Origin of the sequence: Sphingopyxis sp. 22461 (genome assembly GCF_052044915.1) — a bacterium.
In the GTDB taxonomy this organism is placed as follows: domain Bacteria; phylum Pseudomonadota; class Alphaproteobacteria; order Sphingomonadales; family Sphingomonadaceae; genus Sphingopyxis.
On the sequence record NZ_JBQENY010000012.1, the window covers coordinates 55,014 to 151,472 of the forward strand.

Annotated in this window: 79 protein-coding genes (1 of these 79 cut by a window edge); 34 read left to right on the forward strand and 45 right to left on the reverse strand. The window is 65.1% G+C overall.

What is annotated here, in order from left to right:
* Together ACTJI5_RS19155 and polA are read right to left on the reverse strand one after the other, a co-directional pair.
* Positions 1-127, reverse strand: partial view of a hypothetical protein gene (locus tag ACTJI5_RS19155; protein WP_440861422.1) — the start only. Its footprint begins 377 nt before the window's first position; the window shows 127 of its 504 coding nt (coding positions 1-127); it begins with the start codon at positions 125-127; the stop codon falls past the left edge of the window.
* Complete coding sequence (gene polA / locus ACTJI5_RS19160; protein WP_440861423.1) at positions 124-2,934, reverse strand: DNA polymerase I; 2,811 nt, start codon at positions 2,932-2,934, stop codon at positions 124-126. Before polA ends, ACTJI5_RS19155 begins: the two co-directional genes overlap by 4 nt.
* A gap of 450 nt (positions 2,935-3,384) precedes the next feature.
* Between polA and ACTJI5_RS19165 the strand changes: the two genes are divergently transcribed.
* Entirely contained in the window at positions 3,385-3,975 is a 591-nt protein-coding gene (locus tag ACTJI5_RS19165) for a hypothetical protein (RefSeq protein WP_440861424.1), read from the forward strand.
* Between the two features lie 49 nt (positions 3,976-4,024).
* Here the strand turns inward: ACTJI5_RS19165 and purT are convergent, their stop codons facing one another.
* Entirely contained in the window at positions 4,025-5,203 is a 1,179-nt protein-coding gene (purT, locus tag ACTJI5_RS19170; protein ID WP_440861425.1) for a formate-dependent phosphoribosylglycinamide formyltransferase, read from the reverse strand.
* A 116-nt stretch (positions 5,204-5,319) separates the two neighbouring features.
* Here purT and ACTJI5_RS19175 point away from each other — a divergent pair, with 116 nt between their 5' ends.
* Positions 5,320-5,802 (forward strand): methylated-DNA--[protein]-cysteine S-methyltransferase, encoded by a 483-nt coding sequence (locus ACTJI5_RS19175; protein WP_058536677.1) that lies wholly within the window; start codon positions 5,320-5,322, stop codon positions 5,800-5,802.
* Here ACTJI5_RS19175 and ACTJI5_RS19180 read toward each other — a convergent pair.
* The gene (locus tag ACTJI5_RS19180; protein ID WP_440861426.1) at positions 5,799-7,034 is read right to left on the reverse strand and encodes an MFS transporter; all 1,236 of its coding nucleotides are present in this window, start codon (positions 7,032-7,034) and stop codon (positions 5,799-5,801) included. The two genes, ACTJI5_RS19175 and ACTJI5_RS19180, sit on opposite strands and share 4 nt — an antisense overlap.
* Positions 7,035-7,169: 135 nt before the next feature.
* On the opposite strand from ACTJI5_RS19180, the gene ACTJI5_RS19185 reads away from it, so the two are divergent.
* Complete coding sequence (locus tag ACTJI5_RS19185; protein ID WP_440861427.1) at positions 7,170-7,601, forward strand: YybH family protein; 432 nt, start codon at positions 7,170-7,172, stop codon at positions 7,599-7,601.
* Positions 7,602-7,646: 45 nt separating this feature from the next.
* Complete coding sequence (locus ACTJI5_RS19190; protein WP_440861428.1) at positions 7,647-8,327, forward strand: AraC family transcriptional regulator; 681 nt, start codon at positions 7,647-7,649, stop codon at positions 8,325-8,327.
* 5 nt (positions 8,328-8,332) lie between these two features.
* Here the strand turns inward: ACTJI5_RS19190 and ACTJI5_RS19195 are convergent, their stop codons facing one another.
* Together ACTJI5_RS19195 and ACTJI5_RS19200 are read right to left on the reverse strand one after the other, a co-directional pair.
* Positions 8,333-8,815 carry a GFA family protein gene (locus ACTJI5_RS19195; protein WP_440861429.1) on the reverse strand — a complete coding sequence of 161 codons (483 nt, stop codon included), beginning with the start codon at positions 8,813-8,815 and terminating at the stop codon, positions 8,333-8,335.
* Positions 8,816-8,902: 87 nt separating this feature from the next.
* Positions 8,903-9,607, reverse strand: a complete 705-nt coding sequence (locus ACTJI5_RS19200) for a glutathione S-transferase family protein (protein WP_440861430.1) — start codon at positions 9,605-9,607, stop codon at positions 8,903-8,905.
* Between the two features lie 103 nt (positions 9,608-9,710).
* Here ACTJI5_RS19200 and ACTJI5_RS19205 point away from each other — a divergent pair, with 103 nt between their 5' ends.
* Positions 9,711-10,064, forward strand: a complete 354-nt coding sequence (locus ACTJI5_RS19205; RefSeq protein ID WP_440861431.1) for a winged helix-turn-helix transcriptional regulator — start codon at positions 9,711-9,713, stop codon at positions 10,062-10,064.
* Positions 10,065-10,082: 18 nt separating this feature from the next.
* On the opposite strand, the gene ACTJI5_RS19210 is transcribed toward ACTJI5_RS19205, so the two are convergent.
* From ACTJI5_RS19210 to ACTJI5_RS19230, 5 genes are all read right to left on the reverse strand, one after another.
* Complete coding sequence (locus ACTJI5_RS19210; RefSeq protein WP_440861432.1) at positions 10,083-10,679, reverse strand: YdeI/OmpD-associated family protein; 597 nt, start codon at positions 10,677-10,679, stop codon at positions 10,083-10,085.
* Positions 10,680-10,870: 191 nt separating this feature from the next.
* Positions 10,871-11,251, reverse strand: coding sequence for a RidA family protein (locus ACTJI5_RS19215; protein WP_058536984.1), 381 nt, complete (start codon positions 11,249-11,251; stop codon positions 10,871-10,873).
* Between the two features lie 34 nt (positions 11,252-11,285).
* Positions 11,286-12,437 carry an alanine racemase gene (locus tag ACTJI5_RS19220; RefSeq protein WP_440861433.1) on the reverse strand — a complete coding sequence of 384 codons (1,152 nt, stop codon included), beginning with the start codon at positions 12,435-12,437 and terminating at the stop codon, positions 11,286-11,288.
* A complete protein-coding gene (locus ACTJI5_RS19225) occupies positions 12,434-13,066 on the reverse strand; it encodes an HAD family hydrolase (RefSeq protein WP_058536668.1) in 633 nt (210 codons plus the stop codon). Before ACTJI5_RS19225 ends, ACTJI5_RS19220 begins: the two co-directional genes overlap by 4 nt.
* 178 nt (positions 13,067-13,244) lie before the next feature.
* Positions 13,245-14,144, reverse strand: coding sequence for a LysR family transcriptional regulator (locus ACTJI5_RS19230; RefSeq protein WP_440861434.1), 900 nt, complete (start codon positions 14,142-14,144; stop codon positions 13,245-13,247).
* Positions 14,145-14,304: 160 nt separating this feature from the next.
* On the opposite strand from ACTJI5_RS19230, the gene ACTJI5_RS19235 reads away from it, so the two are divergent.
* On the forward strand, positions 14,305-16,380 hold the full coding sequence (locus ACTJI5_RS19235) for a S9 family peptidase (RefSeq protein ID WP_440861435.1): 2,076 nt from the start codon (positions 14,305-14,307) through the stop codon (positions 16,378-16,380).
* A gap of 7 nt (positions 16,381-16,387) precedes the next feature.
* Here ACTJI5_RS19235 and ACTJI5_RS19240 read toward each other — a convergent pair whose 3' ends face one another.
* The 6 genes from ACTJI5_RS19240 to ACTJI5_RS19265 form a co-directional block, all read right to left on the reverse strand.
* Positions 16,388-17,782, reverse strand: a complete 1,395-nt coding sequence (locus ACTJI5_RS19240) for an NAD(P)/FAD-dependent oxidoreductase (protein WP_440861436.1) — start codon at positions 17,780-17,782, stop codon at positions 16,388-16,390.
* An 18-nt stretch (positions 17,783-17,800) separates the two neighbouring features.
* A complete protein-coding gene (locus ACTJI5_RS19245; RefSeq protein WP_440861437.1) occupies positions 17,801-20,230 on the reverse strand; it encodes a penicillin acylase family protein in 2,430 nt (809 codons plus the stop codon).
* A 22-nt stretch (positions 20,231-20,252) separates the two neighbouring features.
* Positions 20,253-21,449, reverse strand: coding sequence for a M20 aminoacylase family protein (locus tag ACTJI5_RS19250; RefSeq protein ID WP_440861438.1), 1,197 nt, complete (start codon positions 21,447-21,449; stop codon positions 20,253-20,255).
* 114 nt (positions 21,450-21,563) lie between these two features.
* The gene (locus tag ACTJI5_RS19255) at positions 21,564-23,171 is read right to left on the reverse strand and encodes an AbgT family transporter (protein WP_440861439.1); all 1,608 of its coding nucleotides are present in this window, start codon (positions 23,169-23,171) and stop codon (positions 21,564-21,566) included.
* Between the two features lie 94 nt (positions 23,172-23,265).
* Positions 23,266-26,280 (reverse strand): TonB-dependent receptor domain-containing protein, encoded by a 3,015-nt coding sequence (locus ACTJI5_RS19260; RefSeq protein WP_440861440.1) that lies wholly within the window; start codon positions 26,278-26,280, stop codon positions 23,266-23,268.
* 165 nt (positions 26,281-26,445) lie between these two features.
* Complete coding sequence (locus ACTJI5_RS19265; RefSeq protein ID WP_310252003.1) at positions 26,446-27,363, reverse strand: LysR family transcriptional regulator; 918 nt, start codon at positions 27,361-27,363, stop codon at positions 26,446-26,448.
* Between the two features lie 101 nt (positions 27,364-27,464).
* Here ACTJI5_RS19265 and leuC point away from each other — a divergent pair, with 101 nt between their 5' ends.
* Genes leuC through ACTJI5_RS19280 form a run of 3 tightly spaced genes read left to right on the forward strand, consistent with a single transcriptional unit; the run spans position 27,465 to position 30,408 of the window.
* A complete protein-coding gene (gene leuC, locus ACTJI5_RS19270; RefSeq protein ID WP_440861441.1) occupies positions 27,465-28,901 on the forward strand; it encodes a 3-isopropylmalate dehydratase large subunit in 1,437 nt (478 codons plus the stop codon).
* Positions 28,901-29,515: a 3-isopropylmalate dehydratase small subunit gene (leuD, locus tag ACTJI5_RS19275; protein ID WP_440861442.1), complete on the forward strand. Its 615-nt coding sequence runs from the start codon at positions 28,901-28,903 to the stop codon at positions 29,513-29,515. Before leuC ends, leuD begins: the two co-directional genes overlap by 1 nt.
* Positions 29,512-30,408, forward strand: a complete 897-nt coding sequence (locus tag ACTJI5_RS19280) for an alpha/beta fold hydrolase (RefSeq protein ID WP_440861443.1) — start codon at positions 29,512-29,514, stop codon at positions 30,406-30,408. Before leuD ends, ACTJI5_RS19280 begins: the two co-directional genes overlap by 4 nt.
* 14 nt (positions 30,409-30,422) lie before the next feature.
* Here ACTJI5_RS19280 and fahA read toward each other — a convergent pair whose 3' ends face one another.
* Both fahA and ACTJI5_RS19290 read right to left on the reverse strand, forming a co-directional pair.
* Positions 30,423-31,724, reverse strand: coding sequence for a fumarylacetoacetase (fahA, locus tag ACTJI5_RS19285; RefSeq protein WP_440861444.1), 1,302 nt, complete (start codon positions 31,722-31,724; stop codon positions 30,423-30,425).
* Entirely contained in the window at positions 31,721-32,950 is a 1,230-nt protein-coding gene (locus ACTJI5_RS19290; protein ID WP_440861445.1) for an amino acid aminotransferase, read from the reverse strand. The genes fahA and ACTJI5_RS19290 overlap by 4 nt, the downstream gene beginning before the upstream one ends.
* Positions 32,951-33,044: 94 nt before the next feature.
* Here ACTJI5_RS19290 and ACTJI5_RS19295 point away from each other — a divergent pair, with 94 nt between their 5' ends.
* On the forward strand, positions 33,045-33,524 hold the full coding sequence (locus ACTJI5_RS19295; protein ID WP_058536654.1) for an Lrp/AsnC family transcriptional regulator: 480 nt from the start codon (positions 33,045-33,047) through the stop codon (positions 33,522-33,524).
* Positions 33,525-33,624: 100 nt separating this feature from the next.
* Here ACTJI5_RS19295 and ACTJI5_RS19300 read toward each other — a convergent pair whose 3' ends face one another.
* Entirely contained in the window at positions 33,625-34,785 is a 1,161-nt protein-coding gene (locus tag ACTJI5_RS19300; protein ID WP_310252020.1) for an aminotransferase class I/II-fold pyridoxal phosphate-dependent enzyme, read from the reverse strand.
* Between the two features lie 473 nt (positions 34,786-35,258).
* Here ACTJI5_RS19300 and ACTJI5_RS19305 point away from each other — a divergent pair, with 473 nt between their 5' ends.
* Positions 35,259-36,803: a serine hydrolase gene (locus ACTJI5_RS19305; RefSeq protein WP_440861446.1), complete on the forward strand. Its 1,545-nt coding sequence runs from the start codon at positions 35,259-35,261 to the stop codon at positions 36,801-36,803.
* Between the two features lie 145 nt (positions 36,804-36,948).
* On the opposite strand, the gene ACTJI5_RS19310 is transcribed toward ACTJI5_RS19305, so the two are convergent.
* The 6 genes from ACTJI5_RS19310 to ACTJI5_RS19335 all read right to left on the reverse strand — a co-directional run bounded on the left by ACTJI5_RS19310 (position 36,949) and on the right by ACTJI5_RS19335 (position 48,792).
* Positions 36,949-38,589, reverse strand: a complete 1,641-nt coding sequence (locus ACTJI5_RS19310) for a hypothetical protein (RefSeq protein WP_440861447.1) — start codon at positions 38,587-38,589, stop codon at positions 36,949-36,951.
* 735 nt (positions 38,590-39,324) lie between these two features.
* Positions 39,325-40,950: a carboxylesterase/lipase family protein gene (locus ACTJI5_RS19315; RefSeq protein WP_440861448.1), complete on the reverse strand. Its 1,626-nt coding sequence runs from the start codon at positions 40,948-40,950 to the stop codon at positions 39,325-39,327.
* A gap of 3 nt (positions 40,951-40,953) precedes the next feature.
* Positions 40,954-42,507: a carboxylesterase/lipase family protein gene (locus tag ACTJI5_RS19320; protein ID WP_440861449.1), complete on the reverse strand. Its 1,554-nt coding sequence runs from the start codon at positions 42,505-42,507 to the stop codon at positions 40,954-40,956.
* A gap of 16 nt (positions 42,508-42,523) precedes the next feature.
* Entirely contained in the window at positions 42,524-44,233 is a 1,710-nt protein-coding gene (locus ACTJI5_RS19325) for an alkaline phosphatase family protein (protein ID WP_440861450.1), read from the reverse strand.
* Positions 44,234-44,292: 59 nt separating this feature from the next.
* A complete protein-coding gene (locus tag ACTJI5_RS19330) occupies positions 44,293-46,557 on the reverse strand; it encodes a TonB-dependent receptor domain-containing protein (protein WP_440861451.1) in 2,265 nt (754 codons plus the stop codon).
* Between the two features lie 24 nt (positions 46,558-46,581).
* Positions 46,582-48,792: a beta-glucosidase family protein gene (locus tag ACTJI5_RS19335; protein WP_440861452.1), complete on the reverse strand. Its 2,211-nt coding sequence runs from the start codon at positions 48,790-48,792 to the stop codon at positions 46,582-46,584.
* Positions 48,793-48,939: 147 nt separating this feature from the next.
* On the opposite strand from ACTJI5_RS19335, the gene ACTJI5_RS19340 reads away from it, so the two are divergent.
* On the forward strand, positions 48,940-49,947 hold the full coding sequence (locus tag ACTJI5_RS19340) for a LacI family DNA-binding transcriptional regulator (RefSeq protein ID WP_440861453.1): 1,008 nt from the start codon (positions 48,940-48,942) through the stop codon (positions 49,945-49,947).
* A gap of 67 nt (positions 49,948-50,014) precedes the next feature.
* Here ACTJI5_RS19340 and ACTJI5_RS19345 read toward each other — a convergent pair whose 3' ends face one another.
* A complete protein-coding gene (locus tag ACTJI5_RS19345; RefSeq protein ID WP_440861454.1) occupies positions 50,015-51,037 on the reverse strand; it encodes a sugar phosphate isomerase/epimerase family protein in 1,023 nt (340 codons plus the stop codon).
* 41 nt (positions 51,038-51,078) lie between these two features.
* On the reverse strand, positions 51,079-51,480 hold the full coding sequence (locus ACTJI5_RS19350) for a c-type cytochrome (protein ID WP_058536644.1): 402 nt from the start codon (positions 51,478-51,480) through the stop codon (positions 51,079-51,081).
* Positions 51,481-51,638: 158 nt separating this feature from the next.
* Here ACTJI5_RS19350 and ACTJI5_RS19355 point away from each other — a divergent pair, with 158 nt between their 5' ends.
* Both ACTJI5_RS19355 and ACTJI5_RS19360 read left to right on the forward strand, forming a co-directional pair.
* Positions 51,639-52,256, forward strand: a complete 618-nt coding sequence (locus ACTJI5_RS19355) for a gluconate 2-dehydrogenase subunit 3 family protein (RefSeq protein ID WP_440861455.1) — start codon at positions 51,639-51,641, stop codon at positions 52,254-52,256.
* A gap of 14 nt (positions 52,257-52,270) precedes the next feature.
* A complete protein-coding gene (locus tag ACTJI5_RS19360; protein ID WP_440861456.1) occupies positions 52,271-53,959 on the forward strand; it encodes a GMC oxidoreductase in 1,689 nt (562 codons plus the stop codon).
* Between the two features lie 17 nt (positions 53,960-53,976).
* Here the strand turns inward: ACTJI5_RS19360 and ACTJI5_RS19365 are convergent, their stop codons facing one another.
* Complete coding sequence (locus ACTJI5_RS19365; RefSeq protein ID WP_440861457.1) at positions 53,977-54,987, reverse strand: LacI family DNA-binding transcriptional regulator; 1,011 nt, start codon at positions 54,985-54,987, stop codon at positions 53,977-53,979.
* A 115-nt stretch (positions 54,988-55,102) separates the two neighbouring features.
* On the opposite strand from ACTJI5_RS19365, the gene ACTJI5_RS19370 reads away from it, so the two are divergent.
* The 5 genes from ACTJI5_RS19370 (at position 55,103) to ACTJI5_RS19390 (ending at position 62,786) form a co-directional block, all read left to right on the forward strand.
* Positions 55,103-56,620, forward strand: coding sequence for an MFS transporter (locus tag ACTJI5_RS19370; protein WP_197411382.1), 1,518 nt, complete (start codon positions 55,103-55,105; stop codon positions 56,618-56,620).
* Positions 56,617-57,777, forward strand: coding sequence for a Gfo/Idh/MocA family protein (locus ACTJI5_RS19375; protein WP_440861458.1), 1,161 nt, complete (start codon positions 56,617-56,619; stop codon positions 57,775-57,777). Before ACTJI5_RS19370 ends, ACTJI5_RS19375 begins: the two co-directional genes overlap by 4 nt.
* Before the next feature lie 23 nt (positions 57,778-57,800).
* Positions 57,801-58,823: a sugar phosphate isomerase/epimerase family protein gene (locus ACTJI5_RS19380; protein ID WP_440861459.1), complete on the forward strand. Its 1,023-nt coding sequence runs from the start codon at positions 57,801-57,803 to the stop codon at positions 58,821-58,823.
* Positions 58,824-59,001: 178 nt separating this feature from the next.
* Entirely contained in the window at positions 59,002-61,182 is a 2,181-nt protein-coding gene (locus ACTJI5_RS19385; protein WP_440861460.1) for a TonB-dependent receptor, read from the forward strand.
* Positions 61,183-61,220: 38 nt separating this feature from the next.
* Entirely contained in the window at positions 61,221-62,786 is a 1,566-nt protein-coding gene (locus ACTJI5_RS19390) for a carboxylesterase/lipase family protein (protein ID WP_440861461.1), read from the forward strand.
* 18 nt (positions 62,787-62,804) lie between these two features.
* Here the strand turns inward: ACTJI5_RS19390 and ACTJI5_RS19395 are convergent, their stop codons facing one another.
* Both ACTJI5_RS19395 and ACTJI5_RS19400 read right to left on the reverse strand, forming a co-directional pair.
* Entirely contained in the window at positions 62,805-63,758 is a 954-nt protein-coding gene (locus ACTJI5_RS19395; protein WP_440861462.1) for a winged helix-turn-helix transcriptional regulator, read from the reverse strand.
* A gap of 105 nt (positions 63,759-63,863) precedes the next feature.
* On the reverse strand, positions 63,864-66,164 hold the full coding sequence (locus tag ACTJI5_RS19400; protein ID WP_058536636.1) for a TonB-dependent receptor: 2,301 nt from the start codon (positions 66,162-66,164) through the stop codon (positions 63,864-63,866).
* Positions 66,165-66,283: 119 nt separating this feature from the next.
* On the opposite strand from ACTJI5_RS19400, the gene ACTJI5_RS19405 reads away from it, so the two are divergent.
* The 6 genes from ACTJI5_RS19405 to ACTJI5_RS19430 are packed head-to-tail and all read left to right on the forward strand — an operon-like array spanning position 66,284 to position 73,201.
* Positions 66,284-67,252 (forward strand): NAD(P)H-dependent flavin oxidoreductase, encoded by a 969-nt coding sequence (locus tag ACTJI5_RS19405; RefSeq protein WP_439512895.1) that lies wholly within the window; start codon positions 66,284-66,286, stop codon positions 67,250-67,252.
* The gene (locus tag ACTJI5_RS19410) at positions 67,249-68,745 is read left to right on the forward strand and encodes a carotenoid oxygenase family protein (RefSeq protein WP_440861463.1); all 1,497 of its coding nucleotides are present in this window, start codon (positions 67,249-67,251) and stop codon (positions 68,743-68,745) included. The genes ACTJI5_RS19405 and ACTJI5_RS19410 overlap by 4 nt, the downstream gene beginning before the upstream one ends.
* A gap of 1 nt (position 68,746) precedes the next feature.
* Complete coding sequence (locus ACTJI5_RS19415) at positions 68,747-70,438, forward strand: class I adenylate-forming enzyme family protein (RefSeq protein WP_440861464.1); 1,692 nt, start codon at positions 68,747-68,749, stop codon at positions 70,436-70,438.
* A gap of 1 nt (position 70,439) precedes the next feature.
* Positions 70,440-71,669, forward strand: a complete 1,230-nt coding sequence (locus ACTJI5_RS19420; RefSeq protein ID WP_440861465.1) for an acetyl-CoA acetyltransferase — start codon at positions 70,440-70,442, stop codon at positions 71,667-71,669.
* 3 nt (positions 71,670-71,672) lie between these two features.
* Complete coding sequence (locus ACTJI5_RS19425) at positions 71,673-72,851, forward strand: acetyl-CoA C-acyltransferase (RefSeq protein WP_440861466.1); 1,179 nt, start codon at positions 71,673-71,675, stop codon at positions 72,849-72,851.
* A 47-nt stretch (positions 72,852-72,898) separates the two neighbouring features.
* On the forward strand, positions 72,899-73,201 hold the full coding sequence (locus ACTJI5_RS19430) for a hypothetical protein (RefSeq protein WP_440861467.1): 303 nt from the start codon (positions 72,899-72,901) through the stop codon (positions 73,199-73,201).
* Positions 73,202-73,372: 171 nt separating this feature from the next.
* Here the strand turns inward: ACTJI5_RS19430 and guaA are convergent, their stop codons facing one another.
* Positions 73,373-74,959 carry a glutamine-hydrolyzing GMP synthase gene (gene guaA / locus ACTJI5_RS19435; RefSeq protein WP_440861468.1) on the reverse strand — a complete coding sequence of 529 codons (1,587 nt, stop codon included), beginning with the start codon at positions 74,957-74,959 and terminating at the stop codon, positions 73,373-73,375.
* 200 nt (positions 74,960-75,159) lie between these two features.
* On the opposite strand from guaA, the gene ACTJI5_RS19440 reads away from it, so the two are divergent.
* A complete protein-coding gene (locus tag ACTJI5_RS19440) occupies positions 75,160-77,616 on the forward strand; it encodes a TonB-dependent receptor plug domain-containing protein (protein ID WP_440861469.1) in 2,457 nt (818 codons plus the stop codon).
* Here ACTJI5_RS19440 and ACTJI5_RS19445 read toward each other — a convergent pair.
* From ACTJI5_RS19445 to ACTJI5_RS19470, 6 genes are all read right to left on the reverse strand, one after another.
* Positions 77,613-78,662 carry a glycosyltransferase family 4 protein gene (locus ACTJI5_RS19445; protein ID WP_440861470.1) on the reverse strand — a complete coding sequence of 350 codons (1,050 nt, stop codon included), beginning with the start codon at positions 78,660-78,662 and terminating at the stop codon, positions 77,613-77,615. The genes ACTJI5_RS19440 and ACTJI5_RS19445 overlap by 4 nt on opposite strands.
* Positions 78,659-79,540: a UDP-2,3-diacylglucosamine diphosphatase gene (locus ACTJI5_RS19450; protein ID WP_440861471.1), complete on the reverse strand. Its 882-nt coding sequence runs from the start codon at positions 79,538-79,540 to the stop codon at positions 78,659-78,661. Before ACTJI5_RS19450 ends, ACTJI5_RS19445 begins: the two co-directional genes overlap by 4 nt.
* A 151-nt stretch (positions 79,541-79,691) precedes the next feature.
* Positions 79,692-81,125, reverse strand: a complete 1,434-nt coding sequence (locus tag ACTJI5_RS19455; RefSeq protein WP_440861472.1) for an aldehyde dehydrogenase family protein — start codon at positions 81,123-81,125, stop codon at positions 79,692-79,694.
* A 110-nt stretch (positions 81,126-81,235) separates the two neighbouring features.
* Positions 81,236-82,882 (reverse strand): acetolactate synthase large subunit, encoded by a 1,647-nt coding sequence (locus tag ACTJI5_RS19460; protein WP_440861473.1) that lies wholly within the window; start codon positions 82,880-82,882, stop codon positions 81,236-81,238.
* A gap of 193 nt (positions 82,883-83,075) precedes the next feature.
* The gene (locus ACTJI5_RS19465) at positions 83,076-83,600 is read right to left on the reverse strand and encodes a hypothetical protein (RefSeq protein WP_310252083.1); all 525 of its coding nucleotides are present in this window, start codon (positions 83,598-83,600) and stop codon (positions 83,076-83,078) included.
* The gene (locus ACTJI5_RS19470; RefSeq protein ID WP_440861474.1) at positions 83,597-84,322 is read right to left on the reverse strand and encodes a hypothetical protein; all 726 of its coding nucleotides are present in this window, start codon (positions 84,320-84,322) and stop codon (positions 83,597-83,599) included. The genes ACTJI5_RS19465 and ACTJI5_RS19470 overlap by 4 nt, the downstream gene beginning before the upstream one ends.
* Between ACTJI5_RS19470 and ACTJI5_RS19475 the strand changes: the two genes are divergently transcribed.
* Entirely contained in the window at positions 84,288-84,731 is a 444-nt protein-coding gene (locus tag ACTJI5_RS19475; RefSeq protein WP_440861475.1) for a hypothetical protein, read from the forward strand. The genes ACTJI5_RS19470 and ACTJI5_RS19475 overlap by 35 nt on opposite strands.
* 100 nt (positions 84,732-84,831) lie before the next feature.
* Here the strand turns inward: ACTJI5_RS19475 and ACTJI5_RS19480 are convergent, their stop codons facing one another.
* Positions 84,832-85,329, reverse strand: coding sequence for a cupin domain-containing protein (locus tag ACTJI5_RS19480; protein WP_440861476.1), 498 nt, complete (start codon positions 85,327-85,329; stop codon positions 84,832-84,834).
* Between the two features lie 95 nt (positions 85,330-85,424).
* On the opposite strand from ACTJI5_RS19480, the gene ACTJI5_RS19485 reads away from it, so the two are divergent.
* A complete protein-coding gene (locus ACTJI5_RS19485) occupies positions 85,425-86,321 on the forward strand; it encodes a LysR family transcriptional regulator (protein ID WP_440861477.1) in 897 nt (298 codons plus the stop codon).
* Here ACTJI5_RS19485 and cobT read toward each other — a convergent pair.
* Both cobT and ACTJI5_RS19495 read right to left on the reverse strand, forming a co-directional pair.
* Positions 86,318-88,141: a cobaltochelatase subunit CobT gene (cobT, locus tag ACTJI5_RS19490; RefSeq protein WP_440861478.1), complete on the reverse strand. Its 1,824-nt coding sequence runs from the start codon at positions 88,139-88,141 to the stop codon at positions 86,318-86,320. The two genes, ACTJI5_RS19485 and cobT, sit on opposite strands and share 4 nt — an antisense overlap.
* The gene (locus ACTJI5_RS19495; RefSeq protein WP_058536621.1) at positions 88,138-88,542 is read right to left on the reverse strand and encodes an endonuclease domain-containing protein; all 405 of its coding nucleotides are present in this window, start codon (positions 88,540-88,542) and stop codon (positions 88,138-88,140) included. The genes cobT and ACTJI5_RS19495 overlap by 4 nt, the downstream gene beginning before the upstream one ends.
* Before the next feature lie 186 nt (positions 88,543-88,728).
* On the opposite strand from ACTJI5_RS19495, the gene ACTJI5_RS19500 reads away from it, so the two are divergent.
* Positions 88,729-89,922: an MFS transporter gene (locus ACTJI5_RS19500; RefSeq protein WP_440861479.1), complete on the forward strand. Its 1,194-nt coding sequence runs from the start codon at positions 88,729-88,731 to the stop codon at positions 89,920-89,922.
* Entirely contained in the window at positions 89,919-90,050 is a 132-nt protein-coding gene (locus ACTJI5_RS19505) for a hypothetical protein (RefSeq protein ID WP_440861480.1), read from the forward strand. The genes ACTJI5_RS19500 and ACTJI5_RS19505 overlap by 4 nt, the downstream gene beginning before the upstream one ends.
* Positions 90,051-90,054: 4 nt before the next feature.
* On the opposite strand, the gene ACTJI5_RS19510 is transcribed toward ACTJI5_RS19505, so the two are convergent.
* The 4 genes from ACTJI5_RS19510 to ACTJI5_RS19525 form a co-directional block, all read right to left on the reverse strand.
* Positions 90,055-91,242: an alpha/beta hydrolase gene (locus ACTJI5_RS19510; RefSeq protein ID WP_440861481.1), complete on the reverse strand. Its 1,188-nt coding sequence runs from the start codon at positions 91,240-91,242 to the stop codon at positions 90,055-90,057.
* A gap of 113 nt (positions 91,243-91,355) precedes the next feature.
* On the reverse strand, positions 91,356-92,345 hold the full coding sequence (gene cobS / locus ACTJI5_RS19515) for a cobaltochelatase subunit CobS (RefSeq protein WP_058536980.1): 990 nt from the start codon (positions 92,343-92,345) through the stop codon (positions 91,356-91,358).
* 253 nt (positions 92,346-92,598) lie between these two features.
* The gene (locus tag ACTJI5_RS19520) at positions 92,599-93,036 is read right to left on the reverse strand and encodes an ester cyclase (RefSeq protein ID WP_058536618.1); all 438 of its coding nucleotides are present in this window, start codon (positions 93,034-93,036) and stop codon (positions 92,599-92,601) included.
* A gap of 11 nt (positions 93,037-93,047) precedes the next feature.
* Positions 93,048-93,539, reverse strand: a complete 492-nt coding sequence (locus ACTJI5_RS19525) for a J domain-containing protein (protein ID WP_310252101.1) — start codon at positions 93,537-93,539, stop codon at positions 93,048-93,050.
* Between the two features lie 166 nt (positions 93,540-93,705).
* On the opposite strand from ACTJI5_RS19525, the gene ACTJI5_RS19530 reads away from it, so the two are divergent.
* From ACTJI5_RS19530 to ACTJI5_RS19545, 4 genes are all read left to right on the forward strand, one after another.
* A complete protein-coding gene (locus ACTJI5_RS19530; protein WP_231732731.1) occupies positions 93,706-93,984 on the forward strand; it encodes a BolA family protein in 279 nt (92 codons plus the stop codon).
* 2 nt (positions 93,985-93,986) lie between these two features.
* Positions 93,987-94,355, forward strand: a complete 369-nt coding sequence (locus ACTJI5_RS19535; RefSeq protein WP_440861482.1) for a cupin domain-containing protein — start codon at positions 93,987-93,989, stop codon at positions 94,353-94,355.
* A 2-nt stretch (positions 94,356-94,357) separates the two neighbouring features.
* Positions 94,358-95,239, forward strand: coding sequence for a pirin family protein (locus ACTJI5_RS19540; RefSeq protein ID WP_440861483.1), 882 nt, complete (start codon positions 94,358-94,360; stop codon positions 95,237-95,239).
* A 251-nt stretch (positions 95,240-95,490) separates the two neighbouring features.
* Positions 95,491-96,414, forward strand: a complete 924-nt coding sequence (locus tag ACTJI5_RS19545) for an alpha/beta fold hydrolase (protein ID WP_310252110.1) — start codon at positions 95,491-95,493, stop codon at positions 96,412-96,414.
* Positions 96,415-96,459 lie beyond the last annotated feature (45 nt).

Consider the following 96,459-nt stretch of genomic DNA (forward strand, 5'->3'; position numbering starts at 1 on the left):
CAAATTCGCGCAAGTCGGTGTCGGCGACCGGCGACGGGCGCGCGGGCGCCGAAGCGGCCGCGGCTTCGGGAGGCGCGGGGGCGGGATCGGCGGCGAGCGCCGCGACGAACAGCAGCGAGGCGATCAATGCGCTTCGCCCCAGCTCTTGCCGATGCCGACCTCGACCTCGAGCGGAACCGAGAGCTGGAGCGCCGGTTCGGCGGCGCCCGACATCACCGCGCGGATCACCGCGCCTGCGGCTCCGGCCTTGTCCTCGGGCGCTTCGAACACGAGTTCGTCATGGACCTGGAGCAGCATGCGGACGTCGGAGAGCCCCGCGTCGGCAAGCGCCTTCGGCATCCGTGCCATCGCGCGCTTGATCAGGTCGGCGCTGGTGCCCTGGATCGGCGCGTTGATCGCGGCGCGCTCGCTGCCCGCGCGCTCATTCTGGTTCGCCGCCTTGATGCGCGGGAACCAGGTTTTGCGGCCGAACAAAGTCTCGGTGTAACCCTTGGCGCGCACGCCTTCGAGCGTGTCGGTGATATAGTCCGAGATACCCGGGAAGCGCTCGAAATAGCGCGCGATCAGCGCCTGCGCCTCGTCGGGCGTGACTTCGAGCCGCCCCGCAAGGCCCCAGCGCGAGATGCCATAGAGGATCGAGAAATTGACCGTCTTCGCCTTGCCGCGCGTGTCGCGGTTGACCTCGCCGAACAATTCGATCGCGGTCGCGCTGTGGATGTCGTCGCCCCGCGCAAAGGCTTCCTTGAGTTCGGGGACGTCGGCCATATGCGCCGCGAGCCTGAGCTCGATCTGGCTATAGTCGGCGGCGATCAGCACATGGCCGGGTGCGGCGATAAATGCGTCGCGGATCTGACGGCCGGTCTCGGTGCGGATCGGGATGTTCTGCAAATTCGGGTCGGTCGACGACAAGCGCCCGGTCTGCGCGCCGACGAGGCTGTAGCTCGTGTGGACACGCCCGGTCGTGGTGTTGATCTGCTGCTGCAGCGCGTCGGTATAGGTCGACTTCAGCTTCGCAAGCTGGCGCCATTCCAAAATCTTGCGCGCGATCGGCACCCCGTCGCGTTCCAATCGTTCGAGTTCGCTCTGGTCGGTCGACCAGTCGCCCGACTTGCCCTTGCGCCCGCCTTTGAGGCCGAGCTTGTCGAACAGGATTTCGCCGAGCTGCTTGGGGCTGCCGATCGCGAAGGGCTGGCCGGCGAGCCCGTGGATCTCGCCCTCGATGCGCAGCATCTCGTTGGCGAACTCGCCCGACAGGCGCGCGAGATATTCGCGGTCGACCCTGATCCCCGCGCGCTCCATCCCCTCGACGATCGAGGCGAGCGGGCGGTCGACCATCTCGTAGACGCGAGTCCCGCCCTCGACCGGCAGGCGCAGCTTGAGCAATTTCCAGAGGCGCAGCGCGACGTCGGCATCCTCGGCGGCATATTCGGTCGCGCGGTCGAGCTGCACTTCGGCGAAGCTGATCTGCGATTTGCCTGTGCCGCACATTTCCTTGAAGGTCAGGCAGGTGTGGTCGAGGTGGAGCTTCGCCAACTCGTCGAGCCCGTGCTGATGCTTGCCCGCGTCGAGCGCGAAGCTCATCACCAGCGTGTCGTCGTACGGCGCGACGGTGATGCCGTGCTGCGCCAGCACGCCGATGTCGTATTTCAGATTATGCCCGACCTTCAACACCGCATCGTCGGCGAACAGCGCGTGCAGCCGCCCGATCGCGACGTCCATCGCGATCTGCTCGGGCTTTTCGGCGAACATGTCGGTGCCACCATGGCCGAGCGGGATATAGCAGGCACGGCCGGGGGCGGTCGCCATGCTGACCCCGACGAGGCGGCCGGTGACGCTGTCGAGGCTCGCGGTTTCGGTGTCGACCCCGACGACATGCGCGGCGCGCGCTTCGGCTATCCAGCGGTCGAGCGCTTCGACGGTGGTGACACATTCATAAACCGACCGGTCGATGGGCGGCATCGCGGGTAGCGCCGGCGTCGACGGACCGGCGGGCGCGGCAACCGGCGCGGCGCTCGCGCGCGGGAAGGTCGGTGGACCGCCCGGTGTCGCGCCGAGGTCGAGCTTCGCCGACAGCGAGCGAAAGCCATGTTCGTCGAGGAAGGTCTTGAGCGGCAGCGGCGGGATCGCGCCGAGCTTCAGCGTATCGAGCGCGTCGGGCAGCGCAACATCGCGCTTCAGGTCGACGAGGATGCGCGACAGTTCGGCCATGCCGCGATGCTCGATCAGATTGTCGCGCAGCTTCGACGCCTTCATGCCCGCGGCGCCGTCGAGCGCGGCGGTGAGGTTGCCATATTCCTGGATCAGCTTGGTCGCGGTCTTCGGCCCGACCCCGCGCACGCCGGGAACATTGTCGACGCTGTCGCCCATCAGCGCGAGGACGTCGCCGACGAGATCGGGGGTGACGCCGAACTTCTCGTTCACCGCTTCGAGTCCGAGCCGGACATTCTTCATCGTGTCGAGCATGTCGACCTGCGGGCCCTCGGCGGGTTCACGGATCAGCTGCATCAGATCCTTGTCCGACGACACGATCGTCACGTCCCAGCCTTCGCGCACCGCCGCTTCGGCATAGGACGCGATCAGGTCGTCGGCCTCGAAACCCTCCATCTCGATGCACGGCAGCGAGAAAGCGCGCGTCGCGTCACGGATCAGCGGGAATTGCGGGCGCAGATCCTCGGGCGGCTCGGGCCGGTTCGCTTTGTACTGATCGTAAATCTCGTTGCGGAACGATTGGCTGCTATGATCGAGGATCACCGCAAGGTGCGTCGGCCCGTCGGCGTCGTGCAGATCCTTGGCGAGTTTCCACAGCATCGTTGTGTAGCCATAGACCGCACCGACGGGCACCCCTTTGGGGTTCGTCAGCGGCGGCAGGCGGTGATAGGCGCGGAAGATGTAGCTGGAGCCATCGACCAGATAGAGATGATTCTTGTCCGACATGGTGCGGATGTAGCAGGGGAGGTGCGAGCGGCCTAGGGCGCTGTTCCCGCTTTCTTCCTCATGCACGTGTGGAGCCGAAAGGTTATTTCGCGGCTCGAGGTTCATGTCGGCTTCGGGTCGGCGCAAGGACCGCGTGATATTCCAAAGTTCAGTAAAGTTCAGCCCTGTGCGCGTCCCGATTGGACATCGTCGCGGCTGGACGCACGCGGCCGTGGTCGCACCGCCAAGCCGGGCAGCGATCGCTTTTATCCACCAAATGAAAGAGCCGGACGAAGGCTGACACAGCGGGATAATGTAGGAAAGGCCTATTTAAAGGCGATGCCTGCTTTGGGGTGGGAAGCGGTCATTTCGGATCCGATCTGGACCTGAGACACGCACGACCTGCGCAAACGGGATTTCTTGTCCGCGCGAATCTTGACAAAAGATTAGAGGGCCGGAATGCTAAATTCGATGCATAAATACTGGATGCCACTTTGTATCACGGCTTTTCCCCTGATGGGCCAACCCGTTCACGCGAATGAGATTGGCGTGCCGGTTGGTGCCGCTGAGCTTAACGGCATTCTGGACAACGGCATCGGTGGACGCACCATTCCACCTGAAAAACGTGCCGATCTCAGTACTTGTAATGGCGCTGAGGAAGCCGGTTTAGTACGCGCTATCAACACTTGCTGGCCGGTTCTTGAAACCTATCGCCTTTACACCCTGCTCCGGCCTGCGGGCGAAGCTTGGAAAGCACTACCGGCGGCAAGGCAACGTGTTGATACGCCAGAGGCGCGAAACCTATCCCAAGCTATCCAATCGGTAATATCGAGCGCGGAAGGTCGCGCATATCCAGCTCAGGACATGCCACTGATAACCGCATACATTTTGAAGGCCACCTTATCCGTCAGCCTTGGCGATGCTGAAGGCAGTTTGGTGGAATTGACGAAGGCGCGTGATATCGTGGCCACAAGCCGTATCGAGGGATTCTCCACCAACACCAGTTACCTTCGTATTATCGATAGGCTGACGGCCGCAGTGGAGAAGGAACTAGGTCGATAGGGCGCGTTATAGACGTCCGCAATTGGTCGAAACCGGTCTTCCGGCCTTCCTAGCGGTAGTCGATCGCCAGTTTCCCTGCCGCGGCGACCGCTGCGGCGCGGGCGTCGTCGGTCGCGCCGCCCGCGACGCGGGCGAGCGCGACCCCCATGCGGCGATAGGGCCGGGTGACCGGCTTGCCAAAGATGCGCGCGTCGACCGATGTCTCGGCGTTCGGCGCCGCAAGCGCGTCGGCAAGCCCGGTGATCGCGAAATCGGCCGCATCGCGGTCGGCGAGCAACACCGCGCTCGCGCTCGCGTCGGGCACCGCGACCGTGGGAATCGGCAGGCCGAGGATCGCGCGCGCGTGCAGGTCGAATTCGGACAGCGACTGCGAGATCAGCGTGACCATGCCGGTGTCGTGCGGGCGCGGCGAGAGTTCGGAGAAGATGACCTCGTCGCCCTTCACGAAATATTCGACACCGAAGATGCCGTGGCCGCCGAGCGCATCGACGACTTTCGTCGCCATCTCCTGCGCCGCGGCGAGCGCCGCATCGGACATCGCGGCGGGCTGCCAGCTTTCGCGATAATCGCCGCGTTCCTGGCGGTGGCCGATCGGCGGACAGAAGGCGACGCCGTCCTTGTGGCGGACGGTCAGCAGGGTGATCTCGTAATCGAAGTCGATAAATGCCTCGGCAATCACGCGCAGCCGGTCGCCGCGCATGCCCGCGGCGGCATAATCCCACGCCGCGTCGATGCCGCCCGCGTCCTTGACCGTGCTCTGGCCCTTGCCCGACGACGACATTACGGGTTTGACGACAAGCGGGAAGCCGATGCGTTCGGCCGCCGCGACCAGTTCCTCGCGGCTCGTCGCATATTCGAAGGTCGAGGTTTTGAGGCCGAGTTCGCTCGCGGCGAGGTCGCGGATCGCGTCGCGGTTCATCGTCAGCTGCGCCGCGCGCGCCGAGGGAACGACATGGAAACCCTCGGCTTCGACCTCGGCGAGGATTTCGGTGCGGATCGCCTCGACCTCGGGCACGATATGGTCGGGCTGATGCTTTTCGATAGTGGCGCGCAGCGCGTCGCCGTCGAGCATCGAAAACACCTCGTAGCCATCGGCAACCTGCATCGCGGGCGCGCCTTCATAGCTGTCGCACGCGATGACGCGGCATCCGAGCCGCTTCGCCGAAATCACGAATTCGCGGCCGAGTTCGCCCGAACCGAGGAGGAGGATGGTGGCGGTGGGGGTCATGCAAAAACTTTCCATCGACGTTGGGCGCAAGATTCGGGACGCATCGCTGCGCGGCCTCCGCCATATGGATTTCAGCATCAAAGTGCGACAGCGAATGACATCCAAAGGAACAACCCGTGACCCATTATTCCAAAACCATCTGGTCGCCGGTCGGCGAATTGACCCTCGTCGCCGATGACCGCGGACTCGCCGCCATCTTGTGGGAAAATGACAAGCCCGACCGTGTCCGGCTCGGCGCATTGACCGAAAAGGCCGACCATCCGGTCTTGCTCGAAACCGAGCGGCAGCTCGCGCAATATTTCGCCGGGACACGCCGCACCTTCGACGTGCCGCTATCGTTCGCCGGCACCGATTTCCAGAAGCGCGTCTGGGCCGCGCTGCTCGCTATCCCGTTCGGCGAGACGCGCAGCTATGGCGAGATCGCGGACCAGCTCGGCGCCCCCGGCGCATCGCGCGCGGTCGGCGCCGCCAATGGCCGCAACCCCATCTCGATCATCGCGCCATGCCACCGCGTCGTCGGATCGACCGGCAAGCTGACCGGTTTCGCCGGCGGGCTTGAGGCAAAGGCGTTCCTGCTCGATCTCGAACGAGCGGCCTAAAGATCGAGCGTGCGGATTTCGGGGATGAGCTTCCACCACAGCAATGCCCCCAGCAGCGACAACGCGGCGGCGGCCGCAAAGGCATAGCCATAGCCGCCAAGATAATCGACGATCAGCCCGGTGACGATCGGGCCGACGATGCCCGAAATATTGCCGAGCGCATTCTGCACCCCCATCCAGCTGCCCGCCGCGCGCGGCCCCGCGAAAATCTGCCCGACGGCGAAGATATTTGTGGCGATCAGCCCGGCACCGAAGCCCGCGACCGCCAGCCACAGCGCGAGCATCGCATAGCCATCCGCGACTGCGATGCCGGCGGTCGCCGTGCCGATGGCGAGCTGCCCCGCGATCATCAGCCAGCGGCGCACCTCACCCTCATTGGCTCCCTTCGCGACCATGCGGTCGGACAGCCAGCCGCCCGCGAGCGCGACGACACCTTGCGTCGTGAAGCTCAGCGTTGTCAGCGCGGTCATCTCGCCGATCGAATAACCGCGCGTGTTGACGAGGTAGAGCGGCAGCCACGCAAGCAGGAAATAAAAGCCGTAGTTCGACAGGAAATGGACGGCGCTCATCTTCCACAGCGCCGGCACGCGAAGCAGGCGGCGGATCGATACCCGCTCGCTCGCGGGCACTGTGACCGCGCGTGCCCGCATCGACGCCGCGGCGAATTGCCAGGGGATGAGCCACAGCAAAGTCACCGCGCCGAAAATCCAGAAGACCGGCCGCCAGCCCCATTCGCCGAGGATCGCGCCGCCCGCGAGCACGCCGATGGCAGGGCCGAATGCGATCGCTGCGGACACCGACGCGTTCGCGATGCCGCGCCGCTCGACCGGCACTTCGGCAGCGAAAATCTTGCTGCTGCCCGGAAAGGCGATACTCTCGCCCAACCCGAGGAACAGCCGCAGGATGATCAGAGATATCAGTCCGCCCGCGAAACCGGTGAGCGCGGTGCTGATCGCCCAGATCGCGACACCGAGCGCAAAGACGCGGTAGACACAGAAGCGGTCGCAAAGCCAGCCGACAAACAGGCAGGCGGGGGCATAGACCCAGAAAAAGGCCGAGACCGCGAGGCCGAACCCCGTCGCCGACAGCCCCAGCTCTTCCTTCATCAGCGGCGCGGCGACGCCGATCGCGCCGCGATCGACATAGTTGAGCAGGACCGAAAGCGCGATCAGGACGACGATCCACGTCACCCGTTTCCCGCCAGCCCGGCCTTCGATCGATTGTGTCGCCATAGTCAAGCGCTCCCCTGCCCGGGGGCAGGGCTACCAGATGGGCGGTCGCGCGCCAGCGAAAATTCGTCGCACGTTTGTTCAACGCGTTCGCCGGCCGGCCCGCTATTCTTCCCGCAACATTACGGGAGAAAGCATATGACCGCCACCGCACAAATCGAACGCCCCCTTTCCGTTGCCGCGCTGTTCGACCGCTATCATGTCGGCTGGGAAACGAAGGATCCCGACCTGATCGCTTCGCTCCATTCGGACGACACGGTCTTCGCGCTCCACGACGGCACCGAGCCTGTGACGGGACGCGAGCGGCTGCGCGAGCATTGCCGGCAATTGTTCGCGACCTTCGATTTCACGCAGGAAATGGGACGGCGGCTCTACGGCGACGACCATTGGGTGTTCGAATGGACGATGCTGCTTGCGCTCACCGAACCGGGCGGCGCGCCTTTTGTTGCGCGCGTCGGGATGCTCGACGTCGTCACGCTGAACGATGCGGGCGAGGTGGTGCGCAAGGATGTCTATCCGAACGGGCGCGAGATGCACGGCGCCTTCGTGCGCGCCGGGATCGACCGTTAGCGGCGCCGCTTGCGCCCGGCGCCCGACCGGCAGATAGTTACCGCGATGTCCGACCCGTTCTCCCCGTTCCGGAACGCGCTGCTGCCGGTCGACGCGCCGCTTGCGCCGCACGCCAATCCGGTGACCGGGATATTGATCGGGCGCGGCGGTCCGCTCCGGCTGACGCTGGACGGTGAGACGGTCGAGGGCGACATGCTACTGATCCGCCCCGGCGTCGTGCATGGCATCGCCTTGCCCGCGCGCGGCGCCGACATCCTCTATCTCGATGGTCTCGCCTTTCCGTTCGACGTTCCGCTGGCGCGCGCGCTCGACGGGAAGCTGGCTGAATTAGCGGGCACAGTGCTCGATGGCGCGAGCGATGCCGCCGACGAGCTGCGCGCGCGGTTGACCGTCGCTGCCGCTCCGCCGTTGCCGCGCGTCGCCGATGCCGTGCGCGCGATCTACGCCGACCCGATGCGGCGGATGCCGCAGGACGAGCTGGCGCAGCGGCTCGGCATGGAACGCACGCGGGCGTTGCGCCTTTTCCGGGCGGCAACCGGGCAGGGCTTTCGCGAATTCAAGCGCTGGTCGGCGATGCAATTTGCCGCGCAGCAGATGAAGCAGGGCGTGCTCGTTCGCACCGCGGCGATGGACGCGGGCTTTGCCGACACCGCGCATCTGTCGCGCGCCTTTCGCGAAACCTTCGGCGTGACGCCCAGCGCGGCGATAAGCGCGCTCCCCTCATAGGAGGGTCAGGCGGGCCAGCGGTCGGTGTCGTGGTCCGGATGCTGGTGGTTGCTCGCCTTGATCGCGCCGACAAGGTCGCTCATCACTTCCTCGGTGGTGCCCTCGGCCTTGATCGGCAGGTCCTCGAATAGCGACAGCTGGCCTTCGGTTCCGAACTGGACTTGCGGCGGGAACGCCGACGGATCGTCGAACGACCCGGTCGTCAGATTGATATGCTTGCTCCCGGCATAATCATAGGTCAGCGGCGTTCCGCAATTGCGGCAGAAGCCGCGCGCCGCCTTGTCCGAACTTTTGAAGGTCGCGGGCGCGCCGCGCGTCCAGGTGATCGCGTCGCGCGGCACGCCGATCAGCGCGATGAAGAAATTGCCCGCCGCCTTCTGACACATGCGGCAATGACAGATGTGCGACGTGTCGAGCACCGCGGTGACATGATAGCGCACCGCGCCGCACTGGCAGCCGCCCGACGCTTCGGTTTCGATCCTGTCCATGGTGCCTTGCTATCAATGCTGGCGGGCACTCACAATCGCGCAGGCGGGGAAGCGGTGCGCGGCGATGACGCGCCGTGCACCGCTCCATCAGGCACCGTAGCGCTCGATCACCTCGGCGAGCGGGACGTGGCCGAGGCAGAGGCCGCTGTCGGGCGCCGTCTCACCGCTTTCGAGCGCGGTGGCGTAGGCGACGGCCGGATCGGCCTCCAGCCTTGCGCGCAGCGCCGCGAGCTTCGGCCAGCGAACGGGCTCGGCGACCTCGTGAAACTCCAGCCAGCGCGCGACCCCGATGAACAGCGCGTCGGCCAGCGTCGGCCGGTCGCCGACCAGATAGGGGCCGTCGCCGACCATTTCCTCCAGCCGGTCGTGGCGCCCGATCACCGCTTCCTTGCCCCATTCGCGGAGCGACGCTTGCAGCGCGGGGCGCGGTGGGTCCATTTCGAGTGCGACCCACAGCGGGGTGAAAGACCCCGTGAAACCCGTGTTGATGAACGCCATGACCTGCCGCATCCGGTCGCCCTCGGGCGACAGCGGATCAGGGCTGATCCGCCGTTCGTCGTCGCGCGCTGCGAGCCAGTGGGCGATCGCCATCGTTTCGGTCAGCACATTGCCCTGGTCGGTGATCAGCGCCGGGGTCTCGTGCCGCGCGTTGATGCGGGCATAGGCAGGCTCGCGCATTTCGCCGAGCATGTCGACGCGGCACAGGCGATAGGGCTTGCCGAGCCATTCGAGAGCCGCGACGAGGCCCATGGAACTTCCCAGTGGGAAGCCATAGATAAGGATCGGTTCCAATGTATTGCTCCATCTTCTTGAGGGGGAGCTGCGCAGCGAAACCAGATATAGGGCGCGCTATCGCCACGTAAATTACGCACCTTTTTGTAACCATGAGGCCCCGATGAAAGATCTGGTTTCGCGCTGTCCGATCGAAGAAGTGATGCAGGTGCTGAGCGGCCGCTGGCCGACCTTGCTCATCTATTATCTCAGCGACGGGACGAAGCGCTTCGGCGACCTGCGCCGCGACAATCCGACGATCTCGCACAAGATGCTGACGCTCGAACTGCGCAAGCTCGAGGATGCGGGGATCGTCCAGCGCACCGAATTCGAAGGCTATCCCCGGCGGGTCGAATATGACCTGACCCCCGACGGCGAACGGCTCGTGCCGCTGATCGACGCGCTCGGCGATTGGTGGGATGCCGTGGCCGGCGGTGCTGATGCCGACGCAGCTATCGTTGCTGCGACCAACGGTTGAAACCGCTCCGCAGCGGCATCACTTCGCTTTTTGCGGGTGAAAAGTCTCGCCGCGCTTCAACATCGCGACCATGTCGGCGATCTTCTTTTTCCGCCCGGTCTCGGTCTTGATCGTACCCAGACGAAAGATCAGCGCGAAGCGGTTCTGCGCGGTGAGCTTTTCCAGCATCGCCTTGGCCTCGGGTTCGGCATCGATCGCCGCCTGCAAATCGTCCGGAATTTCCGATCCCTTGACGCGGTAGGCGCGATCCCAGCGGCCATCGGCCTTCGCGGCCTCGACCTGTTTCAGCCCATGCTCGGTCATCCGGCCCTCGGCGGTCAGGCGCGCGACATTGTCGATATTGATCTGGCTCCAGACGCTTTTCGGCCCACGCGGCGTATAGCGTTGCAGGAAGCTTTTTTCGTCGAAGGATTTGCGGATCGCGTCGATCCATCCCCAGCACAGCGCCGCGTGGATCGCCTGTTCGGGCGTGATCGACGCGAGGCCCGATTTGACCTTGTGGACCTTGATCCACACCTCGCGCTCGGTGGTGTGATGCGCGGCCAGCCAGTCATGGAAACCGTCCATGTCGACGAATTCGTGAACCTTGTTGGGATCTACCTCGACGGCGGCCATGACCCTGCCCCATTCATAAATTCACTCCGCCATAAGAAATTGAAAATTAAAGATAGTCAAAGCCATTCGATTGCGTTCGAGTCTCGCGCTATGATCGGGGCTCTAGCCCCAGACCGCTCGCCGATAAATACCGCCCGTCGATTAAAGCGCGCGCCCACTATTACCTTGCTCCGTCCGCTTCGCGCCCGGTCTCAGACACTCACCGCGACGACGGCTTCGATCTCCACCAGCGCATTGAAGTGCAGCGGACCGGAGGGAACGATCGATCGGGCGGGGCGGTGCGCGCCAAAAAACGCCGCATAGGCCCGGTTGACTTCGCCCCAATGCGCGACGTCGGTCACATAGACGGTGCAGCGGACAATGTCGTCCGGCGAAGCGCCAACCACACCGACAATCGCCGCAATGTTCCCGAGCGCAAAGTTGACCTGCTCGCCGACCGAACGGCTTTCGGGATCGGGTGTTTCGCCGGTCACGCCGAGCTGGCCCGAAACATAAAGCGTGTCGCGGTGCAACATGGCCTGGGCATAATGCCCGCCGGGGGGCGGCGCCGCCGCGCAGCGTATCTCTGTCATTTTCTGAACCTTCATCTCGATCTCCGAAAGTCCCTCACCATCCGCCGGTCCGCGGCCATTCTTCGGTCAGCACCCCTTCGCGCATCACGTCGTAGGAGGTGTAGGCGGCACAGGTCAGACAGGCGTGATTGGGCAGGATACGGACGACGCTGCCGATCGGCAGGCGTTCGAACCAGCTTTCGTCGGGCACGGGCACGCCGCCATGTTCCTGATGCACGGTCACGACCGTCAGCGATTCCAGCGGCTCGAGCGTGGCGGCATCGCAGACCAGCCCATATCCGGCGTTCGGCATGAAGCGGTTGGCCCCGACATCCTTCGACAGCGCGAGCGCGCCGGCATCGAGGATCAGGCTGGGGCCGGCGCCGCGGCGCTGGTGGCCGATCACCGTCGCCAGCACCGAGACAGCAATATCCTCTTGCGCGCAGACGCCCCGCGACAATTGGGCAAGGTCGCAGAACAGGTAGATGCCCGCCCGCACTTCGGTCACGCCGCGCAATTGTTCGGCGAAAACCACCGTCGGGGTCGAGCCGACGCTGACGATGGGGCAGGTGTAACCGCGCGCGCGGAGCAATTCCGCCGATGCGACCGCCGCATGCCGCTCGACTTCGGCGAGCGCCCTGATCGGCGCGGGGTCGTCGAACGCGTAGCTATGCCCCGCGTGGGTCATCACGCCCATCAATTCGAGTTGCGGCGAACAGGCCGCAATTACCCCCGCGATCGCGACAAGCTCTTCCGACGCCGGTTCGGTTCCGCTGCGGTGTTCGCCGCAATCGACCTCGATGAGGACGCCAAAGCGCGCGCCGAGCACCGCCGCGGCTTCGCCCATCGCAGTGGCGGCCTCCCCGTCGTCGACGACAAGCAACAGTCGCACGCCATGCTCGCGCTGGATATGATGGACGCGCTCCAGTTTCGCGGGCGCGATCGCGGTCGTGTAGAGGATGTCGCGCCAGCCCGCCGCGGCGAAATATTCGGCTTCAGCCAGCGTCGAGACCGTGATCGGCCCTTGCTCGCCGTTCGCCGCTATCCGCGCGACGTCGGCCGACTTGGCCGTCTTCAGATGCGGGCGCAGCGTGACGCCCAGCGCGTCGCAGCGGGCGCGCATGCGCGCGGCGTTGCGCTCCAGTCGGTCGGCGTCGAGAATCAGGCGCGGGGTGTTCAATCCCGCGAACATCGTGGCCGCGCTCATCGGACCAACTCGCGCAGCGGATCGAGCGTATCGGCAATCAGGAACGGCCGCGCCGCGTCGGCGACAAAGGGCAGGCGGGCGCGGTTGTGCCAGAAAACCGGCATGCCGACGCCCGCCGCGCCGGGAATGTCCGCGGGCGAGCCCGCCACGAAAAGCGTCCGCGCCGGATCGGTGCCGAGCCGGTCCAGCACGGCGCGGTAGGATTCGGGTCGCGGTTTGTAATAGCCCGTTTCTTCGGATGTCAGGACAACGGAAAAAGTCACGCCGACCCGTTCCGCAGCCTGCCGCCCCAAAGCTGTCGAACAGTTCGTGATGACGCCGAGCGCGATGCCGCGCGCGCTGAGATCGGCAAGCAGCGGCGGCGCCTCCGGCCAGGGCTGGAGCGTGTTCCAGCCCGCGGTCAGCGCATCGGGTGCCGAGACCGCCACGCCCGCCTTGGCGGCCGCCTCGCGGACGAGATCCTCATAGGGGCGGTAAGCGCCGCAACCATAGGTCAGCTCGAGATAGGCGCGGCGCCAGCGCAGCCCGTCGCTCGCCGACCCGGCCGCCCGGTTCCAGACCGACCAGGAATCGAGAAGTGCGGTGAGAAGGTCGAAGACCACCGCTTCGACGGGAGCGAGCTGTTTCATTGATCGGGGTCCAAATTCAATAATGATGCCCGGAGCCTGCGGCTCCACAGGCTTCGGGTCGGGGATGCCGCCGGATGGCCCCGAGCGATTAGCAACGCGGCCGCCCGGCCGGCAAATGCCCGTTGCTGATGGTTTCATGCCGCCGCGTATGGACGTCGTTCGCATGCGCCATTCCCGTCTATGCCGTCGCCAGCTTCCAGAATGCTTCGGCCGACGGCGATTGCCGGCCGCGCGGCCGATACAGACGGACGTCGACCGGAATATCCCAGCGCGCATCGCCGGCCCGCACCAACGCACCGCGCTTCAGATCATCCGCGACGATGCTCAGCGGCAGCCAGGCGAGTCCCTTTCCATCCCTTGCCATCCGCGCGAGGATCAGCGTGTGCGACGTGAACACCGGCGTGAAATTCGCCCGCATCGCGCTGGCATCAAGCATCGCCGACACGATGCGATCCATCCCCGATTCCGCGCCATAGGCCAGCAGATGGACCGGATGATCGGCGTCATCGGCGAGCGCGTGCAGCGGCGCTCCATCACTTTCGCGCGGGGCGCTGACCGACACGAGCGCATCGGATTCGAGCGATATCGACTGGAAACCCGCCCCATCGAGAACCGACGGCGCGCCGGGATGGAAATAGCACAGACAAAAATGCGCCTTTCCGCTGAGCATCATCTGTTCGGACGTGCCCATATTGTCGGCGGTGAGCTGGATCGGGATCGCGGTATCGGTCATCGCCTGCAGCGTCGCGAGCCATTGCGGGAAGAAGTTCAGCGCCAGGGCGTGCGTGACCAGGATCTTGACCATCGACGCCGATGTGCCGGCAATCTCCTGCACCTCGCGCCGGCCATGTTCGATATCGCGCAGAACGGTCTCAGCGATGACGGCGAAGCGCTTGCCGGCGGGGGTCAGCACCATCTGGTGCGTGCTGCGGTCGACAAGCTCCACGCCGAGCCATTCTTCGAGCGCGCGAATGCGGCGGCTGAAAGCCGGCTGCGTCACGCAGCGCGTCGATGCCGCGCGCGAGAAGTTGCCCGCGTGTATCAAGGCACCGAAATCCTCAAGCCATGCCAGTTCCATCACTCATGCCCCTTCGGCCTCTTGGGAAGTTGTAGTGCGGGGAGGGCGCCTGGCTACCCCTCCTGATGTGCATGGATTGATCCATTTTGCGCATTGGAGCTTGCGCCCGCCGGTCGGCAGATTGTGTGCGCAGACAGGCTTGATTCAGGGGGCTTTGGGGATGGGTTTCGACATGTTGCGGCGCGAACCGCGCCTTCGGGGCGGTCGCGCAACGCTGTGGACCGCCGCGATGCTGGGCGCAGCGATCATGGTCGGTGCCCTGCCGGCGGTCGGCGCGGAGCCGGCGCCACGGGCATCGCTGGTGCCACGCGACGCGCTTTTTGCTTCGCCCACTTACTCCGAATTGCAGATCAGCCCCGACGGCAAGCAGCTGGCCTTTCTCCACCCGCTGAACGGCGTCCTCAACGTCTGGGTCGCGCCGCTCGACGATCCGAAGGCCGCGATGCCGGTCACCCGTTTCGATACACGGCCGCCCGACAGTTTCCAGTGGAGCCCCGACGGGCGGTATATATTGGTGCTGAAGGATGTCGGCGGCGAGGAGCATAGCCAGCTCTGGGTCGCGAACCTCGAAAAGCGCACGGTCGCCAATGTGACCGCCGATCCCGCGGTGCAGACAAAGATCGTGAAGCTTTCGAAGCGCCGTCCCGGCGAAATCCTGGTCGGCATGAACATTCGCGACCGCCGCTATCGCGACATTTACCGGATCGACCTCGCGACGGGGCAGCGTACCGAAATGCTCCGCAACGAGCGAAATTACATCGATGTCGTCGCCGATCCGGATTTCAACATCCGGCTGGGCGTCCGCGGCAATGTCGACGGCTCGTCGACATACTTCCGCCTGGACCCCGCCGGACCGAGCGAGTTCATGACGATCCCGCTGGCCTCGCTGCGCAATTCGAAAATCCTCGGGCTCGACGGTGCGGGCAAGCTGTTGATGTTCGACAGCCGGGCCAGCGACAAGGCGAACCTCGTCGCGGTCGATCTCGCCACGGGCAAGCAGACCCCGCTCGCCGCGTCGGGGCGCGCCGATATTGTCGATACGCTGTTCGACGAAGCCAGCGGCGCGCTGCTCGCGACGCGTGAGGACCCGCTCGTCAGCGAATGGACGGTGCGATCGGACGACGTGCGCGCCGAGTTCGCGGCGCTTCAAGCGGCGGCCGCGGGGCCGTTCAAGATCGTCGATCAGACCCCCGACAATGCGCGCTGGCTGCTCCTCGAAACCGTCCCGAACCGCCCCGACCGCTATAGCTGGTGGAACCGCAAGGACCGGACGCTAACTCCGCTCCTGTCGACGCGGCCCGACCTCGACAAGCAGGCGCTCGCGCGCCGGCTTCCCGTGACGATCGCGTCGCGCGACGGCCTGACCTTGCCAAGCTATCTGACGCTTCCGACCAACGCCAAGCTCGGCGCCGACGGGATGCCCGTCACCCCTGTTCCGATGGTGCTCCTCGTCCATGGCGGCCCCTGGCTCCGCGACGATCTGGCTTTCGATCCGCAGCACGCCTGGCTCGCCGACCGCGGCTATGCGGTGCTGTCGGTGAATTTCCGCGCGTCGGGGGGCTTCGGCAGCGACTTCATGGCGAAGGGCGACCGGAAATGGTCGGAAACGATGCACGACGACCTGCTCGACGGGGTGCAGTGGGCGATCGACAAGGGGGTGACCGCGAAGGACCGCATCGCGGTGATGGGGCTGTCCTATGGCGGATATTCGACGCTCGTGGCGTTGAGTTTCACGCCCGACACCTTCCAGTGCGGCGTCGACCTGGCGGGGCCGAGCAATCTGGTAAAGCAGGTCGCGGGGATGCCCGACTGGTGGACCTGGCAGCGGCCGCAGTTTGTCAATCGCGTGGGCGATCCGATGACAAAGGAGGGCGCGGCGGACCTGATGCGGCGCTCGCCGATCGCGCGCGTCGATGCGATTGCAAAGCCTTTGCTCGTCACCAACGGCGCCAACGACCCGCGCATCTTTCCCAGCCAGTCCGAAGAGATCGTCGATGCGCTGAAGGCGCGCGGCAAGCCGGTGACCTACGCTTTTTACCCCGACGAGGGTCATGTCTATGCGAAGGACGCGACGAACATCTCCTTCGCGGCAATCGCCGAGCATTTCCTGTCGAAATGTCTCGGCGGGCCTGCCGAGCCCTATGGCAACGATCTCGCCGGGTCGCAGGTCGATCTGAAGACCGGCGCCGCATTTGTCCCCGGGCTCGAGCGGGCGCTTGCGGATATGGGAAAGTGAGCGCCGGCTAAGGCTCGCCCAGATGTTTCGCAAAGCCTGCGTCGGGGGGCGGCCGCCGCCCGGCCGCTTCCGCCACGTCCATCCGCAGGAAGCCGTTCTGGACATAGCGGATGCCCGCCCAGCGTAGCGGTTCTATCTCCCAGTTCGGGGCTCGTTCGCGGATATAAGGCGCGTGCGGATCGGGCGCGCGGCCGGTGACTAGTCCCGCGAGCGCGCGGGCGCAGATCGCGCTCGTGATCACGCCGTGCCCCGTATAGCCATAGCTGCAGCCGATCCGGCGCACGGCATCGAAATGAACCGTGGGCAGCCAGTCGCGCGGAATGCCGAGATAGCCCGCCCATTGGTGCGTGAATTCGACACCTTCGAGCGAGGGCCACCATTCGGTCAGCCGATCGCGGATCCAGCTGAAATTCGCATTCTCGCGCAGCGCGGTCTCGCTCATGTCCGAGCCATAGCGATAGGGGGCGCCGCGACTGCCGAACAGGATGCGGCCGTCGGCGGTGCGGGTGAGGTAATTGGTCGTGTGGACATAGGAGCTGAGGCATTCGCCGCCGGCCCAGCCGACCGTCTCCCATTGTTCGGCGCTGAGCGGCGTGGTGAGCATGATCGTAGACGCCATCGGGATGAGCCGGCGGCGATAATCGGGCTGGTCGGTCATATATGCTTCGCCTGCGAGCAGAACCGCGCGCCGGGCGCGGATGGTTCCGCTCGAGGTCACAAGCGCGGGGTGCATGCCCGCGGTGGATTGCAGCACGTCGGTCCCCTCATAGATCCGCACACCGCGTCGTTCGAGCGCCCGCGCGAGCCCGCGCACGAGGCGGCCGGGATGGATCGTGCCGCCGGCGCGCAGGCGCAGGGCGCCATGGACCACAGTCGCATGCACCGCCGCCCGCGCCGTATCGGCATCGAGCAACTCACAGCCATCTTCCATGCCGAGCGCGGCATAAGCTTCGAAGGACTGGCGCAGCGACGGCAATTGCTCCGCGCTGCGTGCGAGCGTGACGACGCCCGCCGGATTGAAATGCGCGTCGATGCCTTCCTCTTCGCAGATGCGGCCGACTTCACTCACCATCGCCTGCTGCGCGAGCAGCATCGCCCGCGCCGTCGCGGGCCCGAAGCGGCGCGTGAGCGCGGCGGGGTTGATCGGAAAGCGCGGCGAGCACCAGCCGCCGTTGCGCCCCGACGCGCCAAAGCCGCAAAACTGCCGCTCGACGATCGCTATCGACAGGTCCGGATCGTTTTGCAGCAGATACCAGGCGGTCCACAGACCCGTGAAGCCGCCCCCCATGATCGCGACGTCGAAAGTTTCGTCGCCCGACAGGGGTGGACGCGGCGTCAGATCGTCGTTGCAGCTTGCGAGCCAATAGCTGCCGATGTCGGCGGGCGGGACGACGGCGGTCAATCGGGGCCCCGCCGCGCGCTAACGGGCCGGCGGCCGATATTCAAGCGTCACGGTCGATGCGGCGGTCTTGCGTATCCGCTCGGGCGAAAGCTCGATCTTCTTGAGCTCGTTGGTCTCGTGCATCATCGTCTGGTCGGCGAGATGCGGGTTTCCCTTGCCGTCGGGACCGATGAACAGGTTCTGGCCGCCCGCGTCGATCACCGAATAGAGCGCGCGCCGGTCGGCGCCGATTTCCATCAAGCCGACCCAGCTTTCGCCGCCATTGTGCGGCGCCATCGTCGGGCCGAGGCGCAGGACCGCCGACAGGCGATGTTCGGGATAATCCTCCGCCATTTGCGGACGGTCGGGCGTCTCGAGCGACGCGTCGAAATATTTCCAGTAAATCGGCTGCTTCCATTCGGCCATATCCTTGCCGGGAAAGCGCGGTTTGACCTCGGCGATCGTCGCCTTGATCGTGTCGATCATCATTGCGGTGCGGTCGCGCCCGTTGAAATAGTCGACGCCCAGCGGCGCGCCCGCTTTGTCGCCCTGAAAGGCGCGCAGCAGCAGGCTGGATTGATAGGTCAGGTAGCGATCGGTATCGATCGTCTTCCACCAGTCGCCCATATCGTCGCCGAACAGCGTTTTCGGTGCAGTCTGGAGCCACGTCCGGTAGAGCGTCAGTCCCGGATTGTCGTAGCGCTGATCGCCGTCACGGTCATGATACAGGCCGTTGAAGCTCAGCATCAGTTCGCCCGCGCGCTTCACCTCGGGGTCGTCGCTCGCCTCGATCGCGGCCCGGATATAGGGCGCGAAAAAGTCGGGCGCCGCCTGATTGCGGTCGACCGCGCCGAGCGCGTTGAAAATCTTGCCGTTGAACTCGCGCATGTCGAGCAAGGTCAGCGACTGGCCCGCCTTCGCGAGCCGGTCGCCGAGCCAGGTGCGGAAGGTCGCGCCAACGCGGGCATTGTCGCCCTCCTGCGACCAGCCCGTCGCCTTGCTGTTCCACGACATGAAATAGCCTTGGCGGGGATTGATCATATGCGGTTTTTCCGCGGGGGTCAGAAAGCCGGTCCACTCATATTCGCCGGTGCCGGGCGTCGGCAGCCGCGGATCGACCCCGGCCGCTTTCTTGGGGAGCGCACCGGCTTCGAAATAGGCGATCGTGCCATCTTCGCCGCCGTAGCAGGCACCGATATTCCAGCCGACGCGATCGACGCCCTTGGCCCTAAATTCGGCGAGGCTCTTTGCGCGGCCCATTTCGGCAAAGGCGACCCATGTGTCGAGTTCGCGGCCGTGGACGCCCATCTGCTGCGAATAGGCGGTGCCGTTTTCGACATCCCACGCGATCACCGGACCGTGGATCGTCCACGCGACTTCGTGCGTGAAGGGCGCGCCGTCCTTGACCTTGAAGGCTTCGGTGCGGTGCTCCATCGTCTTCCACGCGCCCTTGTACCAATATTCGTATGGGTTCTTGGGATTGAGCTTTTCGGCGAAGGTGGTGCCGGCTTCGCTGCTGCCCGACACGAGCAGCCAGCCGTGCTGCGCGCCGCGCCCCATCGTCGGGACACCCCAGCCGGTCGAGCCGAACCCTGCATTGTCGAAACCGCCGCCCTTCAGATGGATTTCGGGGCCGTCGGCGGTGGCCTCCAGCATCAGCACCTTTCCGCTAACCGATTTTTCGGGGCCGATGACCATGCAGCGGCTGGCGCCTTTCACCGGCTCGGTGGGCTTCGTCTGCGCCGCCGCCGACGCCACATTGCGATTGGGGGCCAGCTGCGCCGGAGCGAGGACGGGGGTGGGCATCGGCCGGGCTGGCGCGAGATCGTCGCCCGCCGGGATCGTCGTCGGGGAATCGGGGTCGGAAATCGGCACGACGTCGTTGAAAATCGCCCACGCCTTGTCCTGACCGTAGCGCGCCGTCATCGCCTTCAGAAATTCGAGGTTGCGGATTTCATAAGTGTCGCGCCCCAGCGGCGCGGCGGTGATGAGCGCCAGATATTCGGTGAGGCTCCAGCGCGTCGGCTTGATCCCCCAGCGGATGAATTCGAGCGGGGTCAGCCTCGCAGGGTCGGCATTCACTTCGTCGATACGCTTGTTGATGCCGTCGACCATCGCCTGGATCATCTTGCGATGCTCGGGCGCCAACGCCTTGTAACGCTGCATCAGCACCGCGTCGGAAAGCCTCCGGCCGCGCATCATCTTGTCGCCTTCGATCGCCGATTTCCCGACCAACTCGGCGCGGCGGCCCTGTGTATTGTGCCGCGCGAGTTCCATCGCGGCGAGGCGGTCGTGCGCGATCGCATAGCCCGCGCCGAACATCACCGCGTCGGACGTCTCCGCCTGCACATGCGGCACGCCGAAATCGTCGCGGTAGATGGCCACCTTTTCCTGTGCCTGTGTCGGTGCTGTCGCCGCAAGCAACAGCGCGGCGGAACCATGGAGCAGGGTGGCAGTCGAACGGCGCATCAAAATAATCTCCCCGGATTGTCTATTTTGGCAGGAATGCCTCGGCCAAGGCGACCCACAGCGCGGCGCCGGTCGGCGAAATGCTGTCGTCATAGGCATAGTGCGAATTGTGGAGCATCACCGACCCCGGCCCCTCGTCGCCGTTGCCGAGCAGCAGGAAGCAGCCGGGAACGACGTCGAGATAGCGCGCGAAATCCTCGCCCCCCATGCCGGGCGCGTCGAGATCGACGAAGCGGTCGGGGCCGACGATGCCGATCGCGATCTCGCGGACCTTCGTATAGAGGTCGGCCGGATTGTGCAGGGCGGGATAGCCGCGTTCATAGTGCAGCTCCGCCTTCGCCCCGAACGAGGCCGCGACACCGGTCACGATCTCGCGGAGCCGCTGTTCGGTCGCCTCCTGGCTCGCGCGCGACAGCGTGCGCACCGTGCCGCCCATGCGCGCCTCGTCGGCGATGATGTTGAACGCGGTGCCCGCCTCGACCTTGCAGATCGACACCACCGCGGCGTCCATCGGGTCGGTGCTGCGCGCGACGATGCTCTGCACCGCGACGATGATCTGCGCGGCGACGAGCACGGGGTCGACCGTCAGGTGCGGGCGCGCGGCGTGGCCGCCCTTGCCGGTGACGACGATCTCGAACTTGTCGGCGGCGGCGTACAGCGCGCCCGCGCGCCCCGCGAGCTTGCCCGCGGCGATGCCCGGGCGGTTGTGGATGCCGAAGATGGCGTCCATCGGGAAGCGATCGAACAATCCGTCGCGGATCATCGCGCTGGCGCCGCCATCGGGGTCGCCGCCGGGCCCCTGATAGCCGAGCGACTCCTCGGCGGGCTGAAAGATCAGGTGCACCGCGCCGTCGAAATTGCGCGTCGCGGCGAGATGCTTTGCCGCGCCAAGCAGCATCGTCGTGTGCCCGTCGTGGCCGCAGGCGTGCATCACGCCCGGGGTGCAGGATTTGTGGTCGGACTCGGCCAGCTCGGTCATCGGCAGTGCGTCGATGTCGGCGCGGATGCCGATCGCGCGGTTCGACCCGCCGGCGCGGATCGTCGCGACGATGCCGGTGCCGCCGATGCCGGTGTGGAACTCGTCGATGCCGAAGCTCTGGAGCAGGTCGAGGATGAAGCTCACCGTGCCTTGCTCGTGGAAGCCGAGTTCGGGATGCCGATGGATATGCCGGCGCCAGGCGGTCATGTCGGTTTCGAGCGATTTGAGGTCAACGGACATGGGGACGCACCTCCTGGCGCAGCGGCGAGGTCAGGCTAGGGGCGGCGCGCGGCCAGCCCCAATGCTTATTGGACATGGTTGCATGTTCGGCGGCGAATTTCATCATGGGCTCCCTCACGGCACGGCGTGCGCCGCGACCTGATAAAAGACCTGCGCGTGCGGGCCGAGCGGCAGATCGAAGACGACCCATGCGACGACCATCGTGATCCCCGTCGCCATGAAGCATAGGGCATAGGGCAGCATCAGCGCGAGCAGCGATCCGACCCCCATCGACTTGTCCCACCGCTGGCAAAAGACGAGGACGAGCGGGAAATAGCTCATCAGCGGGGTCATGATATTGGTATAGCTGTCGCCCATGCGATAGGCGGCGGTCGTCATTTCGGGGCTGATGCCAAGCAGCATGAACATCGGCACGACCACCGACGACAACACGCTCCACTTGGCGGTCGATGATCCGATGAACAGGTCCATCAAGGACGACAGCAGCAGCACACAGACGAGCAGCAGCGCCGGGGGCAGGTTCATGCCCTGCAATTTCTCCGCCCCGCCGATCGCGAGGATCGGGCCGATGCCCGACCAGTTGAACATCGCGACGAAATGCGCCGCGAAAAAGACGAAGACCAGATAGGGAGCGATCGTCTTCACGCCTTCGCGCATCATTGCGATCACGTCGTTCGAATTTTTGACCGTGCCGACGGCGCGCCCGAAGACGACGCCGGTGAGCAGGAACAGCAGGAACAGCGCCGCGATCATCGAGGCGTAGAGCGGCTGCAGGCGGATCGGGCCCTCGGCGTCCTGATCGATGAAGGGCGTATAGCCAGGCCACAGACAAAGCGCGGCGAACAGCGCGGTGACCAGCAGCGCGGCGATGCCGGCGTGGCGAAGCCCCCGCCGCTCATCGGCGCTAAGCTCGCCCTTTTCGAGATCGGCGCGAAGTTCTTCGTCGACCTCCTCGTTCCAGGTTCCGAGCCGCGGTTCGACCACCTTGTCGGTGATGAACCAGATGATCGGGGTGAAAAAGACGACGATGCCGAGGATGAAATACCAGTTACCGAGCGGGTTCATCGTCCAGCCGGGCTCGACGATACGCGCGGCTTCCTGTGTGAAGCCGAACAGCAGGACATCGAGCTGGCCGGGCATGATGTTGCCGGCATAGCCCCCCGACACGGCGGCGAGCGCTGCGGCAATTCCCGCGAGCGGATGGCGCCCGACCGATGCGAAGAGCACCGCCGCCATCGGGATCAGCACGACATAGGCGGCGTCGGCGGCGTGGTGCGACACCATGCCCACCACCGCGATGATCGGCGTCATGTAACGGCGCGGCGTACCCCGCAGCGAGCCGCGGATCAGCGCGAAGAACAGCCCCGACCGCTCGGCGACCGCGGCGCCCATCATGATCGTCAGGATGATGCCGAGCGGGGTGAAGCTGGCATAGGTGCGCGGCATCTCGGTGAACAGCCGCGCGATATTCTCGGCCGAGAACAGGCTCGACGCGCGATAGGTCAGGACGCCGCCCGCGAGTTCGGCGCCGGCGGGCGCCTCCTTGCCCGAATAGGGCAGCGATGCGCTCCACCCGAGCCCCGCGCCGACCGCCGACACGATCATCAATATGATGATCAGGTAGAGGAAGATGATCGTCGGGTCGGGCAGCAGATTGCCGACGCGCTCGACGACGCCGAGAAACCCCCTCTGACGGGCAGGGCGGATGGTTTCAGCACTCATAATTGCGCCTCCTGCCAGGCTGGATTCATATTGCTGTACTAAGACAATATGAGGCCCGCGCACGCGGCGCGAGCCTCACCTTGTCGGCCCGGAATCAGAAGTTCACTTCGAGCCCGAGACGGATAACCGGTCCGAACTGATCGAAGCCGCCCCCCGACGGATCGATGACCTGAACCGATTCCATCACCGGCAGCTTCTCGTTGAGAAGATTGGTAACACCAAATGAGAATTTGGCTTCCTGCTTCCCGTTCATCGGCAGCGTATAGGATGCCGAAATATCGTTGTAGAAGCGCGAACCCGTCCGGTCGGGCGACAAAAGCTCGCGGCTGATCCCCGGCGAGATGTCCGTCAGCGCCTGGCTCGACTGATAGCGGCCCTGCCAGCCGACCGTCAGGCCGCCGACAGAATAGTTCAGCCCGACGACGCCCTTATATTTGGGGTAACCGTAAAAACCCTCGAGCACGGTGTAGAGGTCGGGCCGCGCCTGGAAGGTGAAGGTCCGCAGGCGATGCAGATAGGTGAAGGCGAGGTTGGCCGAGATGCGACCCTCGCCCAGCGGGCGGGCGTAAAATACCTGCGTGTCGAGGCCTGAGGTCTGCAGCTTCGACGTGTTGACATAGGTGCTTCTACCGCCGGTGATGCTGAAGAAGTTCGCGCCGGGGGTCGTGTCGCGGGTGATCAGCGCACACAGGTCCGGATCGGGGCCGCCGGCGCGGTCGACGCAATTTTCGGCGATCGCTTGCGGGCTGAGGAAGCTGATCGCGTCCTCGATCTTGATGTCGAACCAGTCGGCCGAAATCTGGAGGCCGGGCAGGAAATTCGGTGTCAGCACGAAGCCGGCCGTCCAGCTGTCCGAAACTTCGGGGCGAAGATCCTGATTGCCCGACACGATGAAGGGAACGCCGATCCCGCCGCTGACGGGCACGAAGCCCGCCGGACGGCCCAGCGCGGCGCAGTTGGCGGCACGATTGGGGTTTTGACCGAGGTTGTTTTGCGAACAGGGGTCGTTGACGTTGGTCGTCTGACCCTCGCTCGGCCGGAAGGCTTCGAAGATGTTCGGCGCGCGAATGGCGCGGCTCAACGTCGCGCGCAGACGGAATCCGTCGACCGGCTCCCAGATCGCACCCGCTTTCCACGAGGTCGCCTGTCCCGCATGGCTATAATCGGCGTGACGCACCGCGCCTTCGACCGACAACAGCTTGGCAAAGGGCATGTCGGTCAAGAGGGGTATGCTGAGTTCGCCGAACAGTTCGGTAACATGATAGCCACCCTCATAATCCTGCGACGACGCCTGATTGGTCACGCCGGCCTTGATCAGCGGATCGGTGGTCCGGCCGTTGCGTTCCTTCCGATACTCCGCGCCGAGGGCGATGCCGATCGACCCGCCGCCCGGCATGGTCAGGAACTTGCTCGAATCCCCGGAGAGCGAGAAGCCCGCCGTCGTCTGGCGGACGAAGGCGTTGGACACCGTTGTTGTGCTGACGAAGTCGCGTGCTTCCTGCGAGCTGGCGGTCGAACCGAACGGATTGAAGGGCACGCAGGGGCCGCTGCCGACGATGGCGGGCCGGACATAGCCGACGGGTTGAAGCGAGGGGACGTCCATGCGGCAGCGGATCTGCCCCGAACCGGGATCGACGACGGCGTCGAGCGCCGCGCGCAGATTGGGCAGGAGCATGCGGTTGTAGCCGATGAACTTCGCCTTGGTGCGGCCGTAGGTGCCATAGATGTCGTAGCGGAGATCGGAGAAGCCGGTCTCGAACTCGCCCTTGAGGCCGCCGACGAACGACAGGCTGTTGCGATCGACCTGGCTAAAGCGCAGCCCGACATCGGTGTAGAGGCGATCGAGAGCCAGCGTCGTCGCGCCGGCCGCCAGCAATTGCTGGCGGAAGGGCTCGTTGAGGAATGCATTCTGCGCGATGTTGATCGGCTGTGCCGCGCGGAGCACGGGCTGCCCGCGTCCATAGCTCGACGTGTTGTTATAGTCGGCGCCGAAATAGGCCCGCACATTGTCGCTGAAGTCGAAATGGGTGCTGAGGTTGAGGTTGTAGCGCTCGATGTCGGGAACGATCGAAATCGAATCGTCGAAGCGGAAGCAGGCCGGTCCGCAATTGTCGAATTTCCCGAACAGGCTGCCGTCGGTGAAAAGCGGCGTCGGCGCACGGCGCGGTGTGCCGTCATCGTTGAAGACGAACGCACCGAGGCCGCCCGTGTCGCCGCGCAGGCCCACCGCGCCGTAACCCGAATATTGAAAGGCTTCGCCGCCGGGAACGATGATCAGATCGGGAATGCCGTCGTTCGGCCCGGTATCGGCCGGATTGATCATCGCGACATTGTTTCGCATGTCGGCCTGGCGCGGGGTGATTTCCTTCACCTTCGTATAGTCGGCTGCGACGGTGATGTTGCCGCGACCCTGGGCGAAATTCTTCCCCGCGACGATGCTTCCGCCATAGGTGAAGCCTTCGGGGCCGCGCGCCGGCTGCGATCCGCTGAACGACAGGCGAACGCCGTCGAAATCGTCCTTGGTGATGATGTTCACGACGCCCGAGACCGCGTCCGAGCCATAGATGGCCGACGCGCCGCCGGTGATGATTTCGACGCGTTCGATCAGATTGGGATTGATCGAATTGAGGTCGAGCGCCGCGCTGTCGGTGGCGCCGGCGACGCGGCGCTTGCCGTTGACGAGCACGAGCGTGCGGTTTGACCCGAGGCTGCGCAGATCGACGACGGCGAGGCCGCCGCTATTCTCGCCGCGCGAGCCCGAGGCACCGCTCTGCTGGCTCTGCTGCATGCTGCCCGAAAAGCCGATCGCGGGTTGCTGGGCAAGGGCGCGGCCGATGTCGAACTGTGCGTTGTTCGCGCCGAGCGTTTCGGAACTCACCACGCCGACCGGGGTCGGCAAGTCGAGGACGGGGCGACCGATGCGCGACCCGGTCACGACGATGTCGCTGGCGCCCTCCGTCGCCGCACTGTCGTCCGGCGCGGGTGCCGGTGTGTCCTGTGCGTGTGCGGTGCCCGCCACGCCTGTCAGCCCCGCAAAAAGGGAAATCGCGAGAAGCGATGTGGAAATCTTGAACTTGCTGCTCTCCGCCGTTGCCGGTCCCTGGATCATTTTTTTTCTCCGCCCTGAACCCTGCCAAAGCCGTCCGTTCGTCGGTTAGTGCATGGGCCCATTCTGTCTATGGACATGCGGCCATCGATCCCAATGCCGGTTCGACATAGAATCATTCGTGCGGTGCGAGGGGCGCCTGCGCAGTTTTATTACGCCGTCGGCGATCTAGCTGGCCTCGGCCTTCAACCGGTTCTTCAGCATCGTCCAGAAAGCCTCGACGCTCGGGCTGCGCCGCGCGATCGGTTTATAGATGCGGATCTCGATCGGAACGTGCCAGCGCGCATCGCCCGCGGCGACAAGGCGGCCGCTCTCAAGGTCGGCGGCGGCGACGCTGAGCGGCGCCCAGCACACGCCGCGCCCGTCGCGCGCCATCGACAGCAGCGCGGTCGCCATATGCGAACGAAACACGGTGCGGAGCGATGCCGAACCCGCCGAAATCACCTGCGCGGCCTGCAGAATGCGGCCCATGCCCGATTTTTCCTCGAACTCCAGATAGGGGAGCGGCTGGTCGCCGCTGCCCGGCAGGACGTGCGTGGGTGCCCCGTTGCCAAGCGGCGCGGTGACCGGCATCAGCACATCCTCGCCGAGCGCGAGCGAGGTGAAGCCCGCCGGGTCGAGGCGATGCTGCGCCGCCGTATGATGGTGGCACAGGAGGAAATCGGCCTTGCCTTCGAGCATGAAGCGTTCGCACGCGGCCATATTGTCGGCGATCAGCGTGATCGTCCCGGCCTCCTGTCCGCCGTGGAGGCTGCGGAGCCATGCGGGGAAAAAGGTTGTCGACAGCGCGTGCGTCGAGGCGAAACGGATTTCATTGCTCAGCGTGCCGCCGATTTCGCGGACATGGTCGCGGCCCAGCGTCAGGCGCCGCATGATCTCTTCAGCGAGGACGCGAAACGCCTGTCCCGCTTCGGTCAGCGCGATGCGGTGCGTGTCGCGATCGACCAGCGTCGCGCCAACCCAGTCCTCGAGCGCACGGATGCGGCGGCTGAACGCCGGCTGGGTCAGGTTGCGCGCTTCGGCTGCGCGGGAAAAATTGCCTTCATCAGCGAGCTTGATGAAGTCCTCGAGCCACATGATATCCATTTGAATCCACTCGTCGCATCAATTGATACTGTCCCGGCATTGGCTTCGTCCGAACCGCTGACGGTAATCCCGGCCCGCGAAACCGCAGGAAGGGTAGAAGAATGTCGGCGCCAAAAACGCTTTATGACAAGATCGTCGACGAACACCGCATATTATCTTTCGACGAATCCGGCGAAGCTGGCGAACGATTATTGCTCTATGTCGATAGAACGGTGCTCAATGAATATACAAGCCCCCAGGCATTCAGCGGCCTTCGCGCCGCGGGGCGGGCGCCTTGGCGGCCCGCTGCATCGCTGGGGGTCGTCGATCATGTCAATTCGACCAACCCCGACCGCGAGGCGGGCGAACTCGACGACGGCGCGCGGCGACAGATCGAATATCTGGGCGAGAATGGCCGCGATTTCGGCATCGAAATCTTCGATCTCTTCGATCCGCGGCAGGGGATCGAGCATGTCGTGATGCCCGAGCTCGGTCTGGTGCTGCCGGGCATGGTCATCGCCGCCGGCGATAGCCATTCGACGACCTATGGCGCGTTCGGCGTGGTGGGCTTCGGCATCGGCACCTCGGATATCGAGCATCTGCTGGCGACGCAGACGCTCGTCTATCGCCGCCTCCGGACGATGCACATCACGATCGACGGGACGCTGGCGCTCGGTATCACCGCGAAGGACCTGATCATGGAGGTGATCCGCCGGATCGGCGCCGATGGCGCGGCGGGGCATGCTGTCGAATTTGCGGGCGAAGCGATTGCAGCGCTCGGGGTCGAGGCGCGCATGACGATCTGCAACATGGCGGTCGAATGCGGCGCGCGCGTTGCGCTGATGGCGCCCGACGACAAGGTCGTCGAATATATCGCGGGGTGCCCGCGCGCGCCGTCGGCGGGCCTGCTCGCCCAGGCGCGCGCCGAATGGCAGACGCTGCGCAGCGACCCCGGCGCGCGGTTCGACAGGGAGATCGCACTCGATGCCGGCGACATTCCGCCGATGGTGAGCTGGGGGACCAGTCCCGACCAGTCGCTCGCGATCACGGGCATCGTCCCCGATCCCGATGACCTCCCCGCCGAACGCCGCGCCGATGCGATCCGCGCGATGGCCTATATGGGCCTCGCGCCGCACACCCCGCTGCAGGATATCGCGATCGATCGTGCCTTCATCGGTTCGTGCACCAACGCGCGCCTCACCGATCTGCGCGATGCGGCACGGATATTGAAGGGACGCAAGGTTGCACCCGGCGTTCGCGCGATGATTTCGCCGGGCAGCAGTGGCGTCCGCCGCGCCGCCGAAGAAGAGGGGATCGACCGCATCTTCATCGAAGCCGGGTTCGAGTGGCGCCGTTCGGGCTGCTCGCTCTGCCTCGCGATGAACGACGACAGCCTCGCGCCGGGCGAACGCTGCGCGTCGAGCACCAACCGGAATTTCGAGGGCCGGCAGGGGATCGGCGGCCGCACGCACCTGATGAGCCCGGCGATGGTCGCGGCGGCGGCGGTTACCGGAAGGCTCGCCGATGTGCGAGACCTCGCGGCGGAGGAGCTTGACTGATGGAGCGTTTTATCCGCCTGTCGGGCCGCGCCGCCGCGATGCCCGCCGCCAATATCGACACCGACGTCATCATGCCCAAGGCGTTTCTGAAAGGCATCGACCGCTCGGGGCTCGCCGCCGGCCTTTTTCACGACCTTCGCTTCGATGAAAACGGTGCGGTGCGGGACGATTTCATCCTCAACCGCGCGGACATGGCGGAGACGCGCTTCCTGCTCGTCGGGCCCAATTTCGGCTGTGGTTCTTCGCGCGAACATGCTGTGTGGGGGATGCTCCAATATGGCATCCGCGGCATCATCGGCTCCTCCTATGGCGCGATCTTCGCCGACAATGCCGCGAACAACGGCCTGCTGCTTCTGTCGCTGCCGCTCGAACAGGTCGCGGCGCTGATGGCGGAACTGGGCGACGGGGCAGGCGAGATGACGGTCGACCTCGATGCGCAGCGCATCGCGATGGGCGGCTATGCGGCGGATTTCGATATTGACCCCGCCGCGCGGCGCGCGCTGATGCTCGGGCTCGACCGGATCGGCGAGACGCTGACGCACGCCGACCGCATCCGCGCGTTCGAGAAAGCCTATCTCGGCCGCAAGCCCTGGCTTATGGGTGCCGAGCGATGAGCAATAGTCCCGAATATCCCGAACTCATGCCGGGGTTCCATTGGCAGGACGTCGATGCGGACGGCGTGCGCATCCGTGCCGCAGTCGGCGGTTCGGGGCCCCCGCTGCTGCTGCTCCACGGCCACCCGCAGACGCATCTGACCTGGCATAAGGTTGTGCCCGAGCTTGCGAAACGCTTCACCGTCGTGGCGGCCGATCTGCGCGGCTATGGCGACAGCGAAAAACTGCCGGGCGATCCCACGCACGCGAATTATTCGAAGCGCGCGATGGCGGCCGATCAGGTCGCGGTGATGGCCATGTTGGGCTTCGACCGCTTCGATGTCGTCGCGCATGATCGCGGCGCGCGCGTCGCACACCGCATGGCGCTCGACCACGCGGACCGCGTCGCGCGGCTCGTGCTGCTCGACATCGCGCCGACCGCGACGATGTATGCGCAGACGAACCGCGAATTCGCGACGCGCTATTTCTGGTGGTTCTTCCTCATCCAGCCTTTCGACCTGCCCGAACGGATGATCGCGGCCGACCCCGACCATTTCCTCGACCGTCATCTTGCCGGGCAGATCAAGGTCGAAGGCTCGCTCGATCCGCGCGTCGTCGCCGAATATCGCCGCTGCTATCGCGACCCCGCGACGCGCCATGCGATCTGCGAAGATTATCGCGCCGCGGCGAGCATCGATCTTGAACATGATGCCGCCGACGATGACCGCCGGATTGAGGCGCCCTTGCTGCTGCTTTGGGGCGAATATGGCACGGTGGGCACGCTCTTCGACGTCATGGAGAGCTGGCGTTCGAAGGCCCGCGAAGTGCGAGGGCGTGCGCTGCCGTGCGGTCACAGTCCGCAGGAAGAAACGCCCGAATTGTTGCTCGCCGAACTGGGCGCGTTTCTGACCTGAGCCCGGTACAGCGCTCAGCGCGCGGGAAGAATGGCCGCGCGGCATTCGCCAAAGCCGATCGGTACGAAACCGTCCGCCTGCGCGCTCGCGCGCATGATGATCTCGTCGCCATCCTCCAGGAAACCGCGCCGCTCGCCGCCTTGTATCTGGATGGGCTCCGACCCGCCGGTCGTCAGCTCGAGCAGGCTGCCAAACCCCTCGCGGTCGGGAGTCGATATCGTCCCCGTGCCGAGCAGGTCGCCGGGGTTCAGATTGCAGCCGTTCGAGGCGTGATGCGCGACGATCTGTGCGATCGTCCAGTACATGCTCGTCGCCGGGCCGCGGCTCAGGCGAAAGGGCTCGGCGCCCCCCGCACGCATGCCGGCGGTGAGAAGAAAAACCTCGAGCGTGACGCCGAGCGCGCCATGCGCCTGATCGTCGGCATCCCACAGATAGGGCAGCGGCGCGGGATCGCCCTCGGGACGCGGCGGCTGCGCGATACGAAAGGGTGCGAGCGCCTCGGTCGTGATCACCCAGGGTGCGATGGTCGAATGGAAATTCTTGGCGAGGAACGGCCCGAGCGGCTGATATTCCCATGCCTGGAAATCGCGCGCCGACCAGTCGTTGAACAGCGACAACCCCGCGATATGGCGCGCCGCGTCGCCGATCGGGATCGGTGCGCCCAGCGCATTGCCTTGGCCGATCCACACGCCGAGCTCGAGCTCATAGTCGAGCCGCTGCGTCGGTTCGAAAATCGGGGCGTCGGCCTCGGGAGGTTTGCGCTGTCCGCGCGGGCGGATGACGGGCTCGCCCGAAGGGCGCACCGACGAAGCGCGCCCGTGATAGCCGATCGGCACATATTTATAATTGGGGAGCAGCGGATTGTCGGGCCGGAACTGCCGCCCGACGTTGTTCGCGTGATGGATGCCGACATAAAAGTCGGTGTAGTCGCCGATCCGCGCGGGAAGATGCATGGTACAATTTGCTGCGTCATGCAGCATCGGCGCCAGTTCGGCCTCGCACATGGGATCCGACAGCATCGCGCTCAGTCGTTCGCGCAGCGCGCGACGATCGGCGGGCGCGAGCGCCATCAGCGCGTTGAGCGTGTCGCCGTCGCAGGCGAGAGCGGCGTGCCCGGGCAGCAGGCCAGCGGCCGCTGCGGCGCGAAGGTCGAGTATCGCGTCGCCGATCGCGACGCCGGCGCGCGGGTCGCCGTCCTCGGGCGTGAAAATCCCGTAGGGCAGGTTCTGGACCGGAAAGTCAGGGTGACCGTTCGCCGATGCGACCCAGCTCGTCCGCGCCGGATCGTGCGTCGCGTCGATGTGCGGGCGGGTCACGACTTGCCGTTCAGGGCTTCGAGGTGTGGCCGGAGCGCCTGCGCAAAAACCGGCACCGTGTCGGCGCGCAGGCCCGCGATATTGATGCGTCCGTTCCCGGCCATGTAGATGCCATGCTCATCGCGCAGCGCCGCGACGGCTTCGGGCGTCAGCGGCAGCATCGCGAACATGCCGCGCTGGTCCGCGATCGCCGCCAGACGCGGATGCGTTGCGGCGAGCGCCGCGCGGAGGCCGTTCAGGCGCGCGCGCATTGTGTCGAGCTCGTCCCGCCAGTCGGCACGCAGCGCGTCATTCTCGAGGATCGTCCGGACGATCGCGGCGCCATGATCGGGCGGCATCGACCAGAGGCTGCGCGCGAGCGAGAGCATATTGGTGCGGACGCGGTCGGCGATCGCGTTGGTCGCCGACAGGACCCACAGCGCGCCGACGCGTTCGCGATAGAGGCCGAAATTCTTGTCGCAGCTATAGGCGACCAGCGCGGTGGGCAGCGCTTCGAAGATCATCCGCGTCGCCGCCGCATCCTCGTCCAGCCCGTCGCCCAGCCCCTGATAGGCGAGGTCGATAAACGGGATCAGCCCGCGCGCCGCGCACAGATCGGCTACGGCGCGCCATTGCTCTGAGGTAAAGGCGCTTCCGGTCGGGTTATGACAACAGCCATGCAGCAACAGGATGTCGCCCGCCCGCGCCGCGGCAAGGTCGTCCATCATCGCGTCGAAATCGATGTGGCCCGACGCCGCGTCTTGGAAACGGTGGCTCCGCGTCGAAAGTCCCGCTTCGGCAAAGATGGGGGCATGGTTGGGCCATGTCGGGGTGCCGATCCAGACCTGCGCTTCGCGGCCCGCACGCGCGAGAAGCTCGGCGCCCAGGCGAAGCGCGCCGGTGCCGCCGGGCGTCTGAACGCCGTTCAATCGTTCGCCCGCCGTCCGGTCGCCGAAGACGATCTCCGCGAGCAGCGCGGTATAGGCGGCGTCGCCTTCGGCCCCGAGATAGGATTTGGTGACCTGCGTTTCGAGCAGCACTGCCTCCGCCGCCTTCACCGCGCGCATCACGGGTGTGTCACCCGCATCGTCGCGAAACACGCCGACACCGAGGTCAATTTTCTGCGGCCGATCATCCGCGCGGTACAGCGCGATGAGGCTCAGCAACGCGTCGGCGGGCTGCGCAGCCAGCGTATCGAACGGCAGGCTGGTCGAGATGGCGCGGGCGGGCGGGGTGTCGAGTTTCATGCGCGAGATATCGCAATAAATCGGCGAAAAATCTTCTCAAACTGGAGGAAATAGCATGTTTGAAAGTGAATCTATTTCAGATATTGTCAGTATTATGAAAGAAATTGTCAAACTCGACTCGCTCGACCGTCGCATCCTCGGCGAATTGCAGCGCGATGGCGCGCAGAGCAACGGCGAGCTTGCCGAGCGGGTGGGAAGCACGGGCCCGTCGTGCTGGCGCCGCGTCAGAGCGCTCGAGGCGGCCGGCGTGCTGACGAAAAATGTGTGGCTCGTCGACGCGGCACGGGTCGGACAGAGCGTCAACGTCCTCTGCAATATCCGGCTCAAGAGCCATTCGGCCGAACATACCGCGATGTTCGAAAATTTTGTCCGGGACCAGGATCGCATCATGGAATGCCTGTCGATGTCGGGCGAGTGGGATTATCAGGTGCGCGTCGTCGCAACCGATGTCGCCGACTACGAAGCGTTTTTGATGCAAAGGCTGCTCAGAAATGAAGCGGTCGCCGGGGCTGCGTCGCACTTCGCACTCAGGGCGGTCAAATATCAGACAGCCGTTCCGCTTCCGGGCGAATGATTATCTGTCCATACCCAACCATCCTCGGGAAATGGCTATTTCTATGGGCTCCGACGGTCATCTGCGGCGCTCTCGTTCCCGGCTTCGATTGGTATGAGCTTCATTCGACGAGAGGAGCGGCTGCACCGCTGATCGCTCTGGCGGTCAACCATGGTTCGATGCGCCGGATCGCTTCTTCGACGAGGTCGGTCGAGACGGCGAAGCTGAGGCGTATGAAACTGTTGCCATCGACCGGATCGAAATCGAGTCCCGGAGCCACGGCGACACCCGTATCGCGCAACAAGGCTTCGCAGAAGGAGAGGCTGTCATTCGTGAGATGGCCGACATCCGCATAGATATAGAAAGCCCCGTCGGGGGGCGCGATCCGCTGGAGGCCCATTTCAGGAAGGGCCTGGAGCAGGAGTTCGCGATTGCGCGCATAGGTATGGATATGGCCTTCGAGTTCGTCGCGGCAGTCAAACGCTATCAGGCCGGCGTGCTGGGCGAGCGAGGGCGGCGTCAGGAACAGATTGCCCATTCGCGCGCGCGCGGCGTCGATCAGGCTTTCGGGAACGATGAGCCATCCAAGGCGCCAGCCCGCCATGCTGAAATATTTGGAGAAGCTGTTGACGACCAGCGCGCCCGGCGCGTGCTGCAGCATGGATTCGGCGGGCAGCGTATAGCTCAGCCCGTGATAGATTTCGTCCGACACGAGAGCGATGCCACGGCGCTCGCAGACGGCCGCCAGCGCCCGAAGCTCCTCGGGCGGGATGATCGTGCCGGTGGGGTTGGCAGGGCTCGCGACGATCAGTCCATCCGGCGCCGGCTCCATTCGTTCGACTGCGTCGGCCGTGATCTGGAACCGCTCGGCTTCGCCGCAGGCGAGTTCGACCGGCTCGAGATGCAGCGCCTTGAGGGTGTTTCTGTAGGCAACATAACCGGGCCGAGCCAGGGCGACCCTCGCGCCAGGCGAAAACAGGCAGGAGAGTGCGAGGACGAAGGCGGGCGAAGCGCCGCACGTGAGGATGACCTGTTCCGGACTGACGGACACCCCGTAGGCTTCGCCATAATGTGCCGCGATACGCGCCTTGAGCCCCGGACTTTCCCAATAGCCCATGCCATCCTCGTCGAGGATGTGGTGCGCGGTCTCGATCGCTGCTGCCGGAGCACCGGTCGAGGGTTGGCCGAATTCCATATGAATCACGGACCGCCCCTCGGCTCGCAGCTGATGCGCGAGACGGCTTATGGCGATGGCGTGAAAGGGATCGATCTCGACCGGCATGAAAAACTTGCTCCACTTGAATATCGACTAATGCTTCACGCCGGGCTGATAGGGACACCGGCATAATTATCCAACGCTGCTTCTTTTGCCGACCGGATGCGCGGGTGCCTGCGTAGCGTGATGAGACGGTGCCGACGAGCGCACCGACTGTCCATACTGGTTCCTTGGTGGGTCATAGCGAGATAGCGAAGCTTCAAGGGAGCAACTATCATATCGGGTGTGGATTCTCCGATGTCCGCTCGTCCCGATTTCACCAAATGGCCTGACCGCAGACGGGCACGCCCATCGCAAGGGGCTCGCAAGCATAAGTTCTTGCCAATTTCCCGGAAAACCAAAGCTCTCAGGCCGCGCTAGTTCGAATTCCTGAAGGCGCCGACGGGAAGTCGTTGACAATTTTCTCTCGGGGCAATTATGTCCAAATACGAAAATATTCTCCGTTTAGAAACTTCTGTTTGGCGAAAAGGGAATGCATCATGATCTCGTGTAAGCGATTGAAATATGTCGTCCTGCCCGCGCTGAGTCTGGTCCTGCTCGCCAGTCCCGCATTCGCGCAGACCGTTGCGGAGACGCCTGTTCCAGCGCCCGTGGTATCACCCACGACGGCAGAAGCGCTCGGCGGCCTCGACGCTTATATCGAGAGCGCGCGGAAAGCGTGGCACGTACCCGGCCTGTCCATCGCCATCGTCAGGGATGACCGGATTGTGTATTCCAGAGGTTTCGGTGTCCGCGAAGCAGGCAAGCCCGGCAAGGTCGACGCCGATACGGTCTTCGCGATCGGATCGGCGACCAAGGCTTTCACCGCCGCGGCGCTCGGCATGCTGGTGGATGATAAGAAGATCGAATGGGACGGCGCGGTGCACGATTATATGCCGTCGTTCGAACTTCACGACCCCTATGTCACCCGCCACGTGACGGTACGCGATCTGCTGTCGCATCGTACCGGCGTCGTTACCAACGGCGGGCTCTGGTATGGATCGGGGTTCGACCGCCGGGAAATCATCCGGCGGTTACGCTTCCAGACCGAGACGCTCGGCTTCCGTAACCAGTATCAGTATCAGAACGAGATGTTCATCGTGGCGGGCGAGATAGTCTCCGCGGTGACCGGCACCAGCTATGACCAGTTCATCGCCGGCCGCATCTTCGAGCCGCTGGGCATGCGCCGCACCAACACCAGTGTCACTGCCCTCAAGGGGCTGGCCAACGTTGCCACCCCGCATGCGCTGCTGGACGGCAAGGCGACGCCGGTCGAATATCGCATGATCGACAATGTCGGCGGCGCCGGCGTGATCAACTCCAGCGCGCGCGACATGGCGCAGTGGGTGCGCCTGCAACTAGGCGGCGGCACGTTCGAGGGTAAGCGGCTGATCGCCTCCACGACGCTGGCGGAAATGCATAGCGGTCAGATCGTCCCGCGCGGAGGAACCGACGCACTCTTCAAGTTCAGTGAATACGGCCTTGGCTGGGGCATGCAGGAATATCGCGGTCAAAAGATTGTCCAGCATTCCGGCGCGATCGACGGGATGCAGAGCATGGTCGCGATGATACCGGAAAGAAAGCTCGGCGTGGTTGTGCTGACCAACGGCCTGCGCACAAAGCTGGCTACGGCCGTGGAACTGCGAGTGCTGGATGCCTTCCTTGGCGGTCCTGCGACCGATCACAGCGCTGTCATGAAGCAGGAGAGCGATGACGCGGTCCGGATTGCGCGTGAAAAGGCAGCGGCGACGTCGGGTTCAGTGACGATTGCGCCCGCGCGACTGCCGCTCGATCGCTATGTCGGGACCTACTCGAGCGACCTGCTCGGTGAGATTGCAATCACGCTGGCCGACGGCAAGCTCAAGCTCGCACGTCCGCAGGCGACGGCGGTGCTCAACCATGATCGCAACGATATGTTCAAGGCGCAGTGGGATAGCCCTGGCCAGAGGAGTATAACCGGTCAGACCTCCGTCGGGTTCACCTTCGCTCCGGATGGAGAGATTGCCACTCTGGAACTCGGCGGCGACAAATTTGCACGCGAATAGGCGTTCTTGAAGGGCTGCCCATCTTCCACCTTTGATGACAGCTTATGATCTCCTAAGCCAATAAGCAGGCTGGCCGCTACCGGCCAGTTCTGGAGCCCTTGTGCTGCTCTTGCCTGCGCTGTTGAGCCCGGTCCTGCACCCACGCTCAGCTTTCGTAATAGACCGGCCCCAGCGCATCGATTACAGCGACGGCGTCGAGCGCGTCGGCTTCGCCTTCGCCCAGCAGACGGATGGTCAGTTCGGTCTTATAGCCAGTCAGCGTCCGGTTCATCGGCACGCCGTTCATCGTCTGAGTGAGATAACGCTGGTAATCGTTCCGCCCGACGACGTGAAAATGCGACTTGCCCGCCTCGCGCGCGAGTTCGGCCGCCCGTAGTAGAGTCATTTCCTGAACCACCGGTCCAGAGGTGGTATTACCGGTATATTCGACCTTGATCGAACCGTCATCGTTCGGGGTCGAACGGAATCCCGCCGTGCGGTCGATCCCCCCGAGCAACGTTGTGCCCATCGAAAACGCCGCGCCGACCAGCGCGCCGAGAATATTCGGGCGCGATTTTTCGTAGTCGATCAGCTTGCGTTGCGATTCGGGGCGGATCAGAAGATCGTCCGCCATTCCGGAGAGACGCGCCGGACCGCGTTTGGCAGCGGGGCCCAGCGGAGGCAAATCGGGTGCGCTCAGGGCGCTGGCACTACGCGCGGCGGCATAGGCGGCGTGGAATTCTTCCGTCACCGGGGTCGCGCGCAATTGCTTGCCCTGAAGCGCGGCGGCGGCATCGGCGAGCCGGCCCTCGGCGATGGCAATGCGGGCGTCGACCAGATCGGCCAACGGTTTGAAATGTTCGGCACGCGCCATTTCGACTAACAGGGTAACGATATCCTTAGGAGCCTGCTTGCCCTCTTCGCCCTGTGAATTCCCTGCCGGACCGGCGGCGTCGAGCGCCGCGCGGGTCGCCTCAACCCAGGCACGGGCGGCTGCAGGTTGGCCATGGGCGGCAAGCGCATAGGCCTTGGTCATTGCCCCTCTGACGGGGGCCGACCACTCGGACAGTAGCGGCGCGATATTCCCGCCATTGGCCATCATCGCGTTGAGCGAAGGCGCTGCAGGCATGGCCACCGAAGGCGTCCCAGCCGAGGCCGCCAGTTCGGCGAGATTACCGGACTGGGGCGCGAACTGCGAGAAGATGCCCCGAGTAGCCGGATCGATGCGGGCGAGGCCCTGCCAGATCGTCGGATCGGCCGGCTTGTCACCATTGGCGGCGCGGAGCATGCCTGCGACACGCTGCACCTCGAGCGCATAGGTGCGCTTGGCCGCCGCCGCTTCAGCCAGCGCCAGCGCCGCTTTGCGCTCGCCCGTCTCGTTCAGGGCAAGAGCGCGCAGCAGATCGAGCGAGACGCCCATGCTGCGATCGTAAAAGAAATCGCCGGCGTAGGCCTTACCAGCCTCTTGAGCGGCATCGATATCGGCGAGCGCACCGGCGGCATCCCCGAGCTCCAGCTTCGCGGCAGCGCGGGCGCGCATCACATGGGCGCGGCGCAGTGTCTGCTCGGGCAGGAGTTTCCCGCTCTCTAGCACGCGGTCGCACGCGGCCAGCGTCTGGCTGGGCGCATCGCGACCGCTGAAGCGGTAGGAGGGGAAAGTCGCCTCGCCCCGCATCCCGTCGTCGCTGCTCTTGGGTTTCTTAAGCCCGTCGCATTCGGAGAAATCCTCCGACACGCCCGCATGGGCGGACACGGTAATCCCAAGCGCAAGCGCAACTAGCCCCGCTCGGGCGAAGATCGCGTTCATTCGGTGCAGCCCCCAACCCCTGTTCCGCAAGTGCTTGGCGCCCCGCGGTGAAGCGATGTCTAATTTGGATTGTGGAGGGCGGCAATCGGGAAAAAGTCGAGCGCGAGGCATTTAAGTGAACCGAAACGACAACGGCACGGGAAGTTAGTCGCTGTCCAATCAGGATCAATGAAACTGCCGGGAAGAGGGGCGATTGCGGTCCGCGTCGATTCAATCTCACGCCGCGATGTGTGGGATTTGGAGGAGATCGAAGCTTGGATCGCAGAGCGTCGCCAAAGCAGCTTGGAAGGTCGCGCGAAGGTGGCGCCCGCACCCAAAATCCGCCAACGCAGAACTGCGCCCGTCGAACCGACAGAGTGAAGCGGGTTTCGTCGGATTTGTTAGTTATTACCGATGCTTAAGGCGGCTGAGGTCGGATAGCGGAGCAATCGAAGTGCTCCCACCGATTGTAGTCGATTGATATCGATTGATACCGCCACTCCCACTCAATTGTTCAATTAGACATAACAAATTGAAAAATAATGGACAAAAATATTTGGTCCGGAATGACCCAGCAGCGGTCCGTCAAAAAATAAACTTTTGAAATTCAAAGAAAAAATTCACGATTCGACCAAATCTCAAATTCGAAGACATTCGGCTACATTCGAGCCTCGGCGCTTTCACGATCGGCACCTTAGCCTCAGGCCTTTCGCGGACAAATGCCGTAAGTCGATTTGAACGCGCATCTTTGTCGAATCATCGGTCCCGTGACGTTTCCACGAAGCTTTCGATGCCGAAGATTGACCGTCCCGGGCCAATGGCGAATCTGCCAAGCACAAGGTGCAGCTTCTGCTCCTCGGTTCGGTATGGCGCAAAATGTGCGCCCAGTTCCATCACGCCGCCTGACCTGTTCGCGAACTCCGGCCATTGTGGCAAACCCGGGCCGTTGGGGTCGCCGCGCTTCACGAAAGTTGCCCATAGTTGCGACATGGTCGCAGCAACCGAGCGGTCGTATTCCGTGAAGGGGCGGTCGGGCGAGGTTCTCAACGAATTGAAAGTGTAGGGCATTTCGGCCGAGTGGAACGCGCCGAACATCTCCTGTCCCGGGCCCGGTTCGGGATGGGTGTAATAATAGGCAAAGGCGGGGGCGTGGTGCATGCGCGCCCAGTCGACAAGCGATGCCAGGCCGTACAGGCGGGTCAGTTGCCGGCGCGCGGCGAGCGCCGTCATCTCGCTATCGAGCGGGATGTCCGCCAGTAGTGCATCGGCGCCGGCGTCGCCCGCGATCCGGGCGGCGAGCGCACGCACATCCGCAGGCGCCGCGCGGAAATAACCGGGGCTCAACACGCCTTCGTCGGCGTTCAGCCCGACCATTACCGGCACGGCGCGCCGCCGGCCCGCGGCTTCCATCGCGGCAACCTGTCCGGGCAGGATCGATCCGTCGACGATCGGGCCGAGCAGCGGCATGCCGCCGACATCTCCAGCGCCGGCGAGCGGGCCGGTTTCGAGCAGCGCCATCACCCGATCCGCCGGCAGGTGCCGCAGCGCTGCGATACCGGGGAGCCTCGCGCGGGCGAGCAGGTCGGCGCCGCGGCGGTCGGCTTCGATGCGATCAGGGAGCGGGGTTTCGACAATGCCGCTTTGTGCGATCGCGCGCGCGAACAGTCCGTCCGCTTTCGGCGAGAGGAGCAGCATATGGACGGCCATGGCACCTGCCGACTGACCGGCGATCGTCACCTGTCCGGGATCGCCCCCAAAGCCGGCGATATTGCGCTGCGTCCAGCGCAGCGCCGCCAATATGTCCTGCAACCCGAAATTGGCGCCGCCGCCGGGATCGCCCGCGAGGTCGCGAAAGGCGGCAAAGCCGAAGACGCCCAGGCGATAGTTGATCGACACGACAATGATGCCCTGCCGCGCCAGCGCCGCGCCGTCATAGATCGGAACCGCATTCGACCCCGACATGAAGGCGCCGCCGTGAATCCATATCATCACCGGCAGCGGCCGGCCGTCATGCTCCGCCGGCGCCCAGATGTTGAGGGTGAGGCAATCCTCCGAAACCGGGGCCGGCGCGACATATTCGCGGGTCCACGGACCGAAGCCGCCGGGGGTGATCGTCTGGACGCAGCCGGGGCCATGCGCCTTCGCATCGCGCCGCCCGGACCACGGCGGCGGCGCTTCGGGGGCGGCCCAGCGCCGTTCGCCGACGGGCGGTGCGGCATAGGGGACGCCGAGGAAGCGAACGACGCCGTTGTCGACGGTTCCGCCGATCTCGCCGCTTTCAACCTTCGCCACCACCTCTTGCGCCGCGACGGGCGGCGCGAACAAGAGAGCGCCGGTCAGGGCGGCGAGATGCGACAGAAAGCGCATCGGAATCGGGCGCACCGGTCAGGGCGCTCTGGCGGCCACGACGCGCTCGACGAAGTCGAGCCGCGAGCGGATCGGGTCGGGACCTTCGCGGGCGCCGGCCGCGTCGAAGGTCATGATGGTGTCGGCAGCCACGCCGCCGGGCGACCAGTGCCCGCCGCCCGTTGCCGACGGCACGCCGGTCTTTGCGAAATTGACCCAATAATCCTGTACCAGCCGCGCCGCCGCGCGATCGGCGGGCGACGTCGCGGCGCCGTGCCGGGCGTCGACGGTGCCGAAGAAAAAGGGCAGTTCGCTGGCATGAAAGGCGCCCGGCATCTTGGCGCGCAGATATTCGGGCACATAGCCGAAGCGGTAGGTGAAGACGGGCTGCCCGCGCCCCGCGATGATCCGGGCGACGTGCCGCGCGGGTTCGAGGAACATCGTGTCCGCCGAAACCGCGATGCCGATACGCATCGCGTCCTTGCGCGCTTCGGGGTCATAGACCGGCTCGGCCTCTGCCCGCACCGCTGCCAGCGGGGCATAGGCCTGATCGACACCCCCGCCGAAGAAGAAGCCGTCGGCATCGTTCGCGCCGATGACCATCGGAATCTTTGCGCCGTCTCCGGCGGCATAGGCCGCATCGATCGACCGGCGCACGATCTGTCCGTCGGCATAGAGCGGGGTGAAATCCTTCGCGCCGAACAGGCTCATCAGGTTGAGCCCGCTCATCACGCTGTCGGCCGGCAGGGCGCGAAGCGCTGCGAGTGCGCCGGCCTCATCGCCCTCTATCCCCTTTGCCCGCGCAAAGCCGGCGCCGATCGCTTCGGCCTCGGTCGCGGTGCGCAGCGGGCCCATCAGATCGCGCCCGCCGCCCGACATGGAGATCGCCTTGTGAAACAGTCCCTTCGCAAGCGGGGTCGTCGTCAGCGCGTGTACCGACATGCCGCCGGCCGATTCACCGAAAATGGTGACGTTGCCGGGATCGCCGCCAAAGGCCGCGATATTTTCCTGCACCCATTTCAGTGCCGCGATCTGGTCGAGGATTGCATAATTGCCCGTCGGCGCGCCAGCGGCTTCGCGTTTCAGGGCCGGGTGGGCGAAAAAGCCGAAACGGCCGAGCCGGTAGTTGAAGCTGACGAAAACCACATCCGATTCGGCAAAAGACCGGCCCGTATAGACCGGCGGCGAGCTGCCGCCGTTGACGAAACCGCCGCCATAGATCCAGACCATCACCGGGCGTTTCTTGCGCGACCGTTCGGCCGGGGTCCAGACGTTGAGATAGAGGCAGTCCTCGGACGGCTTCACCCCCAGCGGCGCGGCATCGGCCTTGAAGGGAATCTGCATGCAATCGGGGCCGTACTGGTCGGCGACGCGAACCTGGGTCCAGCGATCGGCGGGCTGCGGCGCGCGCCAGCGCAGATCGCCGACGGGGGGCAGGGCATAGGGAATCCCCCGATAGGCGATGCTCTGGCCTTCGGCGACGCCCTGCACGGCACCGCTACGCGTGTCGACGACCGGCTGCGGCGCGGTGTCGGCCGCCATCGCGGGAGAAACGAGCGCCAGCGCGAGCGCGACGGTGGGGAATATCCGCATTGTCTGTCCTTTCACATTATCGCCGCGATGCTGCCGGAAGGGGACAGCCTGTCCCCGTTCCGCCGAGCTCGAGGCATTCTCCATCGACCGGACCGTCCGGCGCGACCCGTATGGCGGCGGCAAGTGTTGGCGCCACATCGGCCACCTGTACCGGCAGGGCGCGTTCCTGATGCGCCACACCGGGCCACCAGAAGAGGATGGGGACGCGCCGGTTGAAGTCGCTGGGGCCCGAATGGCCCATCATGAACAGGCCGGGGAGCGGCGGCGCGGCGATCTTCAGCGGGTCGGTCGCGAGCAATATGTCGCCGCTACGCCCGGGATAGAAGGACAGCGCCATGCGGTCGGCGACCGGCAGCAGGTCGGGGGACAGGCGCGGGTCGGGTTTCCGCCCCTGCAATTGCGCCGCCGTCCAGGCACCAGCGATGCCCGGCCGGGTGAGCGCGCGCGCCGCGGTCGCTTCGGCGATGCGGTTCTTGAGCGCGGTATCGGCGAGCGACTGCCCGCCGGCGTCGACGACGACAAGCTGCGTCGGGTCGAAGAACGCCGGACGCAGCGGGTTCCAGTCGACGCCTGTCGCGGCGCGCGCCGCCGCGTTGAGATCGGCGAGCAGCGCGGCGGCATCGATCCGCCCGGCATCGCGATAGCCGCGCTCCGCCAGCCGTTCGGGGATGTCGCCGCCGCCATGGTCGGCGGTGAGCGCGACGAGGACGGGAATCTTCAGTTCCGCGATCCGTTTGAGGAGGCGACCGACCGCCTCGTCGACCCGGGCCATCTGGTCGCACATCTCGGGTCCCTGCGTGCCATAGGCATGGCCGACCATATCGGTCGCCGACAGGCCGACCGCGAGCAGGTCGGTTCCGGACGACTGGCCGAGCTTCTGTCCGTCGAGCAGGTCGATCGCCGCGTCGATTGTGATCTGGTCATAAAACCAGGGCGGCAGCGCCGCGCCGCTCGCGGGCGGGCGGCCGGGGATCGCGGCCGGCGGATCGGGCGGCAGGTGCGCGTGGAAACTCTTGCCGCCGGGGAGGGGAATCACCGCCTCGCGTACGCGGCAGCTTTCGCGCCGGTAGGTCCAGGCGGGTGCGGCCTTCAGCCGCCGCGCAAACCCGGCATTGAGCTTTGCAAGCGGCGCGAGGCGGCGCTGCGCGTCCTCAGCATCGGTGCCCCAGGTGTCGAATCCCTGCTTGCCATCGAACCAGAACGCCCCGTCGGGATGGCGGCCGCCCATCATGATCGCCGACCGATCCTTGCCCGCGACTGAAAAGACGCGATTGGCGGGCGAGGCGGCCTTGAGCCAGTCGCCGAGCGTCGACACCTCGAGCATCGCCGGTCCGGTGCCGAGTTTGCGGCTGGCGCGTGCGGCGACATGGACGCCATCGTCGGTGCAATAGCGATCGACCCCGGCGCGCTGATCGTACCATTGGTTCGCGATAATCCCCGTCGCAGCAGGATGCCGGCCGCTAGCAATCACCGCATGGCCCGCGCAGGTTTCGGTCACGCCCTGCGCATGAAAACCGTTCGAATAGACGATGCCCTGCGCCAGCCTGGCGAGCCCGTCCTGAAATTCGCCCCGGCTCGCGTTGAACAGATCGGCCGAGAACTGGTCGATCGAAATCAGGACGACCAGCTTTGGTTTGCCGGGCGTTTCCTCGGCGGCGGCGGGTGTCGCCGAAAATGCGGCCATGGCGATGGCGCTGACCGCAGCCGCGATCCATTTCTTGGTCATGCGAACCTCCCGCGTGTGGCGCCGGGTCGTCCCAATCGACGGCCCGGCGCCTGCCCCTTTTAGAAACGACCGTCCAGCGACACGCCCAGCGTCCGGAACGAGTTGAGCCCGAACATGTGGTAATAGTCGCCGCGCGACTGCGAGTTGGAGTTGATGAAGGTCGGCTGGCGCTTGTCGAAGCAGTTGCGGCAGAAGAGCGTCAGCTTGAACTTGTCGTCGATCTGTTTGAGCCCGATGCTGGCGTCGAACAGCGAATAGCCGGGCAGCTTCGTACTCGGATCCTCGGTCGAGCTGAAATTCGAACTGGTGCGGGCATAGAGCGCACCCTGCAGAAATACCGCGAGGCTTTCGCTGAACGGCGTTTCATAGCGGCCCGTCAGGCTGACCGTCCATTTGGGCACGTTCGGCAATCGGTTGCCCGACGAATCGATCGTCCCGTTGGCGCGGCAGTTCGGCTGGAAGGGATAGCAGCGGTCGCCCTGGAAGTCCGAGAAGAAGGCGTCGACATAGCTGACCCCCAGATTGAAGACGAGGCCTTCGGCGGGCAATGCCGACGCCTCGATCTCGAACCCGCGCGACTTGAGCTCGCCCGCGTTCAGCAGGACATAGCCGTTGCTCGCCGTGTCGAACGCCTGCGCCTGGAAGTTCTTGAAGGTCGAGGTGTAGCCCGAGATGTTGAAGATCAGGTGGCGGTCGAGCAGCGTCGACTTGATCCCGGCTTCGTAGGAGGTCGGGATTTCGGGCATGATCAGCGGCGCGCGCGGATCGATCGTCAGGTTGAAACCCGGTCCCTTATAACCGCGCGCCACCGAGGCATAGGCCATGACGTCGTCGGTCACGTCATATTGCGCGCCGACGCGCCACGAGAAATTTTCCTCGCTGATCCGCTGGTTGCGCGACCCCACCGCGCCGAACGGGACGACGAACCCGGCCGCATCGCTGACGGAGCGAAGCTTGAGCTTGTCATAGGTATAGCGACCGCCGAAGGTGAACCGGAAGCGGTCGCTGATATTGAGCGTGCCCTGACCGAAGCCTGCGTAGCTTTTCGACGTCATCGAGCCGGTCGAGTGAATGCCGAGCCATGCATTGAAGCCGGCCGGCGGCGATGCTGTCGCGCCGTTGGCGCCCGCCGCGGTGATGTCGGAATCGCTCTTGGAATCGTAATAATAGAGACCGAACTGATATTCGAAAAACTGGCCGACCGGCGACGCCAGCCGCAGCTCTTCGGTGAACTGGCTGATCGTCGAAAGCTGGTGGTTCGTATCGAGCAGGTTGATGCGGTGCTTGTCCGAATCGAAGAGGTTGTCGGCGTCGAACTTTCGCCAGGCAGTGATGCTGGTCAGCGTGTGACCGCTTTCGAACTCATAATCTATATTGGCCTGAAGCCCGCCGACATCGAAATTGGCCCGCGTCGGCGCGCCATAGCTCGAGAAGAAATTGTCGGGGTTGGCGACGATGCCGAGTGCGGCGTTTTCGGCGGCGAAGCGGCTCGTGGGCCGGACGATCCGGTCGGCGCTGCCGCCCGATCCGACGCCCGAGGAATGGGCATAGTCGCCGGCGATATAGATGCTGAGCTCGGCGGTCGGTTCCCACAACAATTTGGCGCGCAGGCTGGTCTGGTTCTGGCCATATTGGCTGCCCGGAACGTCGACCAGATTCGTGATGACGGGATCGGTATGCGTCTGCGACGCGCTGACGCGCAGCGCGGCCTTGTCGCCCAGCGGAACGTTGACGATGCCTTGCAGACGATAGAGCAATCCGTCGCCGGGCACCTTCATCTGTGCGATCTCGCCCATCACCTGCCCGTCGAAACGGCCGATTTCGGGGCGGCGCGTCGTGATGTTGACGAGGCCGGCAGAGGCGTTCTTGCCGAACAACATGCCCTGCGGCCCGTTGAGCACTTCGATCTGCGCGAGGTCGAGATAGTTCATGAAGCCGAGCGACGGGTTGCCCATGACCACGCCGTCGATCACCGAGGTCACGCTCGCTTCGATCGAGTTCGAGAAGCTCAATGTGCCGACGCCGCGGATCGAGAAATTGGATGCGCCGAGCGCCGCGTTGAAGCTTTTGACCTGCAGGCTGGGCGCGACGAGCTGGAGCTGCGACGGGTCGAAAATCTGGCGCGAAGCAAGTGCATCCGCGCTGACGACGGTTGCCGAGATCGGCACGTCCTGGAGGTTTTCGGCGCGTTTCTGCGCAGTAACGATGATTTCGCCAAAGCCGCCGGTCTGTTCGTCGGTCGCCGCGCTATCCTGCGCGAAGGCCGGCGTCGTGGCCGCGAGCACGGCGCCGAGCGCGGTGGCGGAAGTCCAAATCCTCTTCATGTCGTCCCCCTGTTCTGTGATGGTCTATTTGCGGTAGTTCCAGGTCCTTCCGGCGAGCGTGACGCCCGTTTCCTCGATCAGGTCTTCGGCCGACGCGCCGAGCGCGAAGCGATAGGTGCCGGGCGCGATCGCCCAGCCCTTGGGGCTCCAGTCGGCGAGCAGGCGCGGGTCGATGGGCGCGTCGACCCGGCGCGTCTCGCCGGGTTTCAGGTCGATGCGCGCAAAGGCGACCAGCCGGCGCGTTTTTCCGCGCGGCGTTTCGACCAGATAGACTTGTCCGACATCGGCGCCGTCGCGCGCACCGCTATTGCGCAGCGTGAAGGTCGCGGCAGGACTTGCCCCGTTAGTGATCGCAAGGCCCGAGCGCTCGAAGCGGGTGTAGCTGAGCCCGAAACCGAACGGATAGAGCGGCTTCGCCTGCTGGCGCGCGAACCAGCGGTAACCGACGTCGGCGCCTTCGATATTATAGTCGATGTCGAGCGTCTGGCCCGGCTTGCCATGCCCGGCGAAGCTGGGCTCGACGGTCTCGGCGCCGGGAAGGGCGGGGCGCGGAAGCTGCGCGATCGAAGCGGGAAAGGTTACGGGCAGGCGGCCCGACGGATTGACGTCGCCGAACAGCACCCTGGCGATCGCCTCGCCGCCGCGCGCGCCGGGATACCAGGCCGCGAGGACCGCGCCGACATCGTCCTTCCACGGCATCGCGACGGGTCCGCCGGTTTCGAGGACGACGACCGTCTTCGGATTGGCCTTCGCCACCGCTGCGATCACCGCATCCTGCCCCTGCGGCAGCGAGAGGTCGGGGACGTCGAGCCCTTCGGTCATCCACTGCGTCCCGAAGACGACGACGAGGTCGGCGTTCTTCGCCGCGATCGCCGCTTCGGCCGGGTAGCGGCCATCGCGAAAGACGACCTCCGCCTGCGGCGCGCGGGCGCGAATGGCGTCGAGCGGCGAGGAGCGGTGATAATTTTGCGCCATCAGCGCGGTGAACGGCCCGTCCTTCACGGTCGGAAGCGACACCGCCGGGCCGCCCTGACCCTGCACCTGCGACGATCCCGCCCCCGAAAGCACGCCCGCGTCGGCATAGCCCCCGACTACCAGTATGCGCTTTGCCGAGGCGGCGAGCGGCAGGATATTGCCGCGGTTCTGAAGCAGGACGATGCCCTTTTCGGCGATCTCCTGCGCAATCGCGGCGCCGGCGGAGACATCGATCGGCGCCTTGCGCGGCGGGTTGCGATCGACCCCGACGGCGTAGATGGAGCGCAGCACCCGCCGGCTCATGTCGGCGAGGCGGCGCTGGTAGCGCTTGTCGCGATTGGCTGCGTCGAGCAGCGGCTGGCCAAAGAACACCGCCGCGTCGAGCTGCGACCCCGATTGCTGGTCGAGGCCGTGGAGCGCGAAATCGGTCGCCCGGACCGATCCCCAGTCGGACATCACCCAGCCCTTGTAGCCCCAGTCGCCTTTGAGGACGCCGTTCAGCATGCGGTCGTTGCCGCACGCCTGCGCGCCATTGACCTTGTTATAGGCGCACATGACCGATCCGGGCTGGCCCTTTTCGATCGCGATCTCGAACGCGAGGAGATCGCTCATGCGCAGCGCGCCTTCGTCGATCATGCCATTGTGGAACTGCCGCCCGATCTCGGTCGGATTGAGTATGAAATGCTTGATCGTCGAAATCACGCCCTGCGACTGGATGCCTGCAACCGCCGCGCCGCCGAGCAGCCCGGAATGCAGCGGGTCTTCGCCCAGATATTCGAAGGTGCGGCCGCCGCGCGGATCGCGGATCAGGTTGATGCCGCCCGCGAGCAGGACATTGAAACCCTTGGCATGAGCTTCGCCGCCGATCAGCGCGCCGCCCTTTCGCATGAGGTCCGAGCTCCATGTCGATCCCATCGCCATTCCCGACGGAAGTGCGGTCGCGCCGTCGCCGCGCAGGCCGCCGACATAGGAAACGCCAAGGCTGGCATCGGTTTCGGTGAGCGCAGGAACGTCGAGGCGAGGAATACCGGGAATATAGCCGGCGCCGAACGGAACGCCTTCGGGGATTTTTACGTCGCCAAGGGGCATAGCCATGATGCCGTTCAGCAGGGTCACCCGCTCGGCATTGGTCATCGCGGCTTCGGTGGTGGCGGCGCGGCGATCGGCGTCGTCGGCCGCATCCTGCGCATGGACTCCCGGTGCGATAGCCGATGTCGAACAGGCGGCCAGCAACGCCGCGCGGCAAAGCCACGACCCCATCAAACTCTCCCATTTCTTCTGTTTTCGAATCGCTAGCTATCTAATTATGTCAGCGCTGACAACGAAAAATGTCAGCGCTGACATAAAGGGTGGACTGGATACGTATTCCGCGTCTAACAAGGCGCGATGAATCCTATTGGTCCCGCCGTGAAAAGGCCTGCCACCCTGGACGATGTCGCCGCGATCGCCGGCGTATCGGCAAAGACCGTGTCGCGCGTCGTCAATCGCGACGTCAATGTCAGCGCCGCGACGCGCGAACGCATCGAGGCGGCAATCCGCGAAACCGGCTATCGCGTGAATCAGGCGGCGCGGTCGCTGGCGGCGTCACGCTCCTTCCTGATCGGCGCGTTCATGCCGCACCTTTCGTCCTTCTATTTCGCTGAGATATTCCGGGGGGCGGCGAAGGCCTGCCGGCAATATGGCTATCACCTCGTCCTCGAGGAGTTCGACCATGGCGCGGACAGCGTCGTCGACCGCTACGAGCAGGGGCTGCGCGGCGCCCATTGCGACGCATTGATCCTGACGCCGCCGGTCTGCGACGATGAAAAGCTGCTCGACGCCCTCGATCGCGACGGCCTGCCCTATGTGCGCATCGCCCCCGGAAAGCAGCTTGGCCGCTCGGTCGCGGTCGGCGCCGACGAGCGTCGAGCGGTGGAGCAGTTGGTGAGGCATTTGTGGGACGCCGGACGCCGCCGTTTCGCGATCATTGCCGGCCCCGCCGATCATGCAGCCGCGATGGTCCGCGAGCGGGCCTTCTGCGACGCGCTGGGCGCCTTGGGCGGCGATCCCGCGGGTGTCGCGCTGACTCGCATCGAACTGAATGAATCGATTGCGGAAGCCGGGCGCATTGCAACGCTAGATCTTCTGCGCGGCACGAACCCGCTGCCCGACGCGATCTTCGCCTTCAACGACGAGGTTGCGATCGGCGCCATGGCAGCCATTCGCGAGCTTGGCCGCTCGGTCCCCGAAGACATAGCGGTCGCGGGGTTCGACGACAGCTATATTGCCCAGCTCGTCTGGCCGCCGCTTACGACCATTCATCAGCCGATAGCGGACCTGGCCTTTCAGGCGGTGCGTCTCGTCGCGGATCCCGAGGGTTTCAGCACGGGAAATATTCTGTTGCCGACGAGGCTTGTTGTGCGAGGCACCACTTAGGGTCCGGAAGAGGGAGGTATCGGCTCGGCAGTCAGGCGTGCGCCCTTCTCGCCCGACACGCTCCCGATTACGTGCCAGCCGGCTTCTTTTCGCCGCAAGTCAGATAGTTGAAGCCGATCGTCGCTGATTTCACCGGATCGGCCGGAAAGTCGAACTCATAGACATAATAGGCGATCTGCGGTCCCGCCGCCTCGATAACACGGCGCCAGTCGGTCGTGCCGGCCCCCAAATCGGTGACGGCGCCATTGGGCGCGAGATCCTTCATGTGCAGGAGCGCGATGCGGCTGCGATATTTTTCGAGGAAGGCGAGCAGGTCGTCGAGGCGATCGGGCTTGAACGCCAGGCGCGCCCAGAAGATGTCGACCTCGAACTGGACGAAGCGCGGGTCGGTATTCGCGGCGACGATCTCCCACGCGCTCGTCATCACCGGCTTGCCGTCGCCATGATCATAGGGGAAGCGGCTGTCGAACTCGCCGGTATGATTGTGGACATAGAGGGTGAGCCCCTCGGCGCTGGCGGCTTCGCCGAGCGCGTTGAGGTTGCGCGCGGTTTCGAGGACATGGTCGAGCGTGTCGAGCCCGGGCTGGCCGAACCCGCCCGAACCGATGAAGCGTTGCCCGCGCGCCTTTGCGGCGGCGAGAGTCGCGGGCCATTTGGCCTTGTCGAGCGATGCGTGGCTCGCCACCGCCTGCAGGCCGTTGTCCTTGAGCAATTTTGCATAGGCGGCCGGGTCGCTGCCGCCGATCAGGTCCATCCCCTCGATATTGCGATAGCCGATCCCCGAAATCTGCTCGAGCACCGACTCAAGCCGTGCCGGGTCGGGCTTCGCGCCGGCGAGCTTGGCGAAGGATGGCTTGAGCCGCTCGAACTTCTCGCCGACGGGAAGCGTGTCCCATTCGGCGGGGATAGGGATGTTCGCGACCGTGCTGGCGAAGACATAGGTCTGGATCGCGACCTTCTCGACCGGCAGGCCGAGGCACCGGGCGGCGGCGGGCGCCTTCTTGTGCGCGCTATGGTCGTGGGCAGAGGCCCCCCCGGCGGCGAGGGCCGACGAAATCATCAGGAGCGGTGCGATGTGGCGACCCTTCATAATCCTGTCCCTTTCATTCTCGTTGTCGGTTTGCCCGGCCTTCAGCGGAGGCCTTGCATATAGTCGATGATCGCGGCGCGCTTGGCGGGATCCGAAACGCCGGGGTAGCTCATGCGATTGCCCGGAACGACCGCCTTGGGGTTCGCGATAAAGGCGTCGAGCGTCTTGCGGTCCCAGCGCAGCTTCGCCTTCGCGAGCGCGGGGGAATAGCGAAAGCCTTTCGCCTGCGCGGCGGGCTTGCCGAAGATGCCGGCGAGGCTGGGCCCGAGCCGGGTCACGCCGGCCTTGTCCGAATGGCAGGCGGCGCAGGCCTGAAACGCGACGCGCGCTTTCGGGTTGGGGGCGTCGGCGCCGGTTGCGCCGGGTGCCGCGAACAGCAGGGCGCCGGTCGCAATCGCCGATGCGATGGCGAACCGCCGCACGGGCATAGCCTTCTTGTTCATCCTCGATCCCTCTTTTTCCCCGGTCGTGCCATATGTAAATGATTACATATAGCGTCGCCGTAGGGGCTTTCATTTGTATATTTGTGCCGATTTACCCTCTTGCATAGGTATTTGCAATCGATTACTCAATCTTCATAACATAAGCAAGGGAGAGGTCAATGCCATCCGCCCAGACTGCCGGCGACGCCCTTACCGGTCGCCGCGATTTGCTCAAGCTTGCCGCCTTTCTCGGTGTCGGGTTGGTGACCCCCGTCGCGCGCGCCGCCATGGCGGCGCCGGAGCCATGGTCTCCGGACCGGCGGGCGCTGATTGCCGACATTGCCGAAACGATCATTCCCGCGACCGATACCGGCGGGGCGAAGGCAGCGGGTGTGCCGGCCTTCATTGAAATGATGGTGGCCGACTGGTTCAACCCGGCCGAGCGGACGCACTTCATGGACGGGATGGTCGCCTTTGGCGACGGCGCACGCGCAGCGCATGGGAAGCCGTTCGCCGAACTCGCGCAGGCCGCGAAGGACGATTATTATGGCAAGCAGCTCGCTGCCGCCAGCGCGGCGATGGCGGCGCCCGGCGCCGGCGTGCGGCCGCGCACGCCCTTTGCGGTGCTGATGAAGCGGCTCACCGTCTATGGCTATTATACGAGCGAGCTCGGCGCATCGGTCGAACTGCGGCTCGACATGGTCCCGAACGAATATCGGCCCGACGCGCCGTTCAAGCCGGGTGACCGCGCCGATTCCTTCATCCTCTATTCGCTGTCGCCTTTCAGCGCCTACTAAGCGGGAGCATCACCATGTCGAATCAGGATTTCGATGCGATCGTCGTCGGCTCGGGCATCTCGGGCGGCTGGGCCGCGAAGGAGTTGACCGAAAAGGGATTGAAGGTTCTGCTCATCGAGCGTGGGCGGTCGATCACGCCCGAAGATTATGTCGGCGAGCACAAGGCGGCGTGGGAGTTCCCCTTCCGCGACCTCGGCGACCGGCATCGCTACGAGCGCGACTATCCGATCCAGCGCACCTGCTACGCCTTTGGCGAGTCGACCGACCATTTCTTCGTGAACGACAGCGCGCATCCCTATGGGCAGGATGCCGAGCATCCGTTCAGCTGGATCCGCGGCTATCATCTCGGCGGCCGCTCGCTCACCTGGGGGCGCGTCACGCCGCGGCTGGGGCCGATCAACTTCACCGAAAATGCCGAGGACGGCCACGGCGTCGACTGGCCGATCCGCTATGAGGACATCCGCCCCTGGTACGACCATGTCGAACGCTTCATCGGCGTGTCGGGGCAGTCGGACTATGACGCGCCGACGGCCCCGGTCGGCCGTTTCCAGCCGGGGATGCCGCTCAATCGCTGCGAGGCGCATGTCGCCGAGGGGATCGCGAAAAAATACCCCGACCGGCGGCTGATGATCGCGCCGTCGGCGATCCTGACACAGGATCTGGGCGACCGCGCGGCGTGCCATTATTGCGGGCCGTGCCAGCGCGGCTGTTCGACCGGATCCTATTTCAGCTCGATCAGCTCGACGCTCCCCGCCGCCGAAGCGACGGGCAATCTGACGATCGTCACCGACGCGATCGTCGAGGGGCTCGATCACGATCCCGCTACGCGCAAGGTGTCGGGGGTGCGGGTCATCGACTCCGCCAAGGGAACGCGCACGACCTATCGCGGGCGGATCGTCTTCCTGAACGCGTCGACGCTCGGCTCCACGCAGATCCTGCTCAACTCGACGAGCGAGCAATATCCGGACGGTATCGGCAACAGAAGCGGGGTGCTCGGTCATTATCTGATGGACCATCTGATGACCGGCGGCGCCTTTGGCATCGTGCCCGGGATGCTCGACAGCCAGCCGATCGGCAATCGTCCCGCGGGCCTTTACATGCCGCGTTTCCGCAATGTCGGAAAGAAGGATGCGCCCTTCCTGCGCGGCTATGGCCTGCAGGGCGCCGCCGCGCGCTCCAACTGGACGCGCGGCGCGATGACGCCGGGTTTCGGCGCGCCGCTGAAACAATCGCTGCGCGAGCCGGGGCCGTGGTTCATCTATATCGCCGGCTTCGGCGAGTGCCTGCCCAATTACGACAACCGGCTGAGCCTTGATGCGCAGAAGAAGGACAAATGGGGCATTCCTATCCTCAACACGCGGTTCGAGTGGGGCGCGAACGAAAAGCTGATGGCCGAGGATATATCGAAAGAGGCGGTGGCGATGCTGACCGCGGCGGGCGCCGTGGGCGTGAGCGCGATCCGGACGGCGCTACCGCCCGGTGGCCTCGCGATCCACGAAATGGGCACGGCGCGCATGGGGCGCGATCCGACGACATCCTATCTGAACGGCTTCAACCAGTCGCACGAGGTGTCCAACCTGTTCGTTACCGACGGCGCGTGCATGACGTCGACCGCGGCGCAGAATCCGTCGCTGACCTATATGGCGTTGACGGCACGCGCCGCCAATCATGCGGTCGAACGGCTCAAGGCCGGCCAGCTCTGAAGGGGCTGGCCGCTGCCTCAGCGCGCGGGCGGCGGCGCCGTGCTTTCGCGCACGACCAGTTCGTGGGGGAGGGTGATCGACGCGAGACCCTCCGCCTTCTTGGAGAGGATCGCGAGCAGCATCTCGACCGCCTTGCGCCCGATCGTTTCCTTGGGCTGACTGATCGTGGTGAGCGCGGGATGGAAGGCGCGGGCGTAGCGTATGTCGTCGAAACCGACGACCGAAACGTCGCGTGGGCAATCGAGGCCGCGTTCGCGAAGCGCCGCGATCGCGCCGATCGCCATTTCGTCGCTGAAGCAGAAGATCGCGGTCGGCGCCGCCGCCTCGGCCATCAGTTCGTGCGTCAGCGCCTCGCCCGAATCGACCGAGAAATCGCCCGTCCGCACCAGTACCTCGTCCCACAGGCGCTGCCCCGCCGCGGCGCCCTGAACGCCGCTCAACCGGTCGCGGCTGATCGGGCTTAGCAGCGGGCCGGTGATGACGCCGATCCGCTGGTGCCCGAGGTCATAGAGGTGCTGCATCGCCTCCGCCGCCGCGACGGCATTGGCGATATGGACGCTCGAGACGTTGAGGCCGGGTTCGAACTCGCAGCCGTTGACGATCGGCGCCTTCTCGCCCTGCTTGGCCACCAGAGCGACCATCGTCGGCGCGAGCCGGTGGCCGAGGAAGATCATGCCGTCGGCCTCGCGGCGCGTCAGCATCGCGGCATAATATTCCTCGCGCTCGCTGTCGTGATGCGTGTCGCCGATCAGCAGCGAGTAACGCGCGGCGAGCGCGGCCTCCTCGGCGCCGCGGATCACCGCGGAGAAAAAGGGGTTGGAGATGTCGGGAACGGTCAGGATGATCCGCTGCGACCGGGTGGTGCGCAGGCTCTGCGCGGCATAGTTGGGCGTATAGCCGAGCGCCTTCGCCGCCTGCAGCACCTGGCTGCGCCGCGGTTCGCTGACCGCATCGGGGTTGCTTAGTGCGCGCGACACTGTGGCGGTCGAAACACCTGCCGCGCGTGCCACATCTGCAATTGTCGTCATTTGGAAACGTTCTCTCATCGTGAAAAGCGTTGGGAAGCTTAGTATTATTGGCCTTGCGATTCAACGCCACTGTGCATAATGTAATCCATTACATACGTAAATTGGGGAGGGGTTGGTGATCGGACCTTTTGATACGCGGCGGCGGCTTTTCGGCATATCTTTCGCCGCCATCACGGCGACATCCTTCTGCTTCGTGCTGCGTGCGATGGTCGTCGACGAATGGGGTGTGGCCTTTGGCCTGTCGGAAACCCAGAAGGGCGAATTGCTGGGTGTCGGCCTGTGGCCCTTCGCGATTACCATCGTGCTGCTCAGTCTCGTGATCGACCGGATCGGATTTCGCCGCGCCTTCGGTTTCGCGGCCGTCTGCCACATCGTCGGGCTCGGCATATTGGTGACCGCGGGCGGCTATTGGTCGCTCTATGCCGGCACCTTCATCATGGCGCTGGGGAACGGCGCGGTCGAGGCCGCCGCCAATCCGCTCGTCGCGACGCTCTACAGCGAGGACAAGCCGCGCTGGCTCAACCGGCTCCACGCCGCCTGGCCGCTGGGGCTGATGCTGGGCGGGGTGATCGCCATCGCCTTTGGCGCGCATGTCGACTGGCGCGCGAAGACCGCGATCATGGCGGTCCCCGTCCTTATCTATGCGATCGCGCTCTGGGGACAGCGTTTCCCCGTCAGCGAGCGCGTCGCGGCGGGCGTTTCCTATCGCGAGATGCTGAAGGAAGCGGGCTTCGTCAGCGCCTTCGTGATCCTGTCGCTGATGTGCGTCGAGATCGGGCGGGTCGCCGACCTGCCCGGGACGCTCGTCGTCTTCGCCGTCGCGGCGCTGACCGCGCTCTATGCCCTCTACGCCCGCTCGGCGGGGCATCCGCTCTATATTGTCCTCGTGCTCGTGATGATCCCGCTCGCGATCACCGAGCTCAGCACCGACAGCTGGATCGTCTCGCTGATGGAACCCGAACTGGCACGCTGGGGGATCGAGGCGGGCTGGGTACTCGTCTATACCGCCGCGATCGTTTTCGTGATCCGCCTGTTCGCGGGATCGATCGTGCGCGTCGCCACCCCGCTCGGAACGCTGGCAATCGCGTCGGCGCTCGCCGCGATCGGCCTGTTCTGGATGGCGGGATCGAGCGGCGCGGCGCTGCTCGCGGCGGCCACGCTCTATGGCATCGGCAAGAGCTTCTTCTGGGGCACCAGCCTTGCCGTCGCGTCGGAGCGTTTTCCCAAGGGCGGCGCGGTGACGGTGAACGTCATGGCGGGCGCGGGGATGCTCGCGGCCGGAATCGTCGGCGCGAGCCTGCTCGGCACGATCCAGGACCGTTCGACCGCGGCGGGGCTCGCCGCCTATGACCGGGCGCACGAAACGCGGCTCGCCGACACCCATTTGTCGGCGCCGAAGCAGGGTGTGTTCGGCTCGTACCGCGCGCTCGACGCGGCGTCGGTCGCACGAGCACCCGAAACCGAACGGCAGGCGATCGAGACGGTGGTCGTCGAGGGCAAGAAGGGGGCGCTGCGCGAAGTCGCGCTGCTGCCGATAATGATGCTCGCCATCTATCTCGCGCTGATCCTCTTCTTCCGGTCGCGCGGGGGCTATGCTCCCGTCACTCTGGCGGCGGCGCGGAGCGAGGCATGACCTTGCCCGCGCAGCCCCTCGCCATGGGGATGGTCGGCGGCGGCCCGGGCTCGTTCATCGGGCCGGTGCACCGCATGGCGGCCGAACTCGACGGCGCGATACGCCTGCGCGCGGGGGTGTTCAGCCGCGATCATGCGCGTTCGCTGACGGCGGCGGCGGGATATGGCATCGATTCCGATCGCGCCTATCCCGACGTCGCGGCCATGCTTGCCGCGGAGGCGCAGCGCCCCGACGGCATCGCCTTCGTTGCCATCACGACCCCCAATGACACGCATCTTCCGATCGCCGCCGCCGCGCTCGCGGCGGGCGTGCATGTGATCAGCGACAAGCCCGCGACCGCGACACTGGGCGAGGCGCTGGCGTTGCAGCGCCATGTCGCCGCGTCAAACGCGCTCTATGCTATGACCTACACCTACACCGGCTATCCGCTGGTTCGCGAGGCGCGCGAGCGCGCCGCGCGTGGCGACCTTGGGCGCATTCGCCGGGTCCATGTCGAATATCCGCAAGGCTGGCTGGCCGATCCGGTCGAGCATGGCGACAACAAACAGGCGGGCTGGCGCACCGATCCCGCCCGCACGGGCGTCGGCGGCTGCATTTCGGACATCGGTGTCCATGCCCTCAACCTTGCCGAATATGTATCGGGCGAGCGGATCGACCATCTGCTCGCCGATCTCGTCGCGGTTGTGCCGGGCCGCCGGATCGACGACGATGCGACGCTGCTGCTTCGCTTTGCCGGCGGCGCGCGGGGCTTTGTCGCGGCGACGCAGATCGCTGCGGGCGCGCGCAACGACCTGCGCCTCAGCATCTGGGGCGAGCGCGGCGGGTTGCAATGGTCGCACGCCGACAGCCAGAATCTCTATCTGCGCTGGCCCGACCGTCCCGACGAGATCGTCAGCGCCGGCGGGCCCTGGCTGGGTCCGCTTGCCACTGGCGCGACGCGGTTGCCGGCGGGTCATCCCGAAGGCTTCATCGAGGCGTTCGCGAACATCTACCGCGATTTCGCCGGCGCGATCCGCACCGCGACGCCGATCGCGCAAACGCCGCTTTGCGGGATCGAAGACGGCGTGCGCGGGCTGCGCTTCGTCGACGCCGCGCTCCGGTCTTCGGCACAAGGCGGCACATGGCAACCGGTCGAAGAAACCGGGCCGAATAACTGACCCTCCCCTCCGAAAGGATTTCCATGCGAACGATAAAAGGCCCCGCGATCTTTCTGGCACAGTTCGAGAGCGACGAGGCACCCTTTGACAGCCTCGCCGGAATGGCGGGCTGGGCGGCGGGGTTCGGCTACAAGGGGCTCCAGCTTCCTACCGGCGGACGGCTGGTGAACCTCGCGCTTGCAGCGGAGAGCCGCGACTATTGCGACGAGCTGGCCGGCACGCTCGCCGAACATGGCCTCGCGATCACTGAGCTGTCGACACACCTGCAAGGGCAGCTGATCGCGGTCGATCCGGCGCAGGACCGGCTGTTCGATGCCTTCGCGCCCGCGCATCTGCACGGCAAGCCCGAGGCGCGCCGGCAATGGGCGACCGAACAGCTGCTGCTCGCCGCGAAGGCGAGCCGCAATCTCGGGCTCGATACGCATGTCACCTTCTCGGGCGCGCTCGCGTGGGCGAATTTCTATCCCTGGCCGCAGCGTCCGGCGGGGATGATTGACGAGGCCTTCGCCGAACTCGCGCGCCGCTGGCGTCCGATCCTCGACGCCTTCGACGATGTCGGGGTCGATGTCGCCTATGAGATCCATCCGGGCGAGGATCTCCACGACGGCGCGACTTTCGAACGCTTCCTTGCCGCCGTCGACGATCACCCGCGTGCGAACATCCTCTATGACCCGAGCCACTTCCTGCTCCAGCAGCTCGACTATCTCGCCTTCATCGATCTCTATTACGAACGCATCAAGGCGTTCCATGTGAAGGACGCCGAGTTCCGGCCGAGCGGCCGGTCGGGGGTCTATGGCGGGTATCAGGACTGGATCGACCGCCCCGGACGCTTTCGGTCGCTCGGCGATGGCCAGATCGATTTCCGCACGATCTTCTCCAAGCTCGCGCAATATGATTTCCCGGGCTGGGCGGTGCTCGAATGGGAATGCTGCCTGAAGCATCCCGAGGACGGCGCGCGCGAGGGCGCCGGGTTCATCGCCGACCGCATCATCCGCGTGACCGACCGGGCGTTCGACGACTTTGCCGGAGGCGCGGACAGGGACTGAGCGACCGCAGGGCAGCTCGATCCTCAGAGGCAAAATGATAACGTTATCAAATAGGAAAATACAAGGATTGGAGGCAAATTTGTAATCGATTACTTGACTCTCAAATAAACCTGCGTTTTATGCTTGGAAAACGTGAACTGTAATCGAGTTCATAGATAAAACAGGAGGGAGAGAGCCAATGGCACATCGTCTGCGAATTCATCTTTGCGTCACCGTCGCACTCATCGCGTCACCCGCGCTCGCGCAAGGGCAGGAAACGCCGCAGGACGGCGACATCGTCGTGACGGCGACGCGCACCGAAACACTGGCCTCGAAAACGCCGATCGCTTTGACGGCGATCGGCGCGGAAGGGCTGCGCGACGCGGGCATTTCCAACCCGACGCAGCTCGCCGACGTGGTTCCCAACCTGTCGATCGACCGCGCCAACGGGCTTCAGATCACGATCCGCGGCGTGACCAGCACCGACGGTACGGAGAAGGGCGACCCCTCGGCCGCCTTCCTGCTCGACGGCGTCTATATCGCGCGGCCGCAGGCGCAGGAGGTCAGCTTCTTCGACATCGAGCGGGTCGAGGTGCTGCGCGGGCCGCAGGGAACGCTGTTCGGGCGCAACACGACCGCGGGGGCGGTGCAGGTGATTTCGGCGCGTCCTCTCGATCATTTTGCGGCGTCGTTCGACGCCGCCTACGGCAATTTCGACGCCATCCAGGCGACGGCGATGGTCAATGTGCCGGTCACCAGCGGTTTCGCGCTGCGCGGCGCGGTCAATTACGACCGCCGCGACAGTTTTGTGATCCAGTCGCCGACGTCGCCCTTCAAGCTCGACCCCGCCAAGAACAATTTGTCGGCCCGCCTGTCGGCGCTGCTCGAGCTCGGCCCCGACGTCAGCCTTCTCGTCAAGGGCGACTATAGCCGGATCAAGGGGCGTCCGGCGCACAGCGTCCGCCTGACCAATTTCTTCACGCGGCCCTTCACGCCGGGTGGGCAGCCGCAATATGTCGACCTCGGATCGACGCGTCAGCGGATGCGTCTGCACAATGACGGCACGCCGTCGTTTACCGACAATGATACGTGGGGCGTTTCGGCCGAGCTCAACTGGGCGTTCGGACCGGTGACGATGACCTATCTTGGCAGCTACCGCGAGCTGGAGCGTCACGAAGGCGGGCCGCAGGATTTCGGTTTGCCCACCGCCTTTGTCGGCGTGTTCGATGGCGAATATTGGCAGAATTCGCAGGAACTGCGCTTCGCCTTCGACAATGACGGCCCGCTCACCGGCCAGGTCGGCGGCTATTATTTCAAGGAAAAGTCAGGGATCGGGGCCTTCATCCTCAACCCGCCCTTCGTTCCCGGCGCGCTCGCCTATGGCTTTCCGCAGGATCCGACGATCGCCGAGTCCAAGGCGGTGTTCGGGCAGCTCAGCTATGAACTGGTTCCCGGGCTCAAGCTGACCGGTGGCGTCCGCTATTCGCACGACCTCAAGTCGCGCGTCGGGCAGACCGTGATTATCTTCCCGGCGCCGGTGGGGCAGATCCCGACGCAGCAGAACAATGCGCGCCGCACCTTCAGCAAGGTGACCTGGCGTGCCGGCGTCGACTATGATTTCGGCGATACATTGCTCTATGCGACCGTCTCGACCGGCTACAAGGCCGGCGGGTTCAACGATGGCTGCGAAGCGGGCACGGCCACGGGATGCGCGCTGCCGGCCGACATTCTCTATTACGACCCCGAAACGCTCACTGCCTATGAAGGCGGGATCAAAACGCGCTTTGCCGACGGTGCGGTGCGCCTCAACGCCTCGGTGTTTCACTATGACTATAAGGGGCTGCAGCTGAGCTTCCAGTCGAACAGCTGCGGCGGGCCATGCCAGATCACGACCAACGCCGGCGCGGCGAAGGTCGACGGGATCGAGGTCGAGGCCAGCCTGCACCCGCACCCGAACCATCGTTTCGATTTCGGCGTCAACTATCTCGACGCGCGCTACGATCGCTTCATCCCCCGGCCGGGGATCGATTTTGCCGGCCGCGATCTCGATCGCTCGCCGGCGCTCACCGCCTCGGCGGGCTATAATTTCACGCTCGAGCTGGGCAATGGCGGCCGCATCGAGGCGAATGCGCGCATCCGGCTCAGCGATTCCTATGTCCTGACCGACTATGCCGTTCCGGTGCAGTTCCGCCAGCCGAGCTTCCACAAGACCGATCTGGCGTTGACCTATACGGCGGCTGAGGATCGCTATTATGTCCAGCTCTATGCGAAAAATCTGGAGAATGTGATCACGCTGTCGAACCTGTCGGCGCAGAACGGCACCAGCGCGACCTTCGCCGATCCGCGAACCTATGGCGTTCGCGCCGGCTTCAAATTCTAGCGGCCGGAGCGGGCGTCAAACGACAGGGAGAACGGGCCATGAGGATATTCGCCGCCATTGCCTTGCTGGGAGCCGCCCTGCCGGCTGCTGCCCAGCAGGCGCCTGTCGTGCCGGTGACCGGCGGAAATGTCGCAGGCTCGGTCGAAGGGGATGTCGCGACCTTTCGCGGCATTCCTTTCGCGGCTCCGCCGGTCGGCGCACTCCGCTGGCGAGCGCCGCAGCCGGTCATTCCCTGGGCAGGCGTTCGCGATGCGACCGCCTTCGGGCACGACTGCATGCAGCTGCCGTTCCCGAGCGATGCCGCCCCCCTCGGCACGCCGCCCTCGGAAGACTGCCTGACCGTCAATGTCTGGGCGCCGGCCGACGCGAAGGGCAGGAAGCTGCCGGTCCTTTTCTGGATCTATGGCGGCGGGTTCGTGAATGGCGGATCTTCGCCAGCGGTTTATGACGGCGCCGCCCTCGCGCGCGCCGGAGTGATCTTCGTCAGCTTCAATTACCGGGTCGGCCGCTTCGGCTTCTTTGCGCATCCGGCGCTGCCGGCGGCCGGCGAAGGCCCCGCCGGCAATTGGGGGCTGATGGATCAACAGGCCGCGCTTCGCTGGACCCGCGACAATATCACAGCGTTCGGCGGCGATCCTGGCCGCGTCACGATCATGGGCGAATCGGCGGGCGGCATGTCGGTCCTGAACCTGCTGGGTTCGCCATCGGTCCGCGACCTGTTTCATGGCGCCATCATCATGTCGGGTGGCGGGCGGACCGCCGGCCTCCAGCGCGATGCGACGCGTGACCTGCCGGGCGCCCCGTCGGCCGAGGCGATCGGCCTGAATTTCGCGAAGAGCATCGGCATCGACGGCACCGACGCGGCGGCGCTCGCGCGGCTCCGCGCCCTGCCGGCGGAAAAAATCGTGTCGGGTCTCAATCTCGCGAGCCTCTTCGCGCCGCCCTCCGGCGCCCCGACCTGGTCGGGACCGTTCACCGACGGGCGGACGCAGACGGCAAGCGTCGAGGCGATGTTCGACCGCGGCCTTCAGGCGAAGGTGCCGGTGATGATCGGCGCAACAAGCGCCGATATCGGTTTCGTGGCCGCAAAGTCGAAAGAGGAGATATTTGCCGGTTTCGGCGCGAATGCCGCGAAGGCGCGGGCGATATATGATCCTGCGGGCGACGGCAGCTTTTTCGACGTGGCGCTCAAGGTCGGCGGCGACAGGTTCATGATCGAGCCGGCGCGCTATGTCGCCGGACGCGCCGCCGAGGCCGCGCAGCCCGCCTATCACTATCGCTTTTCCTATGTCGCCGAGTCGGCGCGCGCGGGGTCGAAGGGCGCGGCGCACGCGAGCGAGATCCCCTATTTTCTCGATACGGTCGCCACCAAATATGGCCCGGCGACGACCGCCGGGGACAGGGCGATCGCCCGGACCATCAGCGCCTATGTCGTCAACTTCGTGAAAACCGGAGATCCGAACGGGCCTGGCCTCGCCGCCTGGCCCCGCTTTCGTGGCGGCGAGGTGATGGACTTCGCCTCCGATGGCGCGGCGCGGTCTGGAAACGACCCGTGGTCGGACAGGCTCGATCTTGTCGGTCCCGATGGACCCGGCGACAAATGATGAGGCCCTATCCTTGGCCTAACATTCTCCGCTTGCGCGATCCCTGGTCGCCTGAATTTCGAATGAGCTGTTGCCCAGGGCAAGCTCGTCGCCGCAATGGCTGCACGCAACGACCATCTTGAGATCATTGCCGCACGGGGTGTGGGTCAAAAGGACCGGCGGCCCGCGCTCGTCGGAAAACCAGCGGTCGCCCCATTGCAGGAGCGCGAGGATCACGGGGTAGAGGTCGCGGCCCTTTTCGGTGAGACGGTAGTCAAAGCGATCCGCGTGCGCCGAATAGGGCGCGGCGTACAAAATGCCCTGCTTGACGAGGCGGTCCAGGCGGCCGGTCAGGATGTTTGTGGCCATCAGCGTATCGCGCTGAATCTCGTCGAAGCGATTGATGCGGGTGAACATCGCGCGGACGACCAAGGTCGCCCAGCGGTCGCCGAACAATTCGATCATCGTGTCGACCAGGGGCCGGCCGCCCGGTCGGCGACTGCCGACATCGCCGCAAAAGCGGCGGCGTTCATAGGCGGGGGTGACCTGGACCAGGCCCGGCCCCTCGCGCCATGCGACGTCGCGCGGGTCGATTTCGGCGCGGCAGCAATGACAGACCGGGACCGGTTCGGTCGCACTGCCACAGGTGGCATGATAGAGCCGAACCTGGAAATCGCGGCTCGCCGCTTCCCATTTATGCTGCCAACGCAGCATCATCAGTGCGTTGGGAAACTGGTCGCGCCCCTTTGGCGTGAGCATATAATGGTAACCGCGTCCGCCCTTTTTGGGCTGCTTGGCCAGGCAATCTTCCTCGACCAGCTTTTTGAGGCGGCCGTTGACGACCGAGCGGGCAAGCCCCGTGCGCGCGACGAATTCGTCAAAGCCATGCACACCCAGAAACGCCTGTTCCATGATAAGCAGGACGGGAACGTCGCCGACCACCTCCAGCGCGCGCCAGATCGAACAGGCCCTGATCGTGCGGTCGTGTTTCAAGCCAAAGCCATCCCTTGCGTCGCCATGCCCCTAAACCAGGACGGGTGCATCGACAAGGCGTGCGCCGGGAGGGGGAGGGCGGAGCCTCCGCCCTCCCGCCCGCCATCAGAAGCGCCCGGTCAGCTGCACCGCGATCGTGCGCGGCCGGTCGACGATGCCATTATAGGCGTTGCCAGCGCCGCGCGTGATCGTCGTCGCCAGCGGCATCGCGCTTCCGGTCTGCAGGATGCGCTGGTTGGTGAGGTTGCGCCCGATCAGCGCCACTTCCCAGCGATCGTCGACCTGCGCCAGCGCGAGCCGTGCACCGAGCTTCACATACCCATCCTGATGGGTGCGCGGATCGAGGTTCGCCGCGGCAATATAGGAGGAGGAGAAGTCGGCGTTGACGTTGAATGCGACCTTGATGTCGCTCGTCACCGGCGTCGTATAGTCGACGTTCAAATTGCCCGACCATTTGGGGCTGAGCGCGTTGCGCTTGCCCGAATAGTCGCAGAAGCCGTTCGGCCCCGGCGCCTGCAAATAGAAGCACTGACCGTCGGTGAAGTTGGTGAATTTGAAGTCGAGGTAGGCGACCGCGCCGCTGATCGTCAGCCCGTCGGCGATCGCGGCGCGAAAATCGGCCTCGACCCCCTGTGTCGTCGCGGCGGCGGCGTTGCGGACGTTGAAATTGAGCGTGCCGTCGAAGATGTTGACCTGCAGATCCTTGTATTTGGTGCGATAGAGCGACAGGTTGAAGGCGATATTGCGCCCCTTGTATTTCAGCCCCGCCTCGAAATTGTCGGCGCTCTCATCCTCGAACATGAAGGCACCAGGTTTCGCCACCGTCGTCGAAGTCGGCAGCGAGTTCGAACGAATGTCGAAGCCGCCCGCTTTCGTGCCGCGGGCAAAGGACGCATAGAGCATCAAATCATCGGTGGCGTCATACTGGACGTTGACCATCGGGTTGAAGCTGTCCTCGCTCAATTTGCCCGAGACGCTGTGCGCCTCGATATTGAGCGCGCGGAACACCGCGGTGACGACCGGCAACGGCGCGGTGCTGAGCGGCCCCTTGACGATGGCGAGCGTGCGGCGGCCGCTCTTCTTCTCATGGTTGAAGCGTGCGCCGGCGGTGATGCGAAGCTGGTCGGTCACCGATAGTTCGCCCTGCGCAAAGGCAGAGATCAGGTCCGATTTCTGCGCATAGTCGCGGTCGTTGCGCGTGTCGCCGAGCGCGCTGAACGGCGCGCCGAGCGCGAGGAAGGTCGGGTTGAACCGCGTGAAGTCCTGCACGTCGAGCTTCGCATGCTGGTAATAGACGCCGCCGATATAGTTGAACGTCTCGCCGCCGGGGGAGGCCAGGCGGAGTTCCTGCGAATATTGGCGATAATCCTCGCGCAGGTTCGTGCCGTCGAGGAAGCTGATCCCCGAAAAATCGACGTCGACGATCTCGCGTGTCTTGTAGTCGAGCAGCGAACTGATCGAGGTCAGCGTATGTTCGCCGATTTCGAGGTCGGCGTTCAGTGTCGCGCCGAACACCTTGTTGCGGCTTTCATAGCCATTGTCCTCGCGGACATAATCGGGGTTCGTGCTGACGAAGAACGGCCCCTGGAAGACGGTATTGTAGTTGCCGACCGCGCCGAACACGTCGCGCGGCTGTCCCTTCGCCTCGAAGTCGGCATATTCGAGCTTGAGTTCGGCGGCGAACGGCCCGCCCTTGTCGAACTCGATCTTGCCGCGAACATATTTCTCGTCAACGCTCGGCTCGTCGCGGTCCAGCTTCTGGTTATAGAAATAGCCGTCCATGGTCCGATAATAACCGACGACGCGCGCCTCGACGCCGTCGCTCAGCGGACCGGAGAGTACGCCGTTGAGCTGGAATTCCTTGTGGTTGAATTCATAGAGGCCGGTCACCGAGCCTTCGAATTCGTCGGTCGGACTGCGCGTCGTGATGTTCACCGCGCCGGCGATCGCATTCTTGCCGAACAGGGTCGGCTGCGGCCCGCGCAGCACCTCGACGCGCTCCATGTCGATCAGCGGCAGGCGCGAGAGCTGGTCGCGGCCGTAATAGACGCCGTCGACGAACATCGCGACCGACTGTTCGAAGCCCTTGTTGTCGCCCGAGGCGATGCCGCGAATCGCGATGCGGTTGGCGATCGCGGTCTGGGTGATCTTCAGATTCGGGACCGATGACGAAATCTGTTCGAGGTTGGTCTGGCCATAGCTTTCGACCTGCTTTCCGCTGACCGCCGAGATCGAGATCGGCACGTCGGACAGGCCTTCGGCGCGCTTTTGCGCGGTAACGATGATTTCCTCGAGCCCGCCCTGATCCTCGGTGGATTCGGAGGCAGGCGCCGCGTCTTGAGCGAAAGCGATGCCAGGGCTGGCGAGTGCCGATGCGGTAAGCAGCGCGACAAAATAGCTCTTCATAGGGTCCTCCCACGCACCATCGTCTTGGCGACCACCGCCGCGATGTTTTTCTTGCCTTGCGACTCATAAGGGCTTTAAGTATCACTATGCAAGTCAGATAATTTGAGAGAGGATTGACCTTGCCGGGACACGGCCTTCCACCAGCGCTAACGCGCAATTTGCGCCTGCCCGCGATCGCGGCGCCGATGTTCCTCGTGTCGAGCCCCGAGATGGTGATCGCGGCCTCGCGCGCGGGCGTGATCGGCAGTTTCCCCGCGCCCAATGCGCGCACCTCCGCCGACCTTGAGGATTGGGTGAGCCGGATCGATGCGGCGCTGTCGAACGATCCCGAGGCGGCGGCGTGGGCGGTGAACCTGGTCGTCCATCCGTCGAACAGCCGGTTGCCCGACGATCTCGCCTGCGTCGTGCGGCACAAGGTGCCGCTCGTCATCACCGCGCTGGGCAGCCCGGCGCGGGTGGTCGAGGAAATCCATTCCTATGGCGGGCTCGTCTTCGCTGACGTTAATTCGGTGGGCTTTGCGCGCAAGGCGGCGGCCGCGGGTGTCGACGGGCTGGTGCTCGTCGCAGCGGGCGCGGGCGGGCACACCGGCGCGACCGCCGGCTTCGCCTTCGTCGAGGAGGTTCGGCAATTCTGGGACGGGCCGCTCGTGCTTGGCGGAGCGATCTCGACGGGGCATGCGGTCCGTGCCGCCGAAATATTGGGCGCCGATTTCGCCTATCTCGGCACCTCGCTGATCGCCTGTGCCGAGAGCATGGCGGTGCCGGGGTATAAGGATATGGTCGTCGCCGCCGGCGCCGAGGACATTATTCCTTCAAAGGGTATCACCGGTGTGACCGCCAACTGGCTGAAATCGAGCCTGATCGCCGCGGGTTATGACCCCGCGAACATGCCCGAGGACAAGCGTCCCAACTTCTCCGACGCGCAGGACGATGCCAAGGCGTGGAAGAATGTCTGGTCCGCCGGGCAAGGTGTCGGCGCGGTGCGCGGTGTCGAACCCGTCGCGACTATCGTCGATCGCCTCGTTTCCGAATATGATGCCGCCGCCGCAAGGCCGCGATTTGCCCCCGCCGAAGGAGTCATCGCATGACCGCCCAGCTTGTCGAGACGATCGCATCGACGATCCAGCCGAACGACCACCCTTATATGAAGGGCGCGTGGCGGCCGACCTACAATGAATGGAACGCGATCTTTGCCAATGGCGATGCCGAGGTGATCGGCAATATCCCGACCGACATCGACGGCGTTTACGTGCGCACCGGCGAAAACCAGATTCACGAGCCGATCGGCCGCTATCACCCCTTCGACGGCGACGGCTTCATCCATTCGATCTCGTTCAAGGACGGGCGCGCAAGCTATCGCAGCCGCTTCGTGCGCACCAAGGGGTTCGAGGCGGAGAAGGAAGCCGGCCGCTCGCTGTGGGCGGGGCTGATGGAGCCGCCGCACAAATCGACGCGCCACGGCTGGGGCGCGCAGGAGTGGCTCAAGGATTCATCGTCGACCGACGTCGCGATCCACGCGGGCCGGATCATCTCGACCTTCTACCAGTGCGGCGAAGCCTATCGGCTCGACCCGTTCACGCTCGAACAGTTCGGCACCGAAAGCTGGGTGCCGCTCGACGGCATTTCGGCGCATTGCAAGGTCGACCTCGCGACCGGGGAGCTGATGTTCTTCAACTATTCGAAGCACGCGCCCTTCATGCATTATGGCGTCGTCGGCGCGGACAACAGGCTCAAACATTATATCCCGATCCCGCTCGCCGGGCCGCGCCTGCCGCACGACATGGCGTTCACCAAGAATTACACGATCCTCAACGACATGCCGCTCTACTGGAACGAGGAACTGCTCGAGCGGAATCTGCACGTCGTCCAGTTCCACCCCGACGAAAAGACGCGCTTTGCGATCATCCCGCGGCACGGGCAGCCCGAGGATATTCGCTGGTTTACGGCCGAGCCGACCTACACCCTCCACTGGCTCAACGCATGGGAGGAAGGGGACGAGATCATCCTCGACGGCTATTATCAGGAAGAGCCGATGCCCAAATCCTATCCGAACGCGCCCGAGGGGCTCGAGCGGATGATGGCGTATCTCGACCAGGGGCTGCTCAAGCCGCGCCTCCACCGCTGGCGCTTCAATTTGAAGACCGGCGAGACAGTCGAGGAGCGGCTCGACGACCGCGACCTCGAATTCGGGATGTTCAACCACCGCTATGCGGGCAAGCCCTATCGCTACGCCTATAGCGCGATCCCCGAGCCGGGCTGGTTCCTGTTCCGCGGGCTGGTGAAGCACGACCTCAACGCCCGCACGAGCGAATCCTATGAATTCGGCCCCGGCCGCTTCGGCAGCGAGGCCCCCTTCGCGCCGCGGATCGATGCGAAGGACGAGGACGACGGCTATCTCGTCTCCTTCATCGCCGACCTTGAGACCGACAAATCCGAATGCGTGCTGATCGACGCCAAGAATGTCGCGGCGGGGCCGGTGTGCCGGATCATCCTGCCCGAGCGCATCTGTTCGGGAACGCACACCGTCTGGGCGTCCGGCGACGATATCGGCATGGGCGACAACAGCGTGCTGGCCGCCTGACATGATCGCCGCGGGAGAGGATAAACGGCGACAGCATCGCGAAAGCGGCTGGTGGGGCGACAAGAGTTTCGCCGACCTGTTTTTCGCCAACGCGGTGGCGCATCCCGATCGGCTGGCGCTGGTCGATGCACCCAATCGCGGCGACTTTGCCTTCGGCGAACCGCAACGTCTGACCTATGCTGAACTCGAGGCCGAAATTGACCGGCTGGCTGGCGCTCTGGTCGTCGCAGGGATCGGCAAGGATGACGTGCTGCTCGTCCAATTGCCCAACATCAGCGAGTTCGTTGCGCTCTATTTCGCCGCCGCACAGATCGGCGCGATCGTCAGCCCGGCGGCGGTGCAGTATCGCAGCCACGAGCTGAAAGCCATGATCGGCGTCGTCGAACCCAAGGCGTTCGTCTGTGCGACGCAGGTCAAGGGCTGCGACCATGTCGGCGTCGCGGCACCGCTACTCGACGGCATCCGGCTGATGACTTTCGGCCCGAACCCGCCGGTGGATGCGCTCGACCTCTCGGTCGCCAGGGGAGACGAAGCGAGCCTCGCGGCGCATGTCGCGGCGAACCCGGTCGACGCCGACGACATCTTCACCATCTGCTGGACGTCGGGCACCACCGGCGTCCCGAAGGGCGTGCCGCGCAGTCACAATCACTGGATCGCGGTCGCGGGGGCGGGCTATGAGGCGATGAAGGTCGGGCCGGGCGACGTGCTGCTCAACCCCTTCCCGCTGATCAATATGGCGAGCATCGGCGGCATCACCATGTGCTGGCTGACGAGCGCGGGGACGATGGTGCTTCATCATCCCTTCGACCCCGGCGTCTACCTCAAGCAGATCGCGACCGAGCGGCCGAGCCTGACGATCGCGCCGCCCGCGGTGCTCAACATGCTGCTGCAGAATGAGGCCTTGCTTGCGTCGGTCGACTTGTCGAGCCTGCGCGTCATCGCCTCGGGCTCGGCGCCGCTCGCGCCCGCGATGGTGCGCGGCTTTCAGGAAAAGCTCGGGATCATCATCGTCAACGTCTTCGGGTCGAACGAGGGGATGAGCTTCATCACCGGCGAGGGCGACATGCCCGATCCCGACAAGCGCGCGAGCCTGTTCCCGCGCCGCGGCCGATACGTCCCGCCCTATGGCGAGGGGCGGGCGTATAATATCGAGAGCCGGCTGGTGCCGCCAAATGGGGGCGATCCGATCGAGGAAGATGGCGTATCCGGCGAACTCCAGATCCGCGGCCCGACCTTGTTCGAGGGCTATCACAACGCCCCCGAACGCACCGCCGATGCTTTCACCGGCGACGGCTGGTTCCGCACCGGCGACCTGTTCGAGATTGCCGAAGGCGGCGATTTCTATCGCTTCGTCGGGCGCTGCAAGGATCTCATCATCCGTGGCGGGGTCAACATCTCGCCCGAGGAAATCGACCAGCTGCTCGGCGGCCATCCTTTGCTCGCCGAAGCCTGCACCTTCTCGCTCCCCGACCCGGTGATGGGCGAGCGCATCGGCCTCGCCTATGTTCCGCGCGGGCCGGGCGATGTCGGGATGAGCGAGGTCGCCGACTATCTCCGCGAAAAGGATCTCGCGGTCTTCAAGCTGCCCGAGCGACTGTTCCGCTTCGACGCGCTGCCGCGCAACGTCACCAACAAGGTGATGCGTAGCGACGTGCGCGAAATGGCGCTCGCCACTCTCGAAAAGGAGGCCTGACATGGCCAAGGACGTCTTCATCCTGGGCGGCGCCCAGACCGACTTTGCGCGCAACCTCGAGCGCGAAGGCGGCGGATTGTTCGAGCTGTTCCGCGAGGTCGCCGAGGCCGCCTTCGTCGCGACGGGCATCGAGCCGAAAGAGGTCGAAACCGCGCATGTCGGCAATTTCGTCGGCGAGCTGTTCGCGGGCCAAGGCCAGCTCGGCGGCTTCTTCGGCCATGTCCATCCCGATCTCGCGGGCATTCCCGCCTCGCGGCATGAGGCCGCCTGCGCGTCGGGCAGCATCGCGATCCTCGCCGCCGCGGCGGAGATCGAGGCCGAGCGCTACGGCCTCGCGCTCGTGCTCGGCATCGAGCTGATGCGCAACGTCCCCGGCCAGCGCGCCGCCGAATATCTTGGTGCCGCGGCCTGGGCAGGGCGTGAAGCGCAGGAGGCGCGCTACGTCTGGCCGTATATGTTCGCGCGCGTCGCCGAGGAATATGACGAACGCTTCGGGCTCGACCACGCCCATCTGCGTGGCATTTCGGCGAATAATTTCGCCAATGCGAAGAAGAACCCGAACTCGCAGACGCGCGGCTGGGCGGTCACTGACGATCATCTCGGCGAGAATGACGAGGTCAATCCGCTAATCGAGGGAAGCCTGCGCAAATCCGACTGCGGCCAGGTCACCGACGGCGCCGCGGCGATCTTCCTCGCCTCGCACGCGGTTGCCGAAGCCTATGCGAAGCGGCGCGGCATTTCTGTCGACGCGATCCCGCGCATCAAGGGCTGGGGCCATTCGACCGCGCCTTTGCTTTACTCGACCAAGGTCGCGGGAAGCCGCGGTGCGCCCTATGTCTTCCCGAGCGTGCGCAAGGCGATGATGGATGCGCTGCGCCGCGCCGAAATGCCCGACGTCTATGCGTGCGACGGGGTCGAGGTGCACGACTGTTTCTCGATCACCGAATATATGGCGATCGACCATTTCGGCATCACGCCGCCGGGCGAAAGCTGGCGCGCGGTCGAGGATGGGACGATTGCGCTCGGCGGGAAGCTGCCGGTCAATCCGTCGGGCGGGCTGATTGGCCTTGGCCATCCGGTCGGTGCAACGGGGGTTCGGATGCTGCTCGACAGCTGGCGCCAGGTCACCGGCAACGCCGGCGATTATCAGGTCGAGGGTGCGCGCAATTTCGCGACCTTCAACGTCGGCGGCAGCGCAACGACCGCGGTCAGCTTCGTCGTCGGCGTCTGATTCTTGACCAACGTCTATCTCTATGACGCGGTGCGGACACCGCGCGGCAAGGCGCGGCCCGATGGCGGTCTCGCCGCGCTGACCCCGCAGGAACTCGTGCGCCAGCAGGCGGCGGCGCTCGCGGCGCGCTGCGGCAATGTCGCGGCCAATCCCGATGCGCTGCTCCTCGGCTGCGTCACGCAAAGCGGCGCGCAGGGCGGGCATATCGCGCTGGTGTCAAAGCTCCATGCGGGCCTGCCCGACACGACGGCGGCGCACAGCATCAACAATTATTGCGCATCGGGGCTATCGGCGATCGGTCAAGCGGTCGCAAAGGTCGCGAGCGGCGAAGCCGCGTGCATCCTCGCGGGCGGGATCGAATCGATGAGCCGGAGCCCGTTTCTGGGCGACCGCGCGGCCTATTATGACGACGATAGCCTGCCGGCCCGCGCACGCTTTGTCCCGCCGGTGCTCGCCGCCGACCGGCTCGCGAACGCCGAAGGCATCACCCGCGCCGAGCTCGACGCGGTTGCTCTCGCCTCGCAGCAAAAGGCGGCGGCAGCGGATGCCGACCCGCGCTTGCAGCATTCGCGCATCGCGACCGGCGCACTGACCGGCGAGGAATGCATCCGGCCGCAGACGACGGCCGAATCGCTCGCCGCCGCGCCGCCTGCCTTCGGCGACCTGCAGCCGCAATATGCCGGCGCGCTCGACGGCGCGACCTTCGAGCCGCTCCACAGCATCGCCCACGCCCCGCCGATCTGCGACGGCGCGGGCCTCGCGCTCGTTGGCGCCGAAGGGCTCGGCCCCGCCCCGCGCGCGCGCGTGATCGCCTTTGCCGAAAGCGGCGGCGATCCGGCCGCCTCGCTGACCGCTGGCTTCGCCGCGATGGACAAGGTGCTCGCGCGCGCCGGCCTTGGTCTCGCGGATCTCGACCGGATCGAATTCATGGAGGCCTTTGCCGTCACCATCGCCAAATTCCTCCGCGACCGCGACGCCGATCCGTCGTGCGTCAATGTCGGCGGCGGGCACCTGGCGAAGGGTCATCCGATGGGCGCCAGCGGCGCGATTCTGACGTCGACGCTGCTCGACGCCCTTGATGCCTGGAACGGGCGTTATGGAATGGTCGTCTTGACGGGGGCTATGGGCGTGGGGGCCGCCATGATCGTGCAACGGCTCGGTGGCGCCCAATTGCGTCAGTGAGGCTGTCGGAAGTGCAGGGCATATCAATGGCCTCCGCGAAGGAAACTATGGCAAAAAATCCTAATCGCGTGCGTATCGTCATGATGTCTTACCAAGATCATTCTGCCGAAAACCGTGTCAATAATTCAGGGGCCGGCGCGATATTCACAGGACTGCCCCGAATGATCCGCCGAAACGAGCTCAAGCTCATCGTCCCTTGGCTGACAGCACCATTTTTGAGATGGAAAGACGAGGCGAGTTTCCGCGTCGATTCAATCTCACGCCGCGATGTGTGGTGTGGGATTTGGAGTAGGTTGAGGCTTGGATCGCTGATCGTCGCCAAAGCAGTCTGGAAGATCGCGCGAAGGTGACGCCAGCGCCCAAAATCCGTCAACGCAGAACTGCGCCCGTCAAACCGACAGAGTGAACGGGTCACGTCAGCTTTGTCAGTGATTGCTGCTACTTAGGGTCATCTGAAATAAAATAGTCGCGCAATCGAAGTGCTCCTACCGATTGTAGTCGATTGATATCGATTGATACCGTCACTCCCACTCGATCGTGCCCGGCGGTTTCGACGTATAGTCGTACACCACGCGGTTGATGCCCTGTACCTCGTTGATGATGCGCGTCGCGCAGCGGCTGAGGAAGCTTGCGTCGAATGGATAGATGTCCGCCGTCATGCCGTCGGTCGAGGTTACGGCGCGCAGCGCGCAGACATGATCGTAGGTGCGGCCGTCGCCCATCACGCCGACGGTCTTGACGGGCAGCAGCACCGCGAACGCCTGCCAGATCGCATCATAGAGCCCCGCGTTGCGGATTTCCTCGAGATAGACCGCATCGGCCTTGCGCAATATGTCGCAGCGTTCCTTCGACACTTCGCCGGGGATGCGGATCGCGAGGCCGGGGCCGGGGAAGGGGTGGCGGCCGACGAAAATGTCAGGAAGGCCAAGTTCCTTGCCGAGCAGGCGCACCTCGTCCTTGAACAATTCGCGCAGCGGTTCGACGAGCTTCATGTTCATGCGCTCGGGCAGGCCGCCGACATTGTGGTGGCTCTTGATCGTCACGCTCGGCCCGCCGGTGAACGAGACGCTTTCGATGACGTCGGGATAGAGCGTGCCCTGCGCGAGGAAGTCGGCGCCGCCGATCTTCTTCGCTTCTTCCTCGAACACGTTGATGAACTCGGCGCCGATGAACTTGCGCTTCTTCTCGGGGTCGGTGACGCCCGCGAGGCCGCTCATAAAGCGTTCCTCGGCATCCACGACGACGAGGGGGATGTTGTAATGGTCGCGGAACAGGCGCTCGACCTGTTCGCGCTCGTTCATGCGCAGCAGGCCATGATCGACGAAGACGCAGGTCAGCTGCTCGCCGATTGCTTCGTGGATCAGCACCGCGGCGACCGCGCTGTCGACCCCGCCCGACAGGCCGCACAGCACGCGCTGGTCGCCGACCTGCGAGCGAATTTCGGCGATCTTGGTGGCGCGGAATTCGGCCATCGTCCATTCGCCGCTGCAGCCGCAGACGTGGCGGACGAAATTGGCGATCAGCTTGGCGCCGTCGGGGGTGTGGACGACCTCGGGGTGGAACTGCGTGCCGTAATAGCGGCGCTCGTCGTCGGCGATCAGCGCGAAGGGCGCGCCGTCGCTGATCGCGACGATGCGGAAGCCGGGGGCGAATTGGGTCACGCGGTCGCCGTGGCTCATCCACACCTGGTGGCGCTCGCCGACTTCCCACAGGCCGTCGAACAGCACGCACGGCTCGGTGACGGTCAGGAAGGCGCGGCCGAATTCGCCGTCGCGTTCGCCATCGGCGCCGCCGGGTTCGACCTGTCCGCCGAGCTGCTGGCTCATCACCTGCTGGCCGTAACAAATGCCGAGGATGGGGAGGCCGCTATCGAAGATCGATTGCGGCGCGCGCGGGCTGCCGGCCGCGGGGACCGAGGCGGGCGAGCCCGACAGGATCACGCCCTTTGGCTTCATCCGTTCGAGCGCCGCTTCGGCGGCGCTGAACGGGACGATCTCGCTATAGACGCCGGCCTCGCGGACGCGGCGGGCGATGAGCTGGGTCACCTGGCTGCCGAAATCGACGATCAGGATGGATTCGGGCGGAGCGGAAGAGTCTGGAGTCGGCATGGGTGGCCGATAAGGGCGAAGGCTCATGCTGTCCAGCGGTCGATATGGACGGCCTATCGAACAGGCATGGGCATCGACACATTGTTGCGACAATTGCGCGACATAAATGAACCGCGAACAAAGCGCGGCGTCATCGAGGGTTAAGCGCTCTCATGCGAAGAAAAAAACGAAGACAGAAAAGAAACAAAGGTTCTCCCCCAATGAATAACATCCGCCTGACCATTTCCGCACGCGCCGCCCTGCTCGCCGCAGGCGCATCGTTCGCGCTGCCCGCGATGGCCGAGGCGCCGATCGGCCCGCCGGCCGCCACCGCGGTTGCCGAACAGCCGGCCGAGGCCGCGCCGGCCGCGCCCGAAACGGTCGAGGATGCCTATGACGACTACAGCGAGGACGAGATCGTCGTCACCGCGCCGCGCCTCGCGGGCCAGCTCGACACCGACATCAAGGCCGAGGCCGAACTCGATGAGGCGGCGATCGCGAGCTATGGTGTGTCGAACGTCTCCGAACTGCTCGACGCGCTCGCGCCGCAGACGCGCTCGGGCCGCGGGCGCGGCGGCGGACGGCCGATCATCCTCGTCAACGGCCGCCGCATCGGCGGTTTCGGCGAAGTGCGCAACCTGCCCCCCGAAGCGATCGCGAAGGTCGAGGTGTTCCCCGAGGAAGTTGCGCTGCAATATGGCTATTCGGCCGACGAGCGCGTCGTCAACATGGTGCTCAAGCCCAATTTCCGCCAGATTGCGGTCGAGGGCGAAGGCGGCATCCCGACGCAGGGCGGCCGTTTCCAGAGCGAGATCCAGCCGAGTTTCCTCGCGATCGGCGAAAACGGACGCCTCAACGTCAACGCCGGCTGGGAACATAAATCGATGCTGCTCGAAAGTGAGCGGGATCTCGATTACGACGATCCGGCGCAGGCTGCCGAGGCACCCGCGCGCAGCCTGCTCGGTGCCTCGGACGAATATTCGATCGACGCGACGATCCAGCGCAGCCTGAACAAGACGACCGACGCGTCGATCAACGTGCGTTTCGACCAGACTGATACTCTGTCGCTGCTCGGCCCCGGCGTCGGCGGCGTCGGCGACCCGCTCGAACGCGACGGCCGCAGCCGCAACCTCACCACCACCGCCAGCGTCAACGGCATGCTCGGCGACTGGCGCTGGTCGCTGTCGAGTAATTATGCCGACGCTGACCAGCTGACCTTCACCGACCGCATCAGCGGAACGCGCGACCGGTTCGAAAGCAGCCAGCAGACGTTCGGCGGCAACGCCAACCTGTCGGGTACGGTGACCGACGGCTGGGCCGGGCCGATCCGCCTGTCGATGACGGGCAGCTATTCGGGGCTGCGCTTCGACAGCCGGTCGGACAATGCCAATGGCATCACGACGACCGACCTCGCGCGCGACTTGCCGAGCGTGTTCGGCTCGCTGACCGTGCCGCTGCTCGACCCTGAATATGAGGTCGGCAATATCGGCCGCGTCTCGCTGACTTTGAGCGGACAGGTCCAGAACCCGAGCGATTTCGAGGCGCTCAAGAGCTGGGGCGCGAACGTCAACTGGGGCGTGACCGACAATCTCTCGCTGATCGCAAGCTTTAATCAGGACGAGGCGGCGCCCGGCATCCAGCAGCTCGGCGCCGCGCCGCTGGTGACGCCCGCGGTCACCTATTACGACTTTGCGACCGGCCAGACGGTGCAGATCACGACGACGACGGGCGGCAACCCGTTCCTGCTCGCCGAACAGCGCCGCGATTTGAAGTTCGGGCTCAACTGGTCGCCGCCGATGCTCGAGGGGCTGAATGTCTCGGTCAATTACAACAGCAACAAAAGCTATGACACCGCGAACAGCTTTCCGTTGCTGACCCCCGAGATCGAAGCGGCCTTCCCCGATCGCGTGACGCGCGATGCGAACGGCGTTTTGCTCGCGCTCGACCAGCGGCCGGTCAATTTCGACCGGGTCGAAAATTCGCAGATCCGCTGGGGCCTCAATTTCGGCAAGAGTTTCGGCCAGCAGGAACAGCGCGGCCGCGGCGCGGGTGGTCCCGGTGGCGCACGTCCCGAAGGTGCGGGCACGCGCGAAGGCGGCGGACCGGGCGCCGGTGAGGGGCGTCGGCGTGGCGGCGGCGGCCCGCGCATGGGTGGTCGCGGCGGCCGCGGCGGTCCCGGCGGCATGTTCGGCGGGCCGCAGGGCGGGCGCTGGCAGGTCTCGCTTTACCACACGATCAAGCTGACCGACAAAGTGCTGATCCGCCCGGGCGTGCCCGAACTCGATCTTTTGAACGGGTCGGCGACGGGCAGCGGCGGCGGTAGCAACCGCCATCTGTTCGAACTCGACGGCGGTCTGTTCAACAAGGGCATGGGCGTGCGGCTCAGCGCCAAATATGACAGCGGCAGCACGGTGACGGGCGGCACCGCGGGCGACCTGAAGTTCGGCGACCTCGCGACCTTCAACCTGCGCTTCTTCGTGGATCTGGGTCAGAAGCCGAAGCTCACCGAGAAGCTGCCGTTCCTGAAAGGATCGCGCCTGCGTCTTGCGGTCGACAATATCTTCGATGCGCAGCGCAAGATCACCGACGCGAACGGCCGCGTGCCGCTCAACTACCAGCCGGGCTATATCGACCCCTTGGGCCGCTATATCGAGCTGGAGTGGCGCAAGACTTTCTAGGCCGCAGCCCGCGCACCGGCGATCGTCTCACGCGGCGGCTCCGAGGGGACAAAGGTCAACGCCTTCGCGAACTGCGCGGTGCAGCTTGCCCAGCTGTACCGCGCGCCGAGCGCTTCGGCGTCGGCGCGGTCGCACGCGAGCGCCGTGTCGATCGCCCGGCCGAGGTCTTCATCGAGCGCGCCCGCGCCGCCCGTCACGATGTCGCCCGGGCCCGGCACCGGATAGGCGGCGACCGGCGTTCCGCAGCTCATCGCCTCGATGATGACGAGCCCGAAGGTGTCGGTGCGGCTGGGAAAGACGAAGACGTCGGCGCCCGAATAGGCCGAGGCCAGTGCCTCGCCGCCGAGCTTGCCGAGGAACAGGGCTTTGGGGTGCTGCGCCTTCAACTCGGCGAGCGCCGGGCCTTCGCCGACGATGACTTTCGTGCCCGGCCGGTCGGTCGTGAGGAAGGCGCCGATATTCTTCTCGACCGCGACGCGCCCGACATAAAGCTGGATCGGCCGCGCCAGCCCTGCATAGGCCGGGTGCGGCGCGCGATCGGGGCGGAACAGCTCGTGGTCGACCCCGCGCTCCCACATCATCGTCTGGCCGAGGCCCTGGTCGGCGAGTTCGCGCGCCAGGCTGCGCGTCGCGACCATGATGTGCCGCGCCGGACGGTGAAACCAGCGGATGAAGCGCCATACGAAGGCGGGTGAGACGGGCAACCGCGCCGCGACATATTCGGGAAAGCGCGTGTGATAGGCGGCGGTGAAGGGGAATTTGTTGCGGATGCACCAGCGCCGCGCGGCGAGGCCCAGCGGGCCTTCGGTCGAGATATGGATCGCCTGCGGTCCAAAGGCGCGGATGTGCCGCCCCACCTTGCGCCAGCCGGCAAAGGCGAGCCGGATTTCGGGATAGGAGGGGCAGGGGAGCGAACGGAACAGGTCGGGCGAAATGACCCCGACCTCATGCCCCGCGGCGCGCAGTTCGCCGACCGTCGCCTGCAATGTGCGGACGACGCCGTTGACCTGCGGCTCCCACGCGTCGGTGACGATCAGGATTCTCATGCAGCGCGCGCCGGGGCGGGCAGTTTCAGCGGCGTCGGCGCGGTGCGGCTCGCGACCTCTTCGGCCCAATGGAGGATTTCCATCGTGCCGTCGTGATGTTCGACGAGCGCGGTGCAGCCTTCGACCCAGTCGCCGTCGTTATAATATTCGGTGCCCTCGATCTCGCGCATCTCGGCGCTGTGGATATGCCCGCACACGACGCCATCGACCCCGCGCGAGCGCGCGGCGTGCGCGACGACTTCCTCATAGCGGCCGATGAACTGGACGGCGTTCTTGACCTTGTGCTTGGCGACCATCGACAGCGACCAATAGGGCAGGCCGAACGCGCTGCGGATGCGGTTCACGACCACATTGCACTTCATCAGCGCGGTGTAGGCGGCGTCGCCGACGAAGGCGAGCCAGCGGTGAGCGAGCATCACCGCGTCGAACTCGTCGCCATGTACGACCAGCAGTTTCCGCCCGTCGGCGGTTTCGTGGATCGCCTCGCGGCGGATATCGACCCCGCCGAAATCGAAGCCGTCGAACGGCTTACACATTTCGTCATGGTTGCCGGGGACATAGACGACGCGCGTGCCGCGCTTCGCGCGCTTGAGCACGCGCCAGACGACGTCATTATGCTCGGGCGGCCAGAAATGACGTTTCTTGAGCCGCCAGCCGTCGATGATGTCGCCGACGAGGTACAGCGTCTCGCAATCGACATGGTCGAAGAAATCGATCAGCATCGCGGCGTTGCATCCGCGCGTGCCGAGGTGAATGTCGCTCACCCAAACGGTGCGATAGCTGCGCCGCTCGCCGATCACGCGTTCGGGAATATGCGGGTCGCTGGTGAACGGGTCGGGAAAACGCGCGGGGATGGGCAGGGTCGAAATCGTGGCCATGTCACACTCCGTAAGCAGCCTCGGGCTGCCCACGGCCTAGACAGGAGTTTTGTTACACCCTGCGACTCAAAGTCGCGACAATATGGCGACGGTTTGGCGTCACTTCCGTGACGTTGCCTATTTGACACATATCCGGTTAACCATGATCCAATCAGGTTCGCCGAATGACCAGGTTCCTGATTTCGCTCATATCTTCCATGGCAAAGCGCACGCCCTCTCGCCCCAATCCGCTATCCTTCACCCCGCCATAGGGCATGTTGTCGACGCGGTAACTCGACACGTCATTGACGACGATGCCGCCGACGTCGAGATGATCCCACGCGTCGAGCACTTTATGGATGTCGCGCGTGAACAGCCCGGCCTGCAGCCCGAACTTGCTGTCGTTGACCTCGGCGAGCGCGGCTTCCCAGTCGGTGAATTTCGACAGGATGACGACGGGGCCGAACGCTTCCTCGTGCACGACGTCGGTATCGGTCGGCACATTTTCGAGCAGCGCGGCCTCCAGCATATTGCCCTCGCACCCGCCGCCCGCGAGCAGCGTCGCGCCCGCGGCGACCGCATCGTCGATCCAGCCTTTCAGCCGCTGCGCTTCCTTGACCGAAATCATCGGGCCGATGAAGGTGTCGCGATGCTTCGGATCGCCCGATTTCAGCGTCTTGACCTTTGCGGTCAGCATGTCGCGGAACCTGTCGTAAATCTCTTCATGGATGATCACGCGCTGCACATGGATGCAGCTTTGCCCCGACTGGTAATAGCCGCCGAAGATGATCCGCGCGAGGGCATGGTCGAGGTCGGCGTCCTTGTCGACGACGACCGCAGCATTGCCGCCGAGTTCGAGCACGACCTTTTTCTTGCCCGCCTTTGCCTTGAGGTCCCAGCCGACGCCGGGTGAGCCGGTGAAGGACAGAAGCTTCAGCCGCTCGTCGGTGGTGAACAGGTCGGCGCCGGCGCGCGTCGCGGGGAGGATGCTGAACGCGCCCTCGGGCAGGATGTCACACTCGGCGAGCACCTCGCCCATGATGATCGCGCCGAGCGGCGTGAGCGACGCGGGCTTCATCACGAACGGGCAGCCGATCGCGATCGCCGGCGCGATCTTGTGCGCGGCGAGGTTGAGCGGGAAGTTGAACGGCGAGATGAAGCTGCACGGCCCGATCGGCACGCGCTTCCACATCCCCATATAGCCCTTGGCGCGCGCCGAAATGTCGAGCGGCTGGACTTCGCCATAATTGCGCGTCGCTTCCTCGGCGGCGATGCGGAAGGTGTCGATCAGGCGCGTGACCTCGCCCTCGCTGTCGGCGATCGGCTTGCCCGCCTCGACGCACAGCGCATAAGCGAGTTCGTCGAACCGCTCCTGGAACCGCCCGACGCAATGCGTGAGCACATCGCGCTTCTCGAAACTCGCGAGCCGCGCCATCGGCTCGGCTGCGCGGACGGCGCCCGCGATCGCCTCATCGATCACATCGGGGGTTGCCAGCGCGGTGCGGAACGCGACCTCGCCGGTGAACTTGTCGATCACCTCAAGGTCGGTGTTCGGCTGCACCGCCTTGTTGTTGAGATAGAGCGGATAGACGTCTTTCAACTTCATTTTTCACCTCTCCGTTCCCCGGCGAAGGCCGGGGCCCAGGGCTAGAACGCGCGACGATAGCGCAAAGGCGCTCTGGGCCCCGGCCTTCGCCGGGGAACAGGAAGCAGGAATTACAATTCTTTCGACAGCCGCTTGATGTCGTTGTTCAAAATCTGGTCATTCTCGGAATAATCGACCGGACAATCGATCAGATGCACACCCGGCGTGCTCAGCGTATGCGCCAGCAATTCCTTCAGATGCGCCGCGCTCTCGACGCGGTGACCGTGCGCACCATAAGCCTCGGCATATTTGACGAAATCGGGGTTGCCATAGGTCAGCCCCCAATCCTTGAAGCCCATGTTCGCCTGTTTCCAGCGGATCATGCCATAGCTGTTGTCGTTGAGGATCAGCACGGTGATGTTGAGCCCAAGCCGCACCGCGGTCTCCATCTCCTGGCTGTTCATCATGAAGCCGCCGTCGCCGCAGATCGCCATGACCTTGCGCCCCGGATAGACCATCGCCGACATCATCGCCGACGGCAGCCCCGCGCCCATCGTCGCGAGCGCATTGTCGAGCAGCACGGTGTTCGGCTTGCACGCGGTATAGCCGCGCGCGAACCAGATCTTGTACACGCCATTGTCGAGGCAGATGATCCCGTCGTCGGGCATCGCGTCGCGCACCGACTGCACCAGATGCGGCGGGAAGATCGGGAAACGCTCGTCCTTCGCCAGCGGCGTCGTATGGTCGACCTCGGCCTTGCGATAGGCGAGCAGATGATCGAATTTCCACCCGCCGTTGGGGACGATATCCTCCTTCATCTGCCACACGGCATTGGCAATATCGCCGATCACCTCGATGTTCGGAAAATAGACCGGATCGACCTCGGCAGTCTTGCTCGACACATGGATGACGGTCGGGCCGCCGCGCTGCATGAAGAAGGGCGGCTTCTCGATCACGTCATGGCCGAGGTTGACGATGCAGTCCGACGCCTCGACCGCGCGGTGGACGAAATCGCCTGACGACAGCGCAGCGCAGCCCAAAAATTTCGGATGCCGCTCGTCGATCACACCCTTGCCGAGCTGCGTCGTCAGGAAGGGGATGCCGGTCTTTTCGATGAATTGCAGCAGCATGCGGCCGGTCATTGTGCGGTTGGCGCCGGCGCCGATGACGAGCACCGGCGACTTCGCATTTTCGAGTGCCTTCACCGCCTCGCGGATCGATTTCACATCGGCGTTCGGGCGCCGCGAGTGGCTGCGCTTCAGCGGCAGGCTGTCGGTATGTTCGTCGGCGATATCCTCGGGCAGTTCGATATGCACCGCGCCGGGCTTTTCCTCCTCGGCGAGGCGAAAGGCTTCGCGCACGCGGCTCGGGATATTGTCCGACGAGGCCATCTGGTGCGTATATTTGGTGATCGGCCCCATCATCGCGACGACGTCGAGGATCTGGAAGCGGCCCTGTTTCGATTTCTTGATCGGTTTCTGGCCCGTGATCATCATCATCGGCATGCCGCCGAGCTGGGCATAGGCGGCCGCGGTGACGAAGTTGGTTGCGCCGGGACCCAATGTCGCAAGGCACACGCCGGTCTTGCCCGTATGGCGTCCGTAAGTTGCGGCCATGAAGCCCGCGCCCTGTTCGTGCCGCGTCAGGATCAGCTTGATCTTCTTCGAGCGCGACAGGCTGTCGAGAAAGTCGAGATTCTCTTCGCCCGGGACGCCGAAAATATATTCGACGCCTTCTTCCTCCAGACACTCGATGAACAGGTCGGATGCTTTTTTCATATGTCAGTCGCCCCCTCAGCCACGCACCAAGACGATGCGGCCCCAAGTCATGCCGGCGACCCCTCAGCACATATGTTGATACAGTGGCTCTCGTCGTCAGGCCGCGAGTCCCTGCTGCACCGGGAAGAGGTTGTAACGAGGGCAAAAGCCGTTGTCACCCTGCGCGCGGCCAGCGCGTTCGGGCGGTGTCCGGTCAGCGCCGATCGACCCATATGTCGCGGTCGAGGCGCGCCGAAGCCGCCGAACCGGCGGGGATTTCGGCGCTGCGGCCGGTGGAAAGAAAGGGCAGGAGCAGAAAGGCGGCGGCGGTCGCGGCGTCGTCGCCGCCATCCTTCTCGCCGCGCGCCTCCAGCGTACCGCTGACGCGGAGCGGGCCACCGGGCAATTCGGCGTAGAGCAGTTGCACGTCGAGCTTGCCCGACCGGCCGAACGCACCGCGCTTTTCGGCGCGCGTCAGCTGAGCGACGACGACGGTATCGGCGGGTATCGCGGTCGCCCCGTCGACGATCACGGGCACCGCGACTTTCAAATACAGAAGGTCGCCCTTTTCATTCTTCTTGGTCGAAACGGCATCGCGCGTGACAAGCTCGATCAAGGTGCCCGACGGCACGTGGAGGCGTGAAGCCGATGCGGCAGGTGCCGGACCGGGCTCTTCGCCGACGACCGGATATGCAAGGACCAGTCCGATCGCGGCAAGAAAGGCGCGATGTTGTTTCACCGTGCGGCCGGCTTCGGGCGTGGAATTTCGGTGTCCTGTTCGACAAAGCCGGTCATCAGCTCGCCGGCCTTGATCTTCGCATTATTGCCTCGGGCGAGCAGGCCGAGCGGCCCCAGCGCGATGACGCCCAGCGCGGTCTCGGCGCCGCCGCCCGCACCCTTGGCGGTATTGCTGCCGCTGATCGGCACCCGGTATCCCTCGACGTCGACATAAAGCAGCCGCGCCTCCAGCGACCCCGATTTACCCGCACTGCCGCTCTTCTTCGCGGCCAGTACTTCGCCCCACGCCGTCGTGCCGACGGGCAGCGCGAGGGCGCCGTCGATGAGCACCGGCTTGTCGACGCGCAACCTGAACCGATGTCCTTGCGTGTGGGTCTTCGTCGTCACCTCCGACACCACCATGAAGTGAATCGGCGTATCGCGTTTCAGGACCAGCGGCGCGATGGCGGGCTCGGCGGCGATCGCCGGGGCCGGTTCTGCTGCATTGCTTGTTTCGACGGCCGCCGCGGACTGTGCCGACGCCGCAAGTAAAGCGGCCACCGCCGCGCCGAATATCAATGCCATTGTCTGCCCCCTGCAACCCCGCGTCAGATAGGCCATGAATAGGCGAAGTTGCCAAGCCAGAATCTTGTTGACCCGGTTGAAAAGGAGAGAGAATTGTTGCGGGTTAACCAGGGGGGAGCAGACGATGAAATATGCAAAGATTCTGGCGGTGGTGAGCATCGCCGCAATTGCGGTTTCGACACCCGCAATCGCGAAGAAAAAGGATGTCGCCTATGTGATGGTCAACGAGGAAATGGGTGTGCCCGTTTTCCCCTATGACATCACCGACAAGCCGTACAAGATCATCGGCGTGGTGACTGCGGGGGTCCGCAAGGCGACAATTTTCAGCAAGGAAGCATCGCAGCAGAAGATCTACAACGAGATTTGGGAACGCGGCGAAAAGCTGGGCGCCGATGCCGTGATCGGCGCCAAATATGGCGACAGCCGGATCACGGCGATGAGCTGGGGCAGCACCAAGGCCGGCGGCGTCGCGATCAAGTTCCTGACCGCGGAAGAGATTGCCGCCGGGGCAAAGGGCGACACGCTCGAAGGGTTCGATCCGGAGGCGTGGACCGGCAAGAAGAAATAGGGGGCTTTCGGCACAGGCCGGATGGCCTCACGAAGCAGGGAAGGGGAGCGGTGTTGCCGTTCCCCTTTTTCGTTCGATCGACGGCCGGATGACCTCGCGACTATTCGCCGTCCCAATAGCCCGGCGTCGCGGCATCGCGGCCGACCAGCAGGTCGAAGCCCGTGCCGCCCGCAATCACCCTGGTCTTGCCGCTGTCGGGATATTCGATGACGTCGAGCTCGGGGCGGGTGCTTATCGCCAGATAACGCAGCGGCTGCGTTCCGTCGTTGACGATCTGGTGCGCGCTGTCGGCCCCGCCGGCGGGGCAGGCCAGCATGTCCCCCGGCCCGACCGGGACGGAATCATTCCCCTGCCGGAACGATCCGGTGCCTTCCAGGATCACGAAAAGCTCTTCGGTCGCATGATGGTTGTGAAGGGGGAAGGCGCGTTTCCCGGGCGGCACAACGAAGATGTTACAACCGAGCCGCTCCATTCCGAGCAGCGCGCCCGCCATGGCGACGTCGACGGCGTAGCGTTCGGCCGCGGGGCCGGTCGCGCGGATCGGTTCGGGAAGCGGCGCGCAAGCCTGGGTGAAGATGTTGAGCGATTGTGGGGGCATGATTTTCTCCTGATGGCTCGCCCTAGGCCGCCACACGCGGCAACGATATTGCATAAATTGCCATATCTGCCATTCACATATGAATGATAAGAGATGTGGATTGGTCGCTTTACCGAAGCTTCCTCGCGGTGATGGAGGCGGGGTCGCTGTCCGCCGCCGGACGGCGGTTGCGGATCAGCCAGCCGACGATGGGCCGTCATATCAGGACGCTCGAAGCGGCGCTGGGCAAAAGCCTTTTTCTTCGCACCCCCGACGGGCTGTCCCCGACCGACGCCGCGCTCGCGCTGATGCCGCATGCGCGGGCGCTGGCCGATGCCGCCGGGGCGCTGACCCGTGCGGCGTCGGGTGGCCGCGATGCCATGGAAGGAAGCATCCGGATCGCGGCCAGCGAAGTGACCGCGGCCGAGATTCTGCCGCCGATCATACGCGACATGATGGATCGGTGGCCGGGGCTCGTGGTCGAGCTCGCGGTATCGAACAGCGACGAAGATGTGATGCGCCGGGCGGCCGACATCGCGGTGCGCATGGCGCCCCCGCGACAGGACGCGCTGGTCGCGACGCGGATCGGCGCCTTCGAGCTCGGCCTTTATGTCCATCCCGCCTATTTGCGCGGTCGGCCGGCGGTGGAGCGGACCGAGGATCTGCGAGAGCACCGGCTGATCGGGTTCGACCGCCCGTTCGCCTACACCGATATTTTTCGCGTGGCGGGGAAGCGCATCGCGCGCGACGACTTCGCGCTGCGGTCCGATAGCGACATGGCGCAGCTCGCGGCGATCCGGGCGGGGTGCGGTATCGGCGTGTGCCACGCGCCGCTGTCGGGTGGACTGGTGCGTCTGCTTCCCGCCGATTTCGCGCCCGAGGTCGAGATGTGGTTGCTCATGCACCCCGATCTGCGTTCGTTAAGCCGCTTCGACCGTGTCTTTGCCTATCTGGTCGATGCCTTGACGCGTCATATCGCCGGCCCCGGCGAGGTGACGGCTCCCGCGCGCTAGTCGATGTCGAACAGCCCCGCGAGCTGCTCGACCATCGTGCCGCCCAATTGCTCGGCGTCCATGATCGTCACCGCGCGGCTGTAATAGCGCGTCACGTCGTGGCCGATGCCGATCGCGCACAGCTCGACCGGCGAACGGTTTTCGATCCAGTCGATCACCTGGCGCAGATGCTGGTCGAGATAGGCGCCGTGGTTCACCGACAGCGTGCTGTCGTCGACCGGCGCGCCGTCCGAAATTACCATCAATATCTTGCGTTCTTCGGGGCGGCCGATGATGCGGCTGTGCGCCCACGTCAGCGCCTCTCCGTCGATATTCTCTTTGAGCAGCCCTTCGCGCATCATCAGCCCGAGCGACTTGCGCGCGCGGCGATAGGGTTCGTCGGCGGGCTTGTAGATGATGTGGCGCAGATCGTTCAGGCGCCCGGGGTGGGCGGGGCGCCCCGCGGCGAGCCAATCCTCGCGGCTTTGCCCGCCCTTCCACGTCCGCGTCGTGAAGCCCAGAATCTCGGTCTTCACGCCGCAGCGTTCGAGCGTGCGCGCGAGAATGTCGGCGCTGATCGCGGCGATGCTGATCGGCCGCCCGCGCATCGACCCCGAATTGTCGATCAGCAAGGTGACGACGGTGTCGCGGAAATCGGTATCGCGCTCGATCTTGTATGACAGCGACTGGCCGGGCGAGACGATGACGCGCGCGAGCCGCGCGGCGTCGAGCTGGCCTTCCTCCTGATCGAAATCCCACGCGCGGTTCTGCTGCGCCATCAACCGGCGCTGCAGCCGGTTGGCGAGCTTGGTCACCGCGCCCTGCAGATGCTGCATCTGCGTGTCGAGATAGGCGCGCAGCCGCGTCAGCTCGTCAGCATCGCACAGCTCGGTCGCGGCGATGATCTCGTCGTGTTTTTCGGTGAAGCGCAGATAGTTGAAATCGGGAATGTCGCTCGGCAGGCGGTTGGGGCGCACGGGCAGCATGCCCTCGTCGCCTTCGCCGCCCATTTCGGGCTCGCCGTCGGCTTCCATTTCCTGCGCGTCGGGGTCGCTGTCGCCGTCGTCGGCCTGATCGCCCGCCATTTCGGCGCGCGCGTCGACCTGGCTTTCACCGGCGCCGCCGTCTTCGCTTTCCTGCTCTTCCTGGCTTTCCTCGGCTTCGCTCTCGTCCTGCTCGCCGCCGTCCTCGCTGCCTTCCTCCAGGGGCTCGTCGCTCTGGATCAGGTCGAGGTGGCGCAGCGCGAGCTTCGCGGTTTCGGCAAAGGCGGCTTGGTCGTCGAGGAGCATCGACAGCGCGGTGAGGTCACCGCCCGCCTCGTTAGTGATCCATTCGCGCACCAGCGACAGCCCGGTCTCGGTCCCCTGCGGCGCCTGCTCGCCGGTCAGCGCCTCGCGCAGCATCAGTTCGAGCGCGCTCGAAATCGGCACATCCTCGCGCCCTTGCGCGCGGCTGATCGGATCGCTGCGCATCCGCATCGCGAGGCTGGCGGCAAGGTTGCCGCGCATGCCGTTCATATGGCGCGCGCCCAGCGCTTCGACCCGCGCGCGCTCCATCGCGTCGAACGCGGCGGCGGCGATCGGATCGGCGGGGCGAGCCGCGGCGTGCAGCTTCTCGCTGTGATGCTTCATCCGCAGCGCATAGGAATCGGCGAAACCGCGTGCCTCGGCGACCTGATCGGCGGGCAGCGTGCGCGACGGCGTCGGCACCTTGATCGCCTTGCCGATCTGCGCGGGTGCGTCGGCGGTAAAGCCGACCTCGACCTCGGCATCGCGGGTGACCGCGCGCGCGACGCTCGACAGGGCGGCCTTGAAATCGTCGAGGGGAGATTGGGCAGTCATCGTGCGGGGCGGTCTTCTAAAGCCCTCCCCCTTGATGGGGGAGGGTTGGGTGGGGGTGACGTCTCGTCCAAAGCCTTTGTCAGAAGGGTAGCGACACCGTCAATATTGGCGAGCACATCATTGTTCCAGAAACGAACCACGCGATAGCCGTCATTTTCGATGATCGCCGTGCGCGGGCCATCAATTTTTTCATTGTGCTGGCCACCGTCGATTTCGATTACGAGCCGGGCACGGTGGCTGGCAAAGTCGGCGATATATTGGCGGATAGGGACTTGGCGGCGGAAGCGCCAATCCGGAAAGGCCGTGCGCAGCAGCGTCCAGATTTTGCGTTCGGCGTCCGTCATGTCCGTCCGCAATCGCCTTGCCCGCTGGGTGGAGCCATCCGGTGGCGTTCTTTTCATGGCGCAACCACACCCCTACCGCTGCGACTAGCCAGCAAGCTGGCAAGTCTCGCTGCCTCCCCCATCAAGGGGGAGGGTTTGCTTTGCTACCCAGCTTTTGGCTTGGTGGGAATATAGCTAAGCTCGCTTGACGCAAACGGAAGGGAGGCGCATCCGCGGCCTATGTCCTCCCCCGCACTCTCCCCCATGAAAAAGCCCTGGGTCGTCATCGCCTGCGCGGCGTTCATCGTCACGCTCGCGATGGGCGTGCGCCAGTCGTTCGGCCTGTTCCTGCCGCAGATGAGCGTCGATATCGGCATCAGCCGCTCCGACTTCGGGCTCGCGATGGCGCTCCAGAACCTGCTCTTCGGTCTCGTTCAGCCCTTCGTCGGCGCGCTCGCCGACAAGCATGGCGCGGGGCGCGTCGTGCTCGGCGGGGCGCTGCTCTATGCGCTCGGGCTGATCGGCGCGGCGTTGGCGACCGACGCGATCGGGCTGCATATCAGTTTTGGCCTGCTCATCGGCATGGCGCAGTCGGCGACGACCTTCGTCGTCGTGCTCGGTGCGGTCGGGCGCGTCGTCAGCCCCGAAAAGCGCAGCAGCGCGTTCGGTATCGTCACCGCGGGCGGCTCGCTCGGCCAGTTCCTCGTCGTGCCGCTCGCGTCGATGTTGCTCGGCGACATCGGCTATCACCAGACTTTGTGGATCATGGCGGGGCTCGTCGCGCTGTGCGGCCTGCTCGCAATCGGCGTTGCGGGTCGTACCGACACGCCCGGGACGCTGCAGGCCGAGGAGCAGACCGCGCGCGAGGCGCTGCGCGAGGCCGCCGTTCACCGCGGTTACTGGCTGCTCAACGCTGGCTTCTTCGTCTGCGGTTTCCACATCGCCTTCATCGCGACGCATCTTCCCGCCTATCTCGACGACAAGGGGCTGGGGATCGAGATCGGTGCGCAGGTGCTCGCGCTCGTCGGGCTGTTCAACATCCTCGGCTCATATGTCTTCGGCCGCGCGGGCGACCTGATGCGCCAGAAATATGTGCTGTCGGCGCTCTACACCGCACGCTCGGCGGTGATCGCGCTCTTCCTCTTCCTGCCCTTGAGCCATGCGAGCGCGCTCGTCTTCGCGGCCGCGATGGGCTTCCTGTGGCTCGGCACCGTGCCGCTCACCAGCGGCATCGTCGGGCGCATCTTCGGCATCCGCTATCTCTCGATGCTCTATGGCATCGTGTTTTTGAGCCACCAGCTCGGCAGCTTCTTCGGCGCGTGGATGGCGGGGCTGATCTTCGACGCGACGGGCAGCTATAATATCGCGTGGGGCTTCTCGATCGCGCTCGGGCTGTTCGCGGGGCTCGTCCACCTGCCGATCGCCGACGCGCCGGTCAAGCGGCTGCAACCGGCGTGAAACTCGCGCGGCAGGACGGGGTGGCGCTCGCGCTCTTTATCCTGATCGCGGCGGGCGGTTTGTGGCTGTGGACCGGCGCGGGGCCGGTCGTCTGGCTCACCAATTTCGCGATCATGTGCGGCTTCTAGCCGCTTACAGCGGTTCTTCGATCTCGGGCGTCCGGTGACAGATCGCATCGTCGCCGTCCTTGGGCACGGCGGGGTCGGGGAGCAGCCGGAACACATGCGCCCACATCGTCGCGGCGCGCTCGGGGCGCGTGCGCTTGTTCGCGACCACATCGATGAAGTCCCAGCACGCAACGGCGCTGCGCAGGAAATTGCTGTGCCCGGTCGACCCGCGCGACACGTCGGTCGTGTCGATGACGGTCAAGCCGGCGCGCGCGGCGGGGTAGCAGCGCTCGGGCAATCCCTTGGCTTTCAGCTCGGCCGCCTCGAACGGGTTGAAGCAATAGGGCGAGCCCAATCGCGGATAGCCGTGGATCGCGCGCGACGCGGCGAGCGCCTTGTCGGCGCGCGATGTATAGACGGTGATCCGGCGACCCGCCGCGACGCGCCGCGCCGACAGCACTTCCTCCTCGATATCGCGCTCGAACGTTTCGCGGTCGATGTCGGGTGAGGCGAGGATGATGTTCGAGATATTGCTGCTGTCGGCGCTGCTCGACGTGCGGTCGACATAGGCGATCGCGGGGACCACGAGCCGAGCGCCGAGCGAGTGCGAGACGACCACGACCTCCTTCACCCAGCTCTGTTCGGCGAGCGATTTCAGAAAGTCGCGGAAATTGCGGACGTCGTGGTACATGTTCGTCTCGTCGACGACATAGCTCAGGACCTTGCCTTGCGACGGCCAGCTATATTCGATGATCGGGCCGTCGAACCCCGTCATGCGCGCGATCTGCGCCGCATCCTTCGACGTCGTCGAGAAATTCTCCCGGTAGCCGTGGACATAGAGCAGGACACGCCCCTGCTTGCGGTCGGTCTCGGCCTGCAGCGCGCGCCACCAGTCGGCCGAGGTCTGGAAGGCGATCGGCGCGAGCAGCTTCTCTTTCTTGCCGACCTCGACCTCGCGCGGCGCGTTGAAGCGGCCGTAGCGCATCTGGTTGCCGCGATGGTGGAGCAGCTCGATATCGGCGGTGCGGCAATCGGGCAGGCGGCTCGTCGCGAAGAAATAGGGCAGCGCTTCGCCATCGACCACCGCGCCCGGCTGCGCGGTGCAGCGCGGGTCGGCGACATAGTCGGCATGGCGGATCTTGCCATAATCGACCGCCGCGATGCTGCACCCCGACAGGGGGACAAGGGCAAGCGCGGCCAGCAGGCGCGTCATTCGCACCGCGGGTTCATCTTTGAAAAGCCTGACACATTCGCCGACGCTGGCAGAGGATGGCGGGCTTTGGAAGCGAGAAATCGATCCGGCGGATGCGCTGGCGCCCGGTTCGCTTATTTGCCGACGACGCTCTCGGGCAGATCCTCGCCGAACACGCGCTGATAATATTCGGCGACGATCATCCGCTCGGCCTCGTCGCATTTGTTGAGGAACGAGAGCCGGAAAGCGAAGCCGATATTGTTGAAGATCGCGGTATTCTGCGCCCAGCTGATCACGGTTCGCGGCGACATCACGGTCGAGATATCGCCGTTGATGAAGCCCTGGCGCGTCAGGTCGGCGACCTTGACCATGTTCGCGACGGTCGTCTCGTCGGTGTTCGGCACCTTCGCAAGGATGATCGCGCTTTCGGTCGCGGCGGGCAGGTAGTTCAGCGTGACGACGATGTTCCAGCGGTCCATCTGGCCCTGGTTGATCTGCTGCGTCCCATGATACAGCCCGCTCGTGTCGCCGAGGCCGACGGTGTTCGCGGTCGAGAACAGGCGGAAATGCGGGTTCGGGCGGATCACGCGGTTCTGGTCGAGCAGGGTCAGCTTGCCCTCGGTCTCGAGCACGCGCTGGATCACGAACATCACGTCGGGGCGGCCCGCGTCATATTCGTCGAAGACGAGCGCGGTCGGCGTCTGCAGTGCCCAGGGGAGCAGGCCTTCGCGGAATTCGGTGACCTGCTGGCCGTCGCGCAGCACGATCGCGTCGCGGCCGACAAGGTCGATACGGCTGATATGCGCATCGAGATTGACGCGGATGCACGGCCATTTGAGCCGCGCGGCGACCTGTTCGATATGCGTCGACTTGCCGGTGCCGTGATAGCCCTGCACCATCACGCGGCGGTTATATTTGAAGCCCGCGAGGATCGCGAGCGTCGTATCGCCGTCGAAGACGTAAGCGGGATCGAGGTCGGGGACGCGCTCGTCGGCCTCGCTGAACGCCGGCACCTTCATGTCGATATCGACCCCGAACAGCTCGCGCGCATCGACTTCGACATCGGGCGCCGCAAGCAGCGTCGAGCCGTGGTGGTCGGGAAGGCTGTTCGGAATATCGGTCATGTCTTCGATCGCTTTCAAATCTTATTCCCTTCTCCCTTGAGGGGAGAAGGATACGCAGCCTTATCGCGACGCGATTAGGCGAAGTTGGATGAGGGTGGGCGAAGCGAAGCTTCGCGCGAGCCTGCGGCTCGCATATCCCTCACCCAGCTTCGACTAGCGAACAAGTTCGCGAGTCTTCGCAACCCTCTCCCCCAAGGGGAGAGGGAAGAGTGCTAGCGCGGTATCGTCATGGGTTGCGGCTTGCAACGCCTTTTCAGAGCAAACCGAGCGCCTTCATCACCGCCGACTGGTCATAATAGGGACGTTCGCAGACGATCTTGTCGCCGCCCGGCGCGAATTCGAAGCTCGCGGCCATACGAATGCGGAACGCCTTGCCCGTCGGTTCGATCGTGCGCAGGCCGAGCTTCAGCGGGCCAGTGTGCGTGCCGGTCAGCCAGAATTCGACGAGCACCGTGTTCGTGTCCGCGTCGGCGGCGATCGCGATGACCTCGTTCGCCTGATCGGGAAAGGGTTCGCGCGACGTGGCGAAATAGGACCGCACCGCCGCTTCGCCGTCGAAGATCGTGCCGGGGCCCATCAATTCGTATCGCGGGTGGTCGAAGGTCGCGAGGACGCCGTCCCAATCGTGCGTGATCTCGAGCGCCATGTGCCGGCGCACCACTTCGATCCGTGCTTCGTCGAGGTCGGTCATCGTGCGTCTCCCTATGCGAAAGCCTTTGTCTTTCTCAGCAATTGATACGCCTGGACTACCTCACCCAGCCGCGCTTCGAAACTGCGATCGCCGCCATTGCGGTCGGGATGATATTTACGGACGAGTTCGCTGTAGCGCCGCCGCAGCGCTGCGCGGTCGGCGTCGGCTGGCAGCGCGAGCAACTGCATCGCGGCATGCTCCTCGCGCGACAGGCCGGGATTCTTCGCCTCGCGCCGCGCCTCGTCCATCCGCTGGCGAAAGCGCGCGCCCAGCGCGTCGATCGGGTCCCTGAAATCGGCCCAGCGCGGCGGCAGGTCGGCGCTGCCCGCGGGGCGGAAGGTGCGGCTTTCGGTTTCCCACCCCGCCGTCGGCGACTGCGCCTCCATGATCTGGTCGGCGGTCATGCCGTCGAAGAAATTATAGCCCGCGTTGAATTCGCGCACATGGTCGAGGCACAGCCAGCGATATTGCGGCGGGCCGTCGGGCGAGCGCGTCCATGCCATCGGCGCGCGAAATTCGCCGGGTTCGCGGCACCCGGGCGCGGCGCAGGACTCCTCGCGGGGGACGCGGCCATGAAAACGGGACGGGCGTGCAGAAGAAGGCACAACAGACTTTCGAGAGGCGTTGGAGGTCTTATAATTTGGCGACGAAGCGCTTATGGTCAACCCCATGAGCAGCAAAGGCCCCGTACAGCAAGAGATGGAAAGCCTGCTCAGCGCAGCCTTTCCCGACGCGAATTTCATCCTGAGCAACGACAGCGCCAGCCACCACGGCCATATGGGCGACGACGGCAGCGGCGAGTCGCATTTTAGCCTGAGCATCGAATGGGCGGGCTTTGCCGGGCAGAACCGCGTCGCGCGCCAGCGCGCGGTGAACAAGGCGCTCGGCGACCTGCCGGGCCAGCGCGTCCACGCGCTCGCGATCAAGGCGACCGCGCCCGGAGAATGACGATGCCCGACAAGGTGAACCTCGCCGACGCCTTTGCGAAAATTCCCGACGCGTGGAACCCGCGCGTCGCGGGCGACATCAATGATTTTCAGGTCAAGCTGGTCAAGCTCGACGGCAAGTTCGACTGGCACCATCATGATATCGAGGACGAACTCTTCCTCGTCGTCGCCGGCCGGATGAAGATGGCGTTTCGTGACCGCGATGTGATCGTCGAGCCCGGCGAGTTCATCATCGTCCCGCACGGCGTCGAACATTGCCCCGAGGCGCTGGACGGCGAATGTCAGGTGCTCCTCCTCGAACCGAATTCGACCCTCAACACCGGTAATGTCGAAACCGAAAAGACGCGGCTGACGCTGGCAAGACTGGACTGACCATGGACATCATCACTCCCTCGACTCACGATCTCGGCGCCTTCGAAGTGCGCCGCACGCTGCCGAACAAGGCGCGCACGATGGTCGGCCCTTTCATCTTCGTCGACCAGTTCGGTCCGGCGCATTTCGACATCGGCCGCGGCATGGACGTGCGCCCGCACCCGCACATCAATCTTGCGACGGTCACCTATCTGTTCGAAGGTGCGATCGACCATCGCGACAGCATCGGCACCTTCGCGACGATCCGCCCGGGGGCGTGCAATTTGATGACCGCGGGCAGCGGCATCGTCCATTCGGAGCGCACTCCCGTGGCCGAGCGTGCGACCGGTTCGCCGATCTCGGGTATGCAGACCTGGCTCGCGCTACCCGACGGCAAGGAAGAGATTGACGCGGCGTTCGAGCATGTCGCGAAGGAGGATCTGCCGCTGGTCGAGGACAGCGGCGTATCGGCGCGCGTCATCATGGGCAGCCTGTGGGGCGCGACCTCGCCGATCACCCAGCACGCCGCGACCATCTATGCCGACATCTTGATGAACGCCGGCGCGACGATCCCGATCGACGCCGAGGCGGACGAGCGCGCGGTGCTGGTTGCGCTCGGCGACGCGAGTCTCGATGGTGAAGCGCTCGACCGTTACAGCCTCTATATCCTCAAGCCCGGGCAGGCGATGACGCTCCGCGCCGAAACCGACGCGCGCGTGATGCTGCTCGGCGGCGAGGCGTTCAAGACGCCGCGCCATGTGTGGTGGAATTTCGTCAGCTCGTCGCGCGACCGGATCAACGAGGCGAAGCACGACTGGAAGGACCGCAAATTCCCGCTCGTCCCCGGCGACAGCGAGGAGTTCATCCCGATTCCCGAAGTGCCGAAGACGGTAAGCTATCCGTAGGTCGGGTTCCGACCAATTCCCGTCATTCCCGCGAAGGCGGGAATCCCGCTTCTTTCTCGCCGCCGCCCAGCGGGATCCCCGCCTTCGCGGGGATGACGAAGAAGGGGAAATGCGACAGCTTACCACCCCATAGCGGACACGCCGGGCTTCCCTGTCTCCTTCGCCCAACGACCCCGCCATTTGTTCCAGCTTGCCAGTCGCAACGATCCTCGCCAGATTGGTTTCGAAAAGAAACCAAAGGAGCGAAATGGATGATCGGCGATTTCGAACAGCAGCGCGTAAAGCTTGCGACGGGAGTCGAACTCGACGTCGTCGACATGGGACCGCGCGACGCGCCTGTCCTTATCTTCCTCCACGGCTTTCCGGAATCGCACCGGACCTGGCGTCATCAGCTGCCGCAATTCGCGGGCCGCTTTCGCTGCATCGCACCCGACCAGCGCGGCTATCGCGGCTCGTCGAAGCCGCAGGACGCCGAATCCTACACGCCCGACAAGCTGATCGCCGATATTTTCGCGCTCGCCGATGCGCTCGGCGTCGGTGAGTTCACGATCGTCGGTCACGATTGGGGCGGGGCGATCGCGTGGGGCGTCGCGCTCGGCGGCCAGCCGGGCGGACTCCATCCCGCGTGGGCGGGGCGGGTCACGCGTGCGGTGATCGCCAACGCACCGCATCCCGCTATTTTCCAGCGTCTCCTCGCGACCAATGAAGATCAGCGCGCGGCGAGCCAATATATCCGCACCTTTCGCGATCCGGCGAGCGACACGATCATCGAGGAGCATGGCATCGCGGGCATTCTCGCCCATGCCTTTGCCGGGCGTGTGCCGAGCGGCGGGTTGCAGCCTGCCGACGAGATCGGCCGGTTGCTGAAGGACTGGGAGGATCGCGACGCCTGCCGCGCGATGATCAACTGGTATCGCGGTTCGACGATCAACGTGCCCGCGATGGACGAACCCTATGCCGAGCCGCCCGCGGTGCCGTTCCCGAAACTGGCCATCCCGACGCTCGTCATCTGGGCGCTCGACGATGTCGCGCTGCCGCCGTGCAACCTCGACGGCATGGAGGAACTCGTGCCCGACGTGACGATCGTCCGAGTCCCCGGCTGCGGCCATTTCGTGCCGTGGGAGGCGCCCGATGCGGTCAATCGCGCGATCGATGAATTCCTCGCGGCAAAATAAACAAGGCTATCGTTTCGTTCAGAAAAAAGTGGCGGGCGGCGATTG

Coding starts and splice junctions, on each gene's coding strand:
- polA (WP_440861423.1), bottom strand. CDS start 2,934: ATGTCGGACAAGAATCATCTCTATCTGGTCGATGGCTCCAGCTACATC.
- ACTJI5_RS19165 (WP_440861424.1), top strand. CDS start 3,385: ATGCATAAATACTGGATGCCACTTTGTATCACGGCTTTTCCCCTGATG.
- purT (WP_440861425.1), bottom strand. CDS start 5,203: ATGACCCCCACCGCCACCATCCTCCTCCTCGGTTCGGGCGAACTCGGC.
- ACTJI5_RS19180 (WP_440861426.1), bottom strand. CDS start 7,034: ATGGCGACACAATCGATCGAAGGCCGGGCTGGCGGGAAACGGGTGACG.
- ACTJI5_RS19185 (WP_440861427.1), top strand. CDS start 7,170: ATGACCGCCACCGCACAAATCGAACGCCCCCTTTCCGTTGCCGCGCTG.
- ACTJI5_RS19190 (WP_440861428.1), top strand. CDS start 7,647: ATGTCCGACCCGTTCTCCCCGTTCCGGAACGCGCTGCTGCCGGTCGAC.
- ACTJI5_RS19195 (WP_440861429.1), bottom strand. CDS start 8,815: ATGGACAGGATCGAAACCGAAGCGTCGGGCGGCTGCCAGTGCGGCGCG.
- ACTJI5_RS19205 (WP_440861431.1), top strand. CDS start 9,711: ATGAAAGATCTGGTTTCGCGCTGTCCGATCGAAGAAGTGATGCAGGTG.
- ACTJI5_RS19210 (WP_440861432.1), bottom strand. CDS start 10,679: ATGGCCGCCGTCGAGGTAGATCCCAACAAGGTTCACGAATTCGTCGAC.
- ACTJI5_RS19215 (WP_058536984.1), bottom strand. CDS start 11,251: ATGACAGAGATACGCTGCGCGGCGGCGCCGCCCCCCGGCGGGCATTAT.
- ACTJI5_RS19220 (WP_440861433.1), bottom strand. CDS start 12,437: ATGAGCGCGGCCACGATGTTCGCGGGATTGAACACCCCGCGCCTGATT.
- ACTJI5_RS19225 (WP_058536668.1), bottom strand. CDS start 13,066: ATGAAACAGCTCGCTCCCGTCGAAGCGGTGGTCTTCGACCTTCTCACC.
- ACTJI5_RS19230 (WP_440861434.1), bottom strand. CDS start 14,144: ATGGAACTGGCATGGCTTGAGGATTTCGGTGCCTTGATACACGCGGGC.
- ACTJI5_RS19235 (WP_440861435.1), top strand. CDS start 14,305: ATGGGTTTCGACATGTTGCGGCGCGAACCGCGCCTTCGGGGCGGTCGC.
- ACTJI5_RS19245 (WP_440861437.1), bottom strand. CDS start 20,230: ATGCGCCGTTCGACTGCCACCCTGCTCCATGGTTCCGCCGCGCTGTTG.
- ACTJI5_RS19250 (WP_440861438.1), bottom strand. CDS start 21,449: ATGTCCGTTGACCTCAAATCGCTCGAAACCGACATGACCGCCTGGCGC.
- ACTJI5_RS19255 (WP_440861439.1), bottom strand. CDS start 23,171: ATGAGTGCTGAAACCATCCGCCCTGCCCGTCAGAGGGGGTTTCTCGGC.
- ACTJI5_RS19260 (WP_440861440.1), bottom strand. CDS start 26,280: ATGATCCAGGGACCGGCAACGGCGGAGAGCAGCAAGTTCAAGATTTCC.
- ACTJI5_RS19265 (WP_310252003.1), bottom strand. CDS start 27,363: ATGGATATCATGTGGCTCGAGGACTTCATCAAGCTCGCTGATGAAGGC.
- leuC (WP_440861441.1), top strand. CDS start 27,465: ATGTCGGCGCCAAAAACGCTTTATGACAAGATCGTCGACGAACACCGC.
- leuD (WP_440861442.1), top strand. CDS start 28,901: ATGGAGCGTTTTATCCGCCTGTCGGGCCGCGCCGCCGCGATGCCCGCC.
- ACTJI5_RS19280 (WP_440861443.1), top strand. CDS start 29,512: ATGAGCAATAGTCCCGAATATCCCGAACTCATGCCGGGGTTCCATTGG.
- ACTJI5_RS19290 (WP_440861445.1), bottom strand. CDS start 32,950: ATGAAACTCGACACCCCGCCCGCCCGCGCCATCTCGACCAGCCTGCCG.
- ACTJI5_RS19295 (WP_058536654.1), top strand. CDS start 33,045: ATGAAAGAAATTGTCAAACTCGACTCGCTCGACCGTCGCATCCTCGGC.
- ACTJI5_RS19300 (WP_310252020.1), bottom strand. CDS start 34,785: ATGCCGGTCGAGATCGATCCCTTTCACGCCATCGCCATAAGCCGTCTC.
- ACTJI5_RS19305 (WP_440861446.1), top strand. CDS start 35,259: ATGATCTCGTGTAAGCGATTGAAATATGTCGTCCTGCCCGCGCTGAGT.
- ACTJI5_RS19310 (WP_440861447.1), bottom strand. CDS start 38,589: ATGAACGCGATCTTCGCCCGAGCGGGGCTAGTTGCGCTTGCGCTTGGG.
- ACTJI5_RS19320 (WP_440861449.1), bottom strand. CDS start 42,507: ATGCGGATATTCCCCACCGTCGCGCTCGCGCTGGCGCTCGTTTCTCCC.
- ACTJI5_RS19325 (WP_440861450.1), bottom strand. CDS start 44,233: ATGACCAAGAAATGGATCGCGGCTGCGGTCAGCGCCATCGCCATGGCC.
- ACTJI5_RS19330 (WP_440861451.1), bottom strand. CDS start 46,557: ATGAAGAGGATTTGGACTTCCGCCACCGCGCTCGGCGCCGTGCTCGCG.
- ACTJI5_RS19335 (WP_440861452.1), bottom strand. CDS start 48,792: ATGGGGTCGTGGCTTTGCCGCGCGGCGTTGCTGGCCGCCTGTTCGACA.
- ACTJI5_RS19345 (WP_440861454.1), bottom strand. CDS start 51,037: ATGAAGGGTCGCCACATCGCACCGCTCCTGATGATTTCGTCGGCCCTC.
- ACTJI5_RS19350 (WP_058536644.1), bottom strand. CDS start 51,480: ATGAACAAGAAGGCTATGCCCGTGCGGCGGTTCGCCATCGCATCGGCG.
- ACTJI5_RS19355 (WP_440861455.1), top strand. CDS start 51,639: ATGCCATCCGCCCAGACTGCCGGCGACGCCCTTACCGGTCGCCGCGAT.
- ACTJI5_RS19360 (WP_440861456.1), top strand. CDS start 52,271: ATGTCGAATCAGGATTTCGATGCGATCGTCGTCGGCTCGGGCATCTCG.
- ACTJI5_RS19365 (WP_440861457.1), bottom strand. CDS start 54,987: ATGACGACAATTGCAGATGTGGCACGCGCGGCAGGTGTTTCGACCGCC.
- ACTJI5_RS19375 (WP_440861458.1), top strand. CDS start 56,617: ATGACCTTGCCCGCGCAGCCCCTCGCCATGGGGATGGTCGGCGGCGGC.
- ACTJI5_RS19380 (WP_440861459.1), top strand. CDS start 57,801: ATGCGAACGATAAAAGGCCCCGCGATCTTTCTGGCACAGTTCGAGAGC.
- ACTJI5_RS19385 (WP_440861460.1), top strand. CDS start 59,002: ATGGCACATCGTCTGCGAATTCATCTTTGCGTCACCGTCGCACTCATC.
- ACTJI5_RS19390 (WP_440861461.1), top strand. CDS start 61,221: ATGAGGATATTCGCCGCCATTGCCTTGCTGGGAGCCGCCCTGCCGGCT.
- ACTJI5_RS19400 (WP_058536636.1), bottom strand. CDS start 66,164: ATGAAGAGCTATTTTGTCGCGCTGCTTACCGCATCGGCACTCGCCAGC.
- ACTJI5_RS19410 (WP_440861463.1), top strand. CDS start 67,249: ATGACCGCCCAGCTTGTCGAGACGATCGCATCGACGATCCAGCCGAAC.
- ACTJI5_RS19415 (WP_440861464.1), top strand. CDS start 68,747: ATGATCGCCGCGGGAGAGGATAAACGGCGACAGCATCGCGAAAGCGGC.
- ACTJI5_RS19420 (WP_440861465.1), top strand. CDS start 70,440: ATGGCCAAGGACGTCTTCATCCTGGGCGGCGCCCAGACCGACTTTGCG.
- ACTJI5_RS19430 (WP_440861467.1), top strand. CDS start 72,899: ATGGCAAAAAATCCTAATCGCGTGCGTATCGTCATGATGTCTTACCAA.
- guaA (WP_440861468.1), bottom strand. CDS start 74,959: ATGCCGACTCCAGACTCTTCCGCTCCGCCCGAATCCATCCTGATCGTC.
- ACTJI5_RS19440 (WP_440861469.1), top strand. CDS start 75,160: ATGAATAACATCCGCCTGACCATTTCCGCACGCGCCGCCCTGCTCGCC.
- ACTJI5_RS19445 (WP_440861470.1), bottom strand. CDS start 78,662: ATGAGAATCCTGATCGTCACCGACGCGTGGGAGCCGCAGGTCAACGGC.
- ACTJI5_RS19450 (WP_440861471.1), bottom strand. CDS start 79,540: ATGGCCACGATTTCGACCCTGCCCATCCCCGCGCGTTTTCCCGACCCG.
- ACTJI5_RS19455 (WP_440861472.1), bottom strand. CDS start 81,125: ATGAAGTTGAAAGACGTCTATCCGCTCTATCTCAACAACAAGGCGGTG.
- ACTJI5_RS19460 (WP_440861473.1), bottom strand. CDS start 82,882: ATGAAAAAAGCATCCGACCTGTTCATCGAGTGTCTGGAGGAAGAAGGC.
- ACTJI5_RS19475 (WP_440861475.1), top strand. CDS start 84,288: ATGAAATATGCAAAGATTCTGGCGGTGGTGAGCATCGCCGCAATTGCG.
- ACTJI5_RS19470 (WP_440861474.1), bottom strand. CDS start 84,322: ATGCTCACCACCGCCAGAATCTTTGCATATTTCATCGTCTGCTCCCCC.
- ACTJI5_RS19480 (WP_440861476.1), bottom strand. CDS start 85,329: ATGCCCCCACAATCGCTCAACATCTTCACCCAGGCTTGCGCGCCGCTT.
- cobT (WP_440861478.1), bottom strand. CDS start 88,141: ATGACTGCCCAATCTCCCCTCGACGATTTCAAGGCCGCCCTGTCGAGC.
- ACTJI5_RS19495 (WP_058536621.1), bottom strand. CDS start 88,542: ATGAAAAGAACGCCACCGGATGGCTCCACCCAGCGGGCAAGGCGATTG.
- ACTJI5_RS19500 (WP_440861479.1), top strand. CDS start 88,729: ATGAAAAAGCCCTGGGTCGTCATCGCCTGCGCGGCGTTCATCGTCACG.
- ACTJI5_RS19510 (WP_440861481.1), bottom strand. CDS start 91,242: ATGACGCGCCTGCTGGCCGCGCTTGCCCTTGTCCCCCTGTCGGGGTGC.
- cobS (WP_058536980.1), bottom strand. CDS start 92,345: ATGACCGATATTCCGAACAGCCTTCCCGACCACCACGGCTCGACGCTG.
- ACTJI5_RS19520 (WP_058536618.1), bottom strand. CDS start 93,036: ATGACCGACCTCGACGAAGCACGGATCGAAGTGGTGCGCCGGCACATG.
- ACTJI5_RS19525 (WP_310252101.1), bottom strand. CDS start 93,539: ATGGCATGGACGCGCTCGCCCGACGGCCCGCCGCAATATCGCTGGCTG.
- ACTJI5_RS19530 (WP_231732731.1), top strand. CDS start 93,706: ATGAGCAGCAAAGGCCCCGTACAGCAAGAGATGGAAAGCCTGCTCAGC.
- ACTJI5_RS19535 (WP_440861482.1), top strand. CDS start 93,987: ATGCCCGACAAGGTGAACCTCGCCGACGCCTTTGCGAAAATTCCCGAC.
- ACTJI5_RS19540 (WP_440861483.1), top strand. CDS start 94,358: ATGGACATCATCACTCCCTCGACTCACGATCTCGGCGCCTTCGAAGTG.
- ACTJI5_RS19545 (WP_310252110.1), top strand. CDS start 95,491: ATGATCGGCGATTTCGAACAGCAGCGCGTAAAGCTTGCGACGGGAGTC.